The sequence below is a fragment of the Plantactinospora solaniradicis genome, assembly GCF_042658085.1.
Lineage (GTDB): Bacteria > Actinomycetota > Actinomycetes > Mycobacteriales > Micromonosporaceae > Plantactinospora > Plantactinospora solaniradicis.
In genome coordinates this window covers 183161-297210 of record NZ_JBHSPR010000017.1, presented here as the reverse complement: position 1 = coordinate 297210, position 114050 = coordinate 183161, and the positions used below count along the sequence as shown (strand labels likewise).

General features: G+C 71.3%; 102 protein-coding genes, 1 tRNA gene and 2 pseudogenes (1 of these 105 cut by a window edge). 65 read left to right on the top strand and 40 right to left on the bottom strand.

Annotation, left to right across the window (positions count from 1 at the left end; genetic code table 11):
• From nuoI to ACFP2T_RS21015, 7 genes are all read left to right on the top strand, one after another.
• Window positions 1–522: the 3' portion of an NADH-quinone oxidoreductase subunit NuoI gene (gene nuoI, locus ACFP2T_RS21045; protein WP_377424328.1), read on the top strand. The gene continues 69 nt to the left of window position 1, outside the view; 522 of the gene's 591 nt are visible here — the last part of the coding sequence; its start codon lies off the left edge, out of view; the stop codon is at window positions 520–522.
• On the top strand, window positions 519–1289 hold the full coding sequence (locus ACFP2T_RS21040) for an NADH-quinone oxidoreductase subunit J (protein ID WP_377424327.1): 771 nt from the start codon (window positions 519–521) through the stop codon (window positions 1287–1289). The genes nuoI and ACFP2T_RS21040 overlap by 4 nt, the downstream gene beginning before the upstream one ends.
• A gap of 1 nt (window position 1290) precedes the next feature.
• On the top strand, window positions 1291–1608 hold the full coding sequence (gene nuoK, locus ACFP2T_RS21035) for an NADH-quinone oxidoreductase subunit NuoK (RefSeq protein ID WP_196204452.1): 318 nt from the start codon (window positions 1291–1293) through the stop codon (window positions 1606–1608).
• A 13-nt stretch (window positions 1609–1621) separates the two neighbouring features.
• Window positions 1622–3541, top strand: a complete 1920-nt coding sequence (nuoL, locus tag ACFP2T_RS21030; protein ID WP_377424326.1) for an NADH-quinone oxidoreductase subunit L — start codon at window positions 1622–1624, stop codon at window positions 3539–3541.
• Between the two features lie 64 nt (window positions 3542–3605).
• The gene (locus ACFP2T_RS21025; RefSeq protein ID WP_377424325.1) at window positions 3606–5141 is read left to right on the top strand and encodes an NADH-quinone oxidoreductase subunit M; all 1536 of its coding nucleotides are present in this window, start codon (window positions 3606–3608) and stop codon (window positions 5139–5141) included.
• Between the two features lie 37 nt (window positions 5142–5178).
• The gene (gene nuoN / locus ACFP2T_RS21020) at window positions 5179–6735 is read left to right on the top strand and encodes an NADH-quinone oxidoreductase subunit NuoN (RefSeq protein ID WP_377424324.1); all 1557 of its coding nucleotides are present in this window, start codon (window positions 5179–5181) and stop codon (window positions 6733–6735) included.
• A 98-nt stretch (window positions 6736–6833) separates the two neighbouring features.
• Window positions 6834–7832 carry a polyprenyl synthetase family protein gene (locus ACFP2T_RS21015; RefSeq protein ID WP_377424525.1) on the top strand — a complete coding sequence of 333 codons (999 nt, stop codon included), beginning with the start codon at window positions 6834–6836 and terminating at the stop codon, window positions 7830–7832.
• 61 nt (window positions 7833–7893) lie between these two features.
• Here the strand turns inward: ACFP2T_RS21015 and ACFP2T_RS21010 are convergent, their stop codons facing one another.
• Together ACFP2T_RS21010 and ACFP2T_RS21005 are read right to left on the bottom strand one after the other, a co-directional pair.
• Entirely contained in the window at window positions 7894–8625 is a 732-nt protein-coding gene (locus tag ACFP2T_RS21010; protein WP_377424323.1) for a hypothetical protein, read from the bottom strand.
• Between the two features lie 129 nt (window positions 8626–8754).
• A complete protein-coding gene (locus tag ACFP2T_RS21005) occupies window positions 8755–9948 on the bottom strand; it encodes an MFS transporter (protein WP_377424322.1) in 1194 nt (397 codons plus the stop codon).
• Window positions 9949–10100: 152 nt separating this feature from the next.
• Between ACFP2T_RS21005 and ACFP2T_RS21000 the strand changes: the two genes are divergently transcribed.
• A complete protein-coding gene (locus ACFP2T_RS21000) occupies window positions 10101–10883 on the top strand; it encodes an IclR family transcriptional regulator (protein WP_377424321.1) in 783 nt (260 codons plus the stop codon).
• 102 nt (window positions 10884–10985) lie between these two features.
• Here ACFP2T_RS21000 and ACFP2T_RS20995 read toward each other — a convergent pair whose 3' ends face one another.
• Window positions 10986–13127 carry a PhoX family protein gene (locus ACFP2T_RS20995; RefSeq protein ID WP_377424320.1) on the bottom strand — a complete coding sequence of 714 codons (2142 nt, stop codon included), beginning with the start codon at window positions 13125–13127 and terminating at the stop codon, window positions 10986–10988.
• Between the two features lie 236 nt (window positions 13128–13363).
• Between ACFP2T_RS20995 and ACFP2T_RS20990 the strand changes: the two genes are divergently transcribed.
• A complete protein-coding gene (locus ACFP2T_RS20990) occupies window positions 13364–13879 on the top strand; it encodes a sigma-70 family RNA polymerase sigma factor (protein WP_377424523.1) in 516 nt (171 codons plus the stop codon).
• Complete coding sequence (locus ACFP2T_RS20985) at window positions 13879–14571, top strand: anti-sigma factor family protein (RefSeq protein ID WP_377424522.1); 693 nt, start codon at window positions 13879–13881, stop codon at window positions 14569–14571. Before ACFP2T_RS20990 ends, ACFP2T_RS20985 begins: the two co-directional genes overlap by 1 nt.
• A 71-nt stretch (window positions 14572–14642) precedes the next feature.
• Here ACFP2T_RS20985 and ACFP2T_RS20980 read toward each other — a convergent pair whose 3' ends face one another.
• The 3 genes from ACFP2T_RS20980 to ACFP2T_RS20970 form a co-directional block, all read right to left on the bottom strand.
• Window positions 14643–14831 carry a DUF397 domain-containing protein gene (locus ACFP2T_RS20980; RefSeq protein ID WP_377424319.1) on the bottom strand — a complete coding sequence of 63 codons (189 nt, stop codon included), beginning with the start codon at window positions 14829–14831 and terminating at the stop codon, window positions 14643–14645.
• Window positions 14824–15702 carry a helix-turn-helix domain-containing protein gene (locus ACFP2T_RS20975; RefSeq protein ID WP_377424521.1) on the bottom strand — a complete coding sequence of 293 codons (879 nt, stop codon included), beginning with the start codon at window positions 15700–15702 and terminating at the stop codon, window positions 14824–14826. The genes ACFP2T_RS20980 and ACFP2T_RS20975 overlap by 8 nt, the downstream gene beginning before the upstream one ends.
• A 102-nt stretch (window positions 15703–15804) precedes the next feature.
• On the bottom strand, window positions 15805–17439 hold the full coding sequence (locus tag ACFP2T_RS20970; protein WP_377424317.1) for an ABC-F family ATP-binding cassette domain-containing protein: 1635 nt from the start codon (window positions 17437–17439) through the stop codon (window positions 15805–15807).
• A gap of 93 nt (window positions 17440–17532) precedes the next feature.
• On the opposite strand from ACFP2T_RS20970, the gene ACFP2T_RS20965 reads away from it, so the two are divergent.
• Window positions 17533–18273, top strand: coding sequence for a TetR/AcrR family transcriptional regulator (locus ACFP2T_RS20965; protein WP_377424315.1), 741 nt, complete (start codon window positions 17533–17535; stop codon window positions 18271–18273).
• Window positions 18274–18283: 10 nt separating this feature from the next.
• Here the strand turns inward: ACFP2T_RS20965 and ACFP2T_RS20960 are convergent, their stop codons facing one another.
• Window positions 18284–19882, bottom strand: coding sequence for a glycosyltransferase family 2 protein (locus ACFP2T_RS20960; RefSeq protein WP_377424314.1), 1599 nt, complete (start codon window positions 19880–19882; stop codon window positions 18284–18286).
• Between the two features lie 353 nt (window positions 19883–20235).
• Here ACFP2T_RS20960 and ACFP2T_RS20955 point away from each other — a divergent pair, with 353 nt between their 5' ends.
• Together ACFP2T_RS20955 and ACFP2T_RS20950 are read left to right on the top strand one after the other, a co-directional pair.
• Window positions 20236–21231, top strand: coding sequence for a glycosyltransferase family 2 protein (locus ACFP2T_RS20955; RefSeq protein ID WP_377424312.1), 996 nt, complete (start codon window positions 20236–20238; stop codon window positions 21229–21231).
• On the top strand, window positions 21228–22451 hold the full coding sequence (locus ACFP2T_RS20950; protein WP_377424310.1) for a glycosyltransferase: 1224 nt from the start codon (window positions 21228–21230) through the stop codon (window positions 22449–22451). Before ACFP2T_RS20955 ends, ACFP2T_RS20950 begins: the two co-directional genes overlap by 4 nt.
• A gap of 62 nt (window positions 22452–22513) precedes the next feature.
• On the opposite strand, the gene ACFP2T_RS20945 is transcribed toward ACFP2T_RS20950, so the two are convergent.
• The 5 genes from ACFP2T_RS20945 to eccE form a co-directional block, all read right to left on the bottom strand.
• Window positions 22514–23440, bottom strand: a complete 927-nt coding sequence (locus ACFP2T_RS20945) for a discoidin domain-containing protein (protein WP_377424309.1) — start codon at window positions 23438–23440, stop codon at window positions 22514–22516.
• Window positions 23441–23451: 11 nt separating this feature from the next.
• On the bottom strand, window positions 23452–25053 hold the full coding sequence (locus ACFP2T_RS20940) for an alkaline phosphatase D family protein (RefSeq protein WP_377424308.1): 1602 nt from the start codon (window positions 25051–25053) through the stop codon (window positions 23452–23454).
• 183 nt (window positions 25054–25236) lie between these two features.
• On the bottom strand, window positions 25237–26169 hold the full coding sequence (gene rarD, locus ACFP2T_RS20935; RefSeq protein ID WP_377424306.1) for an EamA family transporter RarD: 933 nt from the start codon (window positions 26167–26169) through the stop codon (window positions 25237–25239).
• Entirely contained in the window at window positions 26166–26666 is a 501-nt protein-coding gene (locus tag ACFP2T_RS20930) for a GNAT family N-acetyltransferase (RefSeq protein ID WP_377424305.1), read from the bottom strand. The genes rarD and ACFP2T_RS20930 overlap by 4 nt, the downstream gene beginning before the upstream one ends.
• A 146-nt stretch (window positions 26667–26812) precedes the next feature.
• A complete protein-coding gene (gene eccE, locus ACFP2T_RS20925) occupies window positions 26813–28690 on the bottom strand; it encodes a type VII secretion protein EccE (RefSeq protein WP_377424304.1) in 1878 nt (625 codons plus the stop codon).
• Window positions 28691–28791: 101 nt separating this feature from the next.
• Here eccE and eccB (ACFP2T_RS20920) point away from each other — a divergent pair, with 101 nt between their 5' ends.
• From eccB (ACFP2T_RS20920) to ACFP2T_RS20910, 3 genes are all read left to right on the top strand, one after another.
• Window positions 28792–30180, top strand: a complete 1389-nt coding sequence (gene eccB / locus ACFP2T_RS20920; RefSeq protein WP_377424302.1) for a type VII secretion protein EccB — start codon at window positions 28792–28794, stop codon at window positions 30178–30180.
• A 262-nt stretch (window positions 30181–30442) separates the two neighbouring features.
• The gene (locus tag ACFP2T_RS20915; RefSeq protein WP_377424519.1) at window positions 30443–30763 is read left to right on the top strand and encodes a WXG100 family type VII secretion target; all 321 of its coding nucleotides are present in this window, start codon (window positions 30443–30445) and stop codon (window positions 30761–30763) included.
• 22 nt (window positions 30764–30785) lie between these two features.
• On the top strand, window positions 30786–31079 hold the full coding sequence (locus tag ACFP2T_RS20910; protein WP_377424300.1) for a WXG100 family type VII secretion target: 294 nt from the start codon (window positions 30786–30788) through the stop codon (window positions 31077–31079).
• A 172-nt stretch (window positions 31080–31251) separates the two neighbouring features.
• Here ACFP2T_RS20910 and mycP read toward each other — a convergent pair whose 3' ends face one another.
• Window positions 31252–32484: a type VII secretion-associated serine protease mycosin gene (gene mycP, locus ACFP2T_RS20905; protein ID WP_377424299.1), complete on the bottom strand. Its 1233-nt coding sequence runs from the start codon at window positions 32482–32484 to the stop codon at window positions 31252–31254.
• Window positions 32485–32669: 185 nt separating this feature from the next.
• On the opposite strand from mycP, the gene ACFP2T_RS20900 reads away from it, so the two are divergent.
• A complete protein-coding gene (locus ACFP2T_RS20900; RefSeq protein ID WP_377424298.1) occupies window positions 32670–35420 on the top strand; it encodes an SseB family protein in 2751 nt (916 codons plus the stop codon).
• Window positions 35417–35782, top strand: coding sequence for a hypothetical protein (locus tag ACFP2T_RS20895; protein WP_377424517.1), 366 nt, complete (start codon window positions 35417–35419; stop codon window positions 35780–35782). Before ACFP2T_RS20900 ends, ACFP2T_RS20895 begins: the two co-directional genes overlap by 4 nt.
• A gap of 13 nt (window positions 35783–35795) precedes the next feature.
• Here the strand turns inward: ACFP2T_RS20895 and ACFP2T_RS20890 are convergent, their stop codons facing one another.
• Window positions 35796–36731, bottom strand: a complete 936-nt coding sequence (locus ACFP2T_RS20890) for an alpha/beta fold hydrolase (RefSeq protein WP_377424297.1) — start codon at window positions 36729–36731, stop codon at window positions 35796–35798.
• 234 nt (window positions 36732–36965) lie between these two features.
• Here ACFP2T_RS20890 and ACFP2T_RS20885 point away from each other — a divergent pair, with 234 nt between their 5' ends.
• The gene (locus tag ACFP2T_RS20885) at window positions 36966–38135 is read left to right on the top strand and encodes a C45 family autoproteolytic acyltransferase/hydolase (RefSeq protein WP_377424296.1); all 1170 of its coding nucleotides are present in this window, start codon (window positions 36966–36968) and stop codon (window positions 38133–38135) included.
• 65 nt (window positions 38136–38200) lie between these two features.
• Here the strand turns inward: ACFP2T_RS20885 and ACFP2T_RS20880 are convergent, their stop codons facing one another.
• Entirely contained in the window at window positions 38201–40534 is a 2334-nt protein-coding gene (locus ACFP2T_RS20880; RefSeq protein WP_377424295.1) for an immune inhibitor A domain-containing protein, read from the bottom strand.
• A 392-nt stretch (window positions 40535–40926) separates the two neighbouring features.
• Window positions 40927–42891 (bottom strand): acetate--CoA ligase, encoded by a 1965-nt coding sequence (gene acs / locus ACFP2T_RS20875; protein ID WP_377424293.1) that lies wholly within the window; start codon window positions 42889–42891, stop codon window positions 40927–40929.
• A 295-nt stretch (window positions 42892–43186) separates the two neighbouring features.
• On the opposite strand from acs, the gene ACFP2T_RS20870 reads away from it, so the two are divergent.
• On the top strand, window positions 43187–43972 hold the full coding sequence (locus ACFP2T_RS20870) for a Fic family protein (RefSeq protein WP_377424516.1): 786 nt from the start codon (window positions 43187–43189) through the stop codon (window positions 43970–43972).
• A gap of 68 nt (window positions 43973–44040) precedes the next feature.
• On the opposite strand, the gene ACFP2T_RS20865 is transcribed toward ACFP2T_RS20870, so the two are convergent.
• Together ACFP2T_RS20865 and ACFP2T_RS20860 are read right to left on the bottom strand one after the other, a co-directional pair.
• Complete coding sequence (locus ACFP2T_RS20865) at window positions 44041–44841, bottom strand: HAD family hydrolase (protein ID WP_377424292.1); 801 nt, start codon at window positions 44839–44841, stop codon at window positions 44041–44043.
• 591 nt (window positions 44842–45432) lie between these two features.
• Window positions 45433–46488, bottom strand: coding sequence for an alpha/beta hydrolase (locus tag ACFP2T_RS20860; RefSeq protein ID WP_377424291.1), 1056 nt, complete (start codon window positions 46486–46488; stop codon window positions 45433–45435).
• 415 nt (window positions 46489–46903) lie between these two features.
• On the opposite strand from ACFP2T_RS20860, the gene ssd reads away from it, so the two are divergent.
• From ssd to ACFP2T_RS20810, 10 genes are all read left to right on the top strand, one after another.
• The gene (gene ssd, locus ACFP2T_RS20855; RefSeq protein ID WP_377424515.1) at window positions 46904–47968 is read left to right on the top strand and encodes a septum site-determining protein Ssd; all 1065 of its coding nucleotides are present in this window, start codon (window positions 46904–46906) and stop codon (window positions 47966–47968) included.
• On the top strand, window positions 47965–49212 hold the full coding sequence (locus ACFP2T_RS20850; RefSeq protein ID WP_377424290.1) for a TadA family conjugal transfer-associated ATPase: 1248 nt from the start codon (window positions 47965–47967) through the stop codon (window positions 49210–49212). Before ssd ends, ACFP2T_RS20850 begins: the two co-directional genes overlap by 4 nt.
• Window positions 49209–50144 (top strand): type II secretion system F family protein, encoded by a 936-nt coding sequence (locus tag ACFP2T_RS20845; protein ID WP_377424289.1) that lies wholly within the window; start codon window positions 49209–49211, stop codon window positions 50142–50144. The genes ACFP2T_RS20850 and ACFP2T_RS20845 overlap by 4 nt, the downstream gene beginning before the upstream one ends.
• Window positions 50144–50962: a type II secretion system F family protein gene (locus tag ACFP2T_RS20840; RefSeq protein WP_377424288.1), complete on the top strand. Its 819-nt coding sequence runs from the start codon at window positions 50144–50146 to the stop codon at window positions 50960–50962. The genes ACFP2T_RS20845 and ACFP2T_RS20840 overlap by 1 nt, the downstream gene beginning before the upstream one ends.
• A gap of 20 nt (window positions 50963–50982) precedes the next feature.
• Window positions 50983–51153 (top strand): DUF4244 domain-containing protein, encoded by a 171-nt coding sequence (locus ACFP2T_RS20835; protein WP_377424287.1) that lies wholly within the window; start codon window positions 50983–50985, stop codon window positions 51151–51153.
• Window positions 51150–51518: a TadE family type IV pilus minor pilin gene (locus tag ACFP2T_RS20830; protein WP_377424286.1), complete on the top strand. Its 369-nt coding sequence runs from the start codon at window positions 51150–51152 to the stop codon at window positions 51516–51518. Before ACFP2T_RS20835 ends, ACFP2T_RS20830 begins: the two co-directional genes overlap by 4 nt.
• Window positions 51515–51955, top strand: coding sequence for an Rv3654c family TadE-like protein (locus tag ACFP2T_RS20825; protein ID WP_377424284.1), 441 nt, complete (start codon window positions 51515–51517; stop codon window positions 51953–51955). The genes ACFP2T_RS20830 and ACFP2T_RS20825 overlap by 4 nt, the downstream gene beginning before the upstream one ends.
• A gap of 94 nt (window positions 51956–52049) precedes the next feature.
• Window positions 52050–52397, top strand: a complete 348-nt coding sequence (locus ACFP2T_RS20820) for an ArsR/SmtB family transcription factor (RefSeq protein WP_377424283.1) — start codon at window positions 52050–52052, stop codon at window positions 52395–52397.
• Complete coding sequence (locus ACFP2T_RS20815) at window positions 52394–52861, top strand: SRPBCC family protein (RefSeq protein WP_377424282.1); 468 nt, start codon at window positions 52394–52396, stop codon at window positions 52859–52861. The genes ACFP2T_RS20820 and ACFP2T_RS20815 overlap by 4 nt, the downstream gene beginning before the upstream one ends.
• Window positions 52858–53214 (top strand): nuclear transport factor 2 family protein, encoded by a 357-nt coding sequence (locus ACFP2T_RS20810; RefSeq protein ID WP_377424281.1) that lies wholly within the window; start codon window positions 52858–52860, stop codon window positions 53212–53214. The genes ACFP2T_RS20815 and ACFP2T_RS20810 overlap by 4 nt, the downstream gene beginning before the upstream one ends.
• A gap of 98 nt (window positions 53215–53312) precedes the next feature.
• On the opposite strand, the gene ACFP2T_RS20805 is transcribed toward ACFP2T_RS20810, so the two are convergent.
• Together ACFP2T_RS20805 and ACFP2T_RS20800 are read right to left on the bottom strand one after the other, a co-directional pair.
• Window positions 53313–53855, bottom strand: coding sequence for a hypothetical protein (locus ACFP2T_RS20805; RefSeq protein WP_377424279.1), 543 nt, complete (start codon window positions 53853–53855; stop codon window positions 53313–53315).
• 43 nt (window positions 53856–53898) lie between these two features.
• Window positions 53899–55212: a fibronectin type III domain-containing protein gene (locus tag ACFP2T_RS20800; RefSeq protein ID WP_377424278.1), complete on the bottom strand. Its 1314-nt coding sequence runs from the start codon at window positions 55210–55212 to the stop codon at window positions 53899–53901.
• A 178-nt stretch (window positions 55213–55390) separates the two neighbouring features.
• On the opposite strand from ACFP2T_RS20800, the gene ACFP2T_RS20795 reads away from it, so the two are divergent.
• On the top strand, window positions 55391–55795 hold the full coding sequence (locus ACFP2T_RS20795; RefSeq protein WP_377424277.1) for a GH12 family glycosyl hydrolase domain-containing protein: 405 nt from the start codon (window positions 55391–55393) through the stop codon (window positions 55793–55795).
• A gap of 211 nt (window positions 55796–56006) precedes the next feature.
• Here the strand turns inward: ACFP2T_RS20795 and ACFP2T_RS20790 are convergent, their stop codons facing one another.
• From ACFP2T_RS20790 to ACFP2T_RS20780, 3 genes and pseudogenes are all read right to left on the bottom strand, one after another.
• On the bottom strand, window positions 56007–56216 hold the full coding sequence (locus tag ACFP2T_RS20790; RefSeq protein ID WP_377424276.1) for a hypothetical protein: 210 nt from the start codon (window positions 56214–56216) through the stop codon (window positions 56007–56009).
• A 93-nt stretch (window positions 56217–56309) separates the two neighbouring features.
• Window positions 56310–58043 (bottom strand): annotated as a pseudogene (locus ACFP2T_RS20785) (Zn-binding domain-containing protein); the annotation flags it as partial.
• A gap of 171 nt (window positions 58044–58214) precedes the next feature.
• Window positions 58215–59054, bottom strand: a pseudogene (locus tag ACFP2T_RS20780) (DEAD/DEAH box helicase); the annotation flags it as partial.
• On the opposite strand from ACFP2T_RS20780, the gene ACFP2T_RS20775 reads away from it, so the two are divergent.
• From ACFP2T_RS20775 to topA, 6 genes are all read left to right on the top strand, one after another.
• Complete coding sequence (locus tag ACFP2T_RS20775; protein WP_377424274.1) at window positions 59053–59409, top strand: STAS domain-containing protein; 357 nt, start codon at window positions 59053–59055, stop codon at window positions 59407–59409. The pseudogene ACFP2T_RS20780 and the gene ACFP2T_RS20775 sit on opposite strands and share 2 nt — an antisense overlap.
• 16 nt (window positions 59410–59425) lie before the next feature.
• Window positions 59426–59863: an ATP-binding protein gene (locus tag ACFP2T_RS20770; protein ID WP_377424273.1), complete on the top strand. Its 438-nt coding sequence runs from the start codon at window positions 59426–59428 to the stop codon at window positions 59861–59863.
• Window positions 59864–60297: 434 nt separating this feature from the next.
• Complete coding sequence (locus tag ACFP2T_RS20765) at window positions 60298–62691, top strand: sodium-translocating pyrophosphatase (protein WP_377424272.1); 2394 nt, start codon at window positions 60298–60300, stop codon at window positions 62689–62691.
• Between the two features lie 175 nt (window positions 62692–62866).
• A complete protein-coding gene (locus ACFP2T_RS20760; RefSeq protein WP_377424270.1) occupies window positions 62867–63409 on the top strand; it encodes a hypothetical protein in 543 nt (180 codons plus the stop codon).
• A gap of 50 nt (window positions 63410–63459) precedes the next feature.
• Window positions 63460–64227 (top strand): hypothetical protein, encoded by a 768-nt coding sequence (locus ACFP2T_RS20755; RefSeq protein WP_377424514.1) that lies wholly within the window; start codon window positions 63460–63462, stop codon window positions 64225–64227.
• Window positions 64228–64596: 369 nt separating this feature from the next.
• Complete coding sequence (gene topA, locus ACFP2T_RS20750) at window positions 64597–67467, top strand: type I DNA topoisomerase (protein ID WP_377424513.1); 2871 nt, start codon at window positions 64597–64599, stop codon at window positions 67465–67467.
• 107 nt (window positions 67468–67574) lie between these two features.
• Here the strand turns inward: topA and ACFP2T_RS20745 are convergent, their stop codons facing one another.
• Together ACFP2T_RS20745 and ACFP2T_RS20740 are read right to left on the bottom strand one after the other, a co-directional pair.
• The gene (locus tag ACFP2T_RS20745) at window positions 67575–68498 is read right to left on the bottom strand and encodes a GNAT family N-acetyltransferase (protein ID WP_377424268.1); all 924 of its coding nucleotides are present in this window, start codon (window positions 68496–68498) and stop codon (window positions 67575–67577) included.
• A gap of 77 nt (window positions 68499–68575) precedes the next feature.
• Window positions 68576–69895, bottom strand: a complete 1320-nt coding sequence (locus ACFP2T_RS20740) for a D-arabinono-1,4-lactone oxidase (protein ID WP_377424267.1) — start codon at window positions 69893–69895, stop codon at window positions 68576–68578.
• 197 nt (window positions 69896–70092) lie between these two features.
• On the opposite strand from ACFP2T_RS20740, the gene ACFP2T_RS20735 reads away from it, so the two are divergent.
• Window positions 70093–70737, top strand: coding sequence for a TetR/AcrR family transcriptional regulator (locus ACFP2T_RS20735; RefSeq protein WP_239141445.1), 645 nt, complete (start codon window positions 70093–70095; stop codon window positions 70735–70737).
• Window positions 70738–70795: 58 nt separating this feature from the next.
• Here the strand turns inward: ACFP2T_RS20735 and ACFP2T_RS20730 are convergent, their stop codons facing one another.
• A complete protein-coding gene (locus ACFP2T_RS20730) occupies window positions 70796–72016 on the bottom strand; it encodes an amino acid deaminase/aldolase (protein WP_377424266.1) in 1221 nt (406 codons plus the stop codon).
• Window positions 72017–72354: 338 nt separating this feature from the next.
• On the opposite strand from ACFP2T_RS20730, the gene tmk reads away from it, so the two are divergent.
• The 6 genes from tmk (at window position 72355) to ACFP2T_RS20700 (ending at window position 78464) form a co-directional block, all read left to right on the top strand.
• Complete coding sequence (tmk, locus tag ACFP2T_RS20725; RefSeq protein WP_377424511.1) at window positions 72355–74667, top strand: dTMP kinase; 2313 nt, start codon at window positions 72355–72357, stop codon at window positions 74665–74667.
• Window positions 74667–76019 carry a DNA polymerase III subunit delta' gene (locus ACFP2T_RS20720; RefSeq protein ID WP_377424265.1) on the top strand — a complete coding sequence of 451 codons (1353 nt, stop codon included), beginning with the start codon at window positions 74667–74669 and terminating at the stop codon, window positions 76017–76019. Before tmk ends, ACFP2T_RS20720 begins: the two co-directional genes overlap by 1 nt.
• A gap of 259 nt (window positions 76020–76278) precedes the next feature.
• Window positions 76279–76605, top strand: a complete 327-nt coding sequence (locus ACFP2T_RS20715) for a YbaB/EbfC family DNA-binding protein (protein WP_377424264.1) — start codon at window positions 76279–76281, stop codon at window positions 76603–76605.
• Window positions 76606–76911, top strand: a complete 306-nt coding sequence (locus tag ACFP2T_RS20710; protein ID WP_377424262.1) for a hypothetical protein — start codon at window positions 76606–76608, stop codon at window positions 76909–76911.
• Window positions 76911–77570 carry a hypothetical protein gene (locus ACFP2T_RS20705; RefSeq protein ID WP_377424261.1) on the top strand — a complete coding sequence of 220 codons (660 nt, stop codon included), beginning with the start codon at window positions 76911–76913 and terminating at the stop codon, window positions 77568–77570. Before ACFP2T_RS20710 ends, ACFP2T_RS20705 begins: the two co-directional genes overlap by 1 nt.
• Window positions 77571–77627: 57 nt before the next feature.
• Entirely contained in the window at window positions 77628–78464 is an 837-nt protein-coding gene (locus ACFP2T_RS20700; RefSeq protein WP_377424260.1) for a PSP1 domain-containing protein, read from the top strand.
• A gap of 22 nt (window positions 78465–78486) precedes the next feature.
• Here the strand turns inward: ACFP2T_RS20700 and ACFP2T_RS20695 are convergent, their stop codons facing one another.
• Window positions 78487–79149 (bottom strand): dihydrofolate reductase family protein, encoded by a 663-nt coding sequence (locus tag ACFP2T_RS20695; RefSeq protein ID WP_377424258.1) that lies wholly within the window; start codon window positions 79147–79149, stop codon window positions 78487–78489.
• Between the two features lie 196 nt (window positions 79150–79345).
• Window positions 79346–79498 (bottom strand): hypothetical protein, encoded by a 153-nt coding sequence (locus ACFP2T_RS20690; RefSeq protein WP_377424257.1) that lies wholly within the window; start codon window positions 79496–79498, stop codon window positions 79346–79348.
• 566 nt (window positions 79499–80064) lie between these two features.
• On the opposite strand from ACFP2T_RS20690, the gene ACFP2T_RS20685 reads away from it, so the two are divergent.
• A complete protein-coding gene (locus ACFP2T_RS20685) occupies window positions 80065–80841 on the top strand; it encodes a helix-turn-helix domain-containing protein (RefSeq protein ID WP_377424255.1) in 777 nt (258 codons plus the stop codon).
• Window positions 80828–81025, top strand: coding sequence for a DUF397 domain-containing protein (locus ACFP2T_RS20680; RefSeq protein ID WP_377424254.1), 198 nt, complete (start codon window positions 80828–80830; stop codon window positions 81023–81025). Before ACFP2T_RS20685 ends, ACFP2T_RS20680 begins: the two co-directional genes overlap by 14 nt.
• 57 nt (window positions 81026–81082) lie before the next feature.
• Here ACFP2T_RS20680 and ACFP2T_RS20675 read toward each other — a convergent pair whose 3' ends face one another.
• Window positions 81083–82837 carry a metallophosphoesterase family protein gene (locus tag ACFP2T_RS20675; protein ID WP_377424253.1) on the bottom strand — a complete coding sequence of 585 codons (1755 nt, stop codon included), beginning with the start codon at window positions 82835–82837 and terminating at the stop codon, window positions 81083–81085.
• 161 nt (window positions 82838–82998) lie between these two features.
• Here ACFP2T_RS20675 and ACFP2T_RS20670 point away from each other — a divergent pair.
• Window positions 82999–83072 (top strand) — tRNA-Thr (locus ACFP2T_RS20670).
• Window positions 83073–83401: 329 nt separating this feature from the next.
• Here the strand turns inward: ACFP2T_RS20670 and ACFP2T_RS20665 are convergent.
• On the bottom strand, window positions 83402–83836 hold the full coding sequence (locus tag ACFP2T_RS20665; RefSeq protein ID WP_377424252.1) for a VOC family protein: 435 nt from the start codon (window positions 83834–83836) through the stop codon (window positions 83402–83404).
• Between the two features lie 98 nt (window positions 83837–83934).
• Between ACFP2T_RS20665 and ACFP2T_RS20660 the strand changes: the two genes are divergently transcribed.
• The 10 genes from ACFP2T_RS20660 to ACFP2T_RS20615 all read left to right on the top strand — a co-directional run bounded on the left by ACFP2T_RS20660 (window position 83935) and on the right by ACFP2T_RS20615 (window position 93244).
• Entirely contained in the window at window positions 83935–84834 is a 900-nt protein-coding gene (locus ACFP2T_RS20660; protein WP_377424251.1) for a helix-turn-helix domain-containing protein, read from the top strand.
• Window positions 84835–84900: 66 nt separating this feature from the next.
• Entirely contained in the window at window positions 84901–85089 is a 189-nt protein-coding gene (locus tag ACFP2T_RS20655) for a hypothetical protein (protein ID WP_377424250.1), read from the top strand.
• A 130-nt stretch (window positions 85090–85219) separates the two neighbouring features.
• Window positions 85220–86713, top strand: a complete 1494-nt coding sequence (locus ACFP2T_RS20650) for a fibronectin type III domain-containing protein (RefSeq protein ID WP_377424249.1) — start codon at window positions 85220–85222, stop codon at window positions 86711–86713.
• 674 nt (window positions 86714–87387) lie between these two features.
• On the top strand, window positions 87388–87930 hold the full coding sequence (locus ACFP2T_RS20645) for a SigE family RNA polymerase sigma factor (RefSeq protein ID WP_377424248.1): 543 nt from the start codon (window positions 87388–87390) through the stop codon (window positions 87928–87930).
• Window positions 87927–89123, top strand: coding sequence for a hypothetical protein (locus ACFP2T_RS20640; protein WP_377424247.1), 1197 nt, complete (start codon window positions 87927–87929; stop codon window positions 89121–89123). Before ACFP2T_RS20645 ends, ACFP2T_RS20640 begins: the two co-directional genes overlap by 4 nt.
• A 139-nt stretch (window positions 89124–89262) precedes the next feature.
• Window positions 89263–89766, top strand: a complete 504-nt coding sequence (locus ACFP2T_RS20635) for an RNA polymerase sigma factor (protein ID WP_377424245.1) — start codon at window positions 89263–89265, stop codon at window positions 89764–89766.
• Entirely contained in the window at window positions 89766–90905 is a 1140-nt protein-coding gene (locus ACFP2T_RS20630; RefSeq protein WP_377424244.1) for a hypothetical protein, read from the top strand. The genes ACFP2T_RS20635 and ACFP2T_RS20630 overlap by 1 nt, the downstream gene beginning before the upstream one ends.
• A gap of 74 nt (window positions 90906–90979) precedes the next feature.
• Complete coding sequence (locus tag ACFP2T_RS20625) at window positions 90980–91483, top strand: DUF2231 domain-containing protein (protein WP_377424510.1); 504 nt, start codon at window positions 90980–90982, stop codon at window positions 91481–91483.
• A 69-nt stretch (window positions 91484–91552) separates the two neighbouring features.
• Entirely contained in the window at window positions 91553–92116 is a 564-nt protein-coding gene (locus ACFP2T_RS20620) for an Hsp20/alpha crystallin family protein (protein ID WP_377424243.1), read from the top strand.
• Window positions 92117–92137: 21 nt separating this feature from the next.
• A complete protein-coding gene (locus ACFP2T_RS20615) occupies window positions 92138–93244 on the top strand; it encodes a glycosyltransferase family 9 protein (protein WP_377424241.1) in 1107 nt (368 codons plus the stop codon).
• Between the two features lie 18 nt (window positions 93245–93262).
• Here ACFP2T_RS20615 and eccD read toward each other — a convergent pair whose 3' ends face one another.
• From eccD to ACFP2T_RS20600, 3 genes are read right to left on the bottom strand one after another with little or no spacing between them, the layout of a single operon-like run.
• The gene (gene eccD, locus ACFP2T_RS20610; protein WP_377424240.1) at window positions 93263–94666 is read right to left on the bottom strand and encodes a type VII secretion integral membrane protein EccD; all 1404 of its coding nucleotides are present in this window, start codon (window positions 94664–94666) and stop codon (window positions 93263–93265) included.
• Complete coding sequence (locus tag ACFP2T_RS20605; protein ID WP_377424238.1) at window positions 94663–95010, bottom strand: YbaB/EbfC family nucleoid-associated protein; 348 nt, start codon at window positions 95008–95010, stop codon at window positions 94663–94665. The genes eccD and ACFP2T_RS20605 overlap by 4 nt, the downstream gene beginning before the upstream one ends.
• Before the next feature lie 14 nt (window positions 95011–95024).
• Window positions 95025–95630, bottom strand: a complete 606-nt coding sequence (locus tag ACFP2T_RS20600) for a WXG100 family type VII secretion target (protein ID WP_377424237.1) — start codon at window positions 95628–95630, stop codon at window positions 95025–95027.
• Window positions 95631–95733: 103 nt separating this feature from the next.
• Between ACFP2T_RS20600 and eccCa the strand changes: the two genes are divergently transcribed.
• The 6 genes from eccCa to ACFP2T_RS20570 all read left to right on the top strand — a co-directional run bounded on the left by eccCa (window position 95734) and on the right by ACFP2T_RS20570 (window position 102882).
• Window positions 95734–99729 carry a type VII secretion protein EccCa gene (eccCa, locus tag ACFP2T_RS20595; protein ID WP_377424235.1) on the top strand — a complete coding sequence of 1332 codons (3996 nt, stop codon included), beginning with the start codon at window positions 95734–95736 and terminating at the stop codon, window positions 99727–99729.
• Window positions 99730–99803: 74 nt separating this feature from the next.
• Complete coding sequence (locus ACFP2T_RS20590; RefSeq protein ID WP_377424234.1) at window positions 99804–100154, top strand: WXG100 family type VII secretion target; 351 nt, start codon at window positions 99804–99806, stop codon at window positions 100152–100154.
• Between the two features lie 28 nt (window positions 100155–100182).
• Window positions 100183–100512, top strand: coding sequence for a WXG100 family type VII secretion target (locus ACFP2T_RS20585; protein WP_377424233.1), 330 nt, complete (start codon window positions 100183–100185; stop codon window positions 100510–100512).
• 9 nt (window positions 100513–100521) lie between these two features.
• A complete protein-coding gene (locus ACFP2T_RS20580) occupies window positions 100522–100923 on the top strand; it encodes a hypothetical protein (RefSeq protein WP_377424232.1) in 402 nt (133 codons plus the stop codon).
• Window positions 100907–102127 (top strand): WXG100 family type VII secretion target, encoded by a 1221-nt coding sequence (locus ACFP2T_RS20575; RefSeq protein WP_377424231.1) that lies wholly within the window; start codon window positions 100907–100909, stop codon window positions 102125–102127. The genes ACFP2T_RS20580 and ACFP2T_RS20575 overlap by 17 nt, the downstream gene beginning before the upstream one ends.
• A gap of 11 nt (window positions 102128–102138) precedes the next feature.
• Entirely contained in the window at window positions 102139–102882 is a 744-nt protein-coding gene (locus ACFP2T_RS20570) for a hypothetical protein (protein WP_377424230.1), read from the top strand.
• A 33-nt stretch (window positions 102883–102915) separates the two neighbouring features.
• Here the strand turns inward: ACFP2T_RS20570 and ACFP2T_RS20565 are convergent, their stop codons facing one another.
• The 5 genes from ACFP2T_RS20565 to eccB (ACFP2T_RS20545) form a co-directional block, all read right to left on the bottom strand.
• Complete coding sequence (locus tag ACFP2T_RS20565; RefSeq protein WP_377424229.1) at window positions 102916–104076, bottom strand: S8 family serine peptidase; 1161 nt, start codon at window positions 104074–104076, stop codon at window positions 102916–102918.
• A 15-nt stretch (window positions 104077–104091) separates the two neighbouring features.
• On the bottom strand, window positions 104092–104748 hold the full coding sequence (locus ACFP2T_RS20560) for a LuxR C-terminal-related transcriptional regulator (protein ID WP_377424228.1): 657 nt from the start codon (window positions 104746–104748) through the stop codon (window positions 104092–104094).
• Window positions 104749–104895: 147 nt separating this feature from the next.
• Window positions 104896–105525 (bottom strand): DNA-binding response regulator, encoded by a 630-nt coding sequence (locus tag ACFP2T_RS20555; protein WP_377424226.1) that lies wholly within the window; start codon window positions 105523–105525, stop codon window positions 104896–104898.
• Between the two features lie 8 nt (window positions 105526–105533).
• Window positions 105534–107792 (bottom strand): sensor histidine kinase, encoded by a 2259-nt coding sequence (locus ACFP2T_RS20550; RefSeq protein ID WP_377424224.1) that lies wholly within the window; start codon window positions 107790–107792, stop codon window positions 105534–105536.
• On the bottom strand, window positions 107792–109174 hold the full coding sequence (eccB, locus tag ACFP2T_RS20545) for a type VII secretion protein EccB (protein WP_377424223.1): 1383 nt from the start codon (window positions 109172–109174) through the stop codon (window positions 107792–107794). The genes ACFP2T_RS20550 and eccB (ACFP2T_RS20545) overlap by 1 nt, the downstream gene beginning before the upstream one ends.
• A gap of 110 nt (window positions 109175–109284) precedes the next feature.
• Between eccB (ACFP2T_RS20545) and ACFP2T_RS20540 the strand changes: the two genes are divergently transcribed.
• Window positions 109285–110400 (top strand): type VII secretion protein EccE, encoded by a 1116-nt coding sequence (locus ACFP2T_RS20540; protein WP_377424221.1) that lies wholly within the window; start codon window positions 109285–109287, stop codon window positions 110398–110400.
• 20 nt (window positions 110401–110420) lie between these two features.
• Here the strand turns inward: ACFP2T_RS20540 and ACFP2T_RS20535 are convergent, their stop codons facing one another.
• Together ACFP2T_RS20535 and rfaE2 are read right to left on the bottom strand one after the other, a co-directional pair.
• Entirely contained in the window at window positions 110421–111335 is a 915-nt protein-coding gene (locus ACFP2T_RS20535; RefSeq protein WP_377424509.1) for a glycosyltransferase family 2 protein, read from the bottom strand.
• A 17-nt stretch (window positions 111336–111352) separates the two neighbouring features.
• Complete coding sequence (gene rfaE2, locus ACFP2T_RS20530; protein WP_377424220.1) at window positions 111353–113311, bottom strand: D-glycero-beta-D-manno-heptose 1-phosphate adenylyltransferase; 1959 nt, start codon at window positions 113309–113311, stop codon at window positions 111353–111355.
• 185 nt (window positions 113312–113496) lie between these two features.
• On the opposite strand from rfaE2, the gene ACFP2T_RS20525 reads away from it, so the two are divergent.
• Entirely contained in the window at window positions 113497–114045 is a 549-nt protein-coding gene (locus ACFP2T_RS20525; RefSeq protein ID WP_377424219.1) for a type 1 glutamine amidotransferase domain-containing protein, read from the top strand.
• Window positions 114046–114050: the final 5 nt, after the last annotated feature.

The window sequence follows — 114050 nt, the reverse complement described above, 5'->3', positions numbered from 1 at the left end:
ACCACCGACTATCCGTTCAAGCCGCCGGTCTCCGCTCCCCGTTACCACGGGCGGCACATCCTCAACCGGCACCCGGACGGGCTGGAGAAGTGCATCGGCTGTGAGCTGTGCGCCTGGGCTTGCCCGGCGGACGCGATCTACGTCGAGGGCGGCGACAACACCGACGAGCAGCGCTTCTCGCCGGGTGAGCGGTACGCCAGCACGTACCAGATCAACTACGCCCGCTGCATCTTCTGCGGACTCTGCATCGAGGCCTGCCCGACCCGGTCGCTCACGATGAGCAACGAGTACGAGCTGGCCCGGGACAACCGGCAGGACCTGATCTTCACGAAGGAGCAGTTGCTGGCGCCGCTGCTCCAGGGGATGGAGCAGCCGCCACACCCGATGCGGCTCGGTGACACCGAGAAGGACTACTACGTCGGCGCGTTGACCAACCCGGGCACCTCGGCCGGCGCGGAGCGGGCGCCCTGGTCCGAGACCGGCACGGTGGACGGCTCCGGTACGACGGGAGAATCGTCGTGACGACACAGGCGGTGCTCGCCGCCGCCGGTGGGGTGACCGGCGGGGAACAGGTGACCTTCTGGATCCTGGCCCCGCTCGCCCTGATCGGCGCGATCGGCATGGTGTGGGCGCGCAACGCGGTGCACTCGGCGCTCTGGCTGGTGCTCACCATGCTCTGCCTGGGCGTGTTCTACGTGCTCCAGTCCGGGCCGTTCATCGGCATGGTGCAGGTCATCGTCTACACCGGCGCCATCATGATGCTGTTCCTCTTCGTGCTGATGCTGGTCGGCCGGGACGCCTCGGACTCCCTGATCGAGACGCTGCGCGGCCAGCGGGTCGCCGCGATCGTGCTCGGACTCGGCCTCGGCGCCCTGCTCGCGACCGGGGCGTGGCGGGCCCTCGGCCAGGCCGACGCGGCTGGTCTGGAGCAGGCCAACGCGGGCGGCAACGTGCAGGGGATCGCCGCACTGCTCTTCACGAAGTACGTCTTCGCCTTCGAGATCACCTCGGCGCTGCTGATCACGGCGGCGGTCGGCGCGATGGTGCTGGCGCACGTCGAACGGCGTCGCGAGGACCGGATGGACCAGATCGCGACGATGCGGTCCCGGTTCCGGCCCGGCAACTACCCGGGCCCGAAGCCCGGCCCCGGCGTCTACGCCACCTCCTCCTCGGTCGCCACCCCGGCCCGGCTGCCCGACGGTGGCCTGACCGAGCGGAGCGTTCCGCGGATCCTGCCGACCCGCGAGCTGTCCGACTCGGAGACGGCACTGAAGGGGACGGAGAAATAGCATGTCGGACTTCTTCTCGGTATCGCCGAACCACTACCTGATCCTCGCCTGCGTGCTCTTCACCATCGGCGCGGTCGGGGTGCTCATCCGGCGGAACGCGCTCGTCCTCTTCATGTGCATCGAACTGATGCTCAACGCGTCCAACCTCGCGTTGGTCACGTTCAGCCGGATCAACGGCGACCTGAACGGTCAGATCATGGCGTTCTTCGTCATGGTGGTGGCCGCGGCCGAGGTCGTGGTCGGGCTGGCCATCATCATGACGATCTTCCGGACTCGACGCTCGGCGAGCGTCGACGACGCCAACCTGTTGAAGTACTAAGAGGGGCCCACCAGTGGAACATTCTGTGGAGTACGCCCACGCCACGGGGTTGCTGGGCAGCGTGTGGCTGCTGGTGGCCATCCCGCTGGTCAGCGCGGCGATCCTCCTGCTGCTCGGCCGGCGTGCCGACCGGTGGGGACACTGGCTCGGCGTGGCCAGCATCGGCGTCACCTTCGCGCTCGGCCTGAGCTACTTCTTCGGCCTGCGTGGCCTGGAGAACCGCTCGGTCGAGCTGTCCCTCTGGGACTTCATCGCGGTCGGGAACCTGCACGTCGACTTCGGGTTGCTCTTCGACCCGCTGGCCGCGGTCTTCGTACTGCTGATCACCGGCGTGGGCTTCCTGATCCACGTGTACGCGGTCGGGTACATGTCGCACGACGCGGGCCGGCGCCGGTTCTTCGGGTTCTTCAACCTGTTCGTCGCCGCGATGCTGCTGCTGGTGCTCGGCAACAACTACGTGATGCTCTACGTCGGCTGGGAGGGCGTCGGTCTGGCGTCGTACCTGCTGATCTCGTTCTGGAACGACCGGCCGAGCGCGGCCACCGCCGGCAAGAAGGCGTTCCTGATGAACCGGGTCGGCGACGCCGGCCTGGCGATCGCGATCTTCATCATGTTCGCCACCCTCGGCAGCACCCAGTTCGAGGATGTCTTCAACGGCGCGGGTCAGCTCGCCGGCAGCACGGTGCTGGTGATGGGCCTCCTGCTGCTGCTCGGCGCGGCCGGCAAGTCCGGACAGTTCCCGCTCCAGGCCTGGCTGCCGGACGCGATGGAGGGCCCGACCCCGGTCTCGGCCCTGATCCACGCCGCCACGATGGTGACCGCCGGCGTCTACCTGATCGCCCGGTCCAACCCGATCTTCTCGCTCGACCCGACGTTACAGACCGTGGTGGTCAGCGTCGGTGCGCTCACCCTGCTGATGGGCTGCATCATCGGCGCGGCGAAGGACGACATCAAGCGGGTCCTCGCCTGGTCGACGGTGAGCCAGATCGGCTACATGTTCCTCGGCGTCGGGCTCGGCGGCGGGGCGTACGCGCTGGCCATCATCCACCTGCTGGCGCACGGCTTCTTCAAGGCCAACATGTTCCTCGGGGCCGGTTCGGTGATGCACGGCATGAAGGACCAGGTGGACATCCGCCGGTTCGGCGCGCTGTCCAAGCACATGAAGATCACCTGGATCACCTTCGGCCTCGGCTGGCTGGCGATCATCGGCATGTGGCCGTTCTCCGGCTTCTTCACCAAGGAGCCGATCATCGTCGCCGCGTTCGAGCGCGACGACTGGACCGCCTGGCTGTACGGCGGTGCGGCGCTGCTCGGCGCCGGGCTGACCGCCTTCTACATGACCCGGCTCTTCGTGCTCACCTTCCACGGCCCGAAGCGCTGGACCGAGGACATCGACCACCCGCACGAGTCCCCGCCGGTGATGACCGTGCCGCTGATCCTGCTGGGCCTCGGCTCGGTGGCGGCCGGTGCGCTGATGGCCACCCCGGTCGCGGACTGGCTGACCCCGGTGCTCGGCGGCCACGGCGAGGCGCACGAGCCGGTGCTCTCGCACACCGTCATCACCGTGCTGTCGCTCGGGCTGACGGTGCTCGGCGCCGGCCTCGCCTGGGTGCTGTTCCGCAACGGCACCGCACTACAGGAGCAGCCGGCCGGACCGGTCGTCCGGGCGGCCCGCCGGAACCTCTACACCGACGCGTTCAACGAGACGGTCTTCGAGAAGCCGGGCATCTTCCTCACCCGGGCGCTGGTGTTCCTGGACAACCGGGGGATCGACGGTCTGGTCAACGCGCTCGCCGCCGCCGTGGGTGGCGGCTCGGGTCGACTGCGCCGGCTACAGACCGGATTCGTCCGGTCGTACGCGATGTCCATGCTGACCGGCGCCGTGCTGGTGGTGGCCGCGTTCCTGGCGGTCCAGCTGGGGTGGTTGGCGTGACCGACCTCAAGGGACCGGGCGCCCTCAACCGACCGGGCACTGACGACGGAGGTAAGGCCGAATAATGTCCGACTTCCCCTTCCTCTCGGTGCTCACCGTCGCGCCGCTGGTCGGTGCGCTGGTGGTGGTGTTCCTGCCGGCCAGCCGGGGCGAGCTGGCCAAGCGGATCGCGCTCGGCTGGTCGCTGGCCGTGCTGGTGCTCGCCGTCTTCATGTGGATCGCGTTCGAGGCCGGCGGAGACCGGCTCCAGCTACGTGAGTCGTACTCCTGGATCCCGCGTTGGGGGGTCAACTTCACCTTTGCCGCGGACGGCATCGCGCTGGTCATGCTGATGCTGATCGCCCTGCTGGTTCCGGTGGTGATCCTGGCGTCCTGGCACGAGGCGGAGTCCTCGAAGCGCTCCGTGCCGGTCTACTTCGCGCTGCTGCTCCTCCTCGAGTGCACGATGATCGGCGTCTTCGCCGCCGCCGACGTCTTCCTGTTCTACGTGTTCTTCGAGGTCATGCTCGTTCCGATGTACTTCCTGATCGGCAGCTACGGCGGCCACCAGCGCCAGTACGCGGCGGTGAAGTTCTTCCTCTACTCGCTGGTCGGCGGCCTGTTCATGCTGGCCGCGGTGATCGGGCTCTGGGTGGTCGGCGGCAAGACCTTCGACTGGCAGGCGCTCACCCAGGTGGACATCTCCACCGGCACCGAGCGCTGGCTCTTCCTCGGGTTCTTCGTCGCGTTCGCGATCAAGGCGCCGTTCTTCCCGTTCCACACCTGGCTGCCGGACGCCGGTGGCGCGGCACCGGCGGGCTCCGCCGCGCTGCTGGTCGGCGTGATGGACAAGGTCGGCACCTTCGGCATCCTGCGCTACTGCCTGCCGCTGTTCCCGGAGGCGTCGAAGTGGTTCGCCCCCTGGGCGATCGCGCTGGCCCTGATCGGCATCATCTACGCCGCGCTGCTCGCGGTCGGGCAGAACGACCTCAAGCGGCTGGTGTCGTACACCTCGATCGCACACTTCGGCTTCATCGGGGTCGGCATCTTCGCCTTCACCACCCAGGCCGGTACCGGCGCGGTGCTCTACATGGTCAACCACGGGCTCGCGACCGGCCTGCTCTTCCTGGTGGTCGGCATGCTGGTCGCCCGGCGCAACTCGGCGCTGATCACCGATTTCGGCGGGGTCGGCAAGCTGATGCCGGTGCTGGCCGGGGTGCTGTTCTTCGCCGGTCTCGCCTCGCTCGCCCTGCCCGGCACCGCGCCGTTCATCTCCGAGTTCCTGGTGCTGATCGGCACCTACACGGTGAACAAGCCGGTCGCGATCGTCGCCACCGCCGGGATCATCCTGGCCGCCGCGTACGTGTTGTGGATGGTGCAGCGGACCACCCAGGGCACGCTCAACCCGGCGCTGGCCGAGGTCGAGAGCATGCGGCGCGACATGTCGATCCGGGAGAAGGTCGTGGTCGCCCCGCTGATCGCGCTGCTGTTGCTGCTCGGCTTCTACCCGAAGCCGGTCACCGACGTCATCAACCCCGCCGTCCAGGCCACCATGGAGCAGGACCTCAACAAGCAGGATCCGGCGCCGACGGTGGGCACCGTCCAGGAGGCACACCGGTGAGCGAGCCCTCAGTCGCGCACGTAAGGAAGGTCCGATAATGGACTTCGAACTCCCGCCGATCGACTACGCGGCACTGTCGCCGATCCTGATCCTGTTCGGGGCGTCGCTGCTCGGTGTCCTCGTCGAGGCGTTCGTCCCCCGGGCACGCCGGCACCTGGTGCAGTTGATCCTCGGCCTGCTCGCCGTGGTCGCCGCGCTGGTCATGGTGGTGCTGAACGCGAACGACCGGCTGGTCACCGCCGCCGCGGCGGTCGCGGTCGACGGGCCGACGCTGTTCCTCCAGGGCGCGATCCTGGTGCTCGCCGGGATGGCGCTGCTGCTCATCGGCGAGCGCACGGTGCAGCGCGGCGGCGCGTTCGTGGCGCACGCGGCGGTCACCGTCGGATCCGCCGAGGACCAGCGGCAGGCCGCCGACGAGGGCGGGGCGACCGAGGTCTACCCGCTGACGCTGTTCGCCATCTCCGGCATGCTGCTCTTCGTCGCCGCGAACGACCTGCTGACGATGTTCATCGCGCTGGAGGCGTTCTCGCTGCCGCTCTACCTGCTCTGCGCGCTGGCCCGGCGTCGGCGGCTGCTGAGCCAGGAGGCCGCGCTCAAGTACTTCCTGCTCGGGTCGTACGCCTCGGCGTTCTTCCTGTTCGGTATGGCGCTGATCTACGGCTTCACGGTCGGGGCCGGCGGCCCCGGCTCCGGTGGCGGGGTGGACTTCGGCACCATCCGGACCGCGGTCAGCGACTCGTCGGCCAGCCCGGTGCTGCTCTTCGCCGGCCTCGCCATGCTCTCCGTCGGCCTGCTGTTCAAGATCGCGGCGGCGCCGTTCCACGTCTGGACCCCGGACGTCTACCAGGGCGCGCCGACCCCGATCACCGGCTTCATGGCCGCCTGCACCAAGGTCGCCGCGTTCGGCGGTCTGCTCCGGGTGCTGCACGTGGCGTTCTCCGGCGCGAGCTGGGACTTCATTCCGGTGCTCGGCACGGTGGCGGTGTTGACGATGCTGGTCGGCGCGATCCTCGCGGTGACCCAGACCGACATCAAGCGGCTGCTCGCGTACTCGTCGGTGGCGAACGCCGGTTACCTGCTGGTCGGTGCCCTGGCACTGTCCAAGGACGGCCTCTCCAGCACGATGTTCTACCTCGTCGCGTACGGCTTCACGGTGCTCGCCGCCTTCGGCGTGGTGACCCTGGTCCGGGACGCGGACGGCGAGGCCACCCACCTGTCCCGGTGGGCCGGGCTGGGCCGGCGTTCCCCGCTCTACGCCGGACTGTTCACGTTCCTCCTGCTGGCCTTCGCCGGTATCCCGCTGACCAGCGGGTTCACCAGCAAGTTCGCGGTGTTCGGGGCGGCCCTGGACGCCGGGCAGACCTGGTTGGTGGTCGCTGGTGTGCTGACCAGCATGATCCTCGCCTTCCCGTACCTGCGGGTGGTCGTGATGATGTGGCTCTCCGAGCCGGGCGAGTCCACCCCGACGGTGTCGCTGCCGGGTGGCCTGACCGCGACGGCGCTGGCGATCGGCGTACTGGCCACCCTGGTGCTCGGGGTCGCTCCGGCGCCACTGCTGGATCTCGCCAACGGCGCCGCCGAATTCGTCCGATGACCCCTCCTCCCACGTCCGGTCGACCGTCAACTGCCCCCGACCAGGTGTTGGCCGGCGGGTGTGGCATGGTTGATGGCGTGGGGGGAACGGCTGACGGAATGACGGCGCTCGGGATCGACTTCGTCGATGCCCAGGTCGAGGCGTCGGTGGCCAGCGTGCTGGTCACCGTGGAGACCGCGCTGCTGACGAACATCACCAGCGCCGACCCGCTGGTGGCGGAGGCGGCTCGGCACCTGGTGGATGCCGGCGGCAAGCGGTTCCGGCCGCTGCTGGTGGCTCTCGGGGCACAGTTCGGGGATCCGACCGCCGCCCAGGTGGTGCCGGCGGCGGTGGTGATGGAACTCACTCACCTCGCCACGCTGTACCACGACGACGTGATGGACGAGGCGCCGGTGCGCCGGGGTGCGCCCAGCGCCAACTCGCGCTGGACCAACTCGGTGGCGATCCTGGTCGGCGACTACCTGTTCGCCCGGGCCGCCGACATCGCGGCCGACCTCGGTACCGAGGCGGTGCGGTTGCAGGCCCGGACCTTCGCCCGGCTGGTGCACGGCCAGATCGCCGAGACGGTCGGTCCGCGTGCCGGTGAGGACCCGGTCCGGCACTATCTGCACGTGATCGCGGAGAAGACCGGTTCGCTGATCGCGACCTCGACGCGCTTCGGTGGGATGTTCGGCGGCGCGCCGGCCGCGTACACGGAGGCTCTGGCCGGGTACGGGGAAACCGTCGGGATGGCCTTCCAACTCTCCGACGACCTGCTCGACATCGCCTCCGAGTCGGTGCAGTCGGGCAAGACCCCCGGCACCGACCTGCGGGAAGGCGTCCCCACCCTCCCGGTCCTCTACGCGCTCAGCTCCGACGACGGCGACGCGGCGTCCGTCCGCCTGCGCGACATCCTCTCCGCCGGCCCGGTAACCGACGACGCCCTACACGCCGAGGCACTGGGCCTGCTCCGCGAGTCCCCGGCGATGAAGCGGGCCCGGGAGACGGTACGCAGCTACGCCGAGGAGGCGCGCTCCCGGCTCGCTCCGCTGCCCCACGGCGGTCCCCGCCAGGCCCTCGAATCCCTCTGCGACTTCATCGCCGACCGCACCGGCTGAGGCTGCAAGCCTGTAAGGAAGGGCCCCTTCTTATCGCTTCCTGTAGAAGAAGGGCCCCCTGTTAACCGCTCGCCCCGGCCGCCGGCACCTTGGTGGCGATGATCTGGGCTACCGGGATCAGGACCTTGTCGCGCCAGGACTCGCCCTGGGCGACCAGGTCGTCCTCCGGTACGCCCGCCATGTCGCCGTAGCCGGTGCCGCTGACGTCGTACATCAGGGGGCCCTGCCGGCACACCACGACGGGAAAGAGCTTCGACGTCTCGCGCCAGGTGTAGCAGGCCTCCGGCCCGAGCGAGGCGCCCAGGTCGACGGCGGGTTCCCGGTCACTGCGGGTCTTGGCGCCGGCGAGTTCCTCGCTGTAGTGGTCGCTGATGATCGACGGGTCGGCGATGCCCACGATGCTCACCTTGACGCCCGACGTCACGTCCTTGATCGTCACGTCCCGAAGCCAGAACTCGAACCGGCACGAACCCTCCGGCGCGTGCTGCCGTTGTTCCTCGTCGAAGGAGAGCACGCTGACCGGCGTCGGCTTGCGCTTGATCTCCTCGGCCTGCGGTAGGAGCGCCCGGATCTCGTTGTCGGTGAGGAACCGGCAGGCGCTCGGCCAGCGGGCCGCCCCCATGACGTCGTCCTCGTCGACCCGGATCGGCAACGCCGTGGAGGCGGGGCGCGGCGTGCCGAACTCCACCGGATCCCAGTCCCTCTCCTGGCCGGAGCAGGCCGTGGCCGCTGCCGGCAGGCAGAGCAGCATCGCCACGACCGCGAGTCGTCCGACCGGGCGGTTGCGGTTCATCCGTCTCGTCTCCTGCTGGGGGTAAGCGGGGGAGCACATACCGGCGAAATGATTTCATACGGCCAGGTATCCCTCTAGTCCGGCTACCTCATGAATAATCCCGCCGACCCCCTGAAAGTCCCCGGCTGCCTAGCGAACGCGATTCCTGGCCCGCAACAACATCCGGCGGCCGAGCAGCATGAACCCGGCGGCGAGCAGCATCACCACCGCCGCGACCAGCCACATTGTCGGGTAGTCGAACCGGTCGGCGAGCGCGCCCAGGCCGAGCGGGCCGGTGCAGCCGCCCGCGTACACGCCGGTCTGGGTGATCGAGGTGGCGGTGGTCGGCGCCTGTGGATGCAACCGGACCACGGCGAAGTTCAGCAGCCCGGGCCAGGCCCAGCCCAGCCCGAAGGCCAGCACCACGCCGACGACCAGGGCCACCGGGCTGGCCAGGTGCAGCAGGCCCAGCCCGACGGCACCGACCACGAGCATTCCGGCGACGGTGTTGAGGTGCCCGCCGGTACGCCGGTCGGCCAGCCAGCCACCGAGAACCCGGGACACCAGGCAGACGGCACCGCCGAGGGTCAGCACCAGCCCGGCGAGCGCCGGGGAGAGCCCCCGGACCGCTGCCGAGGAGACCAGGAAGGTGCCGAGGGCGTTCGCGGCGCCGGCGGCCAGGGCGGCCGCCAGGCCGAGCATCACGAGGGCCCCAGTGGCCCGCTCGCTCCGCTGCCGGGCCGGTCCGGTAGCCGGGCCCCGACCCACCGGTACGAGCGGCAGGGTGGCCAACGCGAGCCCGGCGGCGAGTACGAACGCCCAGCGCCAGCCGACGGTCAACGCGACGGCCGGTACGGCGGCTCCGGCCAGCAGGGTGCCGGCCGGGATGGCGGCCTGTTTGATCCCGAACGAGAGTCCCTGCCGGCCGGGCGGCACCTGATGGGCCAGCGCGGCGTTGCTGGACATCTGGCTGAGCGGGTTGGCCGTGGCGACGACCGCCAGCAGGGCGAGCAGGACCGGGTAGGAGTGCGCCACGGCGGCGATGGCGAGCATGGTGGCGGCGACCAGCAGCAGGCTGCCCCGGGCCACCATGGACGATCCGTAGCGCTCGACGAGCGCACCGGACGGGACCGAGGCGAGGGCGCTGACACCGAAGTAGACGGCGACCGCCAGGCCCAGCCGGGCGGGGGTGAGGTCGAGTTCGGCGCCGAGTTGCACGGCGAGTCCACCGATCAGGAAGACCGGAAGTACGCCGGCGACCGTGATGATGGTGGCGCCGAGGACCGTACGAGTGGGGCGGGTGGAGGTTACGGCTGGAGGGGTGTCCACTGGGAAATCGGCCATTTGCGACGAGCCTACGCGAGCCGCCCGTATGAACCGTTCGTGTCCGTGGCTGCACGCACGGTCGCCGTAGATCTGGCATCCTCGATCCGAACGGGCATTTCGCAGACGCCCGGTTTCTCATAATGTGTAAGTCCCCGGCGGCGGAGGTGGTTGTGCGCGACCCCTTGGCGGAACCTTCGGACCTGATCCGCAGCGTGTCGCGTGCGTTGCGCGTGCTCGAAGCGGTTGGACGGGCACCGAAGGGCCTGACCGTTAAGCAGATAGCCCGGCGTTGCGAGTTGACTGTGGCCACCACGTACCACCTGGTGCGCACGCTCGCGTACGAGGGCTACGTGATCAGGCGCGAAGATGGCACGTACATCGTCGGTCTGGAGGTGGCCGACCGGTATCGGGAACTGGTGACCGCGTTCCGGGGGCCGCCCGCAGTGGGCGAGTCGCTGCGGCGGGCCGCCTCGGACACCGGCTACAGCCACTATCTGGGCCGCTTCGTGGGCGGCCAGGTGGCGATCACCGCACTCGCCGAGGGACCGAGATCGCCGTACCTGGAAGATCTCGTGCCGGGCTTCGACGAGGGCGCCCACGCCACCGCGTTGGGCAAGGCGCTGCTCGCCACCCTCACCCCGGAACAGCGGTTCCGCTACCTGCGTGAGTACGGGATGCGGCCGTTCACCTCGGCGACCCTGGTGGCGAGCGACGCGTTCGAGGCCGACCTGGCGGCCGGTGACCGGCGCGGTATGCACCTGGAGCTGGGTCAGTTCCGGCACGGCGTCGCCTGTGCGGCGGTGTTGGTCACCCCGGACAAGGACATGGAGCGTCGGGTGGTCCTCGCCTGCGCGCTGCCGGCCGCCGAGATGATGACCTCGGCCCGGGTGGTCCGGGCCAAGCTGCTGGCGGTGGCCCGCGCCGTCGCCGACGGACTCGCCACCGAGGTCTGAGCCCGCGCCGACGGTCCCGCACCTCGGGGGTGCCGGAAAGCGACGTGGCCTCCTGCCGCCCCGTGAGGGGAAGCGGGAGGCCACGGAACGCGTGCCCTGGGGTCAGCTACCGACGACGCCGCCGTCGAGCCGCCAGGTGACCACCACACCGGGCTTGGCGAAGTCCCCGTCCGGCCAGTTCGACGCCGGGTTCGCGATCGACGCCCCGGTGATCTCACCCGGGTGCTGTACGGCGACGAAGACCGACCGGTTGTCGGTGCTGATGAACGGCCCACAGGTCTCCGCGCCGAGCGGCACGGTGAGGAACTGCTTGAGGTGGCCTCGCTCCGGCCCCTCGACGGCCGTGGCGAACAGCCCGTCGTTGCTGCCGAGCGCGTTGCCGTCGGTCGAGATCCACAGGTTGCCGGAACCGTCGAACGCGACGTTGTCCGGGCAGGAGATCGGCGACACCTTGGTCTTGTCGTACCCGGCGAAGAACGTCGACGCGTCGGCCGGGTCGCCGCAGACGATCGGCACCGACCAGGTGAACGTCTCGGCCGCGTTGTCGCCCTTGTTCTCGACCAGCTCCAGCACGTGACCGTGCTTGTTGTTGATCCGCGGGTTCGCCTCGTCGGCCGCCGGGTTGGTCCCGACGCCCCGGTTGGTGTTGTTGGTCAGCGCCACGTACACCTTGCCGGTGAGCAGGCTCGGCTCGACGTCCTCCGGACGGTCCATCTTGGTCGCTCCGACCGCGTCACCGGCGAGCCGGGTGAAGGTCAGCACGTCGGCCGCGGTCATCCCGGGTACGTACGAGACGTTGCCCCGGACCAACTTGATCCACTTGCCCTTGCCGTTGAACGCACCGTCGCTCGGCACCTTGCCCGTGCCGTCGATCTCACCGGCGCTGGTGTACTCCAGCTTCGCCACGTACAGCGTGCCGGCCTCCAGCAGGCTGAGGTTGTGCTCCCGGGCGGTCCAGGAGTCGCCCTTCATGAACTTCTTGTCCGAGACGAACTTGTAGAGGTAGTCGAACCGCTCGTCGTCGCCCATGTACGCCACGACGTGCCCGTCCTTGGCCACGATGACGTTCGCGCCCTCGTGCTTGAACCGGCCCAGCGCGGTGTGCTTGCGCGGCTTGGCCTCCGGGTCGAACGGGTCGACCTCGACGATCCAGCCGAACCGGTGCGCCTCGTTGGGGTGCTTGGCCAGGTCGAAGCGCTCGTCGGCCCGCTCCCACTTGCGGCTGTCGGCGGGGTAGCGGGCGTTGGTCGGGATGCCGTACCGGGCCAGCTTCGGCTTGAGCGTCTCGGGTGCGCCGTCCCCGCCCACGAAGTACTGGTTGAAGTTCTCCTCACCCGAGAGCACCGTGCCCCACGGGGTGATGCCGCCGGCGCAGTTGTTCAGGGTGCCGATCGCGGTCCGGCCCTTCGGGTCCGCCGCCGTCTTCAGCCAGGCCGAGCCGGCCGCCGGCCCGGTGAACTCGAACTTCGTGGCGTGCGCCGTGATCCGGCGGTTGTACTTCAGCTTGCCGCCCCGGACCGGCTTCCACTCGCCGCTCCGGCCGACCCGCTCCAACTCGACGACGGAGAGCCCGTGCGCCGCCATCGCGGTCCGGATCTGCTCGACGCTCATCGCGTCCAGGCTGGTGAAGTCCGGGAACATCAGGTTCTCGTTGGTGTACTCGTGGTTCACCACCAGCAGGGCACGCTCGCCCTTGCGGTCCAACGGAAGTACGCCGACGAAGTCGTTGTTGTAGCCGAACTGCTGGGACTGCCGGGCCGCGCTCTGCCGGTCCACGTCCAGCTCGGGCGCGCCGGCCAGCACCGGGTCGCCCCAGCGCATCACGACAGAGTGGTCGTACCCGTTCGGTACGACCAGGGTGTCGAGCTTGTTCGGCGGGATCGGCTTGAAGGTGAGCGCACCGTTGCCGGCACCGTGCCGGGCCGGGGTGAAGCTGTCCACCTCCGGAACCACCGGTCCGGATCCGCCAGCCGGGCCAGCCGGGGCGGCCAGCGCGGGGGAGCCGACGAGCGCACCGGCCGCCGCGCCACCGAAGCCGAGCACCAGCGCGCCGACGGCACCGGCGCGGACCACGCCCCGCCGGGTGACCTCGGCGTTGACGACATCCCCGAAGTACGGGTTGTCCGACTCGTTGGGCACCGGGTGCGAGCAGGCGTTGCCGCACCGGTAGATGCAGGTCATGGCGTCACGCCCGCCGTGGCCCGCCGGGCTGAGCAAAGGGAGGAGCCGGGGTCGCTCGGTCATGGAGATGGAGCCTCCTCGCAAGATTCGGGATGCCCGCCCGGACTTCGATCACGGGCGCATGCCTGCCGGACGCTAGGAGTACGCCGTGAGCGGCGCCCGGCGCTTTGGTGAACCGCGCATGAACACCTGCAGCCAGGGATGCTTCCGGCAACCGGGTTGAACCGTTTGCCCGGGGATTACGTGAAACCTGACAACGGGGTCCGGCAGCCGTAGCGAGCGGGGAAGCGAGGAACACCATCAGCGACCGGGACGCCCAACTTCTGCGCGCCATGCACGACGAGCACGGTGAGGCGCTGCTTGCGCACGCCCTGCGGCTGACCAACGGTGACCGGCAGCGGGCCGAGGACCTGGTGCAGGAGACCCTGCTGCGGGCCTGGCGGCATCCGGAGGCGATGGATCCGCAGCGGGGATCCGTCCGGGCCTGGCTGTTCACCATCGCCCGGAACCTCGCCATCGACGCCTGGCGGCGGCGCAGCGCCCGGATCGGCGAGGTCATCACCGACGACCTGCCCGAGCCGCCGCAGGTGGTCGACGAGGCGGATCGCGCGGTGGAGGCCTGGACGGTCGCGGAGGCGTTGCACCGACTGTCGCCGCCGCACCGCGAGGTGCTGGTGGAGTGCTTCTACCAGGGCCGGTCGGTGGCCGAGGCGGCCGCCCGGCTGGGGGTGCCACCGGGAACGGTGAAATCGCGTACGCACTACGCGTTGCGATCGTTGCGCCTGGTGTTGGCGGAAATGGGGGTGACCGGGTGATGCGCTGCGAGTACGCCCACGATGATGGCGCGTACGTGCTGGGCGCCCTGTCTCCCGCCGAGCGGACCGCGTACGAACGGCACCTGGCCGGCTGTCCGGCCTGCCGGGAGGCGGTCGCCGAAATCGCCGTACTGCCCGGGTTGCTGGGGCGGCTCGACCCGGCCGGACTGGAGTGGATCTCCGCACCGCCACCCGAGGAGTCCCGGGTGCCGAAACTCCTCGACGCGGCCCTGGCCGACCGGCGCCGGGAACGTCGGGTCGGCCGGATCCGGGTCGCCGCGATGGCAATGGCAGCCGCCTGCCTGGCCGTCGTCGTCGGGCTCGGCGCGAGCCTGCTTCCGCTGGGCGACACCGACGGCGGAAGTGGCGTCGAGGTGCGGATGGCCGCCATGCACCCGGTCCGGGGCGCCGTACCGGTGAGCGCCGAGATCGGCTTCGACGGCACGAAGGCGGGCACCCAGGTGACGATGAAGTGCCTCTACAAGAAGACGGCGGACTACACGAAGGCGTACACCTTCCGGCTGATCGCGTACGGCCCGGACGGCGCGACGGAGCAGGTCGGCTCGTGGGTGGCCGCCCCCGGCGACGACGTCACCTTCACCGGGGTCACCCGGTTCACCCGTTCCGAACTCCTCCGCCTGGAACTGGTCCGCTACGACAACACCCCACTGCTCGCCTACGACGTCCCGTAGCCCCATCCATGATCAGGTAAAGTTTGGCCGGCCACAGCAGGCCGAACTTTACGTCCAGATCGATGGACCCGTCAGCGGCGGCGGGGCGGGGCGGCGAGGAAGGTCCGCCAGGCTGTTGGGGTGAAGAGGAGCGCGGGGCCGGTCGGCTCCTTGCTGTCCCGCACCCCGACCACCCCGGGTAGGTTGCCGGCCACCTCCACGCAGTTGCCCTGATTGCTGCGTGTGCTTTTGCGCCACGTCGCACCGGCCAGCTCAATCATCAACACCCTCCCTGATGATGGCGGCAAGCAGGTCTTCCGAGTCCTCCTGGCTGAGCGCCAATTCATCGAGCCGCCGCCATACCTCATCGTAGGCGGCTACCTCCGCTGGCTTCTCTAGGTAGATCGCCCCGGTTACGTTCTCGCTGTGGATAGTGGTCGGATCGGCCGGCCGGGTGCCCACTGCTGGAAAGTCGAAGATGTTGAACGGATTCGCGGCTGAAGCCCAGTCGGGACCTGCGCCGGAGGGCAGCACGCGGACGGTGACTGACGGCAGCCTGTTGGCGTTCGCCACGTGGGCGAGTTGGGCCAGCCAGGCGTCGTGCTGAGGGATTGGTCGGCGGAGCACTGACTCTTCCACGATGACCTCAAGGTCGGGTGCCTTGGGGCGGCGGCGGGTCAAAATCCGCTGCCGTTCCAGTCGGAACGCTACCTTCGCCGCGACCTCCTGTTCCCTGGTGCCCGGTGCGCTCCCGAGGACCGTGGCCGCGTATTCCGGGGTCTGGAGCAGGCCGGGGATGACAAACGACTCGTACTGCCGGATGCGGGAGGCCGCTGCCTCCATTCCGACGTACAGCTCGAACCAGGAGGGGATTACCTCGCCGTAGGCGTGCCACCAGCCGGTTGCCTTCGACTGCCTGGCCAGGCTGAGCAGTACGTCGGTCATGCTCGACGAGACGCCGTACAACTGGCACATGGCCTCGACGTCGTGGCTGCGCAGGGTGCTCTCGCCGCGCTCGATCCGGTACATCCGGGCCCGTGACCACTCCAGGGTCTTCGCCGCCGGTTCCAGGCTGATTCCGGCCTCTTCCCGGGCCAGCTTCAGATAGCGGCCGAGCTGCCGCCTCGGTACAGATGATCCCCGGTCCGCCATCGTCGTGCCCCAATCCCGCCCGGCCAAGTTCTGATGTCCAAAGAAGACCTCTATCGGGTTACGCACAGTGATGTCAACACTTCGGTACGGATGATCTCCGGGTCAGCGGGGTCGGTCGACCCGGCCCTCGGTCCAGACCGGCTCGTCAGTCTCCTGGACCTGTCCGTCCGCTCGGAACAGCAGATAGCGGTCGGTGTGTGCGGCGAACCAGCGGTCGTGGGTGACCGTGACGACCGTGCCGGCGAAGTCCGCCAGGCCGCGTTGCAGGGCGTCGGCGCTGGCGAGGTCGAGGTTGTCGGTGGGCTCGTCGAGCAACAGCAGGGTGGCCCCGGCCAGTTCGAGGAGCAGGATCTGCAAGCGGGCCTGCTCTCCGCCGGAGAGGGTCTGGAACGGCTGGTTCCAGGCGGGCGCGATCTCGTACCGGGCCAGCGCCGCCATGGCATCGTTGCGGAGCAGGGCGTACCCGGTCATCAGGATGTCGGCCGGGGTGCGCCCGTACAGGTCGGGTCGGGCATGGGTCTGGGCGAAGAGTCCGGGTACGACGCGGGCGCCGAGCCGCACCGTGCCCCGGTGGGCAACGGGCTGACCGTCGGGCGGTTCGGGGTGGCCGCCGCTCGCCAGCAACCTGAGGAACTGTGACTTGCCCGAGCCGTTGGAGCCGAGCACCGCGACCCGCTCGCCGTACCAGATTTCCAGGTCGAACGGTCGCATCAGGCCGGTCAGTTCGAGCCGCTGGCAGAGCAGGGCCTGTTTTCCGGTACGCCCGCCGCGCAGCCGGATCCGCACGTTCTGCTCCTTCGGCGGCCGGGTCGGTGGCCCGGCGTCCTCGAACCGGGCCAGTCGACTGCGCGCCGCCCGGTACGCCGAGGCGAGCGCGTCGTTGTGGGCGGCGCTCTGCCGAGCGGTGTGTACCAGCTGCCGGAGCCGGGCGTGCTCCTCCTCCCAGCGTCGGCGCCGGTCGTCGAGCTGGTCGATCCGGTCCCGCCGGGCTGCGGGGTAGCTGGCGAACCCGCCGCCGTGCACCCAGACCTGCCGGTCCTCGACCGTGACGATCCGGTCGGCCGCCTCGGCGAGCAGTTGCCGGTCGTGCGAGACCAGCAGCACCGTCTTGGTGGTCGCCCGCAGTTGTCGTTCCAGCCACTGCTTGCCCGGTACGTCGAGGTAGTTGTCCGGCTCGTCGAGCAGCAGCAGTTGGTCCGGGCCCCGCAGCAGGGCCTCCAGGGCGAGGCGTTTCTGCTCTCCACCGGAGAGCGTGTTGACGTCCCGGCTGCCGGCCCGCTCGTACGGCAGGCCGAGCGCGGCCGTGGTCACCGCGTCCCAGACGACTTCGAGGTCGTAGCCGCCGGCCTCGACGTACTCGGTGACGGCGTGGGCGTAACGGAGTTGGGTCGGCTCGTCGTCGTGTTCGGCCAACGCCCGTTCGGCGTCGGCCAACCGGGCGGCGGCCTGCCGGATCCGGTCGGGCGCCACCGAGAGCAGCAGGTCGTGCACGGTCCGGTGGTCGCGGATCGAGCCGATGAACTGACGCATCACACCGAGCCCACCCGAGCTGACGATCTCCCCGGTGGTCGGGGTGAGGTCCCCGGCGACCAGGCGCAGCAGCGTGGTCTTGCCCGCGCCGTTGGGGCCGACCAGCGCGGCGGTGACGCCGTCCCCGACCCGGAAGGAGACGTCGTCGAGCAGCGGGCGGCCGTCGGGCAGCCGGTAGCCGAGGTGCCTGATCTCGATGTGCGCCACGGTTCCTCCAGCGAGGTGTCCGGGGTTCTGGACCAACGGTCGAGATACTAGAACAACGTTCTAGTGCTCGACCGCCATACTAGACTCCCCGGCATGACGGGTGTGTGGCTGCGACCCCAACGACCGTCCCGGAGCGGACCGCCGCTGAGCCGGGACCGGATCGTCGCGGCGGCGGTGGAACTGTTGGACCGGGAGGGCGTCGGCGGGCTGACCATGCGGCGGCTGGCCGAACACCTGGACGCCGGTTCCACCACGCTCTACTGGCACGTGGCCACCAAGGACGACGTCGTCGACCTGGCGCTGGACCACATCTTCGGCGAGGTACGGCTACCCGACGGAAGGGACACCGACGCCGGGCGGGACGGGGACGCCGGGCGGGACAGCGACGCGGGGCGGGACGGGTACGCGGAATCGGATCGGGACTGGCGGGTCGACGTCGAGGGCCTGTTGCTGGGCTGGCGGGCGGCGATGCTGCGCCATCCGTGGTCGGCGGCGCTGCTCGGCCGGCCGATGCTCGGCCCGAACGTGCTGACCCGGACGGAGTTCCTCCAGGCGGCGCTCCGCCGCTCCGGGCTGGTGGAGCCGGACCTCGGCGCGGCCACCTACGCGCTGGCCAACTACGTGATCGGGTCCGCCGTCACGCTGGCGCCCTGGCAGCGCCCCGACTCCCCGGAGCCGCCCCGGGAGGCCGCCCGGGAACACCTTGCCGCCCAACGGGACCGCTATCCCACGCTCGTCGACACCGGACACCTGGACGACCGGGACTGGGAGGCAACCTTCCGGCAGGGGCTGACGTACCTGCTCGACGGGCTGGCCGTGCGCACCCGAGACTGAGCCTCGCTCGTCAGCGGCGGCGGACCAACTGGCGGAGCCGGGCGGTGACCCGGCCCGGGGTCACCGGCACCACGGAGATCATGAGTCGACCGGAGCCGTCCCGGGTCGGCGTGATCACGTAGAGCCGGGCACCGCGTCGGCGTACCAGGGGCACCGCACCGTCCAGCCGGGGTGCGCGGAGTGCGGCGGAACCGGCCGCGCCGTTGGCGCTCGCCTTCCCCGCGGCGCGGTCCGGATCGAACGCCCCCACCTGCGCGGAGACGATCCGGCGTTGCCCGGTCGAGTCGCTGCCGGCGAGCAGGTCCGCCGCGCGGAACCTGATCCGTACGGTGGTTCCGGCCGTACCGGTGGCGATGATCCGGGTGTCGGCCGGGATCTCCTCCGCGCTCACCGTCAGCGGGTCGGCGCCGAGGGCCGCGAGCTGCGGCACCGGAGTGTGCGCGGTGATGGTCAGCACGCGCTCGCCGAGGTCGTCGTCCTCCCACGCCAGGCCGGTGGCGTCGAGCTTGGCCGCCCAGTCCGGAACCGTGGTGACGTCGAAACAGGCGTCCGGCAGGTGCCGCTCGGGGTCGCGGAATCCCGGGTACGCCGCGTACCGCCGGGAGCCCTCGACCACGGTACGGGGCACGCCGCCCTCGGCGTCCTGCCGGATCACCGCGAGCAGGTCGTCGAGGGTGCCGTCCCGGGTCAGCGCCAGCCGGATCCGGGTCTCCGGGCCCAGCCGGTCGGCGATGTCGTCGTTGAGGTGCTCGGCCACCAGCCGTCCGAGCCCGTCGTGCACGAGCTGCTGGGTGGCACGGTCGAGTTGGAGGAGGTCGTCCTCGACGAGCTTGGCGATCTCGTGGTCGAACCGGTACGCCAGCACCGCGTCCCGCTGCTTGCCGGGCTCGATCAGCCCGGCCACGAACGCCACGTTCGCCTCGACGGTCTGTAGCCGCCGCGCGTGCCGACTGAGATAGGTGATGTTGGTGGCGCTGAACCGCCGTACGGCGAAGTAGAAGTCGTAGTCGGCGAGCACCGAGATCCGCCGGGCCCGGTAGCAGGCCTCCAGGGTGAACGGCAGGTCGCTGCCGATCGGCAGGTCCTCGGGGTAGCGGATGCGGTACCGCTCCAGCATGTCCCGCCGGAACAGCTTGGTGTTGGCCAGCGAGCGCGGCAGCGGAGAGTCGAAGAGGCTGACCTCGACCTCGTTGCGGGCGAAGATGTCCTGGTAGATGTGCCGGCTGTTGACGCCGACGACCTTGCCCAGCACCACGTCGGAGCCGTACGAGTCCGCGGCGGCGACCAGTCGGTGCAGGGCTTCCGGGCCGAGGTGGTCGTCGGAGCCGACGAAGAAGACGTACCGGCCGGTGGCGACGTCCAGCGCCCGGTTGCACGGGCCGGCCGGGCCACCCGAGTTGGCCTGGTGGATGACGGTGAAGAGGTCCGGGTGACGCGCCGCGAAGCGGTCCAGTTCCCGGCCGCTGCGATCGGTCGAGCCGTCGTCGACGGCGATGATCTGCATCCGCTCCGGCCCGATGGTCTGCTCCACCAGCGAGGTCAGGCACCGGGTCAGGTACGGCATGGTGTTGTAGACCGGCACCACCACGCTGACATCCGGCGTTTCCATTGGTCGCTGGCCTCCGTTACCCTCAAATTCACCTGTCCGATTCCTCGAATTCACCAATTCGATTCCTCGGACGCCGATCGAATCCTCGGCGAGTGTACGGCAATCATCCGATTCTGGCCCCCGGGCATAAGTATCCCAGCTCAGCGGCGGTTCTATGGTGACCGACCGGGACACCGTACGGCAGGCTTCCGCCTGTCGAATGTACGCGCATTCGCCTTTGCGAATTAACCCGCGTGCCGCGCCCGGCCAATACTGTTTTCGCCGGTAGCGCTTGATCGCACCACGAAATACACCCCTCGTTTTCATGTCTGAGTTAGCGGGTCTTCATGTCCTCTACACCTAGCGTCAGCGTGGTGATTCCCACCCGTAACCGGCCGGTGCTGGTGACCCGGGCTGTCCGGAGCGTGCTGGCCCAGACCCTGGACGACATCGAGGTCATCGTCGTGGTCGACGGGCCGGACGACGCCACCTGCGACACGCTCGCGGCGATCGGCGACGACCGGCTGCGAGTGGTCGCCCTGCCGGAGTCCGGGGGAGCGCCGAACGCCCGCAACGTCGGCGTCCGCGAGGCCCGCGCCCCCTTCACGGCACTGCTGGACGACGACGACGAGTGGCTTCCCGAGAAGCTCGCGATCCAGCTCGATCTGGCGAAGAACGCCCGGGTCCCGATGCCGATCGTGGCGAGTCGACTGGTCAACCGCACCCCGCGCGCCGAGTTCGTCATGCCCCGCCGGCTGCCGGCGCCGGGCGAGCCGCTCAGCGAGTACCTCACCGTGCGTCGTGGCCTGTTCCACGGGGACGGCTTCATCCAGACCTCGACGATCATGGCCCCGACCGAGCTGCTCCGCCGGGTTCCGTTCACCGTCGGCCTGCGCCGGCTACAGGAACTCGACTGGACCCTGCGGGCGCTGAGCCACGACGACGTCGACCTCGTCTTCGCCGCCGAGCCGCTCGTGCTCTGGAACCAGGACGAGGACCGGCCCCGGATCACCTTCGACACGTCCTGGCAGCACCAGTTCGAGTGGCTTCAGCGGAGCCGTCCGCTGCTCACGCCACGGGCGTACGCTGCACTTACGATGAGCGTGATCAGCTCGATGGCGGCGCCGACCCGGAGCGTGACGGTGTTCCGGACCCTGCTCCGCGAGGCCCGGCGGCACGGCCGGCCGGGGGTGTACGACTACCTGGCGTTCGTCCAGATCTGGCTGATCCCGCCGCAACTGCGACGCAGCCTGCGGGACCGGGTCCTGAAGCGCCCGGGTGCCAACCGCGCCGCCGGCCCGGCCGCGGCGGTCCCACAGGAGCGGCAGCACCGCGTCGCAACCGGACGGGCGGGCGAGATCGGCGCGTGAGTACGTCGTCCCCGCACCACCAGTCCGGCCCGCAACCGACCGTCGTGATCTGGCGGAGCGGGATGCTCGCCGCCTCCGAGACGTTCATCCGGAACCAGGGCAACGCGCTCACCCGGTGGCAGCCGACCTTCCTCGGCGCCACCAGGGTCAGCTCGCCGATCGCCGCCGACACCGACGTGGTCGCCTACCCCGACACTCCGGCAGGTCGGCGGGCCTTCCTGCGGCTCCGGCTCACCGGGGAGTCGCCGAGACTGCGGAACCTGCTGGCCGGGCTGCGTCCGGCGCTGGTGCACGCGCACTTCGGCAACGACGGTTGGCTCGTCAGCGGCACGGCCCGGCAGCTCGGCGTACCGCTGGTCGTCACCCTGCACGGCTACGACGTGACGCGGCAGCCCGACGCCTCGGGCGTACGTGGCGTCCGGTACCGGCGCAACCTGCGTCAGGTGTTCGAGCGGGCCACCCTCCTCCTCGCCGTCTCCGGGTTCATCCGGGACCGGGCGGTGGCGATCGGTGCGGATCCGGCCAAGGTGCTGGTGCACCACACCGGGGTTCCGATGCCGTCCGCCCCGTCGTTCGACCCGTCCGACCCGGCCGGCCCGTCGGTCGGGCCGAAGAAGTGGGACCTCGTCTTCGTCGGCCGCTTCGTCGAGAAGAAGGGCGTCGACGATCTCCTTGAGGCCGTCGGCATGCTGTCGGAACGACGGCCACGGTTGCTCCTGATCGGCTCGGGTCCGCTGGAGCAGCCGATGCGTGAGCGGGCCGCCGCGCTGGGCCTGGATGCGACGTTCCTGGGCGCACAGGAACCGGCGGCGGTGGGCCGGCACCTGGCCGAGTCGAGGATCTTCGTCTCGCCGTCGAAGACCGCGTCGGACGGGGACTCCGAAGGGCTGCCGACGACGATTCTGGAGGCGTCGAGCCTGGGTCTGCCGACGATCTCGACGCACCACAGTGGTATTCCCGAGGCGGTGCTGCACGGCGAGACGGGCCTGCTCGGGGCCGAGGGCGACCGGTCGGCGCTTGCCGCCGGAATCGCGCGGCTGCTCGACGACGACGAGCTACGGATCCGACTCGGCCGCCAGGCGCGGCGGCACGTGGAGCAGAACTTCGACCTCCGGAAGCAGACGCTCCTGCTGGAGTCGCTGTACGAGACCGTCGCCGGCCGAGCCGGGCTGCCGGCTCCGGATCACGAGCCGGCGGACGCGGACCAGCCCGCGCGTTAGCCCCCAACGACACGGCCCGGGATGGGAACGGCACCATGCCGCTCGCACCCCGGGCTGACTCGTCAGGAGGCGTAGATCTCCAGCTCCACCACCCGGGAGTAGGTGACTCCCTCGTTGCTGGCGAGCGTGACGATCCGGACCGCGTCCGCGCTCACCGGCGGGAACGTCGTGCTCACCATGCCGACCAGGTTGCCGCGTACCTGCCCGACGGTCTGCCAGGCCCCGCCGCCGGAGGAGACCTGTACGTCCCAGTCCCGCAGCCCGTACCCGGTCGCGGGATAGCGGGCGGAGTCGAGCGTGTACAGGTCGACCCGGCCGACGGTCTGTGGCCGGTCGAACGTCACCTGGAGCCAGTCCGGGAAGGTGCCCCGGGTGGAGTCGTTCCAGCCCGTGGTGGACGCCCAGTGGTTGGAGTCCCGGTCGCCGTCCACCGCACCGCAGGCCGGATAGGTGGGCAGGTTCTCCGAGGACGCCGAGACCGGTACGTACCTGGCCAGGTTGCCGGTCTCGTCGACCGGTGGCGCGACGACCTCGACCGGTACCGAGAGCCGCTCCTTGCCGGCCCGGACGGTGACCTCGTACCGGCCGGGCGGGGTGGCCCGGGGTGCCGTCACCGTGATCTTCACCTTGAGCGTGTAGCCGGCGGGCAGGTAGCTGGAGACCAGGTACCGGGACAGCACCAGCGGTGCGGGTGCCTCCAGGAACGCGTCGGCGTACACCTCCGAGGCGCCCACGTTGCCGAACCGCAGTTCGAAGCCCTGGTTGGCGCAGGGGACCGGGTTCACCGCCACCTGGGTCACGTCGGAGCCGAGGCTCAGCCACGTGCTTCCGCCGGGCTTGGTGGCGTCCGCCGGCCCGGCGCCGGAGACGGCCATCGTGGTGCCGGCGAGCGCGACGGCGGCGCCCGCCGCGACGGCGGCGGAAACGGCCCTGCGCCGAGGCGACAGCCCGGCCAGCCCGGCCAGGCGGCGCCGGAGGATGCTACGCATGGCTACCCCTCTCATACCGGGTTCAGGCCGGGGTTGCCGGCCTCGACGACGAACGACTTGACGGTGGAGATCGGCGCGCCGATCCGGTCGATGTACGGCACCACCCGATAGTCAGCCCGCAGTTCGTGCTGGCGCAGCCGCACGACGATGTACCCGCGACGCTCGTTGACCAGCTTCAGGTGCGGGTTGCCGTCGAGGAACTTCTGCCCGTTGGCGGAGACCTCCTGGCCGTTCCCGCCGCTGCTGATCGAGGTCGCGACCAGTTCCACCCCGAAGGTCTGCGAGGCGGGGTCGGCGAAGTCGCGCTTCATGTCCAGGGCGTACGCGGCGTGCACGTCGCCGGTGAGGACGACCGGGTTGCGCCCGCGCAGTGCGGCCAGCCCGTCGAGCACCTGCTGCTGCTCGGCGCCGTAACCGTCCCAGGCGTCCATGTTGTACAGGTTCCCGGCCGTGGGGTCGAGATCCATCCGACTCATGATCACCTGGTTGGCCAGCAGGTTCCAGGTCGCGTGCGACCCGCGTACGCCGTCGAGCAGCCACTGGCGCTGCTGGGCGCCGGCCAGCACCCGGGCGGGGTCGCGGCGTACCGCCGAGTCGACCTTCCAGCCGTCACCGTCGGCCTGGTCGGAGCGGTACTGGCGGGTGTCCAGCACGCTCACCTCGGCCAGTCGACCGAACCGCAGCCGCCGGTACAGCATGTAGTTCGGGCCCCGGGGTGCCGGCGTACGCAGCGGCATGTGCTCCCAGTACGCCCGGTAGGCGCTGGCCCGACGGACCAGGAAGTCCTCGACCGGAGCGTTGGTCCGGGACGTCAGGTTCGCGTAGTTGTCCTGGACCTCGTGGTCGTCCCAGGTCGAGATCCACGGCGCGTTCTGGTGCGCCGCCTGTAGATCGGGGTCGGACTTGTAGAGCGCGTACTGCAACCGGTACCGGTCCAGCGTGTCGGCCTCGGTACGGAACTGGCTCGGCACCGGCTCGGTGACGTAGCGCAGCCCGCCGGCCGTGGAGATGCCGTACTCGTAGAGGTAGTCGCCGAGGAACAGCACGGCGTCGACGTCCTCCGCGGCGATGTGCCGGTGCGCCGTGTAGTAACCGTCCGGCCAGGACTGGCAGGAGGCGACCGCGAAGGAGAGCTGGTCGACCCGCTGCCACGGTGCCGGCGCGGTCCGGGTACGGCCGACCGGGCTCAGGTACCGGCCCACCTTGAAGCGGTACCAGTAGTGCCGGCCCGGCTCCAGGCCCCGGACGTCCACGTGCACGCTGTAGCTGTACTCCGGCTTTGCCGACGCCGTGCCGGAGCGCACGATCCGGCGGAACCGTTCGTCGGTCGCCACCTGCCACTGCACCGACACCGCGTGGTACGGCATCCCGCCCAGCGGCTCGTACGGGCGCGGCGCCAGGCGGGTCCAGATGACCACCGCCTCCGGCAGCGGGTCACCGGAGGCGACGCCGAGGGTGAACGGATCGTCGGGCAGCGAGCCGGTGCCGGCGTTCGCGGTCGACCCGCCGGGCAGGTTGGTGGCGAAGGCGACCGCCGTCGCGGCACCGGTGAGAGTCAGGAAACGCCGACGGGCCACCCGCGCCGCTGATCGGGGTACCTCTTCTTTGATCATGGGCAGGTTTCCTTCCACGCCAGGTGTCGCCTGCAAGTCGTTGATCATAAAGTCGTGCGTGGATGACCGACCGGTGGCGAGATGCTGAGCGCGAAGTGGAATCCGCTTGTACAGCTTGTTCGGTGCCGTTTTCGGCCAACCCCGCGAGCAGCGGCGACTGCCGCCGTCGGGTGTTGACTCGGGTCAGCGGGCGGCGGTGGCGGCGGCGGGCTCGGCGGTGGCGGCCAGCAGGGCGCTGCGGGACCGGCGGACCTGCCGGATCCCGTCGACGGTGAAGACCACCAGGGCCAGCCAGACCAGCGCGAACCCGGCCAGCCGGGCCGGCGGCATCGGCTCGTGGAAGACCAGTACGCCGAAGCCGAGCTGGAGAATCGGTGCCAGGTACTGCAACATGCCCAGCCCGGTCAGCGGAAGCCGGTTCGCCGCGCCCGCGAAGAGCAGCAGCGGGATCGCGGTCGCGGCGCCGGCCAGGACCAGCAGCGTGGTGTGTCCGGCGGAGACCTGGCCGAAGGTGGAGTCGGATCGCCAGGTGAGCCAGCCGAGGTAGCCGAGCGCGGGCAGCGCGAGCACGGCCGACTCGACGAACATGCCCTCGGCGGCGGGCAGCCCGAGCCGCTTCTTCACCAGGCTGTAGCCGCCGAAGCTGAGGGCCAGGGTGAGGGCCAGGTACGGCAGCCGGCCGTAGTCGAGTGCCAGCACCGCCACCGCCACAGCGCCGATGCCGAGCGCGACCCACTGGCCCACCCGCAGCCGCTCTCCCAACACGGTGACCCCGAGCAGGACGACGACGAGCGGGTTGATGAAGTAGCCCAGCGCGGTCTCGACGACCCGTTCCGAGTTCACGCCGTAGATGTAGGTGCCCCAGTTGACCGCGATCAGCGCGGCGGCGAGTACGACCCCGGCGAGCGCGCTCGGCCGGCGGAGCAGGCCCCGCAGGAAACCCCAGTTGCGGGCCACCGCCAGCACCAGCGCGACGAACACCACCGACCAGACCACCCGGTGGGCCAGGATCTCGATCGGCCCGGCCGGCTTGAGCAGCCGGATGTAGAGCGGAAAGAAACCCCACAGGGTGTACGCGCCGAGCCCGTAGAGGTATCCGCGCCGCACCTGGTTCATGACCTAACCGTAAGGGGTCCTTCGGGATCGAGCCCCTTTCTCGTGAGCGGGGTCACCTGCGATCCCCGCTGGTCCAGCTCCATCCAGCGGGTCGGCTCGGCCAACGGGGCGAAGCCCACCGGCGTGTACACGCCGTGCGCGTCCAGGGTGGCGAGCAGGATCCGCCGTACGCCCCGCTCGGCCAGGTCGTCCCGGATGGCGCCGACCATCCAGCGGCCCAGCCCATGACCCCGCCGGGCCGGGTCCACGTACACGTCGCAGAGCCAGGCGAAGGTCGCCCCGTCCGTCACCACCCGGGCGAACGCCACCTGGGCTCCGTCGTCCGGGGCGTACACCCCGTAGACCGTGGAGCCGTCGATCGCCCGCAGCAGCACGTCCCGGGGACGGCCCAGCGCCCAGTAGGCGTCGGTGGAGAGCCAGTGGTGCACCCGGTCGAAATCCAGGCGAAGGCGGTCGCCGGAGAGTTCGTACCCGTCGTCTCGTGTCATGGCCAGCACGCCGTGACGTTATCCCCGGCCGGCCCGGTGGCCCCGAGCCAATTCTCGACAAGTGGTCACCGGTCCGGGGTCGGCGGCGGTGGCGCGGATGCGGGCCGCGACGCTCAGAACCGGGCCGCGCCGCGGTCAGAACCGGGCCGCCACGCTCAGAACCGGGCCGGCGGACCGATCAACTGGGTCTCGATGGGCGTGGCCGAGAGCAGCGCCCAGCGCAGCACCCGGCGGTTGATCACCCCGACCATGTCGGCCCGGATCCGGGTCAGCCAGTCCGCCGAGTCCCCGAGACCGAGCGCCATGCCGGCGAGCTGGGCCTCGTGCGGCCGTAGCGGTTGCAGCACCACCAGGTCGGCCCGGGAGACGGCGTCGACGTCGACCGGGGCCAACTCGTCCCGGACCACCAGGCTGGCCTGCCAGCCCGGTCCGGGCTGCGAGTCGGCGGCGACCGGTCCGACGTCGACCACGACCAGCAGCGGCTGCAACTGGGTGCCGGGCGCGCCGCCGATCGGACGGCCCGGTGGGATGACGGCGATCGGTGCCCCCGGTCCGCTGGCGCCCCGGACGAACGGTTCCCAGGCGCGCGGCCGGGCGGTCTGTACGACGATCCGGGCGCCGAGCGCCATCGCCCGCAGCGCGATGAGCTGTGCGGCCCGGACGCCGCCGATCAGGACCACCCGGGTGGTCTCGGCGCGGAACAGCCGGGCGACCACCGCCGAGCCGTGTCGGTTGGCGCCGATCATCAGTCCGGCCGAGCCGATCGGCAGGTCCAGCGCGTCCACAGAGGACGCGGGCAGGGTGGTGGCCGCCGCCGGAGCGGTCGGGCCGGCGCCGAGCACCCCCAGCGGCAGGGTGGCCGCTACACCGTCGAGTTGTTCGCCGTCGAGCCGGCGGGCTCCGGCGTGCTCCGCCGAGAGCATCCGGCGTAGGGCCTGGACGGCGGTGGTCAGCGCGGGTGCGGTGTTGGCGGCCAGCCGTACCGTCACGTCCACCCGGATGTTGTCGGTGCCGGCACCCGCCCACGGTCCGGCGCTGACCGACACCGTGGTCGCCGTGGCCGGCAGCGAGAGCAGCCGGGGCACGAACCGCCGGCCGGCCTCGGTCCGCAGGTCCGGCCAGCGACGCAGCCGGAAGGTGGTCTGCACCAGTCCGCCGAGCTGTACGCCCTGCCAGTTCTCCCGGCCGGGCTGCACGCCGTCGTGGTGCACCGTCTCCGCCAGTACCCCGAGCGCGGCGCGTTCGCCGAGCGCCCGGGTCGGTACCGGGGCGAGACGGCGGCGCACCTTGCGTACCGCGCTGGACAGGGCCCGGCGCAGGTCCTCGTCGGACCAGCCGTCGGCGCGCAGCACCCGTACGGCGAGCAGCGCCCGCTCGTGCCCGAGCAGCCGCCCGTCGGTGAGCTGCCGGTACGACGTGGCGGGCGTGCCGCCGCCGGCGCTCAGCGTCGGCGCCGGCGCGCCGGTCAGGAGCAGTTGGACCCGCATCGGCGGAGTCTCCGCGGTCGGCGCCGGAAGCAGGCTGGCCGGCGAGAGCAGCGCCTGCGAGGCGTCGGTGAGCATGCCGACCTGGTCGCCGAGTTCCAGCACCGCGGTCAGGCCGTAGGCGTCGCTGATCATTGACGCCGCGTCGCCGGCCAGATCGGCGGGAACCACAGTGGCACCGGGGTTGACCAGGTCGAGCAGGGCTTCCGGTGCGGCCGACGGCGGCAGGTTCCGCTGTCGGGCCGAATACCGCATGCCGATGCCGATCCACTCGAACAGCCAGCGTCGGCGCAGCCGGATCCAGGTCAGCAGCACCACCACGGCGGCGACCAGTGCGGCGCCGACCACCGCCAGTGGGCCGTAGCCGGAGGCGGCGATCAGCAGCGCGATCGCCACCTGTGCCGCCACGATCTGACCCGCCCGTACGCCGAGCAGGCCGGAACGGGTCGGCGTGGACGAAGCCGGCAGTGGCGCCGGTACCGACCGGTCGATCCGGCTGCCTCCGGGCACGACGGACCGGGCCCTGTTGTCTGCCGCAGTTACCGTCACCGCGATAGCCTCCCCTGGATGGGCGTCGCCCGTGGGCCCGCCCCCCGCAATTCGCTCAGGGGCCTATCGTATGGGCCGGACCAACCGGAGAGGGGGCCCGCATGCCATCGCGGCAGGACCAGTTGCACTCGTACCAGTTCATGGTGCAGCGAGTGGTGGGCGCGCTGGTGATGCGCGAGACCGATCCCGCGCAGTCGCCGTTCCGGCGCGCGGCCGGGGCGACCCTGGCCAGCGTGCTGATCGCGCTGATCGCGGTGGGTGGCTCGGTGGTGGTAGGCGTGTTCCTCGGTGGTGGTGCCACCAAGTGGAAGAACCAGTCGGCGGTGATCGTCGAGAAGGAGTCGGGCGCGCAGTACGTCTATTACGAGAACAAGCTGCACCCGGTGCTCAACTACGCGTCCGCGCTGCTCATCATCGGCAGCTCCGGACCGAAGACCGTCTCGGTGTCGCGCAAGTCGCTGGAGGGCGAGCCGCGCGGTGTGCTGCTGGGCATCCGCGACCTGCCCGAGTCGTTGCCCCCGACCAACCGTCTCATCGGCAACGAGTGGACGGTCTGCTCCGCAGAGCGTTCCGACGCCAGCCCGCGGTCGACGTTGCTGATCGGGACGTCGGCGCCCGGCGGTCGGTCGCTGGGCGACGAGGGTGTGCTCGCCCAACATCCCAACGGCGAGTTGTACCTGCTCTGGCACAACCGCCGGTACAAGATCCGGGACGTGTCACTGGTGCTCGACGCGCTGACCTGGGGCGGCGAGCGGAAGGTGGCGGTGGCACCGGCCCTGCTCAACGCGCTGCCCGCCGGGGCGGACCTGAAGAAGATAGACATCTCCGACGCGGGGCAGCCGTCCGACGAGGTGCCCGGCGCGCAGATCGGCCAGGTCTTCGAGGTCAACCGCCAGGGTGGCGGCGGCCAGTTCGTCGTCGCCAAGCGGGACGGCCTCTACAACATCACCGAGTTGCAGGCCAACTTGTTGCTCACCGACCTCAAGTTGCAGGACGACGCCATCAACATGTCCCAGGGTGACTTCGGGTCCGCCCGGAAGCGGGGCGACCTGTTGCCGACGGACGACGCGGCGGCGCCGCGGAGCACGCCGAAGATGGCGGCGACCGAGGGTGGTGTGGTCTGCGGTGACGTGCCGGACGACCGTGGGGTGCAGAACATCAGGGTCGGCGCGGATCTGTCCAAAGTAGCTGACCCGCCCCCGACCACCGCACAGTCGCCACAGGGTGGTGCGCTCGCCGACCAGGTGGTGCTGGAGGCCGGCCGCGGCGTCGTGGTCGAGGCCGCCGCCGCGCCCGGAGCGACCGGGGGCGCGATCTCCGTCGTCACCGACCAGGGGCGGCGTCATCCGGTGACCAGCGCCGAGGTGCTCGGCAATCTGGGGTACGCCAGCGCCAAGCGGGTAAGGATGCCGGCGAATCTGGTGTCGCTCATCCCGCAGGGGCCCGCGTTGGACCCCGAGAAGGCGCGCAATCCGGCGTCCTCGGGATAAGTGGTGGTGGGTGAGGGGCAGAGTTCGGAGAATCGATCGGCGGCCGCCGGTGGCGAGCGACCGACCCGTGGCTCTGGCAGCGCGGGTTTGTCCACAGGGCCGCCGAGGGGGTATCCAAGCCTTGCCTCGGCCCGCTACCGTCGGCTACGGGAGTAATTTGCCATGCTGTGCCGCGACCCACAGAGGTGGCGGACACGACCGGGGGGTCCACAATGGGCGTCTCGGGGTTTACGACGATTGAGGGAGCGGGGTGACTTCCGGGGTGTCTCAGACGCAGGCAGAAGCCGCAGTGATGCAGCAGACCGCCCAGAAGTTCGAGCAGGTCGACCAGTCGCTGCAAAGCATGCTCACCAGCCTGATGAGTGAGCTCGAGGTGCTGCAGAGCGCGTGGAAGGGCGCTGGTGGCCGCTCGTTCGAGACGGTCAAGCAGCAGTGGCGGCAGGACCAGGACACGATCCACCGTGCGCTGCGCGAGACCGCTAGCGCGATCCGTACCTCCGGTACGCAGTACGACGCGTCCGACACCGAGGCGTCGAGCCGGATGTCAGCGACCAACACCGGCGGCCTTTCACTGCCGCTCTGATCCTCTGGGGAGGGAAGATCCGATGGGTGACGGCCTTCTTGTCGTCCAATTTCCCGCGCTGCAGCAGGCAAGCGCGGACATCCAAAAGGCGCTGAACACGCTCGACTCGCAGCTGGACCAGCTGGAGCAGGACGCTGCGCCGCTCGTCTCCACCTGGGAGGGCGAGGCCAAAGAGGCGTACGCGGTTCGGCAGGCGAGGTGGCGCCAGGCATCGATGGACCTGCAGAACATGCTGCGGGACATCAAGATGGCGCTGGACGAGTCCGCTGCGGACTACCTCAGCACGGAAAAGAAGAACACCGGCCTGTTCCAGTAGGGCCGTTTCGCATCATCCAGGTTGCCCCGGGCCGCCACGCTCTCCGCGTGGCGCCCGGGGCACCTGCTTTTGTTCTCCAGCCCGCGCCCAGCCCAGCTCAGCCCGTGCCCGTGCCCGTGCCGCCCAGCCGTGCCATTCGGCACGGGATGCGGCCAGGCCGGGCGGGTGGCGGTCACACCGGACCGGCGGGGCGCCAGCGGCGGCGTGCGCCACGGGGTAGTACGACGGCGAGCAGCAAGGCGATCACGGCCACGGCACCAGCGAGGCCGGCGACCCACAGCGCCCGCTCCTGGGTCACCGAGCGACGCTCCGCTCGCGCGACCTCCTCCGGATCGATCTGGCGCGGCGGAAGCCCCGCCGCCGCGGGTTGCCGGGCCGGCGCCGCCGTCTCGGTGACCGCCCGATACGGGTTGAGGATCCCGGCGCCGTAGGCGTCGCGGTCGGTACCCGGCGCGGGATCGGTGGTGGCGACGAGGCGTTGGGCCACCTGACGCGCGTTCAGGTCCGGCCAGTACTGCCGGATCAGGGCAGCGGTGCCGGCCACGAAGGGTGTGGCGAAACTGGTGCCGTTGTCTTCCTTGTGCCCCTGCTCCGGGGTAGCCACCAGCACCTTCGCGCCCGGGGCGACCAGGTCGACCCAGGGCCCCCGCTGGGAGAAGGCCGAGACCTGGCCGGCCTCGTCGACTGAGCCGACCCCGATCACCCCTTCGTACGCCGTCGGGTACGGCGTGGGGTTGCCCTCCGCGTTCTGGTTGCCGGCGGCGCCCACCACCACGACGTCCTTGTCGAGGGCGTACTCGATCGCGCTCTTCAGCAGGGCGTTGTCCTTGTAGAAGACGATCGAGAGGTTGATCACGTCCGCGCCGTTGTCGACCGCCCACCGGATGGACTCGGCGAACTTCGCGACACCTACGTATCTGCCCGATTCCTTGCCTTCGATGACCTTCTGTTCGCTGACCCGGACCGGCAGGATCTTCACCTGTGGTGCGAGCCCGCGGAAGCCGACGCCCCGGCTGGAGGTCGCCGCGATGATGCTCGCCACACCGGTGCCGTGACTGACACAGTCCCGGGTCCCGTCGAGACCGGGGTCGAGGTAGTCCCGCCCGGAGAGAATCCGGCTCCGCAACTGGGGGTGCGTGTCGTCGACGCCGGAGTCGATCACCGCGACCGTCACCTGGGCTCCGGTGGCCAGCGGGGCGAGCCGTTCCAGGGCGTACCGCTTCTGAGCCCACGGCACGGCCGTGACGGGTTTGGGCGGCGGGCCGGTGTCGTCACAGCCGGGCACCGCGAGTCGCGCCGCCGCTGGTGGCAGGGGCGCCGCGACGGCGGGCCCGGGCGCGATCGGCGGCACCGCCACCGCGATGACGACGCCAACCAGCGTGAGTCGTATTCTCCGGCCAGGCATCGCTCGCCTCCGAATCGGGTCGGTCCGCCATTGGGTCGGTTCGCATTCGGTTCGGATCCGCCCACCGGATGCTATCGGTGGATCGCCGGACATGGCATCCACCGCCAGCCAACCATTGTGATCTTGCACCTACCTTGTAGGTTGTACGCGATGCTTGTGGCCTGTTCGGCGAAAGGGAGGTGGCCGTGACCGAATGGGAGCCGGCCACCGAGACCGAGGCCGCGATGCGGGACGCACTGCGGGCGGGTGACCAGGAACTCTATTTCCGTATTCTGGCGCGTACCGATCTTCTGCTGCCGGTCTCCGCCGACGCGCTCGCCGGCCGCGCCCCGATGGGCTGGGGCACCTGGACCACCGGCGGCCGGACCCACGTGCTGGCATTCACGTCCACCTCCGCCCTGCACGCCTGCCTCGCCGAGAACGCGGGGTCCACCCGACGGGCGCCGTACGCCGAACTGGCCACCGGCTGGCCCAACCCGGAGTGGTGGCTCGCGGTCAATCCCGGACTGCCGATCGAGGGCTACCTGCCCGCCTGGTTCGTCTCCCAGCTCTCCCGTGGCGACGTACGGCTGCCCGGCCGCAGCATGGGCGCCCGGGCCCGGCTGGAGCAGGTCGAGCGGGCGGCGCGGGCGCGGGCGACGGCATCCGTGCCCCGGCGTCCAGTGCCGGAAGCGCCGTCCCGGCCGGAGCCGGAGGCGTCACCGCGCCCGGAGCCGCCGAGGACGCCTGCCGCCCCGTTCCCGAGAGCGGAGCCGTCGAGGCCCCCTGCCGCGCCGTTCCGGCCAGCGGAGCCGTCAAGGGAGCCGGTGGCCTCGTACTCGTCGCCGGCCGACCCGGCGTCGTTCCCGTCGGCCGCCGAGCCAACGTCGTTCTCCCCCGCCGCCGGGTCGGCGTCGTTCTCGTCGGTTGTCGAGTCGACGTCGTTCTCGTCGCCCGTCGACCCGGCGTCGTTCTCGTCGCCCGTCGAACCCGAGTCGTTCTCGTCGGGCGTCGATCCGACGCGGTTCTCCTCACACGCGGAGCCGACGGGATTCTCCTCACCGGTGGAGCCGGCACGGTTCTCCTCGCTGGCGGAGCCGGAGCCGACCCGGTTCTCCGCGCTGGTGGAGCAGTCGGAGCCGGCGCCGGCGCCGTCGAGTGGTCCGCCCGCCACCGTGCCGGTGATCGCACCGACGCCGGATCGCGGCGACCGGAGCAACGACTTCGGCAGCCAGATCTCGGAGGACACCTCGGCCGGCTGGATGACTCCCGCCGGTCCGGGACGGCTCGGCGGGGCGAAGGCCGCGAACGGCGGCCCGACGGCTCCGGCCGAGTCGTCGACACGCGCCGGCGATTCCGCGGCGCTGTCCGGCGCGGCGTCGGCCAGCCCACCGCCGGCCTGGAACGGTCCGGGCGGCCAGGCGACGGACCAGCAGGCGACGGTGCCGATCGCCGCATCGGCCGCACCCCGGACGACCGACGAGCCGGCGCCGGCAGGGCACACACCGCAGGCCCCGCCGGCCGAGATCCGGGCACCGGAACCCTGGACGCCGACGGCTCAGCACACCGAGGCGTCCCTGTTCACTCCCGTCTCCCGGCAGCCGGTCGGCGATTCGTGGTCCGGCGGCTCGTCGGAGCGTAGGACGACCGCCTACGACGCGTTTCCCACCGGCCGGATGCCAGCCGGTCCGACACACACCGAATCGACGCCCACCGAGTCGGCCCGCACCGAGCCGATCGTCACGGGCCCGGTGGCCAGCGAGCCGACCCGCACCGAGTCGATCTTCACCAGCTCGGGTCCCGCCGAGCCGGCCGCCTTCGATCCGCCGGCCGCCTTCGATCCCCCGGTCGCCACGGATCCGGATCCGGTCACCGAGCGGATTCCGAGCGAGACGGTCCCCGCCCAACCCCCGTCCGCCGATCCGGCTCCCGCCCAACCGGAGTCCGCCGCCGATCCGGCCCCCGCCGGTCGGCTTCCGGCCGATTTCGTACCGGCCAACGACGTGGAGCGGAGTCTGCTCGACGCGGCCGGCGACGGCAGCACCGACACGTTCCTCTCCACCCTGCTGCTCGCCAAGGTGCTGCTGCCGGTCGACATACGCTCGGCACCGGGCGCCCGCCCCGGGGACGACGGCTTCCGGTGGCGTACGGAGGCGCTGGACGGGGAGACGTACGTCGTCGTGTTCACCTCGCCGGAGCGGCTCGGGGACCACCTCCCGACGCCGGTCGAGACGGTCGCGGTGAAATTCGCCCAGTTGATCCGGCGGTGGCCCGACGACGCGTGGTCGTTCGCGGTGAACCCGGGAACGCCGGTGGGGGCCAAGTTGCCCGGTGGACAGATCGTCGCGCTGGCGAACTGGGCCGCCGAGGTGGGTCTCGGCGACGACACCGATACCGCAGAGCAGACGCAGCCGGCGCCGACCGAGGAGGAGGCGCCACGGTCGACGTACGCGCCCGCCCGGGAGGACCCGGGACGGCCGACCATGATGCAGAAGACGATCGCCCCGAGCCAGCTCTCCTACTATCTCGACCGGGGCTACGACCGGGTGTCGGGCTTCGTGCACCGCGCGTCCGAGGTCGCCCACCTGCGTACGCCGGCCAAGTTCTACGGCGCGCTCGGGCTCGGCTACCCAGGCTCCCCGTTCGTCCGCGACGCCGACGAGATCTACGTGCTCCGCTGGCCCGCCTACCGGCCCAGCCTCTACCGGATCCCGTACGGGGGGCAGAGCGAGGCCGCCATGCGGGCGATGGAGGGATGGGTGATCGAACGACCGCCCTTCCGGGGCAACGGCTTCGCGCCGGGAGAGAGCAGCGACGTGGTGGCGGAGTTCAAGGTGGACAGCGTTCGGCTGCCGCACGACACCCAGCTCTGGCGGATCGATGTCGACGGCACGGAGCGGCTGATCGCGACCCTGGACTGCGACGTACCCGTCTGGCGTCGGGCCGAGGAGGACTGATGCGCGACGGCTACGTCGCCCAGTGGCGTGGGCAGGAGTACGAAGCCAGTCCGGCCGGTGACGAGGTACGGCTCTACCAGCCGGAGCCGGGTGAGGGCTTCGAGGAGGTCCGGCCCGGCCGGTTTCGCGCAGTGGTGGCGGCGGCCGAGGTCGCCGAACTGGTCTACGTCCGGACCAGATGCTCCTGGCAGGGCCAGCCGTTCATCGTGCTCGCCCGGCACGACAACTGGCTCCGGGTCGAGTACACGGGGGGCCGTTGGCCGGTCGCCGAGGCGATGGGGCTGGAGGCGTTCGACTTCGGGGTCTACCAGGGCTGGGCGCCGGTGGCGGAGGTCACCGACCTGCGCGAGAACCGGGCCTGACCAGCCCGGCGGCTCAGGACTTCGCCCACCGGAGCACCTCGCCGAGCACCAGATCGGTCGCCTCGACGTGCGGGAAGTGGCCGACTCCGTCGAGCAGGCGCCACTCGTACGGCGCCCGGACATAGCGGCTGGAGCCCTGGGCGGTACGCGGCAGCGAGGCCCGGTCCAGCTCGCCGTGCAGTTGCAGGGTCGGGGTGACCAGTGGCTCCTGCATGAGCTTGACGAAGCGGTAGCCGTGCAGGCGGAGCACCGAGCGGAAGGCCCACCGGTAACCCTCCATCGCGCAGAACGCCGCCTGGGGGATCCGCATGGCCTGCCGGCAGCGGTCCGCGTACTCGTCGAAGCCGGCGCTGCCGACCCAGTCCGGCCCGCCCCAGCGCTGTAGGAAGTAGCCGACCAGCGCCGCGTCGTCCCGGGTGAGCACGTGCTCGTAGCGAGGGATCTGGAACTTCAGCGTCGGCGTCGCCGCCGCGAACTGGCCGCGCGGGTCGGCGAAGATCCCGGCACGCAGGCGCAGCGGATGCGGGGCCGCGAGGACCACGAGCCGGCGGACCAGACTCGGGTGGAAGGCCGCGGCGGTCCAGCCGATCATGCCGCCGGCCCCCGCGCCGACCAGCACCGCCGAACGCTCGCCGAGCGCCCGGATCAGCCCGGCCACGTCTGCGGCGAGGGTGTAACCGTCGTACCCCCGGGGCGGCTTGTCGCTCGCGCCGTAACCGCGCAGGTCGACCGCGACGGCCCGGTACCCGGCATCGGCCACGGCCGGCAGCATGTCGTGCCAGGCCCACCAGAACTCGGGAAAGCCGTGCAGGAACAGCACCAGCGGTCCGCTGCCCGCCTCCACGACATGGAACCTGCTGCCGTTGGCCCCGACGAACCGATGCGTCCACGGCCCGTCCACCAGTACGCAGGACTCGTCGACGACGGACTTCCTACTGACCTCGCTCATGCCACCACCTCGCTCCGCTCGGTGTCGTCATGAGCGTGACCACTGAGCCGGCCGATTCGCTCCCTCATGTGGCACAGCCTAGGGCTATCTCCGGTACGAGGGCCCGCCGCGACCTGTGGATCGGGGGATCGTCGGGGATATCACCCGGGTTCGGACGGGGCCAGCCCGGGGGCTCCTGACTAGGGGATCAGGTCTGCCGGTGACGTCGGGGCGCGGCCCGGCTACCGTGCTGGCATGACTTCCGCGCGTCGGATCAACCATCCCGATCTGCCGGTGCCCCTGGTCCGGGTCCAGGGAAGGCCGGCGGAGTGCGGCAGGGGTTACGGTGCCGCGGCCCGGGACCTCATCGTGGCAAATCTGGAGTTCTACCTGAACCGGTTCCGGGACGAGGCCGGACTGGACGCCGCCGCAGTCCGTGCCGCGGGGCTCGCATTCCGGGAGTCCACCCGGCGGCACCATCCCCGGGTCGCCGAAATGCTGGACGGAATCGCCGAGGGGGCCGACGTCCGGGTCGACGAGCTCTACGCGCTCAACGCCCGTACCGAGCTGATCTACGGCAACCGTCGGGTACGCGAGGCGACCGGTGCTCCGCCGCCGGACGCCAACGCCGGGGCGTGCACCGCCGTCGGTGTCCTCGGTACGCACACCGGCAACGGCCACCTGCTGCTCGGACAGAACTGGGACTGGCACCCCGACCAGCGGGACGTGATGCTGCTGCTCGCCACCCGCGACGAGCGGGGACTGACGGTGCTGACCCTGACCGAGGCGGGAATGCTCGCCAAGACCGGGCTGAACTCGGCGGGTGTCGGAGTCTGCGTGAACATGCTCGGCTGCGACCGGGACGGGCTTCCCGACGTCGGCGTCGAGCCGGGGGTGCCGTACCACGTGCTGCTGCGGGCCGCGCTGGAGGCGGACAGTCTGGCCGAGGCGCTGAAGGCGGTGTGCCGGGGCACCCGGAACAGCTCGATCAACCTGCTGCTGGGGCAGGCGGCCGAGGCGGGCGGCGAGCTGATCGACCTCGAAATGGTGCCCGGTGACGTGGGCTGGTCACATCCGGTGGACGGGTTGATCACCCATGCCAACCATCTGGAGACGGCGCTGCCGGTGTACGACACCATCAAGGACTGGGGCGGATCGTCGCTGTTCCGGTCGGCCCGCGCCCGGCGCCTGCTGGCCCCGAAGGCGGCGGTCGGCAAGGTGGGCGAGCATGACCTCGTCGCGCTGTTCCGGGATCACGCCAGCCACCCGCAGAGCATCTGTCGGCACGTCGACGAGCGGGTTCCGTTGGCGGAGCGCTCCGAGACGGTCTACTCCGTACTGCTGGATCTGGACGACCGGCGGCTCGGTATCGCGGCCGGCCCACCCTGCGTGCACCGGTACGGCTGGCTCGACCTGGCGTTCTGAGGCGGGAAAGGGATCGGGGCCGGAAGCGCTGCGCGCTTCCGGCCCCGACCGTGTCGACTACCGGATCAGTTGGTGATCTTGATGATCGCCAGATCGCTGATCAGGCGGTTCTCCAGCAGAAGTTCGATCTTGGTGCCGGTGCCGGCCACCTTGACCGAGTTCATCGGGTTCTGCGGGGACCAGTAGCGGTCCGGCTGCGAGTCGTTGAACACCGTCACCGGGTTCAGCTTCGGCACCGTGGTCGGCACACCGTTCAGGTGGAACGTCTGCGCCGGCTTGGTGAACCTGCTGAACGTGGCGTCGTAGCTGCTCCGCCGGTTGGTGATGTTGCCGACGCCCGGAACCGTGATCGGACCCGGCCGGACGTCGACCGGAAGGTTCAGGCCGAAGCCCGGGTGGTCGATGGTGTCGTTGTCGTCGTACGCGTAGTTCACGTACCAGACCAGCAGGCCCTGGTGGTTCTTGAACCGCTCCACGAAGTCCGGCCTGGTGCTCGTCCAGCCGAAGTTGTAGGGGCCGGTCTCCAGGGTCTTGTCGTACCCGTAGTAGGTCCGGTACTCCGCGATGTAGAACTGCGGGACCTCCTCGACGATCTTGCCGGTGAACCGGGTGAAGCCATCCGCGGTCCAGCCCGGGTCAACCGTCTCGACACCATCGGTCCAGACCGCGGCACCGTTCTTGACCAGCGAGACGTTGTCCAGGAACGCACCCTCGAAGTTCGTTCCGGCGTCACTCGCGTAGCGGTAGCGGAACTGGACGGTCTGTCCGACGTACGCCGCCAGGTCGTAGTTGAGGTCGATCCACTCGCCCTCGGTGGAGCCGTCGATGCCCTTCTCGGGGACACCGCCGGCCTCGGGCTCGTCGATCAGCGGGTGGTCCAGCGGGGTCCAGGTGGAACCGCCGTTCGTCGACACCTCCGCGTAGAGGTAGTCGAAGTCCTCCTCGATGTTGTACCAGGCCTTCGCGTTGATGGACGCGGTGGTGGCTCCGGTCAGGTCGAGGGGCCGGGCCAGCGTGCTCGTGAGGTCGTCGGCGCTGCCGCTCCACCACTCGTACTGTCCCTCGAACGGAGTGTTCAGTTCGGTGCTGACCTCCTGGTCGGGCAGGTTCACCACGACCGCCTGGGCGAGACCGTCGGTGTCACCGGCCGCCCCGAGGGTCGCGTACGTCGTACCGCTGTCCCAGTCGACGGTCGAGTGGTTGAGCCACCCCAGGTACAGCTTCGACCACGGGTCCATGTACCCCGGGGTGGAGCCGATGTCCTCCTTGCCGTGGTTCAACCACGAACCCGAGGCCATGAGGCTCCAGAACCCGACGCCGTTGTCGCCGCCCTGGGTGTCGTACAGGTCGGGCAGGCCGAGGTCGTGGCCGTACTCGTGCGCGAAGACGCCGAGTCCGCCGTTCTCCGGCTCCGTGGTGTAGTCACGGATCCAGATCCCGCTGTCGCCGATCTGCACGCCGCCGTGCTTGTTGAAGTCCGGTCCGGCGCTGCCCGCCAGGTCCGTGAACGCGGACCAGCGGTGCGACCAGATCGCGTCGGCACCCTGGGCACCGCCGCCGGCCTCCTCGCCCTCACCGGCGTGCACCGCCTGGAAGTGGTCGATGTAGCCGTCGGGCTCGTTGAAGTCGCCGTCGTTGTCGTAGTCGGACCGGTCCCAGATGTCGAACTGCTTCAGGTACGTCTGGATTTCGGCGTTGCTCTTGCCCGCCGCGACCTGCGACTCGTACCAGGCGGTGGCGGTGTCCTTGACGAAGGCCCAGTAGCCGTCCCGCTCGGGGATCTCGTTGCTGCCGTACCGGGCCTCGTTGAACGGAACCGTGACCCAGTCGCTGACGTCACCACCGACCGTGTACCGGCCGCCGGACTGCTTCAGGTAGAAGTCCCGCATCGACTCCTTCTTGGTGCTGTAGAAGAGGTCCATGTATGACTGACGGTTGAAGTCGGAACGCCAGATCGTGCTGTTGTCGTCCGTCGGGCTGCCGTCGTAGACCCGGTCCCGCGCGGGGATCTGGTTGTGCAGCGGGCCGTCGGTGCCGCCGGTACGCGGGTCCTTCTGGTTACCGAACTCCACCAGGATGCTGAAGATCGGGTCGACCTTCGGCGGCTGCTGGTACTCGACGAACCGGTCGGCCTTGACCTGGATGACCTTTGACCCGTTCCGGGTCTGCAGCTTGGCCTTGCCGGAGATCAGGTCGGCGATGGCCTGCTTACGGACCTCGCGCTCCTGCTCGGCGAATGGGTCGGGCAGGTTGTCGGCCCGGTGGGCCGCTCCCTGGGGCTCCCGATCGACGGAAGCCGGAGCCGGCGCCGGAGCGCCGTACGCCGGCACGGCGACCGCACTGGCGGCCAACAGCGCGGCTGTGGCACCTGCCAGGCCGGCCGTGACTCGTCTCCTCAAAGGTCCTCCTCCTTTGTGGAAGTGTTACAGAACAGGCCGGCTCATGGCGGGCACTGTCATCAGACGCGACCACCACCTTTGCAGATGTATCGAACGCTGTCACGAGGGACCGGTGCGCCATCCTGTCCGGCCGATCCCCGTCTAATCAGGGCGAAAACTTTCTAACGGGCACCTATTTTCAGTCATGTGCATGTCACGATTCGGCCACGGTCGAAACCCTGCCGCCTGGTCGTTCGTCTACTTGCGGACAGCGCTGTGTCCGGAACCGGCCCCGCTCGACGACCAGTCGCCCGACGACCACTCGCCGCGACGGCCCCCGGACGACAGTGCCCGGCGACGACGATGGGCGGACCCGCAGCGGGCCCGCCCATCTTGTCCGTGCCGCGGGGCGGTCAGTCCTCGTCGGACTTGCCCGAGCGCATGCCGGCCGAGATCAGTTCCATCACCGAGGAGTCCTGCAACGTCGTCACGTCGCCGAGAGAGCGGTTCTCGGCCACGTCACGGAGCAGCCGCCGCATGATCTTGCCCGAACGGGTCTTCGGCAGCTCCGCCACCAGCATGATCTGGCGCGGCTTGGCGATCGGGCCGAGCGTCTTCGAGACGTGCTCACGTAGCTCGGCGATCAGGGCCTCGCCGGCCTCGCCCGAGGTGTCGACGTGACCGCGCGGAATGGTGAACGCGACGATCGCCTGTCCGGTGGTCGGGTCGGTCGCGCCGACCACGGCAGCCTCGGCGACCGACGGATGCGAAACCAGTGCCGACTCGACCTCCGTCGTCGAGATGTTGTGCCCCGACACCAGCATCACGTCGTCGACCCGGCCGAGCAGCCACAGGTCACCGTCGTCGTCCTTCTTCGCCCCGTCCCCGGCGAAGTACAGCCCCTCGAACCGGGACCAGTAGGTGTCGACGAACCGCTCGTCGTCGCCCCAGATGGTGCGCAGCATCGACGGCCACGGCTCACGCAGCACGAGGAAGCCGCCGCCACCGTTCGGCACCGACCCGGCCTGGTCGTCGACCACGTCGGCGGTGATGCCCGGCAGCGGGCGCATCGCGCTGCCCGGCTTGGTCGCGGTCACCCCCGGCAACGGGGAGATCATGATGGCGCCCGTCTCGGTCTGCCACCAGGTGTCGACGACCGGGCACTCGCCCCGACCGATGTTCTCCCGGTACCACATCCACGCCTCGGGGTTGATCGGCTCGCCGACGCTGCCGAGCAGGCGCAGCGACGACAGGTCGTACTTCTGGGGGATGTCGGCGCCCCACTTCATCATCGTGCGGATCAGCGTGGGCGCGGTGTAGAGGATGGTCACCTTGTGCTTCTGGATCAGCTCCCAGAACCGGCCCCGGTGCGGGGTGTCCGGGGTGCCCTCGTACATCAACTGGGTCGCGCCGTTGGCCAGCGGACCGTAGACGATGTACGAGTGCCCGGTCACCCAGCCGATGTCCGCGGAGCACCAGTAGACGTCGGTCTCCGGCTTCAGGTCGAAGACCGCGTGGTGGGTGTACGCGGCCTGGGTCAGGTACCCGCCCGAGGTGTGCAGGATGCCCTTCGGCTTGGCCGTCGTGCCGCTCGTGTAGAGGATGAACAGCGGGTGCTCGGCGTCGAACGCCTCGGCGGTGTGCTCGGTCGAGGCGGTCTCCACCGTCTCGTGCCACCACAGGTCCTTGTCCGTCCAGTCGACCTCCTGGCCGGTACGCCGGACCACCAGGACGTGCTCGATGCTCGGACACCGGCTGACGGCCTCGTCGACCGTCGGCTTCAGCGCCGACGGCTTGCCCCGCCGGTACCCGCCGTCGGCGGTGATGACGACCTTGGCGGTCGCGTCCTGGATCCGGTTGGACAGCGAGTCGGCGGAGAAGCCGCCGAAGACCACGCTGTGGGTGGCCCCGATCCGGGCACAGGCGAGCATCGCGACCGCCGCCTCCGGAATCATCGGCAGGTAGATCGCCACCCGGTCCCCGGCGACGACGCCGAGATCGGTCAGCGCGTTGGCCGCCTGGCTGGTCATCGCGAGCAGGTCGGCGTACGTGATGGTGCGGTTGTCGCCGGGCTCACCCTCCCACTCGATGGCCACCCGGTCGCCGTTGCCGGCGAGGACGTGCCGGTCCAGGCAGTTGTAGGCGACGTTGAGCTGGCCGCCCACGAACCACTTGGCGAACGGTGGGTTGGACCAGTCGAGGATCTGGTCCCACTCCTTCGACCAGTCCAGCCGGCCAGCCTGCCGGGCCCAGAACGCCAGCCGGTCCGCGGCAGCCTCGTCGTAGGCGGCGGCGGTGACGTTGGCGGCGGCGGCAAGCTCGGCCGGCGGCGGGAACTGCCGGGTCTCCTGCAACAGGTTTGCCAGAGTCTCGCTCATGGTGGGGGCTCCTCAGGCGTCGCGTGACGTGTGTTCGGTAGGAGGTTAATCGGCGTGTCGTGGCTGGTGCGAGGGATCTGGAGCGCTCCGGCACCAGAGCGCGCCGAATGGCCGACTTCCGGCGCTCGCCGGTCCCACCCGGGCTCCGCCTGGGCGGGCCTGGGTGGGACGGGTCGCGTCGCCCCCCGGGAACACCGGCGTCGAGAACCACGACGTCGAGAACCACGACGTCGAGAACCACGGCGCCCGGAACTCCGACGCCGGGAGCCACGGCGCTGGGAACTACGGTGGCAGAGTGCCGACCGATCCGCTCGCCCCGCTGCTCAGCCTCGCCGACGTCGCGCCAGCCGTGGACCGCGCCCGCGAGCGGGTCGACGAGGCGCTGCGGCACCGCGCGCTGCGCCGGCACGGTGGCCAGGTCGCGGCCGAGGTCAGCCTCCGGTCCGCGGTGGCGAGTTCCGCCCTGGAGGGGTACGTCCACGAGCGTGAAGCCGTCCGGGCCGGCACCGTCACCGACCCGGTGCTACAGGGCGCCCTGCGGGTCGCCGGGGCGCTGCCGGGGCTCGCCGACCTGTGGCCCAGGGCACCCCGCCAGGTGCTGGCGAAGCTGCACACGCTGGCCGCCCAGGGCACGGTGCCCGAGGACGAACTCGGCCGCCCGATCCCGGCATCCGATCCCGGCGTCGTCCCGCCCGGCGGGCAGTCGATCGCACTGCGCGCGCTCAGCGCCCGGCTGGACGGCCTGGCCGGCCTGGTCGTCGGTGGAACCTCGGTGTCACCGCTGATCCTCGCCGCGGTGGTGCACGGAGAACTGCTCGCGCTACGGCCCTTCGCCGGGCCCTCCGGGGTGGTGGCCCGGGCCGCTGCCCGACTCACCCTGCTCGCCACCGGTCTGGATCCGCGCGGGCTGATCGCGGTGGACCTGGGTCACCTGGAACGCGAGCCGGAGTACGTCGGCGCGGCCGGCGCGTTCGCCACCGGCACCTCCGACGGGGTCCGCTCCTGGCTACGCCACTACGCCACCGCCATCGAACTCGGCGCCGAGCGGCTGACGGCCATCGGCGACGAGGTACTCACCTGATTGAAAGGAAGGGCCCCTTCTTATCGCTTTCTGCATAAGAAGGGCCCCTTCTTACCAACCCCTGGCCGTCAGGCGGTGCTGGCGCGGGCCCGACGATGCCGGCCGTACCAGGCGATGCCGATGGCCACGCCGACGCCGACTCCGATGGCCGCCGCCGCGACCGGCACCGCAGGGCGTTCCCGGAGCCGCCGACCGAGCGGTACGGGGTGCCGGAACTCCAGTACCGGCCAACCGTTCTCGGTGGCCAGCTTGCGCAGTGCCCGGTCCGGATTGACGGCGCTCGGGTGCCCGACGCACTCCAGCAGCGGACGATCACTGACCGAGTCGGAGTACGCGTACGACTGGTCGAGGTCGTAGCCGCGTTCCCGGGCCAGCTCGCCGACCGCGTCGACCTTGCTCGGCCCGGCGGCGTAGAACTCCACCTCGCCGCTGTAGCGCCCGTCCACCACCGACATCCGGGTCGCGATCACGTCGGCGACACCGAGCAGTTCGCCGATCGGTCGGACCATCTCCTCACCGGAGGCGGAGACCAGTACGACGTCCCGACCGGCGGCCTGGTGCTCCTCGATCAGCGCCGCGGCTTCGGCGTACACGTAGGGGTTGATCAGCTCGTGCAGTGTCTCGGCGACGATCTGGCGGACCTGGTCCACCGGCCAGCCCTTGCAGAGTGCGGCCAGGTAGTCCCTGGTACGCGCCATTGTCTGCTCGTCGGTGCCGCCCAGCCGGAACATGAGCTGGGCGTACGCGGATTTGACCACGTCTCGACGTGTGATCAACCCGTCCCGGTAGAACGGCCTACCGAACGCCAACGCGCTCGACTTGGCGATGACGGTCTTGTCCAGATCGAAAAAAGCGGCGCTTCGGCCCACGGCGCGAAAGTCTAGCCGGATGGTCTATGGTCACCGGGTGCGCGGGGTCACCTTTGGCACCTGTCGGCCGGTTACCGACTGAGCGGTTGATCAGCCCGCCTGGTGATCACTGTCACACTGCGAAGGCAGACTTTCGCAGGGAGTGGAAGTTAACGCCACTCGACGTATACGGGTCGACTCAGGCATGCTTGTATTTACGACACACTTTCATATCCTCTGTGCTCGGTAGACCCTCGGCGGTCGCACCCCCCGTGACCGCTGAGCGGGTTCGGCTCGACCCCCCCGGAGCCGAACCCCAGACGACCCCCGTCTCCCCCCGACGGGGGTCGTCGCTTTTATCGGTTTCGTCGCACCGACCCTGGTCAACCCCTGTCGGAGAGGGCCGAAACGCCTTACCGAGGCGACGAGTCACGGGTCGCGCCGCCGGTTCCGGTGTTGGTCGCCGGAGTCCGGGGACCGGGTGGACGGTGGCCCGGCGGCCCGGACCGGGTGGTGTGGAGCGACGGGGCCGGGCAGCCCGGTAACCGTTGGGGCGTCACGGTTATGCCCATGCCGCTACTCAAATCCGACACGCGGCGGTACTCACACCGGTCAGGGGTGGTGCAGGGCGCGGTTCAGGGTCAGCGCGGCCTGTGCGGTGACGGCCTGTGCGGCCTGCGTCTTGGCCAGCGAGTCGAGCATCGCCATGTCGTGGATGATGCCCTGGTAGCGGACCAGGGTCACCGGAACACCGGCCTGGCGCAGCTTCGAGGCGTACGCCTCACCCTCGTCGCGCAGCACGTCCGCCTCGTTCGTCGTGATCAGCGTGGGCGGCAGGCCCTTCAGTTGGTCGATGCTGGCGTTCAACGGCGACGCCATCGGGTTCGACCGTTCGGCCCGGTCGGGCAGGTACTGGTCCCAGAACCACATCATCTGCTCCCGACGGAGGTAGTAGCCGTCGGCGAACTCCCGGTAGGACCCGGTCTCGAAGTTGGCGTCGGTGACCGGGTAGAGCATGACCTGTTGGGCGAAGCGGGGGCCGTTGCGCTGATTGGCCAGCATCGCCAGCACCGTGGACATGTTCCCGCCGACGGAGTCGCCCGCGACGGCCATCCGGGAGGTGTCCAGGCCGTAGTCGCCGCCCTGGTCGGCGATCCACTGCGCCACCGCGTAGCACTCCTCGACCGCGGTCGGATACCGCGCCTCCGGCGACCGGCTGTACTCCGGAAAGACGATGGCCGAGTGGGACTGCACGGCGAGTTCGCGGATGAGTCGGTCATGGGTGTGGGAATCCCCGTACACCCAGCCCGCGCCGTGCAGGTAGAGCACGGCCGGGAGCATCCCGCCGACCCCCTTCGGCTGCATCATCTCGTGGGCGGCGGCGCGGACCCGGTCGAGTAACCTGCCGCCCCCTCCACCGTCTCGGCGAGGTGGCCCCTCGCCCCTGGGTCGGACGATCCGGACCGGGACCTGACCGGACGGGCCGCCGGGCACCATGATGTCCTCGATGTCCGCCTCGGGCCTCGGCGTGTTGCCGGACTGCAACTCGGCCAGCTTCGCCCGACCCTGCGCCGGGGTGAGTTGGAACAGGAACGGCGGATTAGCGGTCATCCGGGCCACTTCCTGTGCGGCCGGCTCCAGCACCACGCTGCTCACGGACTGCGCCATGACGGCTGCTCCTCCCCTTGACTTTCCTGCGGTAGCGGCAGGTTCCGGTGGTCGCGTACCCGTACCGCTCCGGGATATCGCACGCCGGCCGACGTCCCGCGAAGGGCCGGTGCCCGCGCGCCGCGCCCGCGTCCCCGCCCGGAAAAACCCGTTCGGCGTACGACGGGAGGCGTGGCATCCCCCGCCAGATTGGTGCCGCTATGCGCGGGTTCGCTTAGCAGATCCACTCGGGTGGAACGAGTTATCCACAGCCGGCTCAGTTATCCACAGCCCGGCCTTCGGGGCGTTGGCGAGGGGCGAACCGGACGCCAGGGTGTGCCGGTAACCGGACCACCCGCTGGAGCCGGATCCCCCGCTGGAGGACGTGATGCCACCGCGTACCCCGGTCCGTCCCGGACCGCGCCTGCCCCTGGTCGTGACCTCGGACAACGAACTGCTCGACGAACTGCTACGGCTCGCCGCGGCGGGCGGCAGCGAGGTGGAGGTGGCCCAGGATCCGGCCGCTGCCCGGTCCCGCTGGGCCGCCGCGCCGCAGGTGCTGGTCGGCACCGACCAGGCCCAGGCCTGTCTGCGGTCGAGGTTGCCCCGCCGGCCCCGGATAGTCCTGGTCGGCCGGTCGGGGCAGGGCGACGGCGGCTGGGAGGTGGCCGAGTTGATCGGCGCCGAGCACGTGGCCGTGCTGCCGGCGGCCGAGCCATGGCTGGTCGACCGGTTCGCCGAGGGGGCGGCCGGTAGGGGCATGACGGACGGCCCGGCCCGGATCGTCGGGGTGATCGGTGGTCGGGGCGGCGCCGGAGCGAGCGTGCTGGCCGGCGGCCTCGCGGTCACGGCCGCCCGCAGTGGCCTGCGTACCCTGCTGGTCGACGCCGACCCGCTCGGCGGCGGCCTGGACCTGGTCCTCGGCTGGGAACAGTTGGAGGGCCTGCGCTGGCCCGCGCTGACCGAGGCGGACGGCCGGGTCGACGCACCGGCGCTGGTCCGGGCGCTGCCCAGCCGTGGCGACCTGGTGGCGCTCTCCTGGGACCGGGGTGACCTGCTCGCCCTGCCGGCCGAGGCGATGGCGGCCACCATGGACGCCGGCCGACGCGGCCGGGACGTCGTCATCGTGGACCTGCCCCGCCAACTCGACGACGCGGCCGTGATCGCGTTGCAGGCGGCCGACCAGGCGTTCGTCCTGGTGCCCGCAGAGCTGCGGGCCACCGCCGCGGCGGCCCGGGTGGCCGCGGTCGCCGGACTGCACTGCGCCAACCTCTCGGTCATCGTGCGTGGTCCGGCACCCGGTCGGCTCAAGGCCCGCGAGGTCGCCCGGGCACTCGATCTGCCACTGGTCGGCACGTTGCGTCCGGAGCCGGGCCTGTGCCGCAACCTGGAGCGGGGCGAGGCTCCGGCCGCCACCGGACGGGGTCCGCTGGCCGCCCTGTGCCAGCGCATCATCACCGACCTCACCGGCGCGGTCGGGATCCGGGCGGGCGCGGAATGACCGCCCGGGGCGGGCAGCCGCACGAACTCGCCGCCCGGGTCCGACGCCGGTTCGCCGCCGAGGGTACGACCGTCACCCCGGCCGCCGTCGTCTCGGCGGTACGGGCCGAGCCGGGTGCCGCCGTACTGGGCGACACCGCCGTGCTCCGGATGGCCAGCCGGGTACACCACGACCTGGTCGGTGCCGGGCCGCTGGCACCGCTGCTGGCGGACGCGGAGGTCACCGACGTACTGGTCAACGGTGCGCAGGTCTGGATCGACCGGGGCGCCGGCCTGTCCCCGGTCCCGGTGCCGCTCGGCACCCCCGACGACGTACGCCGACTCGCCCAACGGCTCGCCGCCGCCTGTGGCCGACGGCTGGACGAGGGCAGCCCCTACGTCGACGCGCGGTTGCCGGACGGAACCCGGCTGCACGCCGTCCTGCCTCCGGTGGCGACCACCGGGCCATACCTGTCGATGCGTACCTTCCGGCAGCACCCGTTCACCCTCGACGACCTGGTACGCCACCGCACGGTGTCCCGGCCCGCCGCCGTGCTGCTCGCCGCGGTGGTCGCCGCCCGGCTGGCGTACCTGGTGGTCGGCGGGACCGGATCGGGGAAGACCACCCTGCTGAACACCCTGCTGGGCCTGGTGCCGCCGACAGAGCGGATCGTGCTGGTCGAGGACGCCGCCGAACTGCGACCGCTGCACCCGCACGTCGTCGGCCTCCAGGCCCGGACCTCCAACGTGGAGGGGGCGGGTTCGGTCGGGCTGAGCGAGCTGGTCCGCCAGGCGTTGCGGATGCGGCCCGACCGGCTGGTGGTGGGCGAGTGCCGGGGAGCCGAGGTCGTCGACCTGTTGTGTGCGTTGAACACCGGGCACGAGGGTGGGGCGGGCACCCTGCACGCGAATGCCCCGGCGGACGTACCGGCCCGGCTGGAGGCGCTGGGGTCGCTCGGCGGGCTGCCCCGGCCGGCCCTGCACGCCCAGGTGGCCGCCGCGTTGCAGGTGCTGCTCCAGGTGCGTCGTACCGACGCTGGTCGGGTGCTGGAGGCGGTCTGCCTGTTGCTGCCGGCGGGTCCTGAGCGGCTGGTCACCGTCGTACCGGCGTGGAGTCGGGATCGGGGAGTGGGACCGGCCGCATCGGCGCTGGCGACGTTGATCGCCGATCGGGCGGTGCCGGTACCGCCCCTGCTCGCCGCCGCACCCGGAAGCGGTACGGCGATCGGCTCGGGGCAGCGGGAGATTGTCCGGGGTACGCCGTGACCGCGTGGTGGCTGGCCGCAGCCTGCCTGGTCGGCGCGGCGGTCCTGCTGGCCTGGCCGAGCCGGCGGGCCCGGAAGAGGCACCGGAGGATCATGTCTCGGCAGCCCGCTCCCGACCAGGGGTGGCCGACCGGGTCCGGGATGACGGACGGGACGGCCGATCGGGCCCCCGAGAACCGATGGTGGAGGACAGCGGACCGCCTGCTCGTCTCGATCCCGCCGTGGCGGAGCGTCCTGCTCGTCGCCGTCCTGGTCGGAGTCGCCGGGGCGCTCGTCGGCGGTCCGGTCGGCGCGATCGGGGCGGCGACCTACGCCGGGCTGGCGGCGCGTGGGTTACTGCGAAGGCGGGCCGGCGTCGTCGCTGATCGGGTACACCGGCGTCAACTCGACGAGTTGTGTGCGCTCGCCGCCGACCTGCGGGCCGGGCTGTCACCGTCGGTGGCGATGCTCCCCGCCGAAGCGTCGGGCCGGATGGTCGAACTCGCCCGGGCGGCGGTACGGCTTGCCGAGCAGACCGGTGCGCCGCTCGCCGATCTCATCGAGCGGATCGAGGCCGACGCGCGGGCAATGGATCGCGGGCTGGCTGCGGCCGAGGCACAGGCGGCCGGGGCGCGGGCCACCGCCTGGCTGCTCGCCGGACTGCCGTTGGGTGGGATCGCCCTTGGCTACGGCATCGGGGTCGACCCGTTGCGGATCCTGCTGTACACCCCGATCGGCGCCGCCTGTGCGCTCGGCGCCATCGCCCTCCAACTCGCGGGCCTGGCCTGGGCAAGTCGGCTCAGTGCCGGTGGCTCCGGGACGGAGCCGGCCGGTGGCGGCGTGACCTGGGCGGGCGGTCTCGGCGGTGGCGCTGGCCGGGCGGGCGGCCGGGGCGGTGGCAACGTCGGTCGTTCGGCGGGCGGGGTTGGTGCTGGCGCCACCTGGGCGGCGTGATGGCGGCCCGGACGGTGCTGCCGCTGGTCCTGCTCGGCGTTGCGGTGCTGGTGGCGACCGCTGGAGGACGGGCTCGCCGGTCGGCCCGCCGTCGACTTGCCGAACTGGGTGACGAAGGCTGGTCGAGCCGTGCGCTCGCACCTGCCGAGGCGGGATCGAGCGGCGGGATGTCGGCGGGGCGTGGGCCGGTCGGGGTGGAACGGAGCCGGCCGGGTCGGCCAAGGTGGATGGACCTCATCCGGCTCGGCGCCGGACTGGGCGGGTTGGCGGCTGCGGTCGTCCTGGGCGGTTGGCTGGGCGTACTGGTCGGAGTGTTGACGGCCGTCGGCCTCGATCGCCTGCTACGTCGGTTCGAGCCTGCGGCCGTACGGCGCCGCCGGTTGCGCGAAGCGGCGGACCTTCCGCTCGCGGCCGACCTCCTGGCTGCGGCGTTGCGGGCCGGCGCGCCGGTCGACCGTGCGGTCTTCGCTGTTGCCGAGGCGCTGGCGGGGCCACTGGGGGAGCGGCTCGAACAGGTGGGTCGGACGCTCCGGCTCGGCGGCGGCCCCGAGGAGGCATGGCCCCGGCTCGGGCCGGTGCCCGGCGCCGAGCGGCTGACGAGGGCAGCGGTCCGCTCCTCGGCGAGTGGCGCGGCGCTCGCCGGAGCGTTGACCCGGCTCGCCGACGACCTGCGTGCCGACCGGGTCACCACTGCCGAGGCGTCGGCACGCCGGGCGGGCGTGTTGATCGTGCTGCCGCTGGGGCTGTGTTTCCTGCCCGCGTTCATTCTCGCCGGCCTGGTGCCGGTGATCGTCGCCGTGCTCGGCGACGTGCTGTGACCATACGAGAGGGGAACTCCATGCTGCGCAAGTTGATCGTCCGGCTACGGGACGATGCGGGAATGAACACGGCCGAGTACGCCGTCGGCACCCTGGCCGCCGTCGCCTTCGCCGGCATTCTGCTGAAGGTGCTGACCTCAGGCAGAGTTCAGGCCGCGCTGACCGGCGTAATCGAGCGGGCCCTGCCGTGATCCGGCGCCGGAGGATCGGCCGCGACCGGGGCTCGTTCACCGCCGAGTTGGCGGCCGGCCTACCGGCGCTGATGTTGCTGCTGTTCGCTGGGCTCGCCGCGGTCAACGCAGTGATCATCAAGGGGCAGTGCGTGGACGCGGCGCGGGAGGCGGCGCTGGCCGCCTCTCGCGGCGCGCCCGGAGTGCCGGCCGGTGCCGCCGCCGCACCACCGGGCTCGGTGGTGTCGGTGGCCGTCGAGGGTGACCGGGTGGTCGCCACCGTCCGGGCGCCGGTCCGGGCGCTGGGCGCTCGACTGCCGAAACTGACCGTGACCGGGACTGCGGTGGCCGCCGTCGAACCCGGGGCGCCGGAGCCGTTCTCGTGAAGACCGGAGCCGTTCTCGTGAACACCGGAGCCGTTCTCGCGAAGACCGGAACGGCGGGCCGGGATCCTGCGGCGGACCAGCTTGGGCGGGTCGGCTCCGATCGGGGCAGCGCGACCGTGTGGCTGCTGGTCGCGGGGTTGGTGCTGGTCCTGTTCAGTCTTGGCGGGTCGGCGATCGGAGCCGCCCGGGTGGCCCGGCACCAGGCCCGGGTCGCGGCGGACCTTGGCGCGCTCGCCGGGGCCGCCCGCGTCCTCGAAGGCCCGGGCTCGGCCTGCGGCCGCGCTGCGGCCATCGCCGCCGCGAACAGCGCCCGGCTCACCAGTTGCACGTTGGACGGATTCGATGTGCAGATCACCGCGGAGGTGCTGGTCGAGCCGCTACCCGGGTTCACCAGGAACGCCCGGGCGACAAGCCGGGCCGGACCCGTCCGTGGCTGAGCGGGAACCTCCATGGGTACGCCGGATCCGCCGCCGCAGGGCAGCTCTGCAAACGGTCGTTTGCGCAAACGGTCGTTTGCGTTATGGTGATGCCATGTCGACCTTGCTCGTGGCACCCGGCCCAGACCTCGACTCGGCCTTCGCCGCTCTCAGCGACCCCGTCCGTCGTGCCTTGGTGACTCGTCTCGCCCAGGGTGACGCCACGGTGGGCGAGCTTGCCGAGCCCTTCGACCTGACCCCGCAGGCGATCTCTCACCACGTCGGTGTCCTGCGGCGGTGCGGCCTAGTCGAGCAGCGACGCGAGGGCACCAGACGCCCCTGCCGGCTGAAGGTCGACCAGTTGTCGCTGCTCGGCACGTGGATCGACGACCAGCGCCGTGTCTGGGACGACCGGCTCGACGCTCTCGAACAGCACCTCACCGACGACGGAGCGGTCCGTTGACCGCCGGCGCAGAGCTCCACGGCGACGAACTGATCGCCGAGCGCTACCTTCGGGCCGAGCCCGAACGCGTCTGGGCCGCGTTCACCTCGCCGGCAAGCATCGCGGCGTTCTGGGGCGGCTCGCACGCCACCGTGCCCCCTGAGTCCGTAACCGTCGACCTGCGTCCCGGCGAAGAATTCACGCTCGACACTCGCGCGCCGGACGGCGCGACCCGCCGGCTCCGGTTCGTCTACCTGAGCATCGCGGCACCCCACGAACTCGTGTTCGACGAGCCCTCCACAGGTATCCGCACAACCGTCACCATCCACCCCGCCGACGACGGCACGCACCTCACCATCCACCAGCGTCGGCTTCCCCCTGAGCTCCGGACATCCCAAGCGGCCGATGGACTCGCCTCGATCCTCGAGGCCCTCGCCACGCACCTGCAGCACGACAAGGCAACACCAGAACGGAGAATGCCATGACCCAGACGACCCAGCGCGACCTCGTCTCGGAATACTTCGACGGATTCCGGACCAGTGACCACCGGCGAATCCTCGCGACCCTCACCGACGACGTCGAGTGGGTCATCCACGGCCACCGAACCACCCGCGGCAAGGCGGAGTTCGACGGCGAGATCGAGAACCCGGCGTTCACCGGCAGCCCCGAACTCGACGTCCATCGTGTCCACGAGGACGGCCCGGTCGTCGTCACCACGGGAGAGGGTCGCGGCGTCAGCGTCGACCACGGACGCTTCCGGTTCGCCTTCAACGACCTGTTCACGTTCCGCGACGGGCTCATCGCCCGCGTCGATTCCTACGTCGTCCCGCTGCCCTGAGGCGGCGGGCAACCCAGCCGCAGAGTTGCCCGGGGTGGCCCGGCACCAGGTTTGGGTCGCGGCGGACCTTGGCGCGCTCGCTGGGGTACCTGACCCGGTTATCCGGAGTCGAGGTTCCACCGCTCAGGCAGGTCGGCACCGCAGAGCGCGCAGACGAAGTCGTCGTCCCTGACCACGTTGCACTGGTGGCAGTCGGGGCAGCGGCGGAACACGAAGCCAGCGGTGAAGCCGTCGGGGTGGGCAAGGCCGGCCCGGTCGAGAGCGGCGGCGACCGCCGGCCACGAGTCGAGATCCGGGCAGTAGCCGGTGGACTGGTTGCTGACCTCGTCGACCCTCCAGCCGAGCCGCCCGGCACCCGCCTCGTCGGGTGGTTGGCGTACGAAGGCGATCTCTCCGGCGCCGAGCACGTCCCGCCCTGCGGCGCAGGCGACATGCTCACTTCGCCGGGGCGCCAACCGCAGTACGCCGTCGAGATCCACCACGAAGGTGAACGGCTCGGCAAGATCCGGCGCCGGTACCGTCGACACCCAGCCGGCGAAGTCACGCGGCGCAGTGATCGGCGTCCCGGCGTCGTCCGGCGTTATTCCGGCCAGGATCTCCGCCGGACCGATGTAGCGGTACCGCCGCGACAACGTGACCACCTGGTGACCGTAGCCGGGTGACGGATCGGCACGCGAGCGGAAATCACCTGGCCGGTGGTGTCGGTGGCGTCGGTGGCAGGGCGGACGGGGTCGGTGGCGGGGTGAGTTGGACCGTGACGCTGCTGCTGGAGTTCCACGAGGCGTCGTACGCGACGATCCGTACCGTTTCGTAGCCGCCGCGCGGTGCGATGACGGCGGTGTTGGTGGTGACCTTGGCGGCCACCCGGATCTCGTCCACGTTGAACACGTGGTGGACGTGGTATTCGACGATGCCCAGGTCGTCCGTTGCCGGCTCCCAGCCGAGGAGGTAGCCATTGGCGGTCACCCCGAGCACCGTGGGTCGTCCCGGTGCGGTGGGCGGGACGGTGTTGTCACCGCTGCGGGGGAAGCTCGGCGGCTGCGGGACGGTCACCCGGGACGAGATCGTCGAGGTGTTGCCGGCCGCGTCGCGGGCGGACACCGAGAAGTGGCTGATCGCGGCCGTCGCACCGAGGGTCAGGGTCAGCGGGCTGTTGTCCGGGACGATCCGGGCGATCCACTGCGTGTAGAACTGGTCACCCTGGTAGACGTAGTACTGCGTCACCCCGACGTTGTCGGTCGACGCCGGCCAGGTGATGGTCACCGCCCCCGGTACGACCTCCAGCACCTGCGGCTGGCCCGGCGTGCTGGGTGCCTGCCGGTCCGGTGCCGGCGCGGGCGGCTCCACCAGGACATCGTCGAAGGAGCCGGCGGCGGAGGTGGTGACCAGCCCGATCCGGCCCGCGTTGAACTGGCCGTCGGTGGCGCTGACCGACACCGTGCCGAGCTGGCCCACGAGCGAGTTGCCGAGTACGGCCAGCCGCAGCGTGTGCCACGCGCCGAGGATGACCGTCGCCGGGGCGGTCGCGAGCGCGGTGACCCGGCCGGAGACCAGCTTGCCCAACTCGAGTTGGTTGTCCGACCGCAGAGTGAGGTAGTAGTAGCTGGTGCTCGACTGGAGTCTGGCGAGCACCCCGATCGTCGAGCGGCCGGGCCGCAGTGTCGTCGGCTTGACCCGGACGCTGACCGTGTAGTCGGTCCAGGTCGGATCGCCGGTCCGGGCGCTCGCGCCGGCGCTCCCGCTGCGCTGCCGGTACACCTGCGAGCCGTCGGAGCCCGTCGACCACTGTCCGCCGGAGGTGGACCAGCCCGACGCGTTGCCGTCCTCGAAGTCGTCGCCGAGTAGCGGCGCCGCAGCCACCGCAGCGGCGGGTACGGCAACGGTCGCCGGGAGCGCCACCGTCGCGGTGGTCACGGCCAGGACGAGAGGGATGACGATCGCGGCGTACGCAGGGGCGGGCCGGTGGCGGGCGGCCATCGTGCTGGCGGGCGTGGACACGGCGACGACCTGCCTTCGGAGACGGGCGCGGAGGTGACGGAGGGTGAGGGGAACTCACTCTACGAGCAAAAATTTGGGGATGTCAATGCGATCGCACGTGGCGCGGCTTCGCTCGAATGTGATCGGTGTACATCTATTGACTTAGTTTGGAATCAAAACTAAGTTGCCCGGTGAGGTCATGTCGCGCGCGCCCTCTTCCCTGCCTCGGCCGAAGCGGATCGACGGGTCGACCCGCCCGGGTCAACCCCGTTACATCGGGCGACGGGTCAGTGCCCTCGGCCCGGTCGCGAGCAGCTTCAACGTCACCGTGCCGACCAGCGGTGTCGCCTTCACCACCGTGTACGACGTCTGGTCGTCTGACCACGCCCACGAGATCATGCTGTGGATGAACAAGTACGGGCCGGTCGGGCCGCTCGGCAGCTTCCAGGTCACCGCGGCGGTCGGCGGTCACTCCTGGAACATCTACCGGGGATCGAACGGCTCGAACCAGGTCTACTCGTTCATCCGCACCAGCAACACCAACTCCGGCGGTCGACATCCGGGCCATCGCGACCTGGATCCGCAGTCGTGGCTGGTTCGGTGACGTCACGATCGGGGATGTCCAACTCGGTTACGAGATCACCTCGGCCGCCGGCGGCCGGGACTTCGTCACCAACAGCTTCTCCGTATCCGGCTGAGCGGCCGGTGCGGGCCCACCCCCGAGTCGGCCCGGCGGGGGTTCTGGTCAGGTCCCGGGTCCCACCGGTTCGGCGGTCTCCGAGCTGGCGGGCCGGTGGGGCGCCGGTGTTCCGTTCTCAGCGGATGCCGCCTTCGGTTGCCTTCCGTACCACCCAGCTGTTGAGCACCTGGTGGATGCTGTGCAGCATCTGGTGGATCTGGTCCAGGCGTTCGGCCTGGGCCAGTGCCGCGTACGCCTGGGACAGGGCGATCTGCTGATCGACGGTGAGGTGAGCCTGGTCGATGGTGTACAGCAGTTCGACGGTCTCGGCGATGGTGTCGGCCACGACGTCCTCCTCAGGCGGATCCGTGGAAGCGCTCCCAGCGTAACTTAACCCGATCTACTTAGATCCATACATGCGAATACCGACTATCCGCGATCAGTTTCCGGTCGGCTCCGCCGGGGCGACCTTCGCCAGGTTCGTCAGCACCACGTCGAGCACCCGGACCGCTTCCCCCTTGGCCAGCGGATTGTTGCCGTTTCCGCACTTCGGGGACTGCACGCAGGACGGGCAGCCGGTCTCGCAGCCGCACTCGGCGATCGCGTCCCGGGTCGCGCCCAGCCACGCCGTCGCCGCGTGGTACGCCCGCTCGGCGAACCCCGCGCCGCCCGGGTGACCGTCGTAGACGAAGACCGTGGGCGCCTCGGTGTCCGGATGGGCGGCGGTCGACAGCCCGCCGATGTCCCAGCGGTCGCACGTGGCGACCAGCGGCAGCAGCCCGATCGCGGCGTGCTCGGCGGCGTGCAGCGCGCCCGGTACGTCGGCCACCTCGACCCCGGCCGCCGCCAGCGACTCCGGCGAGACGGTGAACCAGACCGCGACCGTACGCAGCTCCCGGGCCGGTAGGTCCAGCGGCAGGGTGGCCAGCACCTCGCCGGAGGCGAGCCGTCGCCGCTGGTACGACACCACCTGGCTGGTCACGTCGACCTCGCCGAGGAACATTCCGACCGGCCCCGCGTCCAGGTAGGACCGGACCGAGACGACGGAGAGCGAGGTGACGTCCCGGGGATGGGTGGACCAGTCCGGCTCCTCGGCGTGCACCAGCGCGCACCCGTCGTCGAGATTCAGGTCGTCCACCACGTACGACACGCCCTGGTGCAGGTAGACCGCGCCGGGATGGACCTGGAAGTGGGACGACGCCGGATCGACCGTGCCGAGCAGCCGCCCGGTCGACGATTCGACCACGTCGAGCGGCGCTCCGCCGGTGCCCCGCAGGTCCACCTCGGGCCGTCCGGTGTGTCGCCAGTACCAGCCGGTGGGGCGTCGCCGGAGCGCACCCCCGGCCACCAGTGCCTCCACCGCCTCCTTGGCGCCCTCCCCGAAGAGTTCCAGGTCGGCGGGGGTCAGCGGGGACTCCGCCGCCGCGCAGCACAGTTGCGGTCCCAGCACGTACGGGTTGGCCGGGTCGAGCACGGTGGCCTCGACCGGTCGGCCGAACAGCGCCTCCGGATGGTGCACCAGATAGGTGTCCAGTGGATCGTCCCGGGCCACCAGCACCGCGAGCGCCTCCCCGCCGGATCGCCCGGCCCGGCCCGCCTGTTGCCACAGGGAGGACCGGGTGCCGGGGTAGCCGCAGATCAGCACCGCGTCCAGGCCGACCAGGTCGACGCCGAGTTCCAGCGCGCTGGTCGACGCCAGTCCGAGCAGTTCGCCGCCGAGCAGGCCCTGCTCCAGGGCCCGGCGCTCCTCTCGCAGGTAACCGGCCCGGTATGCGGCGACCCGGCCACCCAGACCGGGTACCGCCTCGTCCAGGGACCGCCGGGCGGTGGTGGCGATCACCTCCGCGCCACGCCGGGACCGGACGAACGCCAGCGTCCGTACCCCGGCCGCGACCGTGTCGCTGAGCAGGTCGGCGGTCTCCCGCAACGCCGAGCGGCGTACCGGCGCGGCGTTGAACTCCGCGTCCCCGTCCGGGGCGGACTCCGCGTCCTCGGCGGCGTCGGTCGGCTCCGAGGCCGACGACGGCGGCAGCAGCGGCGGCTCCCAGAGCGCGAAGGTCAGCCCGCCGCGCGGCGATGCGTCCTCGGTGACCGCGCTGACCGGCAGGCCGGTCAGCCGCTCGGCCACCGCCGCCGGGTCACCGGACGTCGCGGAGGCCAGCACGAACACCGGGCTCTCCGTCGGCCCGGACCCGAGCCGCTGCGCCGGCAGGCCCAGCGAAGACGAAGACGAAGACGAAGACGAAGACGAGGACGAGGACGAGGACGAGGACGAAGACGAGGGGGAGGACGAGGACGAGGGGGACGGCGAGAGCGCGGACGGGCCCGGCGCCGGCTGTCCCGGGGTACGGGGATAGCGGGCGGCCTGGCGACGCAACCGGCGCAGCACGTGGGCCACGTGTGATCCGAACACTCCCCGGTAGGTGTGGCACTCGTCGACGACCACGAACGCCAGCCGGCGCAGGAAGCCGGACCACTTCGCGTGTCCAGGGAGGATGCCGTGGTGCAACATGTCCGGATTGGTCAACACGAACCGGGAGTGCTGCCGGATCCAGTCCCGTTCGGCGCGCGGGGTGTCGCCGTCGTAACACGCCGGTCGTACCCCGTCGAGACCGAGACTGGTCACGGCCCGCAACTGGTCGGCGGCGAGCGCCTTCGTCGGCGCCAGGTAGAGCGCGGTGGCCCGGGGGTCGGTCAGCAGGGTGGCCAGGGCGGGCAGTTGGTAGGCGAGCGACTTTCCGGACGCGGTCCCGGTGGCGATCACCACGTGCCGCCCGGCGTACGCGTGGTCGGCGGCTTCGGCCTGGTGGCGCCACGGCGCGACCACGCCCTGGTCGGCGAGGGCCGCGCGGAGTTCCGCCGGCACCCAGTCCGGCCACGGTGCCACGATGCCGGGGCGCGCGGGGACCCGCTCGACGTGCGTGACCGGGTCCCCGGCCGAACCGCGGGCGCTCCGGGTGAGCAACCGGGTCAACAGCTCGTCCGGATCCGGACCACCGGCCGACCGGGGCCGATCGGCGCCGGTACCGGCCGATACTGTTGGCGGGGACGTCACGCCCTGCACTCTCGCACTGTTGTACGGGCGCCGGACAGCCGGGTAGCGGTGGGTGCACCGTCGGTGCGCGTCCCGCTGGTCGATGGTTAGATGCCCAGGAGCATTCCTGGCGGTCAGAGGAGGACTGATGGATCTGTCGCTGACGACCCGCACCATCGGTGAGCACACGGTGTTGGAGGTCGGCGGCGAGGTGGATGTCTACACCGCCCCTCGGCTGCGCGAGCGTCTCGTCGAACTGATCGACGGCGGGGCCCGCAGGATCATCGTTGACCTGGGGCGGGTGGATTTCCTCGACTCGACCGGGCTGGGCGTGCTGGTGGGCGCGCTGAAGCGGCTGCGTCCCGTCAACGGGAGCTTCGGCCTGATCTGCGACAAGGAGCCGCTGCTCAAGATCTTCCGGATCACCGCCCTCGACCAGGTCTTCCCGATCTACGCCACGCTCGATGCCGCGATCAGCGCGGACCTGTCCGGTTCCGGCGAGTGATGTCGACGGTCGAGGCGTGATGTCGAGAGTCAGACTGTCGTTCACCCCGGCACCGGTTCACGTCCGCACCGCCCGGCTGGTGGGGGTCGCGGTCGCCCGCCGGGCCGGCGTCGCCGAGGAACTGCTCGACGAGGTACGACTGGCGATCGGCGAGGCCTGTGCCCGCGCGGTCGCCCTGCACCGCCAGTACGGCCTGACCGAGCTGGTGCTGGTCGAGATGTCGGACGGGCCGACGTACACGGTCCGGGTGATCGACCGGGCGCCGATCGAGGCCGGGTTGGGCCTGGCCGCGCTGCCGCCCGACGAGTTGGCTGACGAGTCCTTGACCGACGAGGCGCTGACGGTGGGTGTCGGGTTCGCCCTGCTGGCCGGCTTCGTCGAGGACCTTCAGGTACGGCCGGTGGACGAGGGCGTCGGCACCGAGGTGCGGATGGCCTGGCCGGTCGGCCGGTAACACCCGGCATCACCTGTACACCGCCCGGCACCGCCTGCCGGGTTGATCAGGCACCACCCGCCGAGCTGATCCCCGCCGTGTTGGCCGAGCTGATGTTGCCGTGCTGGCCGAGCTGATTTCAGCATGCCCGCCGAGCTGATATTGCGGTGCTGGCCGAGTCGATCGTGCGCAATACCAGAGCTGCGGCGGTAACACAGCGATGAAGATCATCGCGACGGGGCGGGTCCTCTGTGTGACCTCCAACACGACGGACCGCTAGAGTACCCGGGGTTATCAGCAAGTGTGCTGGTCCCGCTCCTGCTCCGGCGGTGATCGCCGTCGGTTCCGAGGGCGAGGGGCCGGCGACGCGCTTGCTAATTGTCGCTCCACGCGTGGAGACGTCTGGCCGGTTCGTCCGCCGGCCCGGCGCGAGTGTTTGGTACAGGAGGACATAGATGTCCGTAGTCGCGGCCCCAGACAGTGGCGGGCTGTCCCTTACTGGTCAGAACCTGTCGTACGTCGTCGTAGCGGCGGTCATTGCGTTGGTGGCGCTCGGCTTTGCCGCCGCCCTGACCAAGGCCGTACTGGCGACCGGTAAGGGCACCAACAAAATGCAGGAGATCGCGGGTGCCGTCCAAGAGGGCGCCTCGGCCTACCTGCTCCGCCAGTTCAGAACCCTCGCCATATTCGTCGTGATTGCCGTGGTGTTGCTGTTCCTGCTGCCCGTGCACGACACCGAGGGCAGCGAGACGCTGGTGAAGATCGGTCGCTCGGGCTTCTTCGTGGTGGGCGCCGCGTTCAGCGCGTTCATCGGTGGAGCCGGTATGGCACTGGCCACCCGGGCCAACCTCCGGGTGGCGGCAGCCGCACGGGAACACCAGGGAGGTCGGGAGGCGGCGATGCAGATCGCCTTCCGTACCGGTGGTGTCGTCGGCTTCCTCACCGTCGGGCTGGGCCTGGTCGGGGCGGCCGCGGTCGTCCTCCTCTACGAGGGCGACGCGCCGACCGTGCTGGAGGGCTTCGGCTTCGGTGCCGCGCTGCTCGCCATGTTCATGCGGGTCGGCGGCGGCATCTTCACCAAGGCCGCGGACGTCGGTGCGGACCTGGTCGGTAAGGTCGAGCAGGGCATCCCGGAGGACGACCCGCGCAACGCGGCGACCATCGCGGACAACGTGGGCGACAACGTCGGCGACTGTGCCGGCATGGCGGCCGACCTGTTCGAGTCGTACGCCGTGACCCTGGTCGCCGCGCTGATCCTCGGCCGGGCGGCCTTCGGCGAGCACGGGCTGGTCTTCCCGTTGATCGTCTCCACCATCGGTGTGCTCATCGCCATCCTCGGGGTGTTCATCACCCGACTGCGCGCCTCGGACCGGTCCGGCCTGACCGCGATCAACCGGGCGTTCTACGCCTCGGCCGTGGTCTCGGCGATACTCGTCGCGGTAATGTCCTTCGTCTACCTCCCGGCCACCTGGGCCGAGATGCTCGGGGACAACTGGCGGGAGAGCCTCGGTCTGGCCGCTGGCGATGCCGAGCCGATGGACCCGCGGATCATCGCGATCGGCGCGGTGGTGATCGGTATCGTGCTGGCCGCCGCCATCCAGGCGCTGACCGGCTACTTTACCGAGACGAACCGGCGGCCGGTGCAGGACATCGGCAAGTCCTCGCAGACCGGGGCGGCCACCGTCGTCCTCGCCGGCATCAGCGTCGGCCTGGAGTCGGCGGTCTACTCCGCGCTGCTCATCGCCGCCGGGGTGTTCGGCGCGTTCCTGCTCGGCGGCAGCTCCATCACGCTGTCGTTGTTCGCGGTGGCGCTGGCCGGCACCGGCCTGCTCACCACCGTCGGCGTGATCGTCGCCATGGACACCTTCGGCCCGATCTCCGACAACGCGCAGGGTATCGCCGAGATGTCCGGCGACATCGACGAGCAGGGTGCGCGCACGCTCACCGAGCTGGACGCCGTCGGCAACACCACGAAGGCGATCACCAAGGGCATCGCGATCGCCACGGCGGTGCTGGCGGCGACCGCGCTGTTCGGGTCGTACATCGACACGCTCGACGCGTCGTACGTCACGGCCGGGGTGCAGAACGCTGGCGCCGAGATCCTGGCCGCGCTGAACGTGGCCAACCCGCGCAACCTGGTCGGCCTGATCATCGGTGCCGCGGTGGTGTTCCTCTTCTCCGGTCTGGCCATCAACGCGGTCTCCCGCTCGGCCGGTGCCGTGGTGATGGAGGTACGCCGGCAGTTCCGCGAGCTGCCCGGGATCATGGACGGCACCCAGCGGCCGGAGTACGGCAAGGTGGTGGACATCTGCACCCGGGATGCCCAGCGCGAGCTGATGACTCCCGGTCTGCTCGCCATCCTGGCTCCGATCGCGGTCGGCTTCGGGCTCGGCCCGGGTGCGCTGGCCGCGTACCTGGCGGGTGCCATCGGGGCCGGCACGCTGATGGCGGTCTTCCTGGCCAACTCGGGTGGTGCCTGGGACAACGCCAAGAAGCTCGTCGAGGACGGCGCCTTCGGCGGCAAGGGCTCGGCCGCACACGAGGCCACGGTGATCGGCGACACGGTCGGTGACCCGTTCAAGGACACCGCCGGGCCGGCGATCAACCCGCTGCTCAAGGTGATGAACCTGGTGTCCCTGCTGATCGCGCCGGCCGTGGTGGCCTTCAGCGTCGGCGAGGACAAGAACACCCCGGTGCGGATCGGGATCGCGGTCGGCGCGACCCTGGTCATCGTCGCGGCGGTGGTGTTCAGCAAGCGTAAGCCGGTGGCGATGTCGGACTCCGACCCGAACCAGGGTGGTGCCGGAAGCGGCAGCTCGGACCAGCAGCCGCAGACCGTCAACGCCTGATCGTGCGCAGTGGATCCGGGTCCGACGCGTTCGCGTCGGGCCCGGATCCGTCTCCCCAGGTGACCGTTCCCATGTGTCCACCGCCGGCCGTTCTGGCTGGTCAAGGGACCGATCTGGAGAGGGCCGACCAATTACCCTTCTCGTGAAGTCGGTTCGAACCCGTACGCTGCAACGCATGCGTACGCCCCGCGCGGCAGGCGCCGGAAGGTTCACGGCGGTCCTGTGCACCATCGCCCTGCTCGTGGGGGCCTGTGCCGGGGGGCCGTCCCCGCAGGCGTGGGCGGCCGCGGTCTGCGCGGCGCTGGCTCCGTGGCGGGCCGAGATCGGGACCCTGACCCGGAGCGCCCAGCAGCAGATGACGGCGCAGACCAGCCCCGCGCAGGCCAAGGAGAACCTGGTCCGGTTGCTACGGGGTGCGGAACTGGCCAGCGAGACCGCCCGGCAGAGGGTGGCGGCGGCCGGCGTACCGGACGCCGAGAAGGGCGAGGCGGTGTCCCAGGGTTTCCTCGCCTCGCTGAGCGCGGTCCGGGATGCATACGGCAAGGCCGGCGCGGCGATCGAGCAGCTCGGCACCGGGCAGGCCAGCGTGTTCTACGACGGGGTCAAGGCTGCGGTCGACACCCTGAACAAGGAGTACGAGTCCAGTTCGCTCGACACCAGCGAGCTGGACTCGGTGGAGCTGAAGCGGGCCTTCGACGAGGTTCCGGAGTGTCGCTGACGCCGCCCACCCCGCCCACCTCGGCCGAGTCCAGCGACCCGGCCGCACTGATCCCCGCTCCCGCTCCCGCCGTCCCGGTCGTTGCCACCCCGCCGACCCCCACCACCACGGCCGCACCGACTTCCGCCCCGGCCGCTCCCGTCTCCGCCCCGGCCGCCGAGCCCACCGCCGCCCCGGCCGCCGAGCCCACCGCCGCTCCGACGTCCGAGGGCGTTGTTCTCGATTCCGGGCCGGCGGTCCGGCAGCTCTCCCTCTTCGGCGTCGAGGCGAACGACCCCGCCACCGGCGACCTCGCCGGCCTGCTGGCCGGGCCCGGTGAGGTGGTCCGGATGGGTGGCACCGCCCGGGTCTCGATCGTCGTGGACGCCGCCTGGCGGGTGCACGTTCTGGTCGCGGAACTGGCCCGACGGGGTCTGAGCGCGAGTTGGATCGGCCGGGTGGAGGAGCAGCACGGGGTGCGTACGTCGTACACGACCCGGCTCGCGCCGCTGAGCGCGAGTTGGCTGCGCGGAACGACGAAGCGCCCACCGCCGGGCTTCTTCCTGAACGGTCCCCGGCTCCGGCTCTGGGCTGCTGCGGCGGGTCGCGCCGAGCAGCTCGGTTTCGTGCTCCGACTCGGCCCGGCCGACGAGGGGTGCTGGGAGGCGGTCGGGGCGGCGTTGGCGGCGATCGGCCTGCCGGGGGTGCTGCTCGATCCGGGAGCCGGCGGTCCCGCGTACCGGATCACCGGGCGGCGGCGACTGGCCCGGCTCGCGGAACTCGTGGGGGACCGGCCACCGGCCGCGCCACCGGCGCAGTGGCCAGGTGGCGCGACGTGATCACAGCCGGTCGGACGGGTCGGTCGGGCAGTCGTCGGATCGATCGGTGTCGCATCCCGGACAACTGTCGTCAGATTTGTGCGGATAATCCTATTGATGATGCGCTGGGTGGGACTGGTTCTGTCCGGTTGGCCGCGCGTCGATCGACGGTGGGTGTACGGTGTCGCCGTCCGGCATGACCGCCCGCCCGGCGTTGTTACACCCGACGTCACCGCAGCGTAGCGGGACTCTTCGCCGCCCGCGCAACCCTGGAGTCGGGCAGCGCGTTACGTTGGACGTCCGGCCACCGGTCGGCGGGGGTCCGCCGGCTGGGCCGAGCGGACAGAGCGGTCCGCAGGGGCGAATATCGTGAGTGAGGTCAGGAGAGACGTGCCGAGCAACGCCAGGAGCACCCGTCTGGTCATCGTCGAGTCACCGGCGAAGGCCAAGACGATCTCGGGCTATCTCGGCCCGGGGTACGTCGTCGAGGCCAGCCTGGGTCACGTCCGTGACCTGCCACGCAACGCCGCCGACGTACCCGCCAAATACAAGGGAGAGCCCTGGGCCCGACTCGGCGTCGACGTCGACCACGGCTTCACCGCGCTCTATGTCGTCTCTCCCGACCGGCGCCAGCAGATCACCAAGTTGACCCGGCTGGCCAAGGAGGTCGACGAGGTCTTCCTCGCGACGGACGAGGACCGCGAGGGCGAGGCGATCGCCTGGCACCTGGTCGAGACGCTGAAGCCGAAGGTCCCGGTCCGGCGGATGGTCTTCCACGAGATCACCCGGCAGGCGATCCAGGCGGCGGTGGCCAACCCGCGCGAGATCGACCGTGACCTGGTCGACGCCCAGGAGGCCCGGCGGATCCTGGACCGGCTCTACGGCTACGAGGTTTCCCCCGTGCTGTGGAAGAAGGTCATGCCCCGGCTCTCGGCCGGGCGGGTCCAGTCGGTGGCCACCCGGATCGTGGTCGAGCGCGAGCGGCAGCGGATGGCGTTCCGCACCGCGGAGTACTGGGACATCCTGGCCACCCTGGCGGTGCGGGCGAACGGTGAGGGCCCCCGGACCTTCCACGCCACCCTGGTGGCACTGAACGGGGACCGGATCGCCACCGGTAAGGACTTCGAACCGACCACCGGCCGGGTGAAGCCCGGGGCCGGGGTGACGCACCTCGACGCCGACGGCGCCCGAGGACTGGCGGCCCGGCTCGACGGCCGGCCTTTCACCGTCACCCGGGTGGACGAGAAGCCCTACCGGCGCCGCCCGTACGCGCCGTTCATCACCTCCACTCTCCAGCAGGAGGCGGCCCGCAAGCTGCGGTTCTCCTCGCAGCAGACGATGCGTACCGCGCAGCGGCTGTACGAGAACGGCTACATCACCTATATGCGTACCGACTCGGTGAACCTGTCGGAGACGGCGATCAGCGCCGCCCGCCGGCAGATCGCCGAGCTGTACGGCGAGCGGAACGTTCCGCCGGAGCCGCGCCGCTACACCGGCAAGGTCAAGAACGCCCAGGAGGCGCACGAGGCGATCCGGCCGGCGGGCGACAACTTCCGTACCCCGGGCGAGGTGGCGAACGAGCTCTCCGGCGAGGAGTTCAAGCTCTACGAGCTGATCTGGCGCCGGACCATCGCCTCCCAGATGACCGACGCCGTCGGCTCCAGCGTCTCGGTGCGGATCCGGGCCGTCTCCACCTCCGGGGAGGAGGCCGACTTCGGCGCGACCGGCAAGACCATCACCGAGCCGGGCTTCCTGCGGGCGTACGTGGAGTCGTCCGACGACGAGAACGCCGAGGCCGAGGACGCCGAGCGGCGGCTGCCGAACCTGGTCAAGGACCAGCCGCTGACCGCCGAGGAACTCGCCGCGACCGGGCACCACACCCAGCCGCCGTCCCGGTACACCGAGGCGTCGCTGGTCAAGGCGCTGGAGGAGCTGGGCATCGGCCGCCCGTCGACGTACGCCTCGATCATGCAGACGATCCAGGACCGGGGGTACGTCTCCAAGCGTGGCCAGGCCCTGATCCCGTCCTTCCTCGCGTTCGCCGTGGTCGGGCTGCTGGAGCGGCACTACCCGCGGCTGGTCGACTACAACTTCACCGCCGCAATGGAGAACGAGCTGGACGAGATCGCCGGTGGTGACCACGCGGCGGTGGACTTCCTCACCTCCTTCTACTTCGGCAGCGAGCAGGGCGGCAACGAGTCGGTCGCCCGGTCCGGCGGCCTGAAGAAGATGGTCACCGACAACCTCAGCGAGATCGACGCGCGCAGCGTGAACTCGATCCCGCTGTTCCGGGACGAGGACGGGCGCGATGTCGTGGTCCGGGTCGGCCGCTACGGGCCGTACCTGCAACGCGGCCTGCCGGGCTCGGAGCCGACCGGTCAGTCCCGGGATGCCGGCGAGAACGGTGCCGGCGAGGCGGGCACCGGTGACGACGGCAGCGCCGCCGGTGACCGGGCACCGATCCCGGAGGGCGTGGCACCCGACGAGCTGACTCCGGAGAAGGTGCACGAGCTGTTCCTCGGCGGTGGCGGGGAACGCAAGCTCGGCGAGCACCCGGAGACCGGCGAGCCGATCGTGCTCAAGTCCGGTCGGTTCGGCCCGTACGTCTCCAGCGGCGAGCGCAAGGCGTCACTGTTGCGTTCCCAGTCGCCGGAGTCGCTGTCGATGGCGGAGGCGCTGCGGCTGCTGACCCTGCCCCGGGTGGTCGGGGTCGGGCCGGACGGTGCCGAGGTGCTGGCCGCCAACGGCCGCTACGGCCCGTACGTGAAGCGGGGCGACGACTTCCGGTCGCTGGAGTCGGAGGAGCAGCTCTTCACCGTCACGCTGGACCAGGCGCTCGCCCTGCTGGCGGCGCCGAAGACCCGGCAGCGTCGGGCGGCGGCGCCTCCGCTGCGGGAGATGGGCAACGATCCGCTGACCGAGAAGCCGCTGGTGATCAAGGACGGCCGGTTCGGGCCGTACGTCACCGACGGGGAGACCAACGCGTCGCTGCGACGTGCCCAGACTCCGGAGGCGCTGACCCTGGAGGAGGCGTCGGAGATGCTGGCCGAGAAGCGGGCCAAGGGTCCGGCACCGCGCAAGCGGGCGGCGAAGAAGGCGCCGGCCAAGAAGGCCGCCGCGAAGGCGACCGGCGACACGGCGGGCACCGCGAAGAAGGCCACCGCGAAGAAGGCAGCGGCCAAGAAGACCACCGCGAAGAAGGCTCCGGCCAAGAAGGCGGCGCCGAAGAAGGCGGCGGCCTCCGCCGAATCGACCGACTGACCAGACGGTACGGCCCGCCCGACGCCCGGACGCCCATCGGGTACGCCTCGGCGGGCCGTCAGTCGTCGGCCGGGTCGGGCCGGCCGGGCCGTCAGTCTTCGGTCAGGTCAGGTCAGGTCGGGTCGGCGACGGCGGAAGCCGTACGTCTGGTACTCCCGGTGGAAGCCGAGCGAGGCGTACAACCGGTGGGCCGGAAGGTTGTCGGCGTTGTAGTTCACGGTCACCGTCGCCATCCCGGCCGCCCGCATCCGGTGCATGGCGTCCCGCATCACCGCCCCGGCCAGCCCTCGGCGCTGGAAGTCCCGGTGCGTACCGACCGGCTCGAAGTGGCCGATCCGGTTGTGCCCGTCCAGCCAGTAGACCGTGAACGCCGCGATCCGGCCGTCGGGGGCCTCGGCGACGATCTCCCGCTCCGGGGCGTAGCCGGGCTTCGTCATCACCGCCGACCGGTACGACTCCCCGGTCCAGTCCTCGCCGAAGGCGGAGTTGCGTACGTCGGCGAGCTGGGCGGCGTCGGCGAGGCGCGCGGGGCGTACCACGAAACCGGCCGGCGCCGCCGGGGCGGCGACCGATTCGGCCAGGTCCCGGGTGGTCACGTCGTCCCAGGTCCGGTACTGCGCGAAGCCGAGTTCGGTGAGCAGGCGGATCCGTGTCCCGTCGCAGTCGAAGGCGTCGGTCAGGACGTACTCCTCGGGCTCGTCGACGGCCATGTACCGGGCCGTCGTCCCGTATGCCGTCCGGAGCATCTCCCGCTCGGCGTCGGTGCCGCGCAGCGCGGGCGCGGTGAAGACGTCGAACGCGGCCCCGAAGCGCAGGTTGATCGCGAGGCCGACGATCTCGCCGACGGACTCCGGACGGGTGGACTCCCAGAGTTGGACGAGTTCACCGACCGGCCGGCGACCGCGGAGGTTCTCGTAGATCCGGTGCGGTAGCTCGCCGACGTGGTCGTACCCGCACCGCCCGGCCCCCGCGATCCAGGCCGCGAAGGTTTCCTGTAGGCGCGGCAGGTCGGCGTCAGAGTACGGCCGCATCCGTGCGATGTGAGTGGTCACCGAGTCTGTATACGGGAACCACCCGGCCCGCCCGAGCGATTTTCCAGCGGGTTCGGTCAGCCGCCGAGCACCTGCTCCGTGTAGGTGTTGGCGAAGACCCGGTCGGGGTCGAGCCGGTCCCGGACCGCGAGGAAGTCGGCGAACCGGGGGTACGCCGGCCGCAGCGACTCCGCGTCCCGGTAGTGCAGTTTGCCCCAGTGCGGTCGTCCCGCCAATCCGATCGCCACCTGCTCGAACGCCCGGAAGTACGGCTCGGCCGGCATCCCGGCGTACTGGTGGATGGCGACGTACGCCGACTCGCGCTGGTAACCGTGCGAGAGCCAGATGTCGTCCGGTGCGGTGAACCTGACCTCGACCGGGAAGAGCACCCGGAACGGCAGTTCCTCGATCACCCGACGCAGCCCGGCGAGCGCCTCCGGCAGGGCGGTCCGGGGCAGGCCGTACTCCATCTCCTCGAACCGGACCCGGCGCGGGGTGCAGAAGACCCGGTCGGACCTCGCGGTGTAGCTCCGCGCGGTGAGTGCGCGGGCCGAGACGGCGTGGATGGTCGGGACCAGCGCCGGGGCGGCCCGGCCGAGCCGGCAGGCACCGGCGAAGACGGAGTTGGCGAGGAAGTCGTCGTCCAGCCAGCTCCGGAACCGGGGCAGTGGCCGGTCGTCGGCGGGTACCCGATTATTGATCTTGACCTGCACCCGGTCGGTGTACGGGAACCAGTAGAACTCGAAGTGGTCGTTCCCGCCGACCAGTTCCGGCAGTTCGGCGAGTACCTCGGCGAGCGGTGCCGGGCGTTCGTCCGCACGCAGTACGAAGGCGTCCACGCAGCGCAGGGTCACCTCGACGATGACGCCGAGCGCGCCGAGCCCGACCCGGGCCGCGGTGAACACCTCCGGGTGCTCCTGCGCGGAGCAGGTGATCAGCTCACCGGTCCCGGTGACCAGGGTCAACCCGGCCACGAAGGTGGAGAGGCAGCCGTAGCCGGCGCCGGTGCCGTGGGTGCCGGTGGAGATCGCCCCGGCAACCGTCTGCGCGTCGATGTCGCCGAGGTTGGCCAGTGCCAGCCGGTGACCGGCGAGTAACTCGTTGAGCGTTCGCAGGGACATCCCGGCGGGTACGGTGACCAGTCGGCGGTCGGCGTCGATACGTACCGGTCCGGCCAGCCTGCCGAGGTCCATCCACTGGTCGTCGGCGCGGGCGATGGCGGTGAAGGAGTGGCCGCTGCCGACCGGCTTGATCCGTCGACCGGCGGCTCGGGCGGCCCGGACCGCTCCGGCGACCTCGTCCGGGTCCGACGGACGGAGTGCGATGGCACTGGCGCGCTGATTGCCGGCCCAGTTCGACCAGGAGGTGGCATCGGGTGGTGCGGTACGTCCGTTCATCTGACCCCTCCCTGGAACGTCCAGGTCACCGATGGATAAACGTGAATTACCCTCGCGTCAAGGTGTGCCAGGGCGAGTAAATCAGGATGGTCACGGCGAGTAAATACCGCATATCCACCCGGCTCGTTAGTCCGGGTAGCGTTTCGAAATCCGCGACGCCTAGTAACCTTCATCCCGTCGAAAGGGAGTGGCGACGAGTGTCCACGTCAACCGCCACATCCGGTCCACTGCGCCGCGTCCCGGTGCAGGGCCGCAGCGTCGCTCGGGTCCAGCGCATGCTCGACGCGTGCGCCGAGATAGTCGACGAGGTCGGCTACGAAGGGCTGACCACCACCCTGCTCGCCGAGCGCGCGGGCGTTGCCATCGGGTCGGTCTACCAGTTCTTCCCCGACAAGCGAGCGATCGTGCAGGCACTGACTCTGCGCAACATGGAGGCATACCTGGAACGGCTGGGCGACCGGTTCTCCCGGGGCGACCTGACCCACTGGTGGGACGGCGTCGACGCCGCGATCGACGAGTACATCACCATGCACCGCCGGGTTCCCGGCTTCCGTACCCTGCACTTCGGCGATGTGGTCGACGTCCACCTCCTCGACGAGGACCGGGACAACAACGGGGTCATCGCCGAGCAGCTGGCCCGGGTGCTGGTCGAGCAGTTCGGCACCGCGGACGCGCCCCGGCTGCGTTTCGCGTTGGAGATCGCCGTGGAGGCCGCCGACGCGCTGATCAAGCTGGCCTTCCGTCGAGATCCCGAGGGCGACGAGAAGGTGCTGACCGAAGCGACGGCGCTGATCCGCGAATACCTGCACCGACACGTCGACGCCGCACCGTCGGCCGGGTAGCCCGGGGTGTTAGGAGGGGGCCCTTCTTCTACTGAAAGCGATAAGAAGGGGCCCTTCCTTACAGGAAGGTGCGGCCCTCGCCGCGGTAGGTGGGGGCGGTGGCGTCGACTTGGTCCGCCTTGATCAGGTGCAGTTCGCCGACGTGTTCCGACAACTCGCCGGCCTTGGCGTGCCGGAACCAGACCCGGTCGCCGACCTGTAGCGACTCCGCCGCGACCCCGGTCACCGGGGTCTGTACCTCGCCCGCCCCCTCTGTGCCGGTCAGGCGGAGGCCGGACGGCATCCAGGGGGTGGGCAGCCGGGTCGGGTCCGCCGGTCCGGAGGCCACCCAGCCGCCACCGAGCAGGGTCGCCACCTTGGCGGTGGGTCGGCGTACCACGGGCAGCGCGAAGAACGCCGCGGGGCGGGGGCGCCAGGTGCGGTAGGCGTCGAACAGCGTCGGCCCGTACAGGCCCGATCCGGCAGTGATCTCGGTCACCGCCGGGTCGGCCGCGGTCAGCGCGATGCTGCCGGTGCCGCCGCCGTTGACGAACTCCAGGTCGGCGTGCTCGCGTACCGCCGCGACCGCCGCCGCGCGCCGGTGCACCAGTTCCCGGTACGAGCGCCGTTGCAGTAGCCGGATGGTGGCCCCGCGTACCGCCTGTCGGGGTGGTGCGTCGCCGAGCCCGGCGATCTGGGCCTCGTACGACATCAGGCCGACCAGCCGGAAGCCGGGCCGCTGCGCGATCGCGGCGGCCAGTGCGCTCGCCGCGTCGGCCGAGTGCACCGGTGACCGGCGCGTTCCGACGTGCAGCCGACCGCCGAAGGCGCCGGCCATCGGGCGCCAGGACGCGTCGAGGTCGAGGCAGGTGCGGATCTCCGCGCGTCGCCCCGGAGCGGTCACCGCGTCGACCAGGTCGAGTTGGGCCGTGCTGTCCACCATCACGCAGATCGAGGCGGCCAGGCCCGCGTCGCCGGCCAGTTCGGCCAGCGCCTGCCGGTCGGTGGTGGGGTATCCGACCAGCGCGTCGTCGGTGACGCCGGTTCGGACCAGCCAGATCGCCTCGGCCAGGGTGTACGTCATCACCCCGCGCCAGCCGGGTTCGGCCAGGGCCCGACCGAGCAGGGTCCGGCAGCGCAGCGACTTGCTGGCGATCCGGACCGGCTTGCTGGCGGCCTGGGCGACCAGCGCGGTGGCGTTGGCGTCGAAGGCGTCGAGGTCCACCACGGCGAAGGGCGGTTCGAGGTGCGCGGTCGCCCGGTCGAGGCGTTCGCGCAGGGTATCGCGTTCGGTGGCCATTCGAGCACGCTAACCCCCGCGGCGATAATGCGAAACCATCTCGCGTATCCGTGTCGCGGTACCGTCGCCGTACCCCCGAGACCGCCTCCGGGCTCGGGCTCCGGGGAATGTCGGGGTCGGGGTGGACCGTCGCCGCGATTAGAGTGCTCGGGGGGAGCCCAGCGACGGGCGGCGTGCGGAGGGGTACGGCCATCGACGAAAATGACAGTGGCACGGGGCGCGGAGCGCAGCCGTCCGGTACGTCCACGCCCGCACCCGCCGCCAGTCCGGTCGACCGGACCGGATACCAGGCCCTGCGGTCGGTCCTGCGGATCCGTCCGTTCCGCCGACTCTGGCTGGTGCTCGGGGCCGCCTCGTTCGGCGACTGGCTCGGCCTGCTGGCCACCTCCGTCTTCGCGTCCAGCCAGGTCACCGGCGACACCGCGAAGGGTCTCGCCTTCGGTGGCGTGATCGCGGTCCGGTTGCTCCCGGCCCTGGTGCTCGGCCCGGTCGCCGGGGTGCTGGCCGACCGGTTCGACCGGCGTCTCACCATGGTCATCTGCGACCTGCTGCGGTTCGTACTGTTCGCCTCGATCCCGCTCGCCGCCCTGCTGGACGTCGGGGGTGGGCTGGTCGTCGGCTGGGCGGCGGTCGCCACCTTCCTGATCGAGGCGATCACGCTGATCTGGATCCCGGCCAAGGAGGCCGCGGTCCCGAACCTGATTCCGCGGACCCGGCTGGAGGTGGCCAACCAGCTCACGTTGATCACCACCTACGGACTCACCCCGGTGCTGGCCGCGGTCGGCGCCGCGGTGCTGGACCGCAGCGTGCGCGCCGCCTCCGGCGGTCCACCCCAGGGCCTGGCCGACCCGACCCAGTTGGCGCTCTACTTCAACTCGTTGAGCCGGCTGGCCACCGCCCTGGTGGTCTTCTTCGGGATCCGGGAGATCAGCGGCCGGCGTGGTCGTCGGGACAGCGCCGCACAGGCCGTCGGGCAGGCCGAACGGGCCGAGCAGAGCATGCTGCGGCAGTTCGTCGAGGGCTGGCGGTTCATCGGCAAGACCCCGCTGGTCCGGGGCCTGGTGCTGGGCATCTTCGGCGCGTTCGCCGGTGGCGGCGTGGTGATCGGTACGGCGAACTTCTTCACCAAGTCGCTGGCCGCCGGTGAGGCGGCGTTCTACCTGCTCTTCGGCTCGATCTTCCTCGGCCTGTCGCTCGGCATCGGGCTGGGCCCGATGATCGTCCGGGAGATGTCCCGGCGGCGCTGGTTCGGCATGAGCATCGTGCTGGCCAGCGCCTCCGTGCTGGTGCTGGCCGGCTCCATCCACCTCTCCATGGCGATCCTCGGCGCGGTGCTGGTGGGCGCCGGTGCCGGAATGGCCTTCCTGGCCGGTACCACCCTGCTGGGCGGCGAGATCGCCGACGAGCTGCGCGGTCGGGTCTTCGCCGTCGTGCAGACCGGTACCCGGTTGGTGCTGATCCTGGCCATCTCGGTGAGCAGCCTGCTGGTCGGTGTCGGCGGCTCCTGGCAACTGCGAATCGCCGACCTGGGCATCTCGGTCTCGTCCACCCGGTTGCTGCTGCTGGTCGCCGGTGCCGCAGGGATCTTCACCGGGATCAAGGCGTTCCGCCAGATGGACGACAAGCCGGGCGTACCGGTACTCCCCGACCTCTGGGGCTCGATCCGGGGCCGTCCGCTCTTCCCGGCCGAGCCGTTCGCCTCGACCGGCGCCTTCGTGGTGTTCGAGGGCGGCGAGGGAGCCGGCAAGTCGACCCAGGTCAACAGGCTGGCCGAGGTGCTCCGGCAGCACAGCCGCGAGGTGGTGGTGACCCGGGAGCCGGGCGCGACCGGGGTGGGCGAGCAGATCCGGGGGCTGGTGCTCGGCCGGGCGACCGGGCCGGACTCCCTGGCCCCCCGGGCGGAGGCGCTGCTGTACGCGGCCGACCGGGCGCACCACGTCGCCACGGTGGTCCGACCCGCACTCGCCCGTGGGGCGGTGGTGATCAGCGACCGGTACGTCGACTCGTCCCTCGCCTACCAGGGAGCCGGCCGGACGCTTCCGGTGGAGGAGGTCTCCTGGCTGTCGTCCTGGGCCACCGGGGGACTCAAGCCCGACCTGGTCGTACTGCTCGACGTCGAGCCCCGGACCGGGCTGGCCAGAGTCGGCTCCCGGGGCGGAAGTCCGGACCGGCTGGAAGGGGAGTCGATCGACTTCCACGACCGGGTCAGGTACGCCTTCCTCGACCTTGCGGCGGCCGACCCCAAGCGCTATCTGGTGCTCGACGCCTCCCGGCCGGCCGACGAGATCGCGGCGGCGGTAGCCGACCGGGTCACCGGCATGCTCGCCGATCCGGAGACGGCCGTCCATCCGGAGCCGGCGAGGCCGCCGGACACCTCGTCCCGGCCGGAGTTATCCGAGGCGGAGCTGCGCGCCGACGCGAACTTGTCGGCCGAGGCGGCAGTGTCGGACGACACCGACGCCGGTCGGGTACGCCAGGAGCCTGGCCGGCAGAGCGGGGACGGGTCCGGTTCCGACGGCGATGGCCCGGCTCCCCAGGCCAGGCTGGTGGGGCGACCCGGTCGGGCACCGGGAGACGGCGTGGACGGCGCCTCCGGCCGGGAGCGGACGGGTGGTAGCGCGGGCGGCGTCGAGCTCGAACGGCGCCCCTGATGCCGGAGGTCTTCGCCGACCTGGTGGGTCAGCCCGAGGCGGTCGACATCCTCCGCCGGGCCGCCGCGGCCGCCGAGGCGATCCGGGCCGCCGCGGTCGAGGAGATGCTCCGGGCCGCCGCGCCGGACGAGATGCTTCCGCCGGACGAGATGCTTTCGCCGGACGAGATGCTTTCGCCGGACGAGATGCTTTCGCCGGACGAGGAGCCGGACGAGGACTCCGACCCGGACGCCGCCGGTGCGGCGAGCGGTTCGGGCGCGCTCAGCGGCAGCGCGATGACGCACGCCTGGATCTTCACCGGGCCGCCCGGCTCCGGGCGGTCCGTCGCGGCGCGGGCGTTCGCGGCAGCTCTGCAATGTGTCCGGGGCACCGGATGCGGCGAGTGCGCGGGCTGCCACACCACCCTCACGGGCACCAACGCCGACGTGCGGTTCGTGGTTCCCGAAGGGCTCTCGATCGGGGTCGGTGAGATGCGGGCCCTGGTACTGCGGGCGGCGAGCACCCCGAGCGGGGGCCGTTGGCAGGTGCTGGTGATCGAGGATGCCGACCGGCTCACCGAGGCCGCCGGCAACGCGTTGCTCAAAGCGGTCGAGGAGCCGCCGCCGCGTACCGTCTTCCTGCTCTGCACCCCGTCGACCCATCCGGACGACGTCTCGGTGACGATCCGGTCCCGGTGTCGGGTGGTGGCGCTGCGGCAGCCGCCGGCGGAGGCGGTCGCGGCCGTACTCCGGGCTCGGGACGGCGTCGCACCGGACGTGGCGGCCTGGGCCGCCGCGGCGGCCCAGGGGCACGTCGGGCGGGCCCGCCGGTTGGCCCGGGACCCGGACGCACGCAAGCGCCGGGAGGCGGTGCTGGCCCTGCCACGTCGGCTCTCCGGCGTCGGTGCCTGTTTCGACGCCGCATCCGCGCTGATCGACGCGGCCGAGGCCGAGGCGGCGTCGGCCGTCGTGGAGTCGGACGCGACCGAGCGGGCGGCGCTGGAGACCGCGCTCGGCGCCGGTGGGACCGGGCGCGGGGCGGCGGGCGCGATCCGGGGCGCCGCCGGACAGCTCAAGGATCTCGAACGCCGGCAGAAGTCCCGGGCCACCCGTGCCCAGCGGGACGCGCTGGACCGGGCGCTGGTGGATCTGGCCGGCTTCTACCGGGACGTGCTGACCCTCTCGATGCGGGCCCCGGTCGCGCCCGTGCACACCGACGTCGCCGCGATGGCCGCCGCTGCGGCCGGGAAGTGGACGGCGGAGAGCACCCTGCGGCGGCTGGAGGCGGTTCTGGGCTGCCGGACGGCCATCGAGACCAACGTCAAGCCACGGATCGCCGTCGAGGCGATGATGCTGGCGCTCTGGCGCGGCTGAGTCCTCGCACACCACGGGCGGCCGAGCCCCTCGCACACCACGGGCGGCCGAGCCCCTCGCACACCACGGGCGGCCGAGCCCCTCGCACAGCACCATTAGGGAGATCTTGGGGCGAAGGGTTCCCTTCGGATGGGCCGACCGGTACGGTTCGGTGCCGTAGCGCAGCGAGGCTGGCACATTGGGTGAGCTGATCGCTGTCCGGCCTGCCCGGCGGGGGTGGTGGCCGACGGGCATCGGGCTAAACGGGGAGGACCTGCCGATGGCGCGGGAGATCGACCAGGCCTGGGTCGAGGAGGCGATCGAGCGGTATCGGCGCATCGAGGCGTTGCAGGCCCAGTTCGACGAGGCGATCCGGCGGGTCGAGGTCACCGTCCGTTCGCCGGACGGGCTGGTGGAACTGGTCGTCACCGCCGACGGCGCGGTCAGCGACATACGTTTCCTGGGCCCGCTGCACACCCGCAGCGGGCCGGACGTGGCCCGCTCGGTCCGGGCCGCCCTCACGGCCGCCGACGATGCCGCGAGGTGGGCCCGGGAGAAATTGCAGGTCGAGACGTTCGGCGAGTACCGCCGGCTCTCGGAGGCCTGAGTGAACGGCCTTCGTGACCTCGCCGGTCGGCTCGACAGCGCGGGCGGGAACCTCGCCGACCTCGCCCGCCGGCTGCCGTACTCCGGGCCGGGCGAGAGCGCCTTCCACGCCGACGGGCCGGGTCGGCTGGGCGAGGTCGGCCGGGCACTGCACCGGCAGTGGGTGACCGCGCTCGACAACCGGGCCCGGGAACTGGCCGCCACCGCCGAGCGGCTGACCGACACCGCCGCCGCCCTGCGGGTGGCCGCCCGGGAGTACGCCGACACCGACGACGCGGCCCGCCGCCGGCACTCGGGGGAGGCGTGATGGACCTCCTCGACCAGCTCGCCGATCCGGCCGTCGATCTGCTCGGGCGGGTCGACGGAATCCTCGCCGCCGCCGGTGCCCCCGACGAACACCGGCTCTGGCCCCTGCTCCGCCAGCTCCGGGTGCTCCCCGGGGACGCCGTGGACGCGGTGCTGGCCCTGCGGCCGGCGCCGCTGACCGCGACGGGTGCCGCCACCCGCACCGTCCTCGGGACGTACGACGAGGTGCGGGACGCCCTGGTCGACGACGGCTCGTGGCAGGGCCCGGCGGCGGAGACGTTCGCCGCGCACCGGGACGCGCTGCGGGCGTACCTGGTCGACGGGGTGGAGAGCCTGACCGGGCGGCTCGACGCCACGGCGGCGTACGCGGAGGCGGTCGCCGACTGGATCGCGCACACCCGGGACGCGCTGGCCCGGACTCTCGGTGACGTGCTCGGCTCGGCGGAAGCCGTGGCCGTGGTGACGGCGCGTACCGGTGGCGGTGCCCCGGTGGAACTGGCCGCCGCCGAGATCGGGGCGCGGGTGCTGGCCACGGTCGCCGAGGCGTACGACCGGGCGGAGGCGCTGCCAGGCCAGTGGGCACCGGATCTGGACGAGGTCGCCTACCGGCCGCCGGACGGCTCGGCGGTTCGACCGGACGGTGGCCGGATAGCCCTGTGACCTGCGAGCACGTCGGCAGGGTTCGGTGTGCGGTCGGATCCGTCGTAGGGTGAACGGATGGGCATGCTGTGCGCGGTCAGTTTCAACCGTTACGGCCGCCTCTACTACCTCGATCCGGGGGAGTTGCGGCCGGCGGTCGGTGACCGGGTGCTGGTGCCCACCGACGACGGTACAGAGGTGGCCGAGTGCGTCTGGGCCGCACAGTGGGTGACCGAGGAGACCGACGGCTTCCCCCGCCTGGCGGGGCTGGCCGGGCCGGAGGACCTGCGCCGGGACGAGACGCTGCGCAAGCGCAAGGCCGAGGCGAAGGTGGCCGCGAAGCGGCTGATCCGGGAGCACGGGCTGCCGATGAAGGTGGTCGCCGTCGACCACGTACTGGACACCACCCCCGGGAGTTCGAACGGGTCGCGGACCACCATCTACTTCACCGCGCCGCACCGGGTCGACTTCCGTTCCCTGGTCCGCGACCTGGGCGCCACCATGCACTGCCGGGTCGAGCTGCGTCAGCTCTCCGCCCGGGACTCCGCCCGGGTGCAGGGCGGCATCGGCTCCTGCGGCCGTGACCTCTGCTGTGCCACCTTCCTGAACGACTTCGAGCCGGTGACGATCCGGATGGCGAAGGACCAGGAACTGCCGCTGAACCCGCTGCGCATCTCCGGCGCCTGCGGCCGGCTGATGTGCTGCCTGAAATACGAGCATCCGCTCTACGCGGACAGCGGCAGTTACCCGAGCCCTGGCCAGCGGGTCGAGACGCCGGACGGCCTGGCGAAAGTCGTGTCCCGGCATCCGCCGAGCGAGACGGTGACCGTCCGGCAGATCTCCGACGGGACCGTCAACCGGTGCTCCCTGTCGGAGGTCTGCGGATCCCGCCAGGCCTACGACTCGCGCTCCTGACGCGACGACCGACCAGCCCCGACTAGGGCTGAACAGTCGCCCTGCCTTCCTCCGCAACGCCACGGTCCTCGCGCCGCATGTCCCCGCCGCCGGGGGTCCCCGCAGCGAGGCCGTACCGCAGGAGTACGGCGCCGTGGGGCGAGGTGACGGGCGGTTCGAGGAGCGTCAGGTTGGCCGGCACCGCACCGCCGTCGAACACCTTCTTGCCGACGCCGAGCACGATGGGGAAGATCCACAGGTTGAGCTGGTCGAAAAGGCGCTCGTGCAGGAGGGTCTGCACCAGATCCAGGCTTCCGATCACGTGGACGTTCTCGTGCTTGTCCCGCAGCTCCCGCACGGCGCCGACCAGGTCGGGTCCGAGCTGCGTCGAGCCCGCCCAGTCCAGATCCGGGTTGCCGCGCGAGGCGACGTACTTCGGGATGCTGTTGAACAGTGTGGCGATCCCGCCGTCGACGCCGTCGACCTGGTTCGGCCAGAAGCCGGCGAAGATGTCATAGGTCCGGCGGCCCAGAAGCAGGGCGTCCATGCCCTGCATGCCGGCGCCGACGTGCTGGCCGACCGTCTCGTCGAACAGGGGCGCCTGCCATCCCCCGAACGGGAACCCCTCGGGGTCCTCCTCGGGGTCACCCGGCGCCTGGCCAACCAGGTCGAGCGTCGCGAACAGGTCGATATGGATCGTGCCCATAGTGTGTCTCCTCCTTGCGCTCCGATTGAAGTATGAACATCCGCTCTACGCGAACAGCGGCGCCTATCCGAGCCCTGGCCGGCGGGTCGAGGTACGCGGACATACGACTGAGCGCGGACAGCGGCCCGCCCCGGGGCCGCCGCGAAGGGGAAGCGCAGGCGGACGCCGGGGCGGGCCAGTCGGGTGATGAGGCGGGTCAAGGGGCGGGGCGGCGCGGCACCCAGTAGACGATGCGGCTGACCAGTAGCGCCGGGTGGACGTCGGGTAGGTCTTGCAGCGCCCGGGTGAGGTGGGCGGAGAGGTAGACCATCAGCCCGGGGCGGTTGTTTCGGTAAAGGTGCAGCAGCACGCGCCGGGCGATCGAGCATGGCCACTCGGCCCCACAGGCCCGGCACCGGAACGACGGTCGCATCGGTGTGTGCGGTCGGCGCGGTGCGTGGGGCTGGCTCATACCCGCTCGGTTCCCCGACGGTGCGGGACGATCGGGTCCAGGCGTACAACCCGGGGCACGGGCGACGATGCGCGCATGCCGGCCCGGTATTCCGCGTTGGTCATCGGCCGGACTATGGGCTGATACGGCTTCGGGACCAACTCGACCGAGTCAGGGCAGCGCCAGCGGTATCCGCATCGGCAGTACCGCCACAGTCGACGCCAATCCCGGCGGTGGCGTGGCCTGATTAGACGTACCCGTTCCACGTTGCCTCCTTCCGCGGAAATGGAGCGGGGGCGGCGCCGGGTACGACCAGCCCGGCACCGCCCCCGCGCGCTGTTCGCCCGTCCTTGTGATCTTTGCCGGTGTGGATCCGAGCGGGAGCGCCTGGAACCCACCCTGGACCATTAGCTAGCCGCACAGGAAGATAGACGGACGGCAGTATGAGCGTTTAGAACGCGTCGATTCGCAACGAGGTGTAATAGATGAATCAGCTCCGGGAAATTCTCAGAGCACAGCGGGGCAAGCGCCGCCTGACGCAGGAGCAGGCGGGAGCCGCGATCAACGTAAGTGGGTCTCTGATTGCCGCATTCGAGAACGGCAGGGCGATCCCGCAACCCGAAACGGCCGCCCAACTGGACAGCCTGTTCGGGACCGGTGAGGAGGTTCAGCAGGCCGCCGACGAGGCCCGGGAGGATGCCCGGCCGTCGTGGCTGCGCCCCTGGACGGAGCACGAACAGCGGGCAACCCTGCTCAGGTGGTGGGAACCACTGCTGATGCCCGGCCTGCTCCAGCTTGAGGAGTACGCGCGGGCCGTGCTGCAAGGGGGTTGGCTGGAGGACGAGGTGGTGGAACGGACCGTCCAGGTTCGACACGACCGACAGGCCGCGACCGTCAACCGGCCCAAGCCCCCCACGCTGTCCGCCATCATCAGCGAGTTCGCCCTGATGTGTGCGCCACCGCAGGTGCGCCGCGAGCAACTGGAACACTTGCTGGAACTCAGTCGCCGGCCGAAGGTCCAAGTGCTCGTGGTGCCACGGTCCGCCGGTCTGCACGCTGGCCTGCAAGGTGCGTTCGTGCTGGCGACGCTGCCCGGCCGGGGCCGAGCCGGCTACGTGGACGACCAGCTACGCGGCCGGGTGGTGACGGATGGGAGTGACCTGGACCAGTTGGAAGTATCGTGGGAGATTGTCACCGGGTTGGCCCTGCCGGTGCAGGCGTCGAGAGACCTCATAGCGAAAGTGGTCAATGACAGTGAATGACCTGACGCCCCAGTGGCGTAAGAGCACTCGCAGCGGGTCGAACCAGGGTGCTTGCGTCGAGGTGGCCGACAACCTTTCTGGCCGGGTCCTCGTCCGGGACACCAAGGATCGGGACGGCGGGACCCTGGCGTTCGATCCGGCCGCGTGGCGCGCGTTCGTCAGCCTGGCGAAGTCGCACGGCTGAGGCCGCTCCGCGCGCTCTCGCCTGGCGAGCGGTCGAGCCCGGAAGGGGCGCCTGCGGTCAGCGGATGGTGAACGGGGGCTCGGCGAGGCGGAACGCCAGCGGCTGTTCTGGGCTCAGCCAGGCGTCGTCCGGTGCGCCGTCCGGGTCGGCCCGCCAGCGGCGGCAGATCTGGTCCACCGCAACCGGGTAGCCGGTCAGCGTGCCGTCGGCGTCGATGTGCAGCCGGAGGAAGCATTTTGCGTCCTCGATGCCCTGGCCGGCGAAGAGCTCGTTCAGGTTGACCCCGAAGCTGCCGGCGACCAGCAGGTAGGTGGCGGTCAGTTGGCTGGCGACGAGACCGGCGAGCGGTCCGTAGACCACCGCCGCCGCGACCACCGGCAGCGGCCACTGCCACACGTGGAAGTCCAGTTGCAGCCAGATCCAGGTGCCCCCGGCGGCGAGCCCGACCTGCGCGAATCCGTGACAGAGGCCCAGGATCCAGTGCCGGGCGTGGCGTTTGCCGTTCGCGCTGGGCGGTTTGGCGAAGAAGACGGCACCGAGCAGCGTGACGACCAGCATCATGGCCAGCGGGATGCTGAACAGCCGCTGGGCCGCCGCCTCGGTGCGGGGTGCGGCCACCCCGACCATGGCCAGCAGAAGCAGGGTGTGCACCACGCCGAGCAGGGTGGCGAAGCCGGGGTTGCGCAGCGGTAAACGGCCGAAGATGCCCCAGCCGTACCGCCGGGAGCGGTCCGGGTCCGGATAGCGGGCGTTCAGTTCGTAGGACTCCGAGTTGCTGGCCCGGCGGACCAGCGTGTCCTTCGGCGGCACCTCGATGCTCTCCCGGAGCTTGTGGGTGGGGTAGAGGTAGGCGCCGCCGCCCCCGCAGGTGACCAGTTCGCGGTCCGGGCCGCTGTAGCGGGCGTAGTGGTGCATGTCGCCGGAGAGCAGCAGCCGGACCTTCGCGCCGGTCGGCGCGATCACGGTACGGATGAAGTAGTCGATCGTGTCGTACGCCTCGGGGTGGTCGACGGCCTTGACCCAGGACGGTTCCGGTACCGCGATGATGACCCGGGACTCGGGGGTGAGGCGTTTGGCGGCTTCCTCGAAGTAGCGAAGCTGTGGGTCGTCGAGGTACACCCCGGCCTGCCCGTCCAGCCCGTAGAGCCACCAGTCCGCCGGCAGTTCGACGACGAAGTACGACCGGGACTGCGGGGTCCGCCAGCCGCCGATGTTGGAGTCCCGGGAGGCGGCGAAGAGCCGTAGGAAGGCGGTGAGGCCGTCGTACCAGTCGTGGTTGCCGGGCACGGCGTAGAGGGCCGGTGGCGGCCCGTCGGCCGGCGGTTGCGGCAGGGCGGCCTGGTACGGGCCCTTGCACCGGTTCTCGTACGCCTCGCCGCTGGCCGTCGGATAGACCTGGTCGCCGCCCATCAGCAGCATCTGTCCCCGGGGCAGCCGCTGCCCGTCGATCTCCAGTTCGGGCCGGGACAGCAGGTAGGCGACCGAGTAGGTGGCGTTGAACCCGTCGCCCAGGTCGGCGACGAAGTCCAGCCACAGGTCACCTCCCGGGCCCACCTGCCGGGTCACGTTGCTGGGCAGCGAGTTCTGTAGCTCGCGCTTGTCCAGGTACGCGCCGAACAGCAGCGCCAGCAGGGTACGCAGACCGGTGCTGATCAGCAGCAGGGGCGCCAGCCACGGCACCGGCCGCTGCGGGGTGAAGCCCAGCTCGCGGGGGTCGAGACTGCCTGGCCGGGGTGGTGCCGGGGGCTCCGTCGGGGCCGGCTCGGCCGTCCAGGCCGAGGCGCCGGTCCGCCGATCCTGTTGATCGGTCATCGATGGCAGCCTAGTCGGATCGACCCGGCGCGGCACTGTCCGGCAGCCGACCATCCGGGCGGAGGGGGCCGACCCTCCGGGCGGCGGAGGGCCGGCCGGCGGTGCCTCCGGCTAAACCCCTGCGGCGGCCCGGCAGTCGATGTCGTACACTTTTCGGCGTTGCCGCCTTAGCTCAGTCGGCTAGAGCGACGCACTCGTAATGCGTAGGTCGACGGTTCGATTCCGTCAGGCGGCTCAAGGAGAGGCCCTGACCAGCGTCAGCGCTGGTCAGGGCCTCATTTTCGTCGATGTAGTTTTGAATCGCCCCCCGAAAACCCCGGTAACTCGTGCGTGCGATCAGGTTCGACCGGCCGACGCGGCCCATGATCGCGTCGCTCGGGTCAGTAGTCGCCTCACCAGCGACGAGCTTCGGACAGGTCCATGCCTTCATGGCAAGAGGTCCGCGTCGCCCGGCGGCTGCTTCGCAGCCGAGATCGGCAAGCGCTCCAGCACCGTGGAAAACGACATGATGGTCGTCATGAGGTCTTCGGCTATCGCCGGCCCCAGGTGAGGGCCGGCGGGGGATCAGTCGAGGCAGAACTCGTTGCCCTCGACGTCCTGCATGACGAGGCACGATTCGTTGAAGCCGTCGGCCCGCAGTAGTTCCACGTGGGTCGCGCCGAGCGCGACCAGCCGGGCGGATTCGGCCTCCAGCGCGGCGACGCGTTCCTCGCCGACGAGCCCGGTGCCGACCCGCACGTCAAGATGCAGCCGGTTCTTGGCCACCTTGCCCTCGGGCACCCGCTGGAAGAACAGCCGCGGACCGACCCCGGTGGGGTCGACGCAGGCGAACGCCGAACCCTGACGTTCGGCCGGCAGCGCGCGGTCGAAGTCGGCCCAGGAGTCGAACCCGTCCGGGGGCGGCGGTACGACGTACCCCAGCACCTCGCACCAGAACCGGGCGACTCGCTCGGGGTTCGCGCAGTCGAAGGTCACCTGCATCTGCCTGACCGACACCATCGGCCCACCATACGCCCGACGCAACGGGGCCGAGGATGGCCCGCCACCTGCGCAAGAATCGTCAACTGGTGGTGCCGATGGTTCGGTACGGTCCAGTGGTGCCGTCACCAACCCGTGAGCTGCTGCGGCTCCTCGCTCTCGTCAACTCAAGGCTGAGCGGGGACGTCTCGCTGTCGGTCCTGGCGGGGTGGGCGCACCGGTCCCGGTTCGACCTGCACCGCCGGTTCCGGCGGCTGGTGGGCGAGACGCCGAAGGCGTACGCGGTTCGGGTCAGGGTGGCCCGGGCCGCCGCCGAGCTGGTCGCCACCGACCGCAGGGTGTCGGCGGTGGCGCTCGACCACGGATTCGCCAGTCATGAGGTCTTCACCCGAAGCTTCACCCGGCACCTCGGTCGGAGCCCTCGGGCGTACCGCGAACGGGGGCTGCATGTCGCGGGTCGGCGGGCCGCCGCGGTGCACGCCTCGGTCCTGTCGTCGGCGGCGCCCTGCATCAGCCTTCACCACATCACGACGACCGAGAGGGAAGCCACCGTGCCGCTCGACATCTCCGTACGTGACCTGCCGGGCTTTCACGCCCTCGTGATGCGCCGCCGGATCACCCGCGACGAGATCGCCACCACGCTCGCCGAGTTCCTGCCGACCGTGTTCGGCTACGCCCAGCAGCACGGGCTGGCCCTGGCCGGGCCGCCGTTCGCCCGCTACCCGGAGGTGGGCATGGGATCACTCGTCATCGAGGGCGGCGTGAACATCGCGGCGCCGCCGTTGACGCCGCCCGACGCCGGGATCGAGGTGCTCACCGTGCCGGCGGGCCGCGCGGCGGTGACGATCCACCGGGGGCCGTACGACGGCCTGCCCGATTCCTACCAACAGCTCGAGAAGTGGCTGCGCGAACAGGGACTAGTAGCGGCGGGACCCCCCTGGGAGACATACCTGACCGACCCCGGCGACCAACCCGACCCGGCAACCTGGCAAACAGAACTCGTCCAGCCCGTCCACTGACGACGGGCAAATGGATCTTGGGAGGAAACGGCCCTCCCGGTGGGCGGGGTTCGGAGCTCCTTGTATATGTCCACTTCATCTGGCAAGCAGTCGGCGTCCGGTGGCGGGGCTGATCCGGCGCCGAAGCCGTCGCGGCGGGTCTTCAGCCAGGAGTACAAACTTGCGATGGTCGCCGAGTACGAGAACGCCCCGAACGGCCTTCCGCAAGACCCGTTGCTCACCGCGCGGCACCTGGTCGGTCTGGGGTGCTGGTGAGAGTGGCGGCGATGAATGCAGCGATGGCCGCCAGTGCGGTCAACCCGCGCTTGACATGGCGTCGATGCGCCAGTTTCCTAGATGTGATTGATTGCAGTCGATAAAGGTCGGTGTCAATGGAGGGACAGCCGTGCGTACCCCATCCCACTGGCGCGGCGCCGCCGCGCGGATCAGCGCCGCACTCATCGCCGTCATTCTGCTCGGCGCATCCCCCGCCGCCGCGCGGTACGGCGGACCGACCGGCCCAACGACCCCGACCGCGCTCTGGGCCAGCACCAACGGCACCGCGATCAGCCTGACCTGGCAGCAACCGCCCACCGGGCCACGGGTCCACTCCTTCCGGGTGTACGAGGGTGGAGAAGTGGTCGCCCGCACCACCACCACGTCGGCGACGATGAACGTGCCCTTCGGTTCGTCGCACGCGTACACCGTCACCGCTGTCGACCGGCACGGGCGGGAGTCGGCGCCGACCGACCCGGTGACCGGCCGGTCCTGGCTCTCCGGGGTCAACCCGGAGTGCCTGCCGACTCCGACCCTGCCGATCACCGTCACCGCCGTCACCGCGTCGGCGGTCTCGCTCTCCTGGCCCCGGCACCCGCTCGGCGGTGAGTTGGAACTGCGGGTGGACGGCGTCAGCCTGGGCTGGACATCGCTGACCAGCGCCCGGGTGGGCGGTCTGGCGCCCGCCACCGATCACCAGATCCGGCTCTACCGGCTCAACCAATGCGGTCCCGGATCGACCGAACCGGTCGGCTCGACCAGCGCCACGACCGCCGCCGGTGATCCCGCGCGGCCCGCCCCGCCTGCCGGGCTCACCGTCACCGGGCGCACCGACACCACAATCAGCCTGGCCTGGACCGCGCCGGCCGGACCGCCGCCGGACCGGTACGCGGTCTACGAGGGCGGCACCCGGGTCGCCGTCACAGTCGGCACCACGGCCACCGTTCAACGGCTCTTCCACGCCACCTGGCACCGCTTCACCATCGCCGCGCTCGATTCCGCCGGCAACGAGTCGACGCACAGCCCAGCGGTGTCGGCCAGTACCGAGACCTGCCTGAGCAGCCCGCCCCAGCCGGTCGGGCTGACGGCGACCGCGCTCTCCCCGTCGTCGGTGCGGCTCGGCTGGACCTTCGACGCCACCGCCACCTCGTACACCATCTGGGACGGTGACACGGCTGTCGCCACCTCCCGCTACCCGGAGACGGTCGTCTCCGGTCTGCCGTCCGCGTCCCGACACGTCTATCGGGTCAGCGCGACCCTTCCCCAGTCCTGCGGCGAGACCCCACGCTCCGCCCAGGCGCGGGTCACCACCACACCCGGTCCCGCCGCCCGGCCAGCGGCACCGGCGTCGCTCGAGGTCACCGGCAACGCCCCCGGCAACTGGCCCACCGACGCTCGGCTCACCCTGGCGTGGTCTGCCTCCACCGGAGGCGAGCCCGCTATCAGCTACCGGGTGTACGAGGGCGCGACCGTCGCCGGAGCGGCCGACGGGACCCAGCTGACGTTGGCGGTGGGCGGGGCGACTTGGCACACGTACACGGTGGTCGCCGTGGATGCCGCCGGCAACGAGTCGGCGGCTAGTCCGCCGGTGACCGCGCAGGGCATGTTCTTTCCGCCGCCGTAGGGCAGGCGACGCCGCCCAAAGGGTTCCGGCCGCGTCCGTCCGTAGGGCCGGTGACGGCCGGACACAGCCGGGACAGATGATGAAGGCCGCTGACTGGGCTTGCCCTGGTCAGCGGCCTTGTCGTGCAGGTCAGGACGAGTGCCCGGCGGGATGCCAACCTGCGCAAGCCCCAGCGACAGCGATGCGCCCCGCCAGGTTGCCGCCCCCGCTTACCCCCCCGGAAACCCCTGCCGACGGTCGACCAGTGGCGACAAGTAATGATCATCTTGCCCGGTCGTTTGCGCAGCTCAGCGCCAAGTACTGACAGTCGATGACGATGCCAAGATCGCAGGGGTCGAGGAGCGTAGGTCGACGGTTCGATTCCGTCAGGCGGCTCCGCACAACGGGCCCGGTGACCTGGAGAATTCCACGGTCACCGGGCCTTGTTGATCTCTCAGCGAGGCCAGGGCCGGCGCAGAACCCGGTGTGGATCTTCCCGTGGTTCCCGCCCGCACCCTCGCGATCATCGCCCCAACTGTGACCTGGACCCCACCGGACCGGCGCCGCCGGAATCGTGCCGTGCGATGGGCAACGGGTTGCCGGCCCGGCCACGACTTAGCGGTGTAGCAGGTGCGCTAGGCAGAAGGGTCGGGTGTGCGAGTGTGCAGGCGATTACCAGCGGGGTGGGTGCGGCAATGTCACTGAACTGGCGGGCCGCCGATCGGGCGGCCGTCGACGCCGAATACACCGAGTACGTCCGGGCCGGGCTGGCGCAGTGGCGCCGTACGGCATACCTGATGTGCGGCAACTGGGATTCCGGCGACGACATCGTGCAGCGGGTACTGACCGAGCTGTACCGCAACTGGCCGCGCGCCCGCCGGGCCGACAACCTGAACGCCCTGGTCCGGACGATGCTGCTGCGGCGGCTGATCGACGACCGGCGGCGCGGTTGGGCCCGGGTACGGCTCACCGCCCTGCTGCCGGACCGCCCGGCGCCCGCCGGCCCGGATCCGGCCGACCGGCTCGACCTGGTGGCGGCGTTGCGCCAGGTCGCGCCGCGCCAGCGGGCCGTCCTGGTGCTGCGGTACTTCCAGGACCTGACGGTGGAGGAGACGGCGCAGGCCCTGGACTGCGCGCCGGGCACGGTCAAGAGCCAGACCGCCAAGGGGCTGGCGACGTTGCGCCGCCTGCTCGCTCCGGCGGATTCCGACGTGCTGACCACGGGGAGACGATCATGATCGAGGAAGCGGACGTTTCGCGCCTGATGCGCGCGGAGGTCGAATCGGCCGAGGAGCCGTCGACCAGGTTGAACATCGACCAGGCGATGACCGCCGGCCGACGGCAGCGGCGGTACCGCCAGGGTGCCGGAATCGGCCTCGCGGTGGTCGCGCTGGTCGTCGGCGTGGCGACGGTGCCCGGCCTGGTGTCGGCGGGCGGATCCGCTCCGGCGACCGGCCAGGGCCTGCTCGCCCCCGGCGACCGGCCGCTGGAGCCGTTCTCCGGCCAGGTGCCGCCGGCCGATCCGTCCAGGATCCCGGCCGCGCTGGAGACCGTCGATCCGACCATCCTGTACGCGCGCTTCGGCTGGCTGCCAACGGGTCTGGGATCGGTGCAGTACCAGGCGGGCCTGCTACAGAGCGGCTCCGGCGTCTTCCTCGGCGCCCACCTTGCCGGCCAGCCGCCCCAGGATTGGCAGGGGGTGAGCGTGCGGCTCTATCCCAAGGGAGTGGCACCGGCCGCGCCACAACGCAGCAGCGGCGATCTGGCCACGGTCGCCGAGACGGTGTCCGCGCCGGAGGTGCGGGGCGGTCCCGCCAGCTTCGTCCGCTACTCCGGGGCACCGACCGACGAGGTGCTCCTCCGCTGGGAGTACGCCCCAGGCGGCTGGGCGGAGGTCCGGGTCTCGTCCTGGAGCAGCGGGCTCGACGTCCAGGACGTCGCCCTGCGGGTGGCCCAGGCACTGCGGCTCAGCGTCACCGAGCCGGTACCGCTGCCGATCCCGGTCGACCGGGCGGTGCCGAAGGCGCTGCGACCGGTCACGGTCAACCTCTCCGAGCCGCTGGTCTCCTCGGAGGGCTGGTACGCCGGCATCGACTACGCCGATCCGGCCGCCGGAGAGGACGCTGCCCGCAGGGGCGAGATCGTGAGCATCGGACTCTTTCCCGACCGGCTGGTACGGGAGGAGGAGCGCGACGATCCGGGCGTCAAGGTCCCCCCGGCGCCGAACAGCACGATCGACGGGCACCAGGCGTACTTCGCTCCCGGTGGGGACGCCGTCCCCGAGTCGTTGACCGTCTACGACGTGGCGGGCGTGACGATCGTGATCGACGCGCGCCACGGGATGCTCGACGCGCAGGGCACCAAGGGCCTGTTCCAGAAGCTGGAGCTGACCGGGGTTACGGCCGACTGGCGCCCCCGGCTGACCGGCTGACCCGCCCCGGACACCCACCGTCGCGGGCCCGTCGGCAATGCCGGCGGGCCCGTCGGGCGTACCGGAGCGTCGATTTTTACGATCCCGGGAACCTTCGACGTCCCTCGATAGTGGAAGAGGTGAGGGAGAGGGGCCGCTGGTGGGGCATCGGGATGCGATTGCCGAGGTGTACGCCGGAAGCTTCCGGCGCCTGACCGTCCATCTGTACGCCGTCACCGGCGATCTGGGCGAGGCACAGGAGGTGGTACAGGAGGCATTCGTCCGAGCGTTGACCGCGCCGGATCGCTTCGGCGAGCTGGAGAACCCGGAGTCGTGGCTGCGTCGGGTGGCGGTGAACCTGGCCCACACCCGGTACCGGCGGCGGCGAACCCTGGACCGGCTGTTGCGCCGGGTCGGTCCCCCGCCGGTGGTGCCGGACTTCTCTCCCGAACACGTCACGCTGATGACCGCCATGCGTCGGCTCCCTCCGGGGCAGCGGCACGCGATCGCGCTGCACTACCTCGTGGATCTGCCCGTCGAGGAGGTCGCCCGGACCCTCGACGTCTCGGTGGGCACCGTCAAGTCCCGGCTCTCCCGTGGCCGTACCGCACTGGCCGCCCTCCTCGATGGACCAGCCGAATTAGCGCGCGCCGGGAGTGAGTGATGCAGACGTACCCGTTCGATTCCGTCGAGGTGGCCGAGGTGGTGGTCCAGCCGCCGCTGGCCGACCTGACCGAGCGCGCGACCCGGCGGGTCCGCCGCCGCCGTCGCGTCGTCTCCGCTGCCGCCGTCGGCGTGCTGGTGCTGGCCACGGTGGCCGCAGTTCCGGTGATGCGGGGGCTCGGCGGCTGGTCGGCCGGGCCGGACCAGTCCGGATCGGCGGGCAGCTACTTCACCGAGACCGTCGTGTTGGACAGCCGGACCGTGGTCGCCGTCCGGTACGGCGAGTGCGGGGCGGTGTTCAGCGTCACCAGGGACGCGGGCCGGGAATGGTCGCCGTACCGGGGGCCGGTCCCGTGGCGGGAGTGTGGGCGTCCCGTCACGACGTCGTACGCCCTGCTGGGTCCGGCGGTATACGTGGCGACCGTGCGCGGGGTGCGGTACCGGACCGTGAACTTCGGCGCGACCTGGGAGCAGCAGGACGAGAACGTGTACGTCGTCGACGACATGCCCCTGCACCTCCGGGTGGCCCCCGGTGACGACAACCGGTTCGTCAACCCGGTAACCGGCGGGCTGTACGAACTGGCCGCAGCCAGCGCGCCGAAGGGCGACTGGCGGATCCGGCGGGCACCGGACGGCACGTTGTGGGCGATCTCGTCCGGCCCCGAGTCCGGTCCGGTCGGGGCTTCGGCGACACCCGAGGTGATCCGGAGCGAGGACTTCGGCCGGACCTGGGTACGGGTGCCGGGGGTGCCGGAATTCGCCACCGAGCCGATCCTGGTGCCCGCCGGCCCGAAGCATGCGTACCTGCTGGGCGAGTGCGAGGGGCGGACGGTGGTCCTCCGGACGGAGGACGGCGGCGAGAGCTGGTTCGCGACCGACGTCGCGTGGAGCGTGTCCGAGGTCGGTACGGTCACCGCCGACGGTCACCTGCTGATCGGTGCCTGGGAGGTGTACGGCAGGTTCAGCGCCTGGCTGAGCCGGGACGGCGGCCGTAACTTCGAGAAGGGCGGGACCGTCGACGCTCCCGGCAAGCCGTCCATCGGCGAGGCCGACGGGTCGGTCTGGGTGGCCAGCGGCGAGGGCTGGGCCGCGACCAGCGACGACGGCCGGTGGCAGGTGACCTCGCCCCGTCCCGGCTAGTGGTAGAGGTTTACGGCAGGACAATTCGGGTACCGGACCCAGCAGCGTCGAAGCGCGCCTGGGAGGCGACCATGATGGAGAGCCGGATCAAGGTACTGGGGCACCCGGTGCATCCGATGCTGGTGATGTTCCCGATCGCCCTCTTCGTGGCGGCGGTGATCTTCGACATCATCGACGTCGCCGGCGGGCCGGGCTTCCTGGGCGAACTGGCGTACTGGAACATCCTGGTCGGCCTGATCGGCGGGGTGCTGGCGGTGGTGGCCGGCGCGGTGGACCTGCTGGCCGTCCCGGCCGGGACCAGGGCCAAGCGGGTCGGTGTCGCGCACGCCGCGACCAACATCGGCGTCCTGCTGCTCTTCGCCGCGATCTGGGCGGTCCGGATGGCCGCGGACGACCGGGCCGCCGGTGGCGCGCTGGTCGCGATCGAGGTGGTCGCGATCGCCGGTGCCGGGCTCGGTGCCTGGCTCGGCGGGGAACTGGTGGACCGGTTGGGCGTGGGAGTGGACCCGGACGCCGACCTGAACGCCTCCAGCTCGCTGCGCCCCAGGCCCGACCGCCGGTTGGGCGACATCCGTTGACGATCCGGCAGCACAGTACGGCGTTGACCGGGCCGACAGCACGCTACGGACAGGAGGGGACACAGAGCCATGGGTGAGCCGGGACGTGGCGGGGGAGACCGTGGCTGGGATCCGATCGGCGAGTTGCAGGCCCTGCGTACGGAGTTGCGCCGGCTGGTTGGCTCCGCGGTGGGCGGTCGGGGCAGTTCGCCCGACGTCGAGCTGCACCAGAGCGACGACGGCTGGACCGTGATCGCGCGGCTGCCCGGGGTCGCCCCGGAGGAGGTGGCGCTCGAACTCGACGACCGCGAGCTGTGTATCCGGGCCCGGTCCGAGGCGGAGGTGAACGCGGACCACGGAATGGCCGGCAGCGGAACGCAGACCCGCTCGTTCGAGCACCGGGTACACCTGCCGGCGCCGGTCGACCCGGACCGGATCGACGCCGTGATGGACCACGGTCTGCTCACCGTCACGCTGCGGAAGGCGGCCCGGCCCGGCCGCCGCACCATCACCATCGGCAACCGACGTTACGACCCGGGCCAGCGTTCCCGGAGTTCCGCCGGCTCCCGACCGATCGTCGACCCGGCCGCCGACCGGGAACTGCACCGTCCGGACACCGCCGCGGGCACCCCGGCGCCCCGGTTCACCGGCTGACCGGCCCGGGGCACCCGCTTCATGATCGGCAAGGTGCGCGACCTGGTCGGTGACGTCGAGCGGATCGCCGTACTCCGGGCCAACGCGCTCGGCGACTTCATCTTCGCGCTGCCGGCCCTGGACGCGCTGCGGGCCAGCTATCCGGACGCCGAACTGGTGCTGATCGGTGCCCCCTGGCACGAGCGCCTGCTCCGGGACCGGCCCGGACCGGTCGACCGGGTCCTGGTGGTGCCGCCCGCGCACGGCATCCGGCCCGCCCGACCCGACGAGCCGGCGCCGTCGGCGGAGTCGATGAGCCGGTTTCTCGACGCGGCCCGCCGGGAGCGGTTCGACATCGCCCTTCAGATGCACGGCGGCGGGGCGAACTCCAATCCACTGGTCACCGGCCTCGGCGCGCGGGTGACCGCCGGGTTGCGCGCCGACGACGCCCCGCCGCTGGACCGCTGGCTGCGGTACGTCTACTACCAGCCGGAGATCGTCCGCTACCTGGAGGTCGCCGGCCTGGTGGGCGCCAGCCCGACCGGTTTGGTGCCCCGGCTGGCCGCGACCGACGCCGACCTGGCCGAGGCGCGGACGGTGCTCGGCGAGCCGGACCGGCCGAGGGTCGCGCTGCATCCCGGCGCGAGCGACCCGCGCCGACGCTGGCCGGCGGAACGGTTCGCCGAGGTCGCCGACCACCTGGCCGCCGACGGGTACGAGGTGCTGGTCACCGGCACGCCGGACGAGCGTGAACTCGCCGAGCGGGTGGTCGCGGCGGCCCGGCTTCCGGTGCGTTCGCTGGTCGGGGAGCTGACGCTGGGCGGTCTGATCGGCTGTTACCGGAGCTGTTCGGTGGTGGTTTCCAACGACACCGGGCCGGTGCACGTCGCCGCCGCGCTGGACATCCCGACCGTGGGCATCTTCTGGGTCGGCAACCTGATCAACTGCGCCGTGCCGTTGCGGGGCCGGCACCGGCCGATCGGCTCGTGGACCCTGCACTGCCCGGTCTGCGGCGCCGACTGTAGTCGGGAGCTCTATCCCGCCCGGGGTGGCGGCGACGCCTGTGCACACCAGGTCTCGTTCGTCACCGACGTACCGGTGGTGGAGGTGCTGGAGGCGGTCGCGGATCTGACCCGGCCACCGGGGTAGCGGCGGGTCGCGGAGGCGTCAGCCGACGGCGTCCCGTACCGCGTTGTAGACGCCGGCCATCGCGGCGGCGACCGGGATCAGTGAGATCAGTACGAGGTATTCGAGGATGTCCAGCCAGCGCCCGGTGAACGGCGAGTGGACGTTCCGGACCACCCGGTCGGCGTAGACCAGACACAGCGCGCCGGCCGACGCGACCACCACCGCCACGGCGAACAGCCACGTCGAGCCCACCAGGGACGGCAGTCGCCAGCCCAGGCCCGCCAGGACGACCAGACCGACCACGACCATGCAGACCCGTTGCGCGGCCCCGGCGTAGGACCGGGACCGCAGCAGCCACGCGACGCCGACCAGCCCGACCAGGATCGACGACCACACCGAACCCTCGCCGAGCACCACGGCGGCGCAACCGGCCACCGCCACGCCCAGCGCGGCGACCAACGCGGTCAGCAGCCCGGCGGCCGCCGACGTCGCGTCGAGCACCTCCGACCCGAGCGCCGGGCGCTCGTCCTCGCGGAACGACTCCATGTCCTCCGGCACGTTCGGCAGCGGCAGCCGGGCCAGGCGCAGCGAGATCATCGGGGCGAGCGCGGTGGCCCCGGTCAGCAGCGTGACCCCGACCGCCGCGACGTTCGGCGGGCTCGCGCCGAAGAGCAGCACGCTCGCGGTGACCAGGGCACCGGCCGCCGAGGCGACTCCGACGGAGACGAACCACGGATGTCGGTGCACGACGACCACCGTCAGCGCCCCGTACAGCGTCATCGCGCCGAGCCCGATGGCGAGCGGCCCGGCCCCGACCGGCCAGACCTGGTGTGGCGCCAACGCGGCCAATCCGGCGACTCCGGCGGCGACCATCCCCGCGCCGGCACAGGCGCTCGCCGCCGCCACGTCCCCGTACGCCCTGGCGAGCGCGCCGCCGGCGAGCAGCAGCGCCACCGCGATCACGCCGGCGGCGACGGGTGCCTGCGGCTGCCCGGACAGCCCGGCGAGTACCAGCGCCGTCGTGCCGACGAACAGCGCCGAGGCCGTGGTCAGTCCGAGCCGGCGTCCCACCCTCGGCCGCCAGGCTCCTCGCCGGGTCCGGGCGGCGCTGGCGATCGCGTCGACCACGTCGTCGTACAGCGGTGGCGTCTCGTACCCGGTGCGGGCGCTGAGCTGGAGGATCTCGCCGTCGGTCAGCGACGCCGCGGCGACGGTCAACCCGGGCGGGATCGGCGGCCCACCGATCCGGGACAACGCCCAGCCGGTACCCTCCGTTCCCGGTTGCGTCGCCGCGCCGGCCAACTGGACGAGCTGCGGGATCAGCTCGGCCAGCGTGCACTGCACCGGCAGCCCGACGTCCATCCGGGCGCGCGGCGCGACCACGGTGACCCGGCGCAGCCCGGACACCGACCCGTTCGGCGGGACCGCGGAGGGCGCGCTCACACCGAGGAGACGAGCCGGTCGGCGGCCGTGATCAACGGCGCGAACCGTGCCTCGGTCGCCTTGGCCAGCCGGTCCTGGGCGTTGTTGACCGCCTCGGTCACGAGCACACCGACGTCGTACGCGTCGTAGCGGCGCAGGACCTCCGGCTCGATCGAGACCTCGGTGATCCGGCCGGTGCCCCGTACGGTGGCGACCACCTCGTTGCCCCGGGACGCCCCCTTGACGACCAGTTGGTCGATGGCCTGCCGGATCCGGTCGGCCTCGCGTCGCTGGTGCTCCAGCTGCGCGATCGCCTGGGTGATCTCCGGCGGCATCTCCGCACCGTGTTCCTGTCGGACGCTCATCCGCACCTCCGGATTCATCCGCGCGTGCTGACCAGTTGGTTGGACGTGCTGGTGCTGGTGCTGCTGAACAGCGTCGACAACACGCTGCTGAGCTGGTTCTTCGTCGCATCCGACGCCGACTGCGCGCTCTGCTTGGCGGACAGCGCGGCCTGGACGGCCTTGAGGATCGCGATCATCATCATGATCCTGTCCTTCGGCGAGGGCAGTGCCCTGGCACTGCTGATCTCCCGCATCATCGTCTGGATGATGTTGTTCGCCTGGGACGTGAAGCTCTGCTTCTGCTGCTCGACGGCGCTCTTCGCCTCGGTCAGCGCCGTGGCGGCGCTGTTCAGCCGTTGACTCTCCTGCTCCAGGTCGCGCCGCAGGATGTTGAGCAACTGCTCGGTGAGGTCCGTCGAGGCCTGGTTGCACCTGTCGTACGCCTGGCCGTTCCAGGTCTGTCCCAGCCTGGTGATGGTCTCGCGGATGCTGTTGGCGGTGGACGTGGTCTCCTGGGCGCACCGGGAGCACTCGTCCGCCTTCGCCCGCAGCTCGCCGGGAGATCCCGTGACGTCCTTGATCGCCTCGGCCAGCAACATGAATCCGGCTTGGATGATCGCCGTCACCTGACCTGTGTCCATAGCTGCGCCTTTCGCTCCCGGGAAGCGTAGGGCCGGTCGGCCGGGTTCGCGGACGGCAAAATTACCCACCATGCCGGTGGAGGGCGTTGGGCAGACTTCGAGGATGAGCGAGCTGTCGCTACCGGGGGTCCGCCGGGTCGCCGCCCCCCAGGCGCCGTCCGGCGAGATCGTTCTGGAGTCGCCGCCCGGTCTGGTGAAGGGCAATGCCCAGGCGATGATGCACCTGCTGTTCATGGTGCCGATGATGCTGGGCATGGGCGGCATGTCGTTCGTCTACATCGGACGTGCCGGCGGCGTGATGACGTACCTGTTCGGCGGGCTGTTCGTCATGGTGATGGTCGGCATGATCGTGATGGCGCTGGCGAGTGGGCGGCAGGCGTCCAAGACCAAGATCAACGAGGAGCGCCGGGACTACCAGCGCTACCTCGCCGGGTTGCGCAGGAAGGTCCAGGACGTGGCCGAGCGGCAGCGGGCCGCGACGACGTTCGGTCACCTGGACCCGGCCGACCTCTGGACGTTCGCCGACAGCCCCCGGCTGTGGGAGCGGCGCCGCTCCGACCCGGACTTCGCCCAGGTTCGCATCGGGATGGGCCCGCAACGGCTGGCCACCCCGCTGCGCTCCCCGCAGACCGCACCGCTGGAGGATCTCGACCCGGTCTCGTCCACCGCGCTCCGGCACTTCATCCGCGCGTACTCGACGGTGCCCGACCTGCCGGTGGCGATCTCGTTGCGCGCGTTCGCCCGGCTCGGCATCAGCGGCCCTCGGGCCAGGGTGCTCGATCTCGTCCGCGCGCTGCTGGCCCAGCTCGCCACCTTCCACTCGCCCAGTGACCTCCGGATCGGGCTCTGTCCGGCGCCGGACCGCGCCGCCGAGTGGGACTGGCTCAAATGGCTGCCGCACGCGCAGCACACCGTGCACAGCGACGCGGTCGGGCCGGTCCGGTTGGTCGCGTCCGACCTCGACGCCCTCGCCGAACTGTTCGGCGCCGACCTCGGCAACCGGCCGCCGTTCACCCGACGCGCCGGCATGGGCTTCGACGTACCGCACCTCGTGGTCGTGGTGGACTCCGGGCGTACCCACGGCGCCACCCGGCTGGCCCCGGAGACCGGCCTGCACGGCGTCACGATCATCGAGATCACCGAGGCGTCGCCGACCGAGGCGGTCCCGAACGTGCTGTTCCTGCACCTGGCCGACGACAGGCTCGGCATGCTCGTCGACTCGGCCGCGACCGCGAGCCTCAGCTTTCTCGGCACCCCGGACCGGCTCGACACCGCCGCCGCCGAGGCCATGGCCAGGGGGCTGGCCCCGAGGTTCCGGAGCGCGGCCCCGGCCGCCGAGACCCCGCTGTCGAGCACGTTCGGCCTGGCCATGCTGCTCGGTCTCGGCGACCCGAGGGAGACCGACCCGGCGATCACCTGGCGGCCCCGCTCCCCCCGGCAGCGGCTGCGCGTGCCGCTCGGTCTCGATCCGCAGGGTCGGCCGGTCGAACTCGACCTGAAGGAGTCGGCGGAGGACGGGATGGGGCCGCACGGACTGGTCATCGGCGCGACCGGCTCGGGAAAGAGCGAACTGCTGCGCACCCTGGTCACCGGTCTGGCCGTCACCCACTCCTCGGAGACGCTGAACCTCGCGCTGATCGACTTCAAGGGCGGTGCGACGTTCGCCGGGATGACCGAGCTGCCGCACACCTGTGCGGTGATCACCAACCTCTCCGAGGACCTGGCGCTGGTCGACCGGATGGCGGACGCGATCAACGGCGAGCTGGTACGCCGTCAGGAACTGCTCCGGGCGGCCGGCAACTTCGCGTCCGTCCGGGACTACGAACGGGCCCGCGAGACCGGCGCCGAGCTGGCCCCCCTGCCCGCACTACTGGTGATCATCGACGAGTTCAGCGAACTGCTCTCCAGCCGCCCCGAGTTCATCGACCTGTTCGTGCAGATCGGCCGGCTCGGCCGCAGCCTCGCGGTGCACCTGCTGCTCGCCTCGCAGCGCCTGGAGGAGGGCCGGCTGCGCGGGCTAGAGGCACACCTGTCGTACCGGATCGGGCTGCGGACCTTCTCCGCGTCGGAGAGCCGGGCCGTGCTCGGGGTGCCCGACGCGTACCAGCTTCCGGCGGTGCCGGGATCGGCGTACCTGAAGACCGACACCGACACGTTGCAGCGGCTCAAGGCCGCGTACGTCTCCGCCGAACTGCCGCCCCGGGACACCGGTCCGGGTCCGATCGCGCTACCGGGCCGCCGGGTGTTGCCGTTCACCCTGGCCCGGGTCGTACCGGCGATTCCGCCCCCGCCTCCGCCACCGGTCGCGGTCCCGGGCACGCCGGTACCGGTCGGCACCGGCGAGACGACCATGACGGCGATGCTGTCCCGGCTCACCGGGAAGGGACCGGCCGCGCACCAGATCTGGCTGCCGCCGCTGGACGAGCCGCCGACCCTCGACCAGTTGCTGCCACCGCTCGGGGTCGACCCGGAACGCGGGCTCTGCCCCCGGGACTGGACCGGCAACGGACGGCTCGTGGTGCCGGTCGGCCTGGTGGACCGGCCGTTCGAGCAGCGCCGGGAGGAGCTGTGGTTCGATCTGACCGGGGCGGCGGGCAACGTCCTGGTGATCGGGGCCCCGCAGAGCGGCAAGAGCACCTTCCTGCGTGGCGTGGTCGGCGCCCTCGCGCTCACCCACACCCCGCGCGAGGTGCAGTTCTTCCTGCTGGACATGGGCGGCGGCGCGCTCGGTCCGATGGCCGGACTACCGCACGTCAGCGGCCACGCCGTCCGGCGCGACGTCGAGCGGTGCCGACGGGTGGTGGCCGAGGTCGGCACCCTGCTCGCCGAGCGGGAGCAGGCGTTCGCCGAACGGGGCATCGACTCGGTCGCCACCTTCCGGCAGCAGCGCGCGGCGAACGCGGGGAACGCCGGGAGCGACGGGCGGGAGTTCGGCGACGTCTTCCTCGTCGTCGACGACTGGGCCACGATCCGCCAGGAGTACGACTACCTCGAGGACGCCATCATCAGGATCGCCACCCGTGGGCTGGGTTTCGGCATCCACGTGCTGATCTCGACGACGTGGTGGCTGAACGTGCCGACCCCGCTGCGGGACAGCCTCGGCACCAGGGTCGAGCTGCGGCTCGGCGATCCGGGCGACTCGATGATCGACCGTCGGGCCGCGCACAACGTACCGGCCGGTGCCCCGGGGCGCGGGATCACCGCGCAGCGGCTACAGATGTTGGGCCCGCTGCCCCGGGTGGACGGCGACCAGAACCCGGGGACCCTCGGGGTGGGAGCGGCGGACCTGGTCACCCGGGTCGGCGCCGCCTGGCCCGGCCCGCCGGCCCCGGCGGTACGGCTGCTGCCCCGGATGGTGCCGCTGGACAGCCTCGCCGGGGAGTTCGACCTCCCGGGGCGCGGGATCCCGCTCGGCCTCGCCGAGGCCGACCTCCGACCGGTCAGCCTCGATTTCGACGCGGAGCCGCACTTCCTCGCCTTCGCCGACGTCGAGAGCGGCAAGAGCGGGTTGCTGCGGACCATCGCGCAGGGCGTCACCCGCCGCTACACCCCCGCGCAGGCCCGGATCATCATCGCGGACTACCGGCGCGGCCTGCTCGGCCTGGTCGGCCCGGAGCACCTGCTCGGGTACGCCAGTTCCGAGCCGGCCCTGCTGGACATCGTCGGCCAGGTGGCGACGGCGATGCGGGACCGGCTGCCCGGCCCGGACATCACCCCGGACCAGCTGCGCCGCCGGGACTGGTGGCAGGGCCGGGAACTGTTCCTGCTGATCGACGACTACGAACTGGTCGCCACACCGGGAAAGCTCACCCATCCGTTGCAGCCGCTGCTGGAGTACCTGCCGCACGCCCGGGACATCGGCCTGCACCTGGTGATCGCCCGGGGCAGTGGCGGCGCGGCCCGGGCGATGTTCGACCCGGTCCTCCAGCGGATCAGGGAACTCGGCTCGCCGGGGCTGGTGATGTCCGGGAGCAAGGACGAGGGCACGCTGATCGGCGACGTCAAGCCCGGCCCGCAGCCGGCCGGGCGCGGCACGCTGGTACGTCGGCGTACCGGCCCGATGCTGGTCCAGGTCGCCTGGACGCCGCCGGTCGGGTAGCCGGTGTGGGTAAAAGTGCCGTGGGGGACTCCGTCGTCCGGCCATAACGTGGAAGGCGGAAAGGAGGGCGCATTATGGCTTCCCAAGGGTTTCTAGTCGACCAGTCGGTGATGGCGAAGGCGGCCACCGACTTCGAGGGCACGGCCGACAGCATCAGGGCGTTGATGAAGACGCTCGACGACAACGTGAACAGCACGGTCGGTGCCGCGCAGGCCTTCAACGGGAGCGCCCGGCTCGCCTTCGACCAGAACCGGATGCTGCTGAACGAGAAGATCCAGAAGGCCAACCTCGCGCTCGCCGAGATCGCGCAGGGCTTCCGGAGCGTCATGGGTACGCACACGCAGCAGGACGAAGAGCGTACGAGCAAGATCAACCAGGTGAGCGCGGGCAGTTCGGGCGCCATCGTCAGCGGCCTCAACGGCTGACCGGCCGGGTCGAGGGGAGACAACGATCATGACGGCATTCGGCGGCGGGTTGTCCAGCGGCACCGTGGCGGTGAACTTCGGCGCGGTCAGCGCGGCCGGTAGCCAGTTGGTCAACTCGGCCGGGGCGATCAACGGGGTGCTCGGCGACCTGGACCGGGCGCTGAGTCCGGTACGGGAGTCCTGGTACAACTCCGGCAGTTCCTCGGGCGCCCAGGCACAGGCCGCGGAGCAGAATCTGCGGGCGGCGCTCGCCGAGATGAGCACGATCATCCAGAACCTGGGCAATCTGCTCAACAACTCGGCGGCAGAGGCTGCCCAACTGGACAACTCGCTCGGCAATCAGTTCCAGATCGGCTAGAGAGCACTGATGACCGGCGAATCCTTTGCGGTGGAGCTGCGCTCACTGACCGAGTTCGCCGAGGAGTTGGCGGCCCAACTGACCGGGATGGCCCAGCCACTCGGCCAGTTGACCGCCCTCACCGAACGCGAACTTCGGCTCGGCGCCTTCGGCGAGGCGCAGTCCCTCGGTCAGCGGCACGATGTCGCCCGCACGGACCTGCAGACCCTCGTCACACAGGCGCGCGACGCGATCGACTTCGCGAAAGAGGTGACCGTGATGGTCAACGACGCCTACCAGAACTACGACAGCACGGTGGCGAATGCGGTCAACAGTGTCGTTGGGATGACCTCCGCCGTGACCGGAACGGTAACCGGAACGGTGACCGGTCTGACCGGGCCGATCATCGGGACCGGTGTCGAGAGGGCCTGAGCAGATGGGCCCGAGGACCGACTTCTCCCGCTACAGCCACGGGCAGCTCTACCAGATGCTGCACTACGGCGACGAGGCCACCACCCGCGCGATCGCGGACTCCTGGGACGGCGTCGGCGCCCGGCTGCACGAGCAGGCCAGCAATCTTGAGATCAAGCTCGCCCGGTTCCGGCAGCAGTGGCAGGGCGGCGCCGCCGAGCAGTACCAGCTGATGATCAGTGATCTGAGCACCGGGCTGCGGAGGATCGGGGACGCCGCGTTCGCCATCCGCGACGCGGCGCACGACGCCGGTGACGCGCTGGTGAGGGCGAAGGCCTGGATGCCGGTCCCGGTCGAGGTGCCGGAGGTGTCCGCCCTGACGGTGTTCCTGGCGACCACCCCGCAGACGGTGGACCCGCTGGCGTCCACCCAGGAGGTCGCGCAGTTGCGGCAGCGCCAGTCCGACGCGGCGACCGAACTGGCCCGGTACCAGCAGGCGGTGCAGGCGTCCGGCGCGGCCCACGCCAGGGCGGTGGCGGTGATGAACGAGTTGGCCGTCGCGTACCAGTTGGCCGAGGGTGGCATTCCGGTTCCGCCGGAAGCCACGGGAATGCCGGCCGAGGGGGACGACGCGTCGGGGTGGGAGCAGACGGACGCCGGGACCGACCCGGAGGACGGCACCGGCAAGCCCGTCTTCGGCACCATGTTCACCGCCGGAGTCGCCGCTGCCGCCGCCGCCACCGCCGGGCGGCTGGGCGCGCGAATCGTGCCGCCGGTGCCCGGCTGGGCGAAGAACAAGGACGCCGACACGGCCACGAGCACCTCCTCCGCTGACGAACAGGCCGACGTCGACACGGCCTCCAGCGGCCTGGGTGGGCTCGGTGGTGGCGGCGCGACGGGGGTCGGTGGCGGTGTCGGCGGGTCCAGCCAGCCGGTCGCTCCGGCGGCCCACAGCGGCCTGACCGGAGCCGGGTCGGCGGTCGGGCAGTCGGCCGCGGCTCTCCGCGCCGCCACCGGCGCGGCCGGGATGGGCGCCGGAATGATGCCGATGATGCCGTTCATGCCGTTCGCACCCACCGGCGGGGACATGGGCGGATCCCGCCGGACTCCGCCCTGGCTGACCGAGACCGAGGACGTCTGGGGCGAGTCGGTGATCATCACCCCGCCGGTACTCGGCGAGGATCCGCCGGACGAGCGGCAGCTGCCGATGGAGTTTCCGTACTAGGAAGGTGTGTCATGGACGTTCCCGAGGCAAGCTCCGCCGCCGGTCAGCGTTTCCAGGTGCAGTTCGACGCGCTCGACGCCGCGACCAAGGCACTGCCGGACCAGGTCACCGCGCTCGGCGAGACCCGCCAGACCCTGACGGCCCGCTCGGTGCCGGCCGAGTCGCTCGGGCGGGTCCCGGGGTCCCAGACGGCTGCCACCAGCCACGCCAGCAACGTCGCCGAGAGTGCCCGGCAGTTGGCCACTGCGGCCACCCAACTCGACGGGATCATCGGTGGCATGCGGGCCACCAGCACCGGGACCCGTGGCTACGACGACGCCAACAGCAAGAAGCAGCAGGAGCAGAACGAGAAGCTCGCCCAGACGACGGCGGAACCGATCGGCCAGCGGGACAAGGCTCTCGCCGTACTGAAGGGGATCGAGAAGGAGAACCCGATCAGCGTCGCCGCCGTCGCCCGGAACCAGGTCGAGAAGGTCATGTGGCTGGGCAACTTCCAGTCCGGCGAGATCGGCGACCATTACGACAAGGACGTACGCGAGCTGCTCAACAAGCCGCCGACGGACGCGAACCTGCTCGAACTCGCCAGGGTGGAGACGGAATTCTGGTACTCGGACCGGGGGAGCTATCTCGGCATGACGATGGGCCCGGACTGGCGCTACGACTACCTGCTGAGTTCCCGCGCCGAGTGGCTCACGGAGCTGACGCCGGCCCTCCGGGGGGATGCCGAGGCCAGGATCTTCCCGTTGGCGCCCTGACGATCCGGCGGGTGCACCCCGCCGAGGCGCAGGTCAGGGACGCCAACCCCGGGCCCGGCCCCGCCGGATCACGGTCACGGTCAGCATCGACAGCACGGCGCCGAACAGGCCGAGCAGGGCGAGCAGTCCCGGCAGGCGCTGCCGGGCCGGCGGATCGGCTGGCCCGGCCGCCACCACCACCGCCGGTGCCGCCACCTCGGCGGGCCGGCCGGACGCCGTCGCGCCGGGAAGTTCGGCGGTCACCGCGGCCCGGACGTCCAGCACGCCCCAGCCGAGTCGGGGATCACGCTTTCCACTCGGCGGTCGGTTCGCCGTCGCGGCGAGCCGGTCCCGCACCTGGGCGGGAGTCGACGATGGGCGGTACGCGTGAATCAGCACGGCGGCCCCGGCGACGTACGCGGCGGCGTAGGCCGGGTCGTCGACGTCCCAGCGCTGGCCGATCCTGCCGCGCGCCCCCGCCGCCGTGCTGACCAGACCCTCGCCCGGTGCCGCGATCCACAGGTGGTCACCGGCCTCGCCCTGCACCGGCGCACCGGCCTGGTTGTGCGCGCCGACCCCGATCACCCCCGGCAGGCTGGTCGGGTATGACAGGGTGCCCGGCCGGTCGGCCACCGCCGGCGAGACCACGACCACGCCCCGGGCGACGGCGTCGCGTACCGAGGCGTCCAGTGCCCGGCTGGTCCGGGAGGTGGGTACGACCACCAGGATCACGTCCGCCCCGGCGTCCACGGCCTGGTCGATCGCCTCGGCCAGCGCGCCCGGAGCGGGTTCGTCGGCGCCGGTGCCACCATCGGTCGACTGGGTGTAGCGGATGCCGAGGATTTTGGTTCCCGGTGCCATTCCGCTGAACGTGGTGGCCGGATCCGGCGCGGCGGCGACGATGCCGGCGGCGAAGGTGCCGCGACCGTCGCAGTCCGTGGTGTCCGAGCCCGTCACCACCTGTCCACGGCGGAACTGTCCGTTGTCCGCGTCGACCCCGGTGCCGAGCACCGCGAGCAGTTGCCCGGTGCCGTCGGTGAGGGGCCAGATCGGCGACGAGTCGGTGATCCGCTGCGCCCAGCCGGCGGCGTCCCGGTACACCCCGGCCGGGGTCGCGCACTGGGCCGCCGCGCCGGCCGGTACGGCGGGGGCGTACACCGGCGACAGCATTCCGAGCGCGACCGCCAGCGCGATCCGACGACGGTGGCTGCTCATGTCCGGCTTCCCGGCTCAGGCGGAGAGTCTGCCGCTGGTGGCGCCGAAGTCGGCGACGCCGTGCTCGATGGCGTACCGGGTGAGCGCGGAGCGTCGACGCAGCCCGGTCTTGTCCCTGATCCGGTCCAGATAGGACCGCACGGTGCGTACGCTGATCTTCAGCGTCCGCGCGATGTCCTCGTCCCGCTCCCCGGCGGCCAGCCACGACAGCACGTCGATCTCCCGGTCGGACAGCTCGGGATGGGCGCTCTGGCCGACCCGGTCGTTGGCCAGCACCGGCGCCAGCGTCGCGGAGGCGTACCGGTGCCCGGCGGCGACCTGTCGGAGCCCTCGGAGGATCTCGTCGGCATCGGCGCTCTTGGAGAGGTAGCCTGCCGCACCGGCGGCCATCGCCCCGCGCACCTCGGGTCGGCCGGTCTCGGCCGAGAGCACCAGCACCCGGTGGCCGAGCCCGGTCACGGCGCGCACCGCCGCCGCGCCCCGGATCCCCGGCAGTCCCATGTCCAGCAGCACCAGACAGTTCGGGCACTGTCGGGTGGTGGCGAACTCGGCGACGGATCCGGCGACCGTGCACAGGTCGAAGTCCGGTGCCGCGTCGAGGAGCCCGGCCACGGCGGTCCGGTAGAGCGGATGGTCCTCGATGATCCCGACCGTGATGACCGCTGCTGCCACCCCGCACCCCTTCCCACAACACGCCCGGGAGAGCGCTTCCCGTGTGGTCCGTACCTTGGCAGGCTCGAATGTATCGGCGGGGTGGTGAGGACGGTGATGGTTGTTCGTCCACCATGCCGGCGGCACGTTCCCGCCGACCCGTCGGATTCAGAGTTCGTCGGCCCGGACCAGGCCGTCCTGGATGGCCCGGGCGACCAGCGCGGCCTTCGTCGGCGCCGGACGGCCGACGTTCGCGTACTTGATCCGGGCCCGCTCCAGGCAGGCGTTGACCCGGCGTACGGTCAGGTTGAGCCGCTTGGCGACCATCTCCTTCGACTCGCTGCGGAACCATTCGAGCAGCACCTCGGTCTCCCGGGGCGACAGCTTCGGCCGGTCCGGCCGGTTGTCGGTGCCGAACGCGCCGGAGAGCATCGGCGGCAGGTACGGCACGTTCTGCGCCGCGGCCTGGGTGGCGGCGACCAGGTGGTCCTCGCCCTCCGCCTTCGTCAGGTAGGTGAACGCCCCGATGTCCAGACAGTTCAGTACGGTCTCGCGGTCCGCCCGCATGCTGTAGACGACTACCTGGCGGCCGGCGTCCACCAACCGCTTGAGGTCGCCGTACGCCGGGCCGGTGAGGTCGAGTTGCAGGTCGAACACCACGACGTCGGCCTCGTTGCCCGGCGGCAACCAGGCGGTGGCGACCGTCGGTCCGGCGTCGAGCACCTCGATCGGTGGGTCGGCGAGGGAACACCAGGCCCGCACCCCCGCGATCACCACTGGATGATCGTCAACGACCACGACCGAGATCATGAGTTCCCCTGCCAACTCGACTGGATCCACAGGCGGTTCCCGTCCACAGTGGCGGACGTGTGCACGCCGTCGCTGTCGGGGAACGAGTCGATCTCCGGCGGGCGGCCGGTGACGACGCTGACCGTCACCGTTTCGTCCGCGCCGACCACGGTCAGCCGTACCTTCCCCCGGGCGGTCGCCAGCGCCCAGAGCGGGGCCTCGGTCAGCCGCCGCCGTACCTGGGTGGGAATCGTCGGGCGCTCACCGAACTCCGCGAACGCCACCGAGACCCCGTTGCGCTCGGCCAGCTCGATGCACGCCCGCAACTCGTGCAGCAGCGGATCGGGCACGGTGGCGTCCTCGGCGAACAGCCGACGCATCTTGGCCGCCTCCACGGCGCAGGACCGGCGTACCGACTCGGCGCCGGGATCCAACTCGCCGCTGGCCAGGCCGGACAGCAGCGGTACGGTCGTCTCCGCGAGTTCCGCGTAGCGTTCCCGGCGGTCCTGGGCCAGTTGGGCGGCGACCGCCTCGGTGGTCCGCACCTCCTCCTCCGCCCGCGCGACCCGGGCCGAGGAGACGGCGAGCTGACGCAACACGATCGCGATCATGCCGACCCCGAGCTGGAAGGCCAGGACGATCACGGTCGCGTTCACCGACGCCGCGAACGAGATCGCGGCGTCCCCGCCGATCACCGTCTGGGCGAAGGTCATCAGGTAGTGGGCGCCGAGCACCCCCATGAAGATCAGCGGCCTGGTGTCGAGCAGCAGGAGCACGACCGTCCAGCCCGCGTTCCCCTCCGACCAGTGCGCGTACCCGAGTCGGTGCTCCGGCGGCACCGCGGCGGTGGCGACCGCGGACAGGACGAACACCAGGGCCAGCAGGGGCCACCGCCACCTGCCGATCCCGCGTCCCCGCCACAGGCCGGTCGCGACGACCAACGTCAGCACCACGAACCCGCCCATCGCCAGGTACTGCGCGGCGACCGACCGGTACACCTCGTGGCTCGCCAGCAGTTTCGGCAGGTCGAGCAGGAGCAGGATGACCAGGTTGATCGCCACGGTCGCCCAGAGCAGGCCCCGCTGGAACCGGGTGGCGATGATCTCGACGTTGTCGTCGTCGGATTCCGGTGGGGTACGGGGACACTCCATCCGTACCGTGGTGCCCAGGTCGGGGCTGCTGTCGATCGTCGCGCGCCCACCGATCCGGGCCATCCGTTCCACGACGGACCGCGCGACGCCGTACCGGTGGTCGGGGACCTGGTCGGGCACGAAGCCCCGGCCGGAGTCGATCACCTCCACCACCACCGTTCCCGCCGGGCCGCCGACCACCGAGACGGCGACCTCCGCCGCATCGGTTTCCGCGTGCCGGACCACGTTGGTCAGCGCCTCGCGGGTGCCGTGGGACAACATCACCGCGTCCACCGCGCGCATCGGCACCGCCGCCGGGCCCCGCCAGCGCACCCGCAGCGGCGTGTGCCGGACCACCTCCCGCAGCATGCCGACCAGATCCACCTCGCGTTGGGACACCACCGCCGGCCCGCTGATCACCTCGAGGTCCCGGGACGCCTGGTCGGCGAGCCACCGCTCGCGTCCGGCGGCCACCCCGGCCCCGACCATCAGCAGGGTGGCCGAGGAGGTGTCGTGCAGCGCGGCCAGGTACTCGCGTTCGTCATCCCGCCGGGCCGCGGCGATCGCGGCGTCCCGGCGGAGTCGCTCGCCCCGCGCCACCAGCCGGTCGGCGGCGCGTGCGCTCCGCCGGACCAGGCGGTACAGGCCCCAGGAGAGCGCGACCTCGGCCACCATCCACAACCGGATCGGAATGGAGGCCAACCCCAGGCCCGCGAGCCAGCCGTCCGGATTGGCGATCGCCGCACCGCCGATGTCGGCCGTCATGACCGCGACGGTCGCGATGGCGAGCGCGCGGGTGCCGACCTGCCACGGATAGGTCACCATGATGATCGCCGCGGCGGCCGAGACCCAGATCGTGCTCTCGGAACCTCCGTCGGGGGGTGCCGGCCAGACCTGGAGCAGGCAGACCGCACACACCACCGTCACGTCGGCGGGCACCAGCCAGCGGGGGGCGCCGCGCAGCCTGCGGACGGCGTAGTAGACGTTCCAGGCGTTGACCAGCAGCACCATCACGGCGGCCGGGACCGGCTCCCGGGCGGTACCGAGCAGCAGCGCCGCGAAACTCGCGGTGGCGACCACGACGAGCCGGAGCCACAGGGCGTAGCGCAGCCCCTGCCGCAGCAGCCCCCGCTCGACCGACCCCATCAGCGCGGCGTCGTTCTGCTCGCCTCGGCCGGATCGAGGGTGGCTCCGGTCGGGAACATCGCGAGCACCGGGGCCGGCACGCCGTGCGGGCGTACCGCTCCGTATCCGAGCGACTTGATCACGCCGTCGTTGACGACCGGATACTTCGTGCCGGTGTCGGTGATGACGTAGACGGTCCCGGACGGCGCGCCCGGCGCCGGTTCCTCGGCGACCACCGCGCCGGCACCGCCGGGTACGTACACCTCGGTGGCGACCGCGCCGGACGTCGAGCCCGACGTCGTGATCGGCTTCGCGCCGTCCAGCGGAAGGCCGTCGTCGAGGGTGATCCGGGTGCCGTTCACGCACACGGTCGTGGTCGGCCCGATCGGCACCGGCTCCGGCCGGCGCTTGGGGTACCCGTCGGCCCTGACCGGCGAGCGGGGCGCGGCGGCGACGTCCGGCGCGGCCACCGGCAGTGGCCGGGGCAGCGAGCCCGGGTACGCGGCCGCGCTCTCCGGGGAGCCGAGCACCAGCCGGGCCTCGGTGTCGGTGACCACGGCGAGACCGTCCGCGTGCACCAGGTAGAGCTCCTCCGCGCCGGTGGTCAGCACCTGCCCCACCCTGGTCCGGACCGTGCCGACCGTCGGGCCGGGCCGCCCGGTGCCGCTGACGGCGAAGGTACGCAGGTCGCGGCCGGCCGGAATGGTGTTCAGCCAGGCCGGGGCCACCTGGACGGTGTCGGCCGAGGCGAAGCCGAGCGCGACCACTGCGGTTTGATCCGGCACCCGGTGCCGCTGCGCGTCGATGATCAGGAACCGCTCCCCCGAGGGCAGCAGCGCCATGAGTGCCTGGCCCGGCCGTAGCTCCGCCCCGCCCGGTTGCTGGCCCAGCAGGACGGTGGAGATCGGCGCGTCCCGGGCCGGGCGGTCCGGCGACTGCCGCGTGCATCTGGTCCACGGGCCGGTGAGCAGGCGGCCTGCCGGTGGTAGCGAGTCCGGGGCACCGGCGATACCGACCCCGGCACCTCGGGGGACGCCGCGCAGCGCCTTCGCCGGTACCGTCACCGTCTTGGTGCCGTCGCCGCCCGCGAGGAGCCGGGCCGACGCGTAGTTGAGTACCGGATGCAGCGCGTCGTCCTCGCCGAGGACGAACCGGGCCCCGGTCTCCTTCTCCACGATCACCTGCCCACCCTGGCGCCACGCCTGCGCCCGGGTGGGTGCGAGCAGCCCGATGACGCCGAACACCGCGGAGACCAGGAGCGCGACCGCGAGCCCGAGCGCGGTGCCGAGCAGGAGGCGCTTGGACGGCGAGACCGGATGGTCCGCGTCAGCCGAAACCAGGGCGGATACCAGCCGACGGCGAAGGAACTGGTAGGCCTGGATTCGGTCCTTCTGCGTCCACACTCGACGACTCCCGCACACTGTTGGCGAAACGTCAGGCAACGGCGATAATACCGAGTGTTCATCGCTTTCCGTCCTGTCCGGCGAAGTCGTGCGCTTGGCGGTGTGCACCGATGACAGTCACAGCTGTTCCGATCCGACCCGGCACCGACGAAACCCACCGATCCACCCCGAGGCCGCGCTTCGGCACCCGGGTCGGCTGGCTGCTACCGGTCGGCGTCGGCCGGGTGGCGATCTGGCAGTTGGCCGTGCTGGCCGTCCTCGCGACCGGGTTCCGGCTCGCCCTGCCGACGGGCCTGGTGCTGGCGTTCGCCGCCCTGCTCCTCGCCGCGACCTCGGTCCGGATCGGCGGTCACTGCGCCTACCAGTGGGCGGCGATATTCGTCCGGTACCGGTACCGGCGCCGCCGCCGCGGCGCTGCCGACCAGCCGGCCCCGACCGCCGTGCACAGCCTCGCGCCCCGGCTGCTCGTGCAGACCCAGACCGACCGGTTGGGAAACCGGGCCGGTGTCGCGGCGGTCGGCGACGAGACCGGGTACACCGCGGTCGTCCAGATCGCGCCGACCGCGCAGCCCGACCCGGCGATGCTGGTGTCGGCGCTGCACCGGGCGTTCGACCGGGCCGACAATCCGGTCAGCGGAGCCCGGCTGGTGGGGTGGGCCGCGCCGGTCGGTCCGGCGCCGGTCCGGGTGTACTGGCTGGCCCTCCGGTACCGGTACGCCGACGCGCCATGGCCCGCGCTGGCCAGGGGCGGTGGTGCGGCCGGCGGTCGGCGGGCGGCGGCGAGTGCCGCCCAGCGGCTGAGGAGCGACCTCGCCGAAGCCGGATATCCGAGCACGGTGCTGGACACGCCGGAGCTGTACCACGCCCTGTTCGTCGCGATCGGCGCCGACCGGGGCGCGGTGAGCGGCAGCCGGTACCACGCACAGGAGAGCTGGCGTGACTGGTCCGTCGGCCAGGTACGTCAGGCCTGCTTCACCCCGCGTGCGGCGGCAGACCAGGTACGCCTGATCGGCCTCTGCGCACCGGGGGCCAGTTTCACCTGCACGGCGTACGCGTTGCGGCGTACCGCCCAGGGGCGGGTCACCGCGACGACGACCGTACGGATCGGCCTGCCGAGCAGTGCCCCGTACACCCCGGGGCAGGTGGCGGCGAAGCTCGGGGTACGGCTGCTGGCCACCAACGGCCGGCACCGGGAGCACGTCCTGGCCACCCTCCCGCTCGCCTGAAAACCGGGCCGCCCGGTGGCTCAGCCGGGCTGCGGTGGTGGCGACCGGTCGGCGGACGGTCCGGTGGCGGAGCCGTCCGCGAGCACGGCCTCCCACGCCTCCACGGTCCGCTCGGTGACCGTGGTCGGCGCCTCCAGGTGGTACGCGCCGCTGGGCAGCACTCCGGCTCCGGCGTACCGACTCATCACCGCGAGTTGGGCGGCCACGTCCTCGCCCTGGTGGCCCGGGTCGAGCCGGTGCCAGAAGTCGAATCCGCCGGCGGCGCGCAGCCGGGACCGGTCGTAGAGCACACAACCGCCGATCCAGGAGACCTTGTACGCCCGCCACTGCCCCGGCGGCAGCCGACGGGCCGCGGTGACGTGCAGCAGGTTGGCGGCCGAGTGGATCTGTGCCCGGTCCCACTCCGGTGTGCCGGGGCGGGGCAGCTCCGGAGTCGGCGGGCCCGGCCACTCGGCGTAGTGGCGGTGGGTCTCCGGCCGGACGTCGTCCAGATAGGACAGCCCGTGTACCGCGTTGCCGACGAAACCGCAGTCCAGTTCTCCGATCGCGGTGAGCAGCCGGTCGATGGTGCCCGGCTCGAGCCAGACGTCGTCGTCGAGGAAGAGCACGTACCGGGCGGCGGAGGCGTCGAGCAGGTACGCCCGGTGTTCGGCCAGGCCGCGCCGGGGGAGCCGCCGGGTCAGCAGGACCGGATGCCCCCGGTGCCGGAGCACCCGGACCATCGCCGCCGCCGCCGGTTCGGCCCAGCCGGGCCCGTCGTCGGACTGGTCGCTGACCACCACCCCGAACCCGGCGGTGCCGCCCCGCTGCTGTGCGGCCAGGCCGGCAAGGGTGACCGCCAGTTCGGCGGGCCGGTCACGGGTCGGGACGAGCACGTCCAGCAGTCTCGGTGCCCGGAAGTCGTCCCGGTTGCCCGGGTCGAGGGGCCGGCTGATCCGGTCCTGCGGCCGGTTCACGCCCGGCGGCTCGGCGCCGACACCGCCTCGGCGTCCGCCGTACCGGCGGTGTCGCCCGAATCGGGGGCACCGGTCGGACCGGCCGGCGCGGCGTGCCCGGCGTCGTCGGAGAGCGCCGGGCGCCGGTCGTCGCCGTGCGACCGGATCCGGTCGATGACGGCCGAGGTGGACCGGTCCGGTACGTAACCGAGGGTCCGCACCTCTCCACCCAGCCGGCGTACCAGGGGTGCCTCCGGAACCATCTCCGGCGGGTAGTCGCCGCCCTTGACGTACAGGTCGGGGCGGACGGCCTCGATGAGCGCGGACGGCGAGTCCTCCTCGAAGATCACCACGTGGTCCACGCAGGACAGCGCGGCGAGCACCGCCACCCGGTCCTCCACCGGATTCACCGGTCGGTCCGTGCCCTTGACCCGACGCACGCTGTCGTCGGAGTTGACCGCGACCACCAGCAGGTCGCCGAGGCCGCGAGCCTGGTCGAGATAGCGGACGTGCCCCCGGTGCAGCACGTCGAAGCATCCGTTGGTGAAGACGATGCTGCGTCCCTCGGCCCGGTGCCGGGCGACGAGTTCGGTCAGGGCGTCCTGGTCGAGCACGATCCGGGGCCGGTCGTCCTCGATCGGACCCAGCGCGGCGAGCAGGTCCTCGCGCAGGCAGACGCAGGTGCCGGTGTCCGAGACCGTGGTGGTCGCGGCCAACTGGGCGAGCTGGGCGGCGGTGGGCAGCGGCGCCTCGGCGGCCAGGGCCAGGGTCATGGCCGCCAGGTACGCGTCACCGGCGCCGACGGCGTAACTGGCCGGCACCGGTGTGGCGTGGCTGCGGCGGGACCGGCCGTCGGCACCCCCCACCACGGCACCCTCGGTGTCCAGGGTGACCGCCACCACGTCGGCGCCGGTACGCTCCCGCAACTCGGCGAGCCGGGCCTGTGCGACGACCGCCCGGCTGGCGCCCCCGTCGGCGACGGGTCGCCCTCCGGCGGCGCTCGACGTCTCGTCGCCGGCCACCACGATGTCGTCGCCGGCCACCCCGATCTCGTCACTGGTCACCGAGATGCCGTCGCCGCCGCCGGGACCACCGTCGGTGCCCGACGATCCACCGTCGGACGTGGACGGTCCGGTCCGGTCGCCGCCGGAGTCGCCGTTGTCGTCGTCATTTCCGGCGCTGGCCGCCTGGACCTCCCGTCCGCCGGTGGAACTGGTCGTGCCGTCCTCGGCGACGCTCACCCGGGTACCGGCGACCGCCGACGACCGCCGGGTCCGGTCACCGCCCGGAGTCGGCCCGCTGAGCAGCCGGGTCGCCTCGGCGAAGCTCGGGGTCACCACGGTCGGCGCCAGCCCGCGCCAGTGGGCGAGATCGTGGGCGTCCAGGGCCACCGTCGCGAAGTGGTCGCGATGCTCCACCAGCCAGCCGCGCACCGCCTCGGGCAGCGCGCCCAGTCCGTAGTCGCAGACCACCAGCGTCGGCGGTTGACCGTCCTGGTCCGCGCGTAGTTCCTCGGTGGCGTGCGCGAGCGCGCTCAGCATCCGGCGTACGCCGTCGTCGGGCAGGGTCTCGTCGGCGTCGCCCTCGTCCTCCCGCAGCAGGATCTGGTCGGCGGCGAGCAGCCGCCGCTTCACGGGGGTGGGGCGACCGGGTTGACTGATGGTCCGGTCCCAGACGCCGGCCCGGTCGAGGCAGTCGTGCAGTTCGTCACCGGCGACGTCGGCACCGACCGGTGCGACCAGGGTGGCCCGGCCGCCCAGCGCGGTGAGGTTGACGGCGGTGTTGGCGGCACCGCCGGCCGCGCAGAGCCGGCGGCGCAGGGTCAGCACCGGTGCCGGCGCCTCCCGGCAGAGTCGATCCGACTCGGCGAACCGCCACTCGTCCAACATCGCGTCGCCGACCACCAGTACGCCGCGTCCGAGCCAGTTCTCCACCACTGCGGCCAGGCGGCGCTGTTCCGCTGCGTCTGTCGCCATGCCGCTGCGGGTCCCCGGTGCCGCGCCGGCCAAACCTGGCCCCGGCGGGGCCGTGGCGCGATGGCGGGGCTGCTGGCGCCCCGGGGTGTTTGGTCCCTGCCGTACCGGGAATGTGAGTTTTCAGGTGCCGCCTATTCGGCATGTCGCCGCATTCCGCACCCCCGTGGAGGAGAGGAGAAACCGAGATGACCGCGACGTTGCAGGGCAAGCGCATCGCGTTTCTGGCCACCGACGGCGTGGAGGAGGTCGAGTACACCCAGCCTCGGCAGGCGGTCGAGGCGGCCGGCGGCCGGGCCGAGCTGGTTTCCCTCGACTCCGGCTCGATCCAGGCGTTCAACCACCTGGACAAGGCCCGGACGTACGACGTGGACGTCACCGCCGGAGCCGCCGACCCCGACGCGTACGACGGCCTGGTGCTGCCCGGTGGGGTGGCGAACCCGGACGCCCTGCGGGCCGACCCCGACGCCGTGCGCTTCGTCCGGGCCTTCTTCGAGGCCGGCAAGCCGGTCGGCGCGATCTGCCACGCACCGTGGACGCTGATCGACGCGGACGTGGTCAAGGGGCGCACCCTCACCTCGTGGCCGAGCCTGCGTACCGACCTGGCGAACGCCGGAGCGCACTGGGTCGACGAGGAGTGTCACGTCGACAACGGGCTGGTGACCAGCCGCAAGCCGGACGACCTGCCGGCGTTCTGCGCGAAACTCGTGGAGGAACTCGCCGAGGGTCGACACTGACGCCC

What these genes read in the sequence shown, in the direction of transcription:
- ACFP2T_RS20540 (WP_377424221.1), top strand. Translation starts at nt 109,285, where the DNA reads ATGACAGTCACAGCTGTTCCGATCCGACCCGGCACCGACGAAACCCAC.
- ACFP2T_RS20910 (WP_377424300.1), top strand. Translation starts at nt 30,786, where the DNA reads ATGGGTGACGGCCTTCTTGTCGTCCAATTTCCCGCGCTGCAGCAGGCA.
- ACFP2T_RS20645 (WP_377424248.1), top strand. Translation starts at nt 87,388, where the DNA reads ATGTCACTGAACTGGCGGGCCGCCGATCGGGCGGCCGTCGACGCCGAA.
- ACFP2T_RS20975 (WP_377424521.1), bottom strand. Translation starts at nt 15,702, where the DNA reads ATGGCGGACCGGGGATCATCTGTACCGAGGCGGCAGCTCGGCCGCTAT.
- ACFP2T_RS20730 (WP_377424266.1), bottom strand. Translation starts at nt 72,016, where the DNA reads ATGGCCACCGAACGCGATACCCTGCGCGAACGCCTCGACCGGGCGACC.
- mycP (WP_377424299.1), bottom strand. Translation starts at nt 32,484, where the DNA reads ATGCCTGGCCGGAGAATACGACTCACGCTGGTTGGCGTCGTCATCGCG.
- eccCa (WP_377424235.1), top strand. Translation starts at nt 95,734, where the DNA reads ATGAGCGAGCTGTCGCTACCGGGGGTCCGCCGGGTCGCCGCCCCCCAG.
- ACFP2T_RS21015 (WP_377424525.1), top strand. Translation starts at nt 6,834, where the DNA reads ATGACGGCGCTCGGGATCGACTTCGTCGATGCCCAGGTCGAGGCGTCG.
- ACFP2T_RS20565 (WP_377424229.1), bottom strand. Translation starts at nt 104,076, where the DNA reads ATGAGCAGCCACCGTCGTCGGATCGCGCTGGCGGTCGCGCTCGGAATG.
- ACFP2T_RS20580 (WP_377424232.1), top strand. Translation starts at nt 100,522, where the DNA reads ATGACCGGCGAATCCTTTGCGGTGGAGCTGCGCTCACTGACCGAGTTC.
- ACFP2T_RS20700 (WP_377424260.1), top strand. Translation starts at nt 77,628, where the DNA reads ATGGGCATGCTGTGCGCGGTCAGTTTCAACCGTTACGGCCGCCTCTAC.
- ACFP2T_RS20810 (WP_377424281.1), top strand. Translation starts at nt 52,858, where the DNA reads ATGACCCAGACGACCCAGCGCGACCTCGTCTCGGAATACTTCGACGGA.
- ACFP2T_RS21010 (WP_377424323.1), bottom strand. Translation starts at nt 8,625, where the DNA reads ATGAACCGCAACCGCCCGGTCGGACGACTCGCGGTCGTGGCGATGCTG.
- ACFP2T_RS20860 (WP_377424291.1), bottom strand. Translation starts at nt 46,488, where the DNA reads ATGGCGCAGTCCGTGAGCAGCGTGGTGCTGGAGCCGGCCGCACAGGAA.
- ACFP2T_RS20775 (WP_377424274.1), top strand. Translation starts at nt 59,053, where the DNA reads ATGGATCTGTCGCTGACGACCCGCACCATCGGTGAGCACACGGTGTTG.
- ACFP2T_RS20720 (WP_377424265.1), top strand. Translation starts at nt 74,667, where the DNA reads ATGCCGGAGGTCTTCGCCGACCTGGTGGGTCAGCCCGAGGCGGTCGAC.
- ACFP2T_RS20715 (WP_377424264.1), top strand. Translation starts at nt 76,279, where the DNA reads ATGGCGCGGGAGATCGACCAGGCCTGGGTCGAGGAGGCGATCGAGCGG.
- ACFP2T_RS20630 (WP_377424244.1), top strand. Translation starts at nt 89,766, where the DNA reads ATGCAGACGTACCCGTTCGATTCCGTCGAGGTGGCCGAGGTGGTGGTC.
- ACFP2T_RS20665 (WP_377424252.1), bottom strand. Translation starts at nt 83,836, where the DNA reads ATGGTGTCGGTCAGGCAGATGCAGGTGACCTTCGACTGCGCGAACCCC.
- acs (WP_377424293.1), bottom strand. Translation starts at nt 42,891, where the DNA reads ATGAGCGAGACTCTGGCAAACCTGTTGCAGGAGACCCGGCAGTTCCCG.
- ACFP2T_RS20740 (WP_377424267.1), bottom strand. Translation starts at nt 69,895, where the DNA reads ATGAACGGACGTACCGCACCACCCGATGCCACCTCCTGGTCGAACTGG.
- ACFP2T_RS21005 (WP_377424322.1), bottom strand. Translation starts at nt 9,948, where the DNA reads ATGGCCGATTTCCCAGTGGACACCCCTCCAGCCGTAACCTCCACCCGC.
- ACFP2T_RS20620 (WP_377424243.1), top strand. Translation starts at nt 91,553, where the DNA reads ATGGGTGAGCCGGGACGTGGCGGGGGAGACCGTGGCTGGGATCCGATC.
- ACFP2T_RS20945 (WP_377424309.1), bottom strand. Translation starts at nt 23,440, where the DNA reads ATGCGTAGCATCCTCCGGCGCCGCCTGGCCGGGCTGGCCGGGCTGTCG.
- rfaE2 (WP_377424220.1), bottom strand. Translation starts at nt 113,311, where the DNA reads ATGGCGACAGACGCAGCGGAACAGCGCCGCCTGGCCGCAGTGGTGGAG.
- ACFP2T_RS20680 (WP_377424254.1), top strand. Translation starts at nt 80,828, where the DNA reads ATGACAGTGAATGACCTGACGCCCCAGTGGCGTAAGAGCACTCGCAGC.
- ACFP2T_RS20765 (WP_377424272.1), top strand. Translation starts at nt 60,298, where the DNA reads ATGTCCGTAGTCGCGGCCCCAGACAGTGGCGGGCTGTCCCTTACTGGT.
- ACFP2T_RS20940 (WP_377424308.1), bottom strand. Translation starts at nt 25,053, where the DNA reads ATGATCAAAGAAGAGGTACCCCGATCAGCGGCGCGGGTGGCCCGTCGG.
- ACFP2T_RS20655 (WP_377424250.1), top strand. Translation starts at nt 84,901, where the DNA reads ATGTCCACTTCATCTGGCAAGCAGTCGGCGTCCGGTGGCGGGGCTGAT.
- ACFP2T_RS20675 (WP_377424253.1), bottom strand. Translation starts at nt 82,837, where the DNA reads ATGACCGATCAACAGGATCGGCGGACCGGCGCCTCGGCCTGGACGGCC.
- ACFP2T_RS20570 (WP_377424230.1), top strand. Translation starts at nt 102,139, where the DNA reads ATGGACGTTCCCGAGGCAAGCTCCGCCGCCGGTCAGCGTTTCCAGGTG.
- ACFP2T_RS20745 (WP_377424268.1), bottom strand. Translation starts at nt 68,498, where the DNA reads ATGCGGCCGTACTCTGACGCCGACCTGCCGCGCCTACAGGAAACCTTC.
- ACFP2T_RS20695 (WP_377424258.1), bottom strand. Translation starts at nt 79,149, where the DNA reads ATGGGCACGATCCATATCGACCTGTTCGCGACGCTCGACCTGGTTGGC.
- ACFP2T_RS20960 (WP_377424314.1), bottom strand. Translation starts at nt 19,882, where the DNA reads ATGGAAACGCCGGATGTCAGCGTGGTGGTGCCGGTCTACAACACCATG.
- ACFP2T_RS20600 (WP_377424237.1), bottom strand. Translation starts at nt 95,630, where the DNA reads ATGGACACAGGTCAGGTGACGGCGATCATCCAAGCCGGATTCATGTTG.
- ACFP2T_RS20980 (WP_377424319.1), bottom strand. Translation starts at nt 14,831, where the DNA reads ATGATTGAGCTGGCCGGTGCGACGTGGCGCAAAAGCACACGCAGCAAT.
- ACFP2T_RS20985 (WP_377424522.1), top strand. Translation starts at nt 13,879, where the DNA reads ATGCGCTGCGAGTACGCCCACGATGATGGCGCGTACGTGCTGGGCGCC.
- nuoN (WP_377424324.1), top strand. Translation starts at nt 5,179, where the DNA reads ATGGACTTCGAACTCCCGCCGATCGACTACGCGGCACTGTCGCCGATC.
- ACFP2T_RS20550 (WP_377424224.1), bottom strand. Translation starts at nt 107,792, where the DNA reads ATGGGGTCGGTCGAGCGGGGGCTGCTGCGGCAGGGGCTGCGCTACGCC.
- rarD (WP_377424306.1), bottom strand. Translation starts at nt 26,169, where the DNA reads ATGAACCAGGTGCGGCGCGGATACCTCTACGGGCTCGGCGCGTACACC.
- eccB (WP_377424302.1), top strand. Translation starts at nt 28,792, where the DNA reads ATGCCATCGCGGCAGGACCAGTTGCACTCGTACCAGTTCATGGTGCAG.
- ACFP2T_RS20820 (WP_377424283.1), top strand. Translation starts at nt 52,050, where the DNA reads ATGTCGACCTTGCTCGTGGCACCCGGCCCAGACCTCGACTCGGCCTTC.
- ACFP2T_RS20640 (WP_377424247.1), top strand. Translation starts at nt 87,927, where the DNA reads ATGATCGAGGAAGCGGACGTTTCGCGCCTGATGCGCGCGGAGGTCGAA.
- ACFP2T_RS20590 (WP_377424234.1), top strand. Translation starts at nt 99,804, where the DNA reads ATGGCTTCCCAAGGGTTTCTAGTCGACCAGTCGGTGATGGCGAAGGCG.
- ACFP2T_RS20585 (WP_377424233.1), top strand. Translation starts at nt 100,183, where the DNA reads ATGACGGCATTCGGCGGCGGGTTGTCCAGCGGCACCGTGGCGGTGAAC.
- ACFP2T_RS20995 (WP_377424320.1), bottom strand. Translation starts at nt 13,127, where the DNA reads ATGACCGAGCGACCCCGGCTCCTCCCTTTGCTCAGCCCGGCGGGCCAC.
- nuoK (WP_196204452.1), top strand. Translation starts at nt 1,291, where the DNA reads ATGTCGGACTTCTTCTCGGTATCGCCGAACCACTACCTGATCCTCGCC.
- ACFP2T_RS20760 (WP_377424270.1), top strand. Translation starts at nt 62,867, where the DNA reads ATGCGTACGCCCCGCGCGGCAGGCGCCGGAAGGTTCACGGCGGTCCTG.
- ACFP2T_RS20625 (WP_377424510.1), top strand. Translation starts at nt 90,980, where the DNA reads ATGGAGAGCCGGATCAAGGTACTGGGGCACCCGGTGCATCCGATGCTG.
- ACFP2T_RS20890 (WP_377424297.1), bottom strand. Translation starts at nt 36,731, where the DNA reads ATGAGCGAGGTCAGTAGGAAGTCCGTCGTCGACGAGTCCTGCGTACTG.
- ACFP2T_RS20605 (WP_377424238.1), bottom strand. Translation starts at nt 95,010, where the DNA reads ATGAGCGTCCGACAGGAACACGGTGCGGAGATGCCGCCGGAGATCACC.
- ACFP2T_RS20835 (WP_377424287.1), top strand. Translation starts at nt 50,983, where the DNA reads ATGCTGCGCAAGTTGATCGTCCGGCTACGGGACGATGCGGGAATGAAC.
- ACFP2T_RS20615 (WP_377424241.1), top strand. Translation starts at nt 92,138, where the DNA reads ATGATCGGCAAGGTGCGCGACCTGGTCGGTGACGTCGAGCGGATCGCC.
- ACFP2T_RS20850 (WP_377424290.1), top strand. Translation starts at nt 47,965, where the DNA reads ATGACCGCCCGGGGCGGGCAGCCGCACGAACTCGCCGCCCGGGTCCGA.
- ACFP2T_RS21025 (WP_377424325.1), top strand. Translation starts at nt 3,606, where the DNA reads ATGTCCGACTTCCCCTTCCTCTCGGTGCTCACCGTCGCGCCGCTGGTC.
- ACFP2T_RS20705 (WP_377424261.1), top strand. Translation starts at nt 76,911, where the DNA reads ATGGACCTCCTCGACCAGCTCGCCGATCCGGCCGTCGATCTGCTCGGG.
- ACFP2T_RS20525 (WP_377424219.1), top strand. Translation starts at nt 113,497, where the DNA reads ATGACCGCGACGTTGCAGGGCAAGCGCATCGCGTTTCTGGCCACCGAC.
- ACFP2T_RS20885 (WP_377424296.1), top strand. Translation starts at nt 36,966, where the DNA reads ATGACTTCCGCGCGTCGGATCAACCATCCCGATCTGCCGGTGCCCCTG.
- ACFP2T_RS20840 (WP_377424288.1), top strand. Translation starts at nt 50,144, where the DNA reads ATGGCGGCCCGGACGGTGCTGCCGCTGGTCCTGCTCGGCGTTGCGGTG.
- ACFP2T_RS20685 (WP_377424255.1), top strand. Translation starts at nt 80,065, where the DNA reads ATGAATCAGCTCCGGGAAATTCTCAGAGCACAGCGGGGCAAGCGCCGC.
- ACFP2T_RS20795 (WP_377424277.1), top strand. Translation starts at nt 55,391, where the DNA reads ATGTCGCGCGCGCCCTCTTCCCTGCCTCGGCCGAAGCGGATCGACGGG.
- ACFP2T_RS20965 (WP_377424315.1), top strand. Translation starts at nt 17,533, where the DNA reads ATGACGGGTGTGTGGCTGCGACCCCAACGACCGTCCCGGAGCGGACCG.